The 115,343-nt window shown below is 35.2% G+C and carries 111 protein-coding genes, 6 tRNA genes, 1 other RNA gene and 18 pseudogenes (2 of these 136 cut by a window edge); 71 read left to right on the top strand and 65 right to left on the bottom strand.

The window, feature by feature from the left end:
* Window positions 1-38, bottom strand: the beginning of a protein-coding gene (locus AAGD74_RS06750; protein WP_010081926.1) for a helix-turn-helix domain-containing protein. It extends 259 nt beyond the left edge of the window; the window shows 38 of its 297 coding nt (coding positions 1-38); its start codon is at window positions 36-38; the stop codon falls past the left edge of the window.
* 436 nt (window positions 39-474) lie between these two features.
* Here AAGD74_RS06750 and purE point away from each other — a divergent pair, with 436 nt between their 5' ends.
* From purE to AAGD74_RS06730, 4 genes are all read left to right on the top strand, one after another.
* Window positions 475-966, top strand: a complete 492-nt coding sequence (purE, locus tag AAGD74_RS06745; protein WP_341810633.1) for a 5-(carboxyamino)imidazole ribonucleotide mutase — start codon at window positions 475-477, stop codon at window positions 964-966.
* Between the two features lie 7 nt (window positions 967-973).
* Window positions 974-2,791, top strand: coding sequence for a DNA mismatch repair endonuclease MutL (mutL, locus tag AAGD74_RS06740; RefSeq protein ID WP_341810632.1), 1,818 nt, complete (start codon window positions 974-976; stop codon window positions 2,789-2,791).
* A gap of 889 nt (window positions 2,792-3,680) precedes the next feature.
* Entirely contained in the window at window positions 3,681-6,326 is a 2,646-nt protein-coding gene (locus AAGD74_RS06735) for a 2-oxoglutarate dehydrogenase E1 component (RefSeq protein WP_338482587.1), read from the top strand.
* Between the two features lie 197 nt (window positions 6,327-6,523).
* Window positions 6,524-7,312, top strand: a complete 789-nt coding sequence (locus AAGD74_RS06730) for a hypothetical protein (protein ID WP_006279249.1) — start codon at window positions 6,524-6,526, stop codon at window positions 7,310-7,312.
* A gap of 130 nt (window positions 7,313-7,442) precedes the next feature.
* On the opposite strand, the gene AAGD74_RS06725 is transcribed toward AAGD74_RS06730, so the two are convergent.
* From AAGD74_RS06725 to AAGD74_RS06710, 4 genes and pseudogenes are all read right to left on the bottom strand, one after another.
* The gene (locus AAGD74_RS06725; protein WP_236514304.1) at window positions 7,443-7,988 is read right to left on the bottom strand and encodes a TIGR02217 family protein; all 546 of its coding nucleotides are present in this window, start codon (window positions 7,986-7,988) and stop codon (window positions 7,443-7,445) included.
* Window positions 7,985-8,817: pseudogene (locus AAGD74_RS06720) on the bottom strand (IS5 family transposase). The gene AAGD74_RS06725 and the pseudogene AAGD74_RS06720 overlap by 4 nt, the downstream one beginning before the upstream one ends.
* 27 nt (window positions 8,818-8,844) lie before the next feature.
* Window positions 8,845-10,272, bottom strand: coding sequence for a magnesium transporter MgtE N-terminal domain-containing protein (locus AAGD74_RS06715; protein ID WP_338482588.1), 1,428 nt, complete (start codon window positions 10,270-10,272; stop codon window positions 8,845-8,847).
* 213 nt (window positions 10,273-10,485) lie between these two features.
* Window positions 10,486-10,561, bottom strand: a tRNA-Ala gene (locus tag AAGD74_RS06710).
* 342 nt (window positions 10,562-10,903) lie between these two features.
* On the opposite strand from AAGD74_RS06710, the gene AAGD74_RS06705 reads away from it, so the two are divergent.
* Together AAGD74_RS06705 and nuoF are read left to right on the top strand one after the other, a co-directional pair.
* Window positions 10,904-10,976 (top strand) — tRNA-Lys (locus AAGD74_RS06705).
* A gap of 19 nt (window positions 10,977-10,995) precedes the next feature.
* Window positions 10,996-12,249 (top strand): NADH-quinone oxidoreductase subunit NuoF, encoded by a 1,254-nt coding sequence (gene nuoF / locus AAGD74_RS06700; protein ID WP_077188376.1) that lies wholly within the window; start codon window positions 10,996-10,998, stop codon window positions 12,247-12,249.
* A 28-nt stretch (window positions 12,250-12,277) separates the two neighbouring features.
* On the opposite strand, the gene infC is transcribed toward nuoF, so the two are convergent.
* The 4 genes from infC to nuoI form a co-directional block, all read right to left on the bottom strand.
* Window positions 12,278-12,796, bottom strand: a complete 519-nt coding sequence (gene infC / locus AAGD74_RS06695) for a translation initiation factor IF-3 (protein ID WP_006279610.1) — start codon at window positions 12,794-12,796, stop codon at window positions 12,278-12,280.
* Between the two features lie 12 nt (window positions 12,797-12,808).
* Complete coding sequence (thrS, locus tag AAGD74_RS06690; RefSeq protein WP_338482591.1) at window positions 12,809-14,710, bottom strand: threonine--tRNA ligase; 1,902 nt, start codon at window positions 14,708-14,710, stop codon at window positions 12,809-12,811.
* Window positions 14,703-14,990 carry a hypothetical protein gene (locus AAGD74_RS06685; protein WP_049973587.1) on the bottom strand — a complete coding sequence of 96 codons (288 nt, stop codon included), beginning with the start codon at window positions 14,988-14,990 and terminating at the stop codon, window positions 14,703-14,705. Before AAGD74_RS06685 ends, thrS begins: the two co-directional genes overlap by 8 nt.
* 115 nt (window positions 14,991-15,105) lie before the next feature.
* Window positions 15,106-15,588, bottom strand: a complete 483-nt coding sequence (gene nuoI, locus AAGD74_RS06680) for an NADH-quinone oxidoreductase subunit NuoI (protein ID WP_038199316.1) — start codon at window positions 15,586-15,588, stop codon at window positions 15,106-15,108.
* A 131-nt stretch (window positions 15,589-15,719) separates the two neighbouring features.
* On the opposite strand from nuoI, the gene mnmE reads away from it, so the two are divergent.
* The 3 genes from mnmE (at window position 15,720) to AAGD74_RS06665 (ending at window position 18,575) form a co-directional block, all read left to right on the top strand.
* Window positions 15,720-17,255: a tRNA uridine-5-carboxymethylaminomethyl(34) synthesis GTPase MnmE gene (mnmE, locus tag AAGD74_RS06675; protein WP_236514388.1), complete on the top strand. Its 1,536-nt coding sequence runs from the start codon at window positions 15,720-15,722 to the stop codon at window positions 17,253-17,255.
* 47 nt (window positions 17,256-17,302) lie between these two features.
* Window positions 17,303-17,390 (top strand) — tRNA-Ser (locus tag AAGD74_RS06670).
* Between the two features lie 168 nt (window positions 17,391-17,558).
* Entirely contained in the window at window positions 17,559-18,575 is a 1,017-nt protein-coding gene (locus AAGD74_RS06665) for an NAD(P)/FAD-dependent oxidoreductase (RefSeq protein WP_341810631.1), read from the top strand.
* Window positions 18,576-18,917: 342 nt separating this feature from the next.
* Here the strand turns inward: AAGD74_RS06665 and AAGD74_RS06660 are convergent.
* From AAGD74_RS06660 to AAGD74_RS06630, 7 genes and pseudogenes are all read right to left on the bottom strand, one after another.
* Window positions 18,918-19,750 (bottom strand): annotated as a pseudogene (locus AAGD74_RS06660) (IS5 family transposase).
* A gap of 111 nt (window positions 19,751-19,861) precedes the next feature.
* The gene (locus tag AAGD74_RS06655; RefSeq protein ID WP_341810630.1) at window positions 19,862-20,074 is read right to left on the bottom strand and encodes a hypothetical protein; all 213 of its coding nucleotides are present in this window, start codon (window positions 20,072-20,074) and stop codon (window positions 19,862-19,864) included.
* A gap of 162 nt (window positions 20,075-20,236) precedes the next feature.
* Window positions 20,237-20,458: a hypothetical protein gene (locus AAGD74_RS06650; RefSeq protein WP_022626388.1), complete on the bottom strand. Its 222-nt coding sequence runs from the start codon at window positions 20,456-20,458 to the stop codon at window positions 20,237-20,239.
* Window positions 20,459-20,483: 25 nt separating this feature from the next.
* Window positions 20,484-20,618: a hypothetical protein gene (locus AAGD74_RS06645; protein ID WP_255324781.1), complete on the bottom strand. Its 135-nt coding sequence runs from the start codon at window positions 20,616-20,618 to the stop codon at window positions 20,484-20,486.
* A 33-nt stretch (window positions 20,619-20,651) separates the two neighbouring features.
* The gene (locus AAGD74_RS06640) at window positions 20,652-20,855 is read right to left on the bottom strand and encodes an IS5 family transposase (protein ID WP_007549940.1); all 204 of its coding nucleotides are present in this window, start codon (window positions 20,853-20,855) and stop codon (window positions 20,652-20,654) included.
* Window positions 20,856-20,945: 90 nt separating this feature from the next.
* The gene (locus AAGD74_RS06635; RefSeq protein WP_077188380.1) at window positions 20,946-22,112 is read right to left on the bottom strand and encodes an aspartate kinase; all 1,167 of its coding nucleotides are present in this window, start codon (window positions 22,110-22,112) and stop codon (window positions 20,946-20,948) included.
* A 219-nt stretch (window positions 22,113-22,331) separates the two neighbouring features.
* Window positions 22,332-23,771 (bottom strand): hypothetical protein, encoded by a 1,440-nt coding sequence (locus AAGD74_RS06630; RefSeq protein WP_338976919.1) that lies wholly within the window; start codon window positions 23,769-23,771, stop codon window positions 22,332-22,334.
* A gap of 135 nt (window positions 23,772-23,906) precedes the next feature.
* On the opposite strand from AAGD74_RS06630, the gene AAGD74_RS06625 reads away from it, so the two are divergent.
* From AAGD74_RS06625 to AAGD74_RS06615, 3 genes are all read left to right on the top strand, one after another.
* A complete protein-coding gene (locus AAGD74_RS06625; protein WP_010082345.1) occupies window positions 23,907-25,181 on the top strand; it encodes an APC family permease in 1,275 nt (424 codons plus the stop codon).
* A gap of 276 nt (window positions 25,182-25,457) precedes the next feature.
* The gene (locus AAGD74_RS06620) at window positions 25,458-25,787 is read left to right on the top strand and encodes a transposase (RefSeq protein WP_007548762.1); all 330 of its coding nucleotides are present in this window, start codon (window positions 25,458-25,460) and stop codon (window positions 25,785-25,787) included.
* Complete coding sequence (locus AAGD74_RS06615) at window positions 25,771-26,406, top strand: transposase (protein ID WP_082246250.1); 636 nt, start codon at window positions 25,771-25,773, stop codon at window positions 26,404-26,406. The genes AAGD74_RS06620 and AAGD74_RS06615 overlap by 17 nt, the downstream gene beginning before the upstream one ends.
* Before the next feature lie 175 nt (window positions 26,407-26,581).
* Here the strand turns inward: AAGD74_RS06615 and AAGD74_RS06610 are convergent, their stop codons facing one another.
* A complete protein-coding gene (locus AAGD74_RS06610; protein ID WP_338482634.1) occupies window positions 26,582-27,034 on the bottom strand; it encodes a hypothetical protein in 453 nt (150 codons plus the stop codon).
* A 110-nt stretch (window positions 27,035-27,144) separates the two neighbouring features.
* On the opposite strand from AAGD74_RS06610, the gene AAGD74_RS06605 reads away from it, so the two are divergent.
* The 3 genes from AAGD74_RS06605 to AAGD74_RS06595 all read left to right on the top strand — a co-directional run bounded on the left by AAGD74_RS06605 (window position 27,145) and on the right by AAGD74_RS06595 (window position 30,234).
* Window positions 27,145-28,156, top strand: a protein-coding gene (locus AAGD74_RS06605; protein WP_265029767.1) for an IS630 family transposase whose coding sequence is annotated in 2 segments (ribosomal slippage) — window positions 27,145-27,606 and window positions 27,608-28,156 — 1,011 coding nt in all. Because the reading frame shifts where the segments join, the coding sequence is not laid out codon by codon here.
* A gap of 71 nt (window positions 28,157-28,227) precedes the next feature.
* Window positions 28,228-29,060, top strand: a protein-coding gene (locus AAGD74_RS06600) for an IS5-like element ISWpi1 family transposase (protein ID WP_341810605.1) whose coding sequence is annotated in 2 segments (ribosomal slippage) — window positions 28,228-28,597 and window positions 28,597-29,060 — 834 coding nt in all. Because the reading frame shifts where the segments join, the coding sequence is not laid out codon by codon here.
* 139 nt (window positions 29,061-29,199) lie between these two features.
* On the top strand, window positions 29,200-30,234 hold the full coding sequence (locus AAGD74_RS06595; RefSeq protein WP_012673309.1) for an aspartate-semialdehyde dehydrogenase: 1,035 nt from the start codon (window positions 29,200-29,202) through the stop codon (window positions 30,232-30,234).
* 452 nt (window positions 30,235-30,686) lie between these two features.
* Here AAGD74_RS06595 and AAGD74_RS06590 read toward each other — a convergent pair whose 3' ends face one another.
* Together AAGD74_RS06590 and AAGD74_RS06585 are read right to left on the bottom strand one after the other, a co-directional pair.
* Window positions 30,687-31,322: a transposase gene (locus AAGD74_RS06590; protein ID WP_082246250.1), complete on the bottom strand. Its 636-nt coding sequence runs from the start codon at window positions 31,320-31,322 to the stop codon at window positions 30,687-30,689.
* Window positions 31,306-31,635: a transposase gene (locus AAGD74_RS06585; protein ID WP_007548762.1), complete on the bottom strand. Its 330-nt coding sequence runs from the start codon at window positions 31,633-31,635 to the stop codon at window positions 31,306-31,308. Before AAGD74_RS06585 ends, AAGD74_RS06590 begins: the two co-directional genes overlap by 17 nt.
* 34 nt (window positions 31,636-31,669) lie before the next feature.
* On the opposite strand from AAGD74_RS06585, the gene AAGD74_RS06580 reads away from it, so the two are divergent.
* On the top strand, window positions 31,670-31,858 hold the full coding sequence (locus AAGD74_RS06580; RefSeq protein ID WP_338482635.1) for a hypothetical protein: 189 nt from the start codon (window positions 31,670-31,672) through the stop codon (window positions 31,856-31,858).
* A 278-nt stretch (window positions 31,859-32,136) separates the two neighbouring features.
* On the opposite strand, the gene AAGD74_RS06575 is transcribed toward AAGD74_RS06580, so the two are convergent.
* Window positions 32,137-32,637 (bottom strand): Smr/MutS family protein, encoded by a 501-nt coding sequence (locus AAGD74_RS06575; protein ID WP_236514444.1) that lies wholly within the window; start codon window positions 32,635-32,637, stop codon window positions 32,137-32,139.
* 92 nt (window positions 32,638-32,729) lie between these two features.
* Between AAGD74_RS06575 and rlmB the strand changes: the two genes are divergently transcribed.
* The 7 genes and pseudogenes from rlmB to AAGD74_RS06545 form a co-directional block, all read left to right on the top strand.
* Window positions 32,730-33,494 carry a 23S rRNA (guanosine(2251)-2'-O)-methyltransferase RlmB gene (gene rlmB / locus AAGD74_RS06570; protein ID WP_236514443.1) on the top strand — a complete coding sequence of 255 codons (765 nt, stop codon included), beginning with the start codon at window positions 32,730-32,732 and terminating at the stop codon, window positions 33,492-33,494.
* Window positions 33,495-33,573: 79 nt separating this feature from the next.
* Window positions 33,574-34,296 carry a Bax inhibitor-1/YccA family protein gene (locus AAGD74_RS06565; protein WP_341810778.1) on the top strand — a complete coding sequence of 241 codons (723 nt, stop codon included), beginning with the start codon at window positions 33,574-33,576 and terminating at the stop codon, window positions 34,294-34,296.
* Window positions 34,297-34,833: a cytochrome c oxidase assembly protein gene (locus tag AAGD74_RS06560; RefSeq protein WP_006279376.1), complete on the top strand. Its 537-nt coding sequence runs from the start codon at window positions 34,297-34,299 to the stop codon at window positions 34,831-34,833.
* 170 nt (window positions 34,834-35,003) lie between these two features.
* Entirely contained in the window at window positions 35,004-35,990 is a 987-nt protein-coding gene (locus AAGD74_RS06555; protein ID WP_236514441.1) for a quinone oxidoreductase family protein, read from the top strand.
* 495 nt (window positions 35,991-36,485) lie between these two features.
* Entirely contained in the window at window positions 36,486-37,256 is a 771-nt protein-coding gene (locus AAGD74_RS06550) for a transposase (protein WP_341810541.1), read from the top strand.
* Window positions 37,257-37,278: 22 nt separating this feature from the next.
* Window positions 37,279-37,455, top strand: a complete 177-nt coding sequence (locus AAGD74_RS07355; RefSeq protein WP_265041098.1) for a hypothetical protein — start codon at window positions 37,279-37,281, stop codon at window positions 37,453-37,455.
* 180 nt (window positions 37,456-37,635) lie between these two features.
* Window positions 37,636-38,616 (top strand): annotated as a pseudogene (locus tag AAGD74_RS06545) (IS4 family transposase); the annotation flags it as partial.
* Between the two features lie 208 nt (window positions 38,617-38,824).
* On the opposite strand, the gene AAGD74_RS06540 reads toward AAGD74_RS06545, so the two are convergent.
* Window positions 38,825-39,772 (bottom strand): IS110 family transposase, encoded by a 948-nt coding sequence (locus AAGD74_RS06540; protein WP_209472550.1) that lies wholly within the window; start codon window positions 39,770-39,772, stop codon window positions 38,825-38,827.
* Window positions 39,773-39,988: 216 nt separating this feature from the next.
* Here AAGD74_RS06540 and AAGD74_RS06535 point away from each other — a divergent pair.
* Window positions 39,989-40,396, top strand: a pseudogene (locus AAGD74_RS06535) (IS4 family transposase); the annotation flags it as partial.
* A gap of 72 nt (window positions 40,397-40,468) precedes the next feature.
* Window positions 40,469-41,291 (top strand): annotated as a pseudogene (locus tag AAGD74_RS06530) (IS5 family transposase).
* 13 nt (window positions 41,292-41,304) lie between these two features.
* On the opposite strand, the pseudogene AAGD74_RS06525 reads toward AAGD74_RS06530, so the two are convergent.
* Window positions 41,305-41,570 (bottom strand): annotated as a pseudogene (locus AAGD74_RS06525) (IS4 family transposase); the annotation flags it as partial.
* A gap of 321 nt (window positions 41,571-41,891) precedes the next feature.
* On the opposite strand from AAGD74_RS06525, the gene AAGD74_RS06520 reads away from it, so the two are divergent.
* From AAGD74_RS06520 to AAGD74_RS06510, 3 genes are all read left to right on the top strand, one after another.
* Window positions 41,892-42,107, top strand: coding sequence for a hypothetical protein (locus AAGD74_RS06520; protein WP_233641024.1), 216 nt, complete (start codon window positions 41,892-41,894; stop codon window positions 42,105-42,107).
* A 164-nt stretch (window positions 42,108-42,271) separates the two neighbouring features.
* Entirely contained in the window at window positions 42,272-42,574 is a 303-nt protein-coding gene (locus AAGD74_RS06515) for a hypothetical protein (protein WP_231115838.1), read from the top strand.
* Between the two features lie 107 nt (window positions 42,575-42,681).
* Window positions 42,682-44,208: an acyl-CoA carboxylase subunit beta gene (locus tag AAGD74_RS06510; RefSeq protein WP_077188322.1), complete on the top strand. Its 1,527-nt coding sequence runs from the start codon at window positions 42,682-42,684 to the stop codon at window positions 44,206-44,208.
* A gap of 53 nt (window positions 44,209-44,261) precedes the next feature.
* Here the strand turns inward: AAGD74_RS06510 and AAGD74_RS06505 are convergent.
* Window positions 44,262-44,334, bottom strand: a tRNA-Thr gene (locus tag AAGD74_RS06505).
* 247 nt (window positions 44,335-44,581) lie between these two features.
* On the opposite strand from AAGD74_RS06505, the gene mutM reads away from it, so the two are divergent.
* Window positions 44,582-45,397: a bifunctional DNA-formamidopyrimidine glycosylase/DNA-(apurinic or apyrimidinic site) lyase gene (gene mutM / locus AAGD74_RS06500; protein WP_010963068.1), complete on the top strand. Its 816-nt coding sequence runs from the start codon at window positions 44,582-44,584 to the stop codon at window positions 45,395-45,397.
* Between the two features lie 16 nt (window positions 45,398-45,413).
* Complete coding sequence (pdxH, locus tag AAGD74_RS06495) at window positions 45,414-46,007, top strand: pyridoxamine 5'-phosphate oxidase (RefSeq protein ID WP_022626142.1); 594 nt, start codon at window positions 45,414-45,416, stop codon at window positions 46,005-46,007.
* Window positions 46,008-46,010: 3 nt separating this feature from the next.
* Here pdxH and AAGD74_RS06490 read toward each other — a convergent pair.
* Window positions 46,011-46,087, bottom strand: a tRNA-Met gene (locus AAGD74_RS06490).
* Window positions 46,088-46,149: 62 nt separating this feature from the next.
* Here AAGD74_RS06490 and AAGD74_RS06485 point away from each other — a divergent pair.
* The 3 genes from AAGD74_RS06485 to AAGD74_RS06475 all read left to right on the top strand — a co-directional run bounded on the left by AAGD74_RS06485 (window position 46,150) and on the right by AAGD74_RS06475 (window position 51,021).
* Window positions 46,150-48,309, top strand: coding sequence for a ComEC/Rec2 family competence protein (locus AAGD74_RS06485; protein WP_236514433.1), 2,160 nt, complete (start codon window positions 46,150-46,152; stop codon window positions 48,307-48,309).
* 61 nt (window positions 48,310-48,370) lie between these two features.
* Complete coding sequence (locus AAGD74_RS06480; protein WP_077188323.1) at window positions 48,371-50,056, top strand: hypothetical protein; 1,686 nt, start codon at window positions 48,371-48,373, stop codon at window positions 50,054-50,056.
* A gap of 71 nt (window positions 50,057-50,127) precedes the next feature.
* Window positions 50,128-51,021: an RluA family pseudouridine synthase gene (locus AAGD74_RS06475; RefSeq protein WP_341810777.1), complete on the top strand. Its 894-nt coding sequence runs from the start codon at window positions 50,128-50,130 to the stop codon at window positions 51,019-51,021.
* 2 nt (window positions 51,022-51,023) lie between these two features.
* Here AAGD74_RS06475 and AAGD74_RS06470 read toward each other — a convergent pair.
* The 5 genes and pseudogenes from AAGD74_RS06470 to AAGD74_RS06450 all read right to left on the bottom strand — a co-directional run bounded on the left by AAGD74_RS06470 (window position 51,024) and on the right by AAGD74_RS06450 (window position 55,930).
* Window positions 51,024-51,856, bottom strand: a pseudogene (locus AAGD74_RS06470) (IS5 family transposase).
* Window positions 51,857-51,911: 55 nt separating this feature from the next.
* Window positions 51,912-52,118 (bottom strand): annotated as a pseudogene (locus tag AAGD74_RS07350) (transposase); the annotation flags it as partial.
* 386 nt (window positions 52,119-52,504) lie between these two features.
* The gene (locus tag AAGD74_RS06460) at window positions 52,505-53,437 is read right to left on the bottom strand and encodes a tyrosine recombinase XerC (RefSeq protein ID WP_006279615.1); all 933 of its coding nucleotides are present in this window, start codon (window positions 53,435-53,437) and stop codon (window positions 52,505-52,507) included.
* Window positions 53,438-53,439: 2 nt separating this feature from the next.
* Window positions 53,440-54,828 carry a dihydrolipoyl dehydrogenase gene (gene lpdA, locus AAGD74_RS06455; RefSeq protein WP_236514553.1) on the bottom strand — a complete coding sequence of 463 codons (1,389 nt, stop codon included), beginning with the start codon at window positions 54,826-54,828 and terminating at the stop codon, window positions 53,440-53,442.
* Complete coding sequence (locus AAGD74_RS06450; protein WP_341810629.1) at window positions 54,821-55,930, bottom strand: PQQ-binding-like beta-propeller repeat protein; 1,110 nt, start codon at window positions 55,928-55,930, stop codon at window positions 54,821-54,823. The genes lpdA and AAGD74_RS06450 overlap by 8 nt, the downstream gene beginning before the upstream one ends.
* A 359-nt stretch (window positions 55,931-56,289) precedes the next feature.
* Here AAGD74_RS06450 and AAGD74_RS06445 point away from each other — a divergent pair, with 359 nt between their 5' ends.
* The 3 genes from AAGD74_RS06445 to AAGD74_RS06435 are packed head-to-tail and all read left to right on the top strand — an operon-like array spanning window position 56,290 to window position 57,230.
* The gene (locus tag AAGD74_RS06445) at window positions 56,290-56,583 is read left to right on the top strand and encodes a transposase (protein ID WP_080717625.1); all 294 of its coding nucleotides are present in this window, start codon (window positions 56,290-56,292) and stop codon (window positions 56,581-56,583) included.
* A 37-nt stretch (window positions 56,584-56,620) separates the two neighbouring features.
* A complete protein-coding gene (locus tag AAGD74_RS06440) occupies window positions 56,621-57,004 on the top strand; it encodes a transposase (protein ID WP_341810628.1) in 384 nt (127 codons plus the stop codon).
* Window positions 56,979-57,230, top strand: a complete 252-nt coding sequence (locus AAGD74_RS06435) for a hypothetical protein (RefSeq protein WP_022626339.1) — start codon at window positions 56,979-56,981, stop codon at window positions 57,228-57,230. The genes AAGD74_RS06440 and AAGD74_RS06435 overlap by 26 nt, the downstream gene beginning before the upstream one ends.
* A 106-nt stretch (window positions 57,231-57,336) precedes the next feature.
* Here the strand turns inward: AAGD74_RS06435 and AAGD74_RS06430 are convergent.
* The 7 genes and pseudogenes from AAGD74_RS06430 to AAGD74_RS06395 form a co-directional block, all read right to left on the bottom strand.
* A tRNA-Ser gene (locus tag AAGD74_RS06430) sits at window positions 57,337-57,423 on the bottom strand.
* A gap of 31 nt (window positions 57,424-57,454) precedes the next feature.
* Window positions 57,455-58,261, bottom strand: a complete 807-nt coding sequence (locus tag AAGD74_RS06425) for a DUF2163 domain-containing protein (RefSeq protein ID WP_010962809.1) — start codon at window positions 58,259-58,261, stop codon at window positions 57,455-57,457.
* Window positions 58,262-58,371: 110 nt separating this feature from the next.
* Window positions 58,372-58,800, bottom strand: a pseudogene (locus tag AAGD74_RS06420) (transposase); the annotation flags it as partial.
* An 11-nt stretch (window positions 58,801-58,811) separates the two neighbouring features.
* A protein-coding gene (locus AAGD74_RS07345; RefSeq protein ID WP_410529903.1) for an IS5 family transposase occupies window positions 58,812-59,578 on the bottom strand; the annotation gives its coding sequence in 2 pieces (ribosomal slippage) (window positions 58,812-59,251 and window positions 59,251-59,578; 768 coding nt in all).
* A gap of 59 nt (window positions 59,579-59,637) precedes the next feature.
* Window positions 59,638-60,573 (bottom strand): annotated as a pseudogene (locus AAGD74_RS06405) (terminase); the annotation flags it as partial.
* 780 nt (window positions 60,574-61,353) lie between these two features.
* A complete protein-coding gene (locus AAGD74_RS06400) occupies window positions 61,354-62,928 on the bottom strand; it encodes a penicillin-binding transpeptidase domain-containing protein (protein WP_006280388.1) in 1,575 nt (524 codons plus the stop codon).
* Window positions 62,883-63,722, bottom strand: a complete 840-nt coding sequence (locus AAGD74_RS06395; RefSeq protein WP_010962787.1) for a polysaccharide deacetylase family protein — start codon at window positions 63,720-63,722, stop codon at window positions 62,883-62,885. The genes AAGD74_RS06400 and AAGD74_RS06395 overlap by 46 nt, the downstream gene beginning before the upstream one ends.
* Before the next feature lie 122 nt (window positions 63,723-63,844).
* On the opposite strand from AAGD74_RS06395, the gene AAGD74_RS06390 reads away from it, so the two are divergent.
* The 4 genes from AAGD74_RS06390 (at window position 63,845) to AAGD74_RS06375 (ending at window position 65,552) form a co-directional block, all read left to right on the top strand.
* Window positions 63,845-63,967, top strand: a complete 123-nt coding sequence (locus tag AAGD74_RS06390) for a hypothetical protein (protein ID WP_255317433.1) — start codon at window positions 63,845-63,847, stop codon at window positions 63,965-63,967.
* 83 nt (window positions 63,968-64,050) lie between these two features.
* Entirely contained in the window at window positions 64,051-64,710 is a 660-nt protein-coding gene (locus AAGD74_RS06385; protein WP_012673223.1) for a RadC family protein, read from the top strand.
* 103 nt (window positions 64,711-64,813) lie between these two features.
* Window positions 64,814-65,146 carry a helix-turn-helix domain-containing protein gene (locus tag AAGD74_RS06380; RefSeq protein ID WP_041582615.1) on the top strand — a complete coding sequence of 111 codons (333 nt, stop codon included), beginning with the start codon at window positions 64,814-64,816 and terminating at the stop codon, window positions 65,144-65,146.
* 34 nt (window positions 65,147-65,180) lie between these two features.
* The gene (locus AAGD74_RS06375) at window positions 65,181-65,552 is read left to right on the top strand and encodes a helix-turn-helix domain-containing protein (RefSeq protein WP_041582616.1); all 372 of its coding nucleotides are present in this window, start codon (window positions 65,181-65,183) and stop codon (window positions 65,550-65,552) included.
* A gap of 72 nt (window positions 65,553-65,624) precedes the next feature.
* Here AAGD74_RS06375 and AAGD74_RS06370 read toward each other — a convergent pair.
* A pseudogene (locus AAGD74_RS06370) lies at window positions 65,625-66,035 on the bottom strand (IS66 family transposase); the annotation flags it as partial.
* 60 nt (window positions 66,036-66,095) lie between these two features.
* On the opposite strand from AAGD74_RS06370, the gene AAGD74_RS06365 reads away from it, so the two are divergent.
* From AAGD74_RS06365 to tnpA (AAGD74_RS06355), 3 genes are all read left to right on the top strand, one after another.
* Window positions 66,096-66,928, top strand: a protein-coding gene (locus AAGD74_RS06365) for an IS5-like element ISWpi1 family transposase (protein WP_341810627.1) whose coding sequence is annotated in 2 segments (ribosomal slippage) — window positions 66,096-66,465 and window positions 66,465-66,928 — 834 coding nt in all. Because the reading frame shifts where the segments join, the coding sequence is not laid out codon by codon here.
* Between the two features lie 109 nt (window positions 66,929-67,037).
* Window positions 67,038-68,070 (top strand): IS630 family transposase gene (locus tag AAGD74_RS06360; RefSeq protein WP_341810626.1). Its coding sequence is split into 2 segments (ribosomal slippage): window positions 67,038-67,499 and window positions 67,501-68,070, totalling 1,032 coding nucleotides; the frame shifts between segments, so codons are not numbered across the junction.
* A gap of 53 nt (window positions 68,071-68,123) precedes the next feature.
* Entirely contained in the window at window positions 68,124-68,561 is a 438-nt protein-coding gene (gene tnpA, locus AAGD74_RS06355; RefSeq protein WP_265024376.1) for an IS200/IS605 family transposase, read from the top strand.
* A gap of 10 nt (window positions 68,562-68,571) precedes the next feature.
* Here tnpA (AAGD74_RS06355) and AAGD74_RS06350 read toward each other — a convergent pair whose 3' ends face one another.
* On the bottom strand, window positions 68,572-69,234 hold the full coding sequence (locus AAGD74_RS06350) for a hypothetical protein (protein ID WP_341810625.1): 663 nt from the start codon (window positions 69,232-69,234) through the stop codon (window positions 68,572-68,574).
* A gap of 198 nt (window positions 69,235-69,432) precedes the next feature.
* Between AAGD74_RS06350 and AAGD74_RS06345 the strand changes: the two genes are divergently transcribed.
* The 8 genes and pseudogenes from AAGD74_RS06345 to AAGD74_RS06315 form a co-directional block, all read left to right on the top strand.
* Complete coding sequence (locus AAGD74_RS06345; RefSeq protein ID WP_341810624.1) at window positions 69,433-70,356, top strand: hypothetical protein; 924 nt, start codon at window positions 69,433-69,435, stop codon at window positions 70,354-70,356.
* Window positions 70,357-70,407: 51 nt separating this feature from the next.
* A complete protein-coding gene (locus AAGD74_RS06340) occupies window positions 70,408-70,737 on the top strand; it encodes a helix-turn-helix domain-containing protein (protein ID WP_007549995.1) in 330 nt (109 codons plus the stop codon).
* A 22-nt stretch (window positions 70,738-70,759) separates the two neighbouring features.
* Window positions 70,760-71,134 carry a helix-turn-helix domain-containing protein gene (locus AAGD74_RS06335; protein WP_007549999.1) on the top strand — a complete coding sequence of 125 codons (375 nt, stop codon included), beginning with the start codon at window positions 70,760-70,762 and terminating at the stop codon, window positions 71,132-71,134.
* A 297-nt stretch (window positions 71,135-71,431) separates the two neighbouring features.
* Window positions 71,432-71,563, top strand: coding sequence for an ankyrin repeat domain-containing protein (locus tag AAGD74_RS06330; RefSeq protein ID WP_007551899.1), 132 nt, complete (start codon window positions 71,432-71,434; stop codon window positions 71,561-71,563).
* Between the two features lie 3 nt (window positions 71,564-71,566).
* A complete protein-coding gene (locus AAGD74_RS07340; protein WP_082246108.1) occupies window positions 71,567-71,794 on the top strand; it encodes an ankyrin repeat domain-containing protein in 228 nt (75 codons plus the stop codon).
* 83 nt (window positions 71,795-71,877) lie between these two features.
* Window positions 71,878-72,493: pseudogene (locus AAGD74_RS06325) on the top strand (IS3 family transposase); the annotation flags it as partial.
* An 85-nt stretch (window positions 72,494-72,578) separates the two neighbouring features.
* Window positions 72,579-73,016, top strand: coding sequence for an IS200/IS605 family transposase (tnpA, locus tag AAGD74_RS06320; protein WP_265024376.1), 438 nt, complete (start codon window positions 72,579-72,581; stop codon window positions 73,014-73,016).
* A gap of 66 nt (window positions 73,017-73,082) precedes the next feature.
* Window positions 73,083-73,577, top strand: a pseudogene (locus AAGD74_RS06315) (IS3-like element ISWpi17 family transposase); the annotation flags it as partial.
* Window positions 73,578-74,244: 667 nt separating this feature from the next.
* On the opposite strand, the gene AAGD74_RS06310 reads toward AAGD74_RS06315, so the two are convergent.
* The gene (locus tag AAGD74_RS06310; RefSeq protein ID WP_226079617.1) at window positions 74,245-76,335 is read right to left on the bottom strand and encodes a PD-(D/E)XK nuclease domain-containing protein; all 2,091 of its coding nucleotides are present in this window, start codon (window positions 76,333-76,335) and stop codon (window positions 74,245-74,247) included.
* An 8-nt stretch (window positions 76,336-76,343) separates the two neighbouring features.
* Window positions 76,344-77,816, bottom strand: a complete 1,473-nt coding sequence (locus AAGD74_RS06305; protein WP_338482447.1) for a hypothetical protein — start codon at window positions 77,814-77,816, stop codon at window positions 76,344-76,346.
* A 408-nt stretch (window positions 77,817-78,224) separates the two neighbouring features.
* Between AAGD74_RS06305 and AAGD74_RS06300 the strand changes: the two genes are divergently transcribed.
* The 3 genes from AAGD74_RS06300 to AAGD74_RS06290 all read left to right on the top strand — a co-directional run bounded on the left by AAGD74_RS06300 (window position 78,225) and on the right by AAGD74_RS06290 (window position 82,081).
* The gene (locus tag AAGD74_RS06300) at window positions 78,225-79,124 is read left to right on the top strand and encodes a DMT family transporter (protein ID WP_338482448.1); all 900 of its coding nucleotides are present in this window, start codon (window positions 78,225-78,227) and stop codon (window positions 79,122-79,124) included.
* A gap of 47 nt (window positions 79,125-79,171) precedes the next feature.
* Window positions 79,172-80,479 carry a UDP-glucose/GDP-mannose dehydrogenase family protein gene (locus tag AAGD74_RS06295; RefSeq protein WP_341810623.1) on the top strand — a complete coding sequence of 436 codons (1,308 nt, stop codon included), beginning with the start codon at window positions 79,172-79,174 and terminating at the stop codon, window positions 80,477-80,479.
* A 219-nt stretch (window positions 80,480-80,698) separates the two neighbouring features.
* A complete protein-coding gene (locus tag AAGD74_RS06290) occupies window positions 80,699-82,081 on the top strand; it encodes an IS66-like element ISWen3 family transposase (protein WP_341810549.1) in 1,383 nt (460 codons plus the stop codon).
* Here AAGD74_RS06290 and AAGD74_RS06285 read toward each other — a convergent pair.
* Complete coding sequence (locus AAGD74_RS06285) at window positions 82,068-83,081, bottom strand: MFS transporter (protein ID WP_341810776.1); 1,014 nt, start codon at window positions 83,079-83,081, stop codon at window positions 82,068-82,070. The genes AAGD74_RS06290 and AAGD74_RS06285 overlap by 14 nt on opposite strands.
* A 78-nt stretch (window positions 83,082-83,159) precedes the next feature.
* Between AAGD74_RS06285 and AAGD74_RS06280 the strand changes: the two genes are divergently transcribed.
* Entirely contained in the window at window positions 83,160-84,110 is a 951-nt protein-coding gene (locus AAGD74_RS06280) for an IS481 family transposase (protein ID WP_338482200.1), read from the top strand.
* Here AAGD74_RS06280 and AAGD74_RS06275 read toward each other — a convergent pair.
* Window positions 84,067-84,480, bottom strand: a complete 414-nt coding sequence (locus tag AAGD74_RS06275; RefSeq protein WP_341810622.1) for an ankyrin repeat domain-containing protein — start codon at window positions 84,478-84,480, stop codon at window positions 84,067-84,069. The two genes, AAGD74_RS06280 and AAGD74_RS06275, sit on opposite strands and share 44 nt — an antisense overlap.
* A 517-nt stretch (window positions 84,481-84,997) precedes the next feature.
* Between AAGD74_RS06275 and AAGD74_RS06270 the strand changes: the two genes are divergently transcribed.
* Window positions 84,998-85,150, top strand: a complete 153-nt coding sequence (locus AAGD74_RS06270; RefSeq protein ID WP_174516912.1) for a hypothetical protein — start codon at window positions 84,998-85,000, stop codon at window positions 85,148-85,150.
* A 201-nt stretch (window positions 85,151-85,351) separates the two neighbouring features.
* Here the strand turns inward: AAGD74_RS06270 and AAGD74_RS06265 are convergent, their stop codons facing one another.
* The gene (locus AAGD74_RS06265) at window positions 85,352-86,272 is read right to left on the bottom strand and encodes a patatin-like phospholipase family protein (protein ID WP_264378081.1); all 921 of its coding nucleotides are present in this window, start codon (window positions 86,270-86,272) and stop codon (window positions 85,352-85,354) included.
* Between the two features lie 4 nt (window positions 86,273-86,276).
* Window positions 86,277-86,495, bottom strand: coding sequence for a hypothetical protein (locus AAGD74_RS06260; protein ID WP_191110950.1), 219 nt, complete (start codon window positions 86,493-86,495; stop codon window positions 86,277-86,279).
* 148 nt (window positions 86,496-86,643) lie between these two features.
* Between AAGD74_RS06260 and AAGD74_RS06255 the strand changes: the two genes are divergently transcribed.
* Complete coding sequence (locus AAGD74_RS06255; protein ID WP_341810621.1) at window positions 86,644-87,066, top strand: ankyrin repeat domain-containing protein; 423 nt, start codon at window positions 86,644-86,646, stop codon at window positions 87,064-87,066.
* A 65-nt stretch (window positions 87,067-87,131) separates the two neighbouring features.
* Here AAGD74_RS06255 and AAGD74_RS06250 read toward each other — a convergent pair whose 3' ends face one another.
* Window positions 87,132-87,563: a hypothetical protein gene (locus tag AAGD74_RS06250; RefSeq protein ID WP_341810620.1), complete on the bottom strand. Its 432-nt coding sequence runs from the start codon at window positions 87,561-87,563 to the stop codon at window positions 87,132-87,134.
* Window positions 87,560-88,392 (bottom strand): annotated as a pseudogene (locus tag AAGD74_RS06245) (IS5 family transposase). The gene AAGD74_RS06250 and the pseudogene AAGD74_RS06245 overlap by 4 nt, the downstream one beginning before the upstream one ends.
* 99 nt (window positions 88,393-88,491) lie before the next feature.
* Between AAGD74_RS06245 and AAGD74_RS06240 the strand changes: the two are divergent.
* The 5 genes and pseudogenes from AAGD74_RS06240 to AAGD74_RS06220 form a co-directional block, all read left to right on the top strand.
* A pseudogene (locus tag AAGD74_RS06240) lies at window positions 88,492-88,611 on the top strand (ATP-binding protein); the annotation flags it as partial.
* Between the two features lie 15 nt (window positions 88,612-88,626).
* Window positions 88,627-89,004 carry a hypothetical protein gene (locus tag AAGD74_RS06235; RefSeq protein ID WP_341810619.1) on the top strand — a complete coding sequence of 126 codons (378 nt, stop codon included), beginning with the start codon at window positions 88,627-88,629 and terminating at the stop codon, window positions 89,002-89,004.
* 83 nt (window positions 89,005-89,087) lie between these two features.
* The gene (locus AAGD74_RS06230; RefSeq protein ID WP_338976778.1) at window positions 89,088-89,540 is read left to right on the top strand and encodes a hypothetical protein; all 453 of its coding nucleotides are present in this window, start codon (window positions 89,088-89,090) and stop codon (window positions 89,538-89,540) included.
* Window positions 89,541-89,785: 245 nt separating this feature from the next.
* The gene (gene ftsZ / locus AAGD74_RS06225; RefSeq protein WP_341810618.1) at window positions 89,786-90,982 is read left to right on the top strand and encodes a cell division protein FtsZ; all 1,197 of its coding nucleotides are present in this window, start codon (window positions 89,786-89,788) and stop codon (window positions 90,980-90,982) included.
* Window positions 90,982-91,380, top strand: coding sequence for an EVE domain-containing protein (locus AAGD74_RS06220; RefSeq protein ID WP_077188253.1), 399 nt, complete (start codon window positions 90,982-90,984; stop codon window positions 91,378-91,380). The genes ftsZ and AAGD74_RS06220 overlap by 1 nt, the downstream gene beginning before the upstream one ends.
* Before the next feature lie 33 nt (window positions 91,381-91,413).
* Here the strand turns inward: AAGD74_RS06220 and AAGD74_RS06215 are convergent, their stop codons facing one another.
* Complete coding sequence (locus AAGD74_RS06215) at window positions 91,414-91,740, bottom strand: hypothetical protein (protein ID WP_236514572.1); 327 nt, start codon at window positions 91,738-91,740, stop codon at window positions 91,414-91,416.
* 24 nt (window positions 91,741-91,764) lie between these two features.
* On the opposite strand from AAGD74_RS06215, the gene ybeY reads away from it, so the two are divergent.
* Both ybeY and AAGD74_RS06205 read left to right on the top strand, forming a co-directional pair.
* Entirely contained in the window at window positions 91,765-92,217 is a 453-nt protein-coding gene (gene ybeY, locus AAGD74_RS06210) for an rRNA maturation RNase YbeY (RefSeq protein ID WP_010082473.1), read from the top strand.
* An 86-nt stretch (window positions 92,218-92,303) separates the two neighbouring features.
* Window positions 92,304-93,092: a succinate dehydrogenase iron-sulfur subunit gene (locus AAGD74_RS06205; RefSeq protein ID WP_010082472.1), complete on the top strand. Its 789-nt coding sequence runs from the start codon at window positions 92,304-92,306 to the stop codon at window positions 93,090-93,092.
* Window positions 93,093-93,095: 3 nt separating this feature from the next.
* Here AAGD74_RS06205 and AAGD74_RS06200 read toward each other — a convergent pair whose 3' ends face one another.
* Genes AAGD74_RS06200 through AAGD74_RS06185 form a run of 4 tightly spaced genes read right to left on the bottom strand, consistent with a single transcriptional unit; the run spans window position 93,096 to window position 96,529 of the window.
* Window positions 93,096-94,232, bottom strand: coding sequence for a hypothetical protein (locus tag AAGD74_RS06200; RefSeq protein ID WP_236514561.1), 1,137 nt, complete (start codon window positions 94,230-94,232; stop codon window positions 93,096-93,098).
* Between the two features lie 42 nt (window positions 94,233-94,274).
* Complete coding sequence (locus AAGD74_RS06195) at window positions 94,275-95,054, bottom strand: GNAT family N-acetyltransferase (protein ID WP_338482484.1); 780 nt, start codon at window positions 95,052-95,054, stop codon at window positions 94,275-94,277.
* The gene (locus AAGD74_RS06190) at window positions 95,044-95,526 is read right to left on the bottom strand and encodes a phosphatidylglycerophosphatase A (protein WP_006279290.1); all 483 of its coding nucleotides are present in this window, start codon (window positions 95,524-95,526) and stop codon (window positions 95,044-95,046) included. The genes AAGD74_RS06195 and AAGD74_RS06190 overlap by 11 nt, the downstream gene beginning before the upstream one ends.
* A gap of 19 nt (window positions 95,527-95,545) precedes the next feature.
* Window positions 95,546-96,529 (bottom strand): NAD(P)H-dependent glycerol-3-phosphate dehydrogenase, encoded by a 984-nt coding sequence (locus AAGD74_RS06185; protein ID WP_006280098.1) that lies wholly within the window; start codon window positions 96,527-96,529, stop codon window positions 95,546-95,548.
* Window positions 96,530-96,854: 325 nt separating this feature from the next.
* Here AAGD74_RS06185 and AAGD74_RS06180 point away from each other — a divergent pair, with 325 nt between their 5' ends.
* Window positions 96,855-97,625, top strand: a complete 771-nt coding sequence (locus AAGD74_RS06180) for a response regulator transcription factor (RefSeq protein WP_006280099.1) — start codon at window positions 96,855-96,857, stop codon at window positions 97,623-97,625.
* 51 nt (window positions 97,626-97,676) lie between these two features.
* Here AAGD74_RS06180 and rnpB read toward each other — a convergent pair.
* The 8 genes and pseudogenes from rnpB to grxC all read right to left on the bottom strand — a co-directional run bounded on the left by rnpB (window position 97,677) and on the right by grxC (window position 104,803).
* Window positions 97,677-98,026: RNase P RNA component class A (gene rnpB / locus AAGD74_RS06175), an RNA gene on the bottom strand.
* Between the two features lie 157 nt (window positions 98,027-98,183).
* The gene (locus AAGD74_RS06170) at window positions 98,184-98,774 is read right to left on the bottom strand and encodes a hypothetical protein (RefSeq protein WP_231115819.1); all 591 of its coding nucleotides are present in this window, start codon (window positions 98,772-98,774) and stop codon (window positions 98,184-98,186) included.
* Window positions 98,775-98,997: 223 nt separating this feature from the next.
* Window positions 98,998-99,830 (bottom strand): annotated as a pseudogene (locus AAGD74_RS06165) (IS5 family transposase).
* 27 nt (window positions 99,831-99,857) lie between these two features.
* Window positions 99,858-101,009 (bottom strand): ankyrin repeat domain-containing protein, encoded by a 1,152-nt coding sequence (locus tag AAGD74_RS06160; protein ID WP_341810617.1) that lies wholly within the window; start codon window positions 101,007-101,009, stop codon window positions 99,858-99,860.
* An 85-nt stretch (window positions 101,010-101,094) separates the two neighbouring features.
* Window positions 101,095-102,033 (bottom strand): thioredoxin-disulfide reductase, encoded by a 939-nt coding sequence (gene trxB / locus AAGD74_RS06155; RefSeq protein WP_341810616.1) that lies wholly within the window; start codon window positions 102,031-102,033, stop codon window positions 101,095-101,097.
* The gene (locus AAGD74_RS06150) at window positions 102,020-102,619 is read right to left on the bottom strand and encodes a peroxiredoxin (protein ID WP_012673206.1); all 600 of its coding nucleotides are present in this window, start codon (window positions 102,617-102,619) and stop codon (window positions 102,020-102,022) included. The genes trxB and AAGD74_RS06150 overlap by 14 nt, the downstream gene beginning before the upstream one ends.
* An 857-nt stretch (window positions 102,620-103,476) precedes the next feature.
* Window positions 103,477-104,349 (bottom strand): hypothetical protein, encoded by an 873-nt coding sequence (locus tag AAGD74_RS06145; RefSeq protein WP_341810615.1) that lies wholly within the window; start codon window positions 104,347-104,349, stop codon window positions 103,477-103,479.
* Between the two features lie 115 nt (window positions 104,350-104,464).
* The gene (gene grxC, locus AAGD74_RS06140; RefSeq protein WP_007550037.1) at window positions 104,465-104,803 is read right to left on the bottom strand and encodes a glutaredoxin 3; all 339 of its coding nucleotides are present in this window, start codon (window positions 104,801-104,803) and stop codon (window positions 104,465-104,467) included.
* Window positions 104,804-104,871: 68 nt separating this feature from the next.
* Here grxC and ribF point away from each other — a divergent pair, with 68 nt between their 5' ends.
* The 4 genes from ribF to AAGD74_RS06120 are packed head-to-tail and all read left to right on the top strand — an operon-like array spanning window position 104,872 to window position 108,953.
* Window positions 104,872-105,804, top strand: a complete 933-nt coding sequence (gene ribF, locus AAGD74_RS06135; protein ID WP_010082493.1) for a riboflavin biosynthesis protein RibF — start codon at window positions 104,872-104,874, stop codon at window positions 105,802-105,804.
* Window positions 105,801-106,277, top strand: a complete 477-nt coding sequence (gene lspA / locus AAGD74_RS06130) for a signal peptidase II (protein ID WP_006279329.1) — start codon at window positions 105,801-105,803, stop codon at window positions 106,275-106,277. The genes ribF and lspA overlap by 4 nt, the downstream gene beginning before the upstream one ends.
* Window positions 106,278-106,306: 29 nt before the next feature.
* Entirely contained in the window at window positions 106,307-107,647 is a 1,341-nt protein-coding gene (locus AAGD74_RS06125; protein ID WP_338482523.1) for a pitrilysin family protein, read from the top strand.
* The gene (locus AAGD74_RS06120) at window positions 107,634-108,953 is read left to right on the top strand and encodes a pitrilysin family protein (protein WP_338482522.1); all 1,320 of its coding nucleotides are present in this window, start codon (window positions 107,634-107,636) and stop codon (window positions 108,951-108,953) included. Before AAGD74_RS06125 ends, AAGD74_RS06120 begins: the two co-directional genes overlap by 14 nt.
* Here the strand turns inward: AAGD74_RS06120 and purN are convergent.
* The 6 genes and pseudogenes from purN to AAGD74_RS06090 form a co-directional block, all read right to left on the bottom strand.
* A complete protein-coding gene (gene purN / locus AAGD74_RS06115; RefSeq protein ID WP_338976849.1) occupies window positions 108,947-109,513 on the bottom strand; it encodes a phosphoribosylglycinamide formyltransferase in 567 nt (188 codons plus the stop codon). The genes AAGD74_RS06120 and purN overlap by 7 nt on opposite strands.
* A 45-nt stretch (window positions 109,514-109,558) precedes the next feature.
* Window positions 109,559-110,570 (bottom strand): IS630 family transposase gene (locus tag AAGD74_RS06110; RefSeq protein WP_265029767.1). Its coding sequence is split into 2 segments (ribosomal slippage): window positions 109,559-110,107 and window positions 110,109-110,570, totalling 1,011 coding nucleotides; the frame shifts between segments, so codons are not numbered across the junction.
* 109 nt (window positions 110,571-110,679) lie between these two features.
* Window positions 110,680-111,512 (bottom strand): annotated as a pseudogene (locus AAGD74_RS06105) (IS5 family transposase).
* A gap of 55 nt (window positions 111,513-111,567) precedes the next feature.
* Window positions 111,568-111,774, bottom strand: a pseudogene (locus AAGD74_RS07335) (transposase); the annotation flags it as partial.
* Window positions 111,775-111,845: 71 nt separating this feature from the next.
* On the bottom strand, window positions 111,846-112,175 hold the full coding sequence (locus tag AAGD74_RS06095) for an EndoU domain-containing protein (RefSeq protein ID WP_338482660.1): 330 nt from the start codon (window positions 112,173-112,175) through the stop codon (window positions 111,846-111,848).
* A gap of 233 nt (window positions 112,176-112,408) precedes the next feature.
* A complete protein-coding gene (locus tag AAGD74_RS06090; RefSeq protein WP_077188326.1) occupies window positions 112,409-113,596 on the bottom strand; it encodes a phosphoglycerate kinase in 1,188 nt (395 codons plus the stop codon).
* An 837-nt stretch (window positions 113,597-114,433) separates the two neighbouring features.
* Here AAGD74_RS06090 and AAGD74_RS06085 point away from each other — a divergent pair.
* Together AAGD74_RS06085 and AAGD74_RS06080 are read left to right on the top strand one after the other, a co-directional pair.
* Window positions 114,434-114,955 (top strand): cytochrome b, encoded by a 522-nt coding sequence (locus tag AAGD74_RS06085; RefSeq protein WP_338976902.1) that lies wholly within the window; start codon window positions 114,434-114,436, stop codon window positions 114,953-114,955.
* A 5-nt stretch (window positions 114,956-114,960) separates the two neighbouring features.
* Window positions 114,961-115,343, top strand: the 5' portion of a protein-coding gene (locus AAGD74_RS06080; RefSeq protein WP_341810614.1) for a nitronate monooxygenase. The gene runs 646 nt beyond the window's last position; the window shows 383 of its 1,029 coding nt (coding positions 1-383); its start codon is at window positions 114,961-114,963; its stop codon lies beyond the right edge, outside the window.

The raw sequence follows: 115,343 nt of genomic DNA, 5'->3' as shown, positions 1-115,343 counted from the left end.
CCTGCACTGTCTAAGTTATTTAACGATATTATTTCCATAATTCTTACACTCACATATCAATTAACTTTATTAAATATTATAACATAATATTTAATATACCAAGATATTAATATCATGTAACTTGTCAATAATTATATGATATCAATATTTAAAACTTTAAGTTGATTATATATTAATATTTTTATCAAATTTCTAGTAATTTTAAATTACCATTTTACCATCAGTCTATCTGAAAAAACCATTTATAGAAAGAACAAGCTAAGATTACAAAGCTTGAAATACAAAAATAATTATTTTATAAATTTATCTTACATAAGAAGTTTATATCTCTATATCTTAATATAAATATTTATTTAAATTTTTAAAATTTCTATTTTAACGAGAATTCTATATATTACATTTATAGTATAATTTAAATATTTGTTGCTTTTTAGCTGGAACATTATTTAGTTAGTAAGTAAAATTGTGTTGAATATGACAAAAATAAAAAAAGATGTTGCTGTTATTATGGGAAGTGAGTCAGATTACACCACTATGGTCCATACTGTTGATATGTTAAAAGCATTAGAAGTTTCACATGATATATTCATAATATCTGCACATAGAACACCAGAAAGGCTCTTCAATTTTGCTAAATCTGCACAAGAAGAAGGTTTTAAGGTTATTATAGCTGGTGCAGGAGGTGCAGCTCATTTACCTGGTATGGTTGCGTCACTAACTTGTTTACCAGTTATCGGCATTCCTGTGCATAGTAAACAATTAAATGGGCTGGACAGTCTACTCTCTATAGTTCAAATGCCAAAGGGTGTTCCAGTTGCAACCATGTCTATAGGAGAAAATGGAGCATATAATGCTGCCATTACTGCCGTATCTATATTGTCAATTTCCAACAGTGAAATTGCAGGTAGGTTAAAAAAGTGGAGAGAGAAACAGACCAAAGAAGTAAAAGAAAAACCAGTTTCATAATAAATCTATGGCAATAATTCTTTTAGACACAAAAACCATAAACCGTATAGCAGCGGGGGAGGTGATAGAAAGGCCAGCAAGTGTAGTAAAGGAATTAGTGGAAAATGCAATAGATGCTGGAAGTTTAGAAATAGAGATCAAAATAGAAAGTGGTGGGCGTAACCTTATTATTGTGACAGATGATGGTAACGGAGTAGAAAAAAACGATTTAGAACTTGCGTTTATGCGCCATGCTACTTCAAAATTGAGCGACAATGAGTTGATAGAAATCAAGCATCTTGGCTTTAGAGGAGAAGCTCTGCCTTCAATAGCAGCAGTAAGTAGGATAAAATTATCGTCTAAGGCAAGAGAAGCAAATGAAGCATGGTCTATAAGTTATGAGGGTGGAGAGAAAATAGGGGAGCTGATTCCTTACTCTTTATCACAAGGGACACATATTGAAGTACGAGATTTATTTTTTGCCACTCCAAATAGACTAAAATTTCTAAAAACCGAAAGAGCAGAAACTCAAAGCATTGTTGATATTGTAAATAACCTAGCAATGATTAACTATCATATAGGGTTTACTCTCACTTCAGGTAATAAAAAGCTCTTAAAATACGCTAAGCAGACTTCGTTATTTCATAGATTGTGTGAAGTAGAAGAAGAATTTCAGGGCAGTTCTCTGGAGATTAATGAAGAAGAAGACGGCATTAAACTTACGGGACACATCTGTAAACCGACCGTCAATCGTGGTAAGTCAACTCAGATCTATACGTTTGTTAATGGAAGGCCAATCAAAGATAATCTACTTATTGGCGCAGTTAGGTATGCATATTATGATTTTATTCCAAGCGATAGGTATCCTTTCGCAGCGTTACATTTAGAGATACCTTATGATCAAGTAGATGTAAATGTGCATCCAAATAAGTCAGAAGTAAGGTTTCAGAATAAGAAGCTCATATATGAGATAGTGACAAGAGGATTAATTAAAGCATTGTCAAGAAGGATAGGCACCTTTCTAGCGCATGACCAGAAAATGGATTCAACATTGCCAGATCCTTTTGATAAACCTAATGTTCAAAATGAAAGAAGGCCAAGTCCTTTTGAAAATCAACTAATAAAAGAATTTGCTTCTCCAAATGAAAGAGTAAAAAGCTTATCAGAACAGTCAAAATCGTTTGATTATACCGGCATACAGAAATTACCATCACAAGCGGAGACTATGGTTCTAGAAAAAAAGGTGTTAGAGCAAGTTGATTTGATAGAGAGCCACCCGCTCGGGTTTGCACGCTGTCAGGTCTATAATACTTACATTATTGCCGAGGTAAGAGACAAATTGATTATAGTCGACCAGCATGCAGCCCACGAAAGGCTAGTATATGAATGCTTAAAACAAAAATCAAGTGTAAAAAGACAAAAACTACTTCTTCCTGAAACGGTTGAAATCAAAAATCAAGCCGGAATGGAGATGATTGAAGTTTATAAAGATAAGTTATTTGAAATGGGTTTTGATATTGAGATCAAATCAGAAAATAAAGTGATAGTAAAAGAAATCCCTGCAATTTTGGGAGCAATAGATGTGAAAGAGATGCTAATTAATATAGTCGATAGATTAACGGAAATAGAAGATACATTGCCAGTAGAAGATAAAGTGAACAAAATATTGGCCACTATCGCTTGTCATGGATCAATTAGAGCGGGTACAAAAATGAGGTTAGATGAAATGAATGAGCTGCTGAGACAAATGGAAAAAACCCCATATTCCGGGCAATGCAACCACGGAAGACCAACTTATATAGAAATGAAACTCAGTGATATTGAAAAACTTTTTGAGCGTAGGTAATGAGGTTGCCATAAATATGTAAGTGCTCCTTTCTCGTCATCCAAGTAGCTCATAGAAACGAAAAAACTTCCTTGACAAACTCCGTCAGCCCCCTTATCATGAAAGTGAAGCTATTTATTTATCTTCTCTGTACAGATTAAATGAGAAAAAAACTCACGAATCTGGCGTCTCATGTTTAATTTTTTGCACTATGTGCACCTTATGTCTTTATAAAATTCTAGGTTTTTACCTAATATAAGCTAAAATGCGCTTATAAAGCATTTAAAACATAAAAAAACGCCAACTTAAAAAATGGATAGTGAATAATTAGCTACCCTAGGGTTTCTTTTGTCTTTTTTTCTGTTTAGTAAATTTCTTAAACATTTATGACTAAAGGTTAGTTGCATTAAAAAGCAGCTAAATCGCGGTTATTAAGCGTTTAGAATAAAAAAACGCCATACTTGAAAGTATAATGTAAGTAATTAGCCAACCACGGGGCTTCTTTTGCCTTTTTTTTCGCTTAGTAAATTTCTTAATGTTTATAGCTAAACGACAACCGTCATCCCGCTACGTGTTAGCGGGATCTCTTGTTAGCGCCGCGGCGGTATGACGTCTCGCTTGCAACCTATAGCTTTGTCATTCCAGTGCTCCTTTTTTTGTCATCCCAGTGCCTTGACTATTTGGATCCAGAAAACTTAGCTTCGAGTCAAGTAGGCTGCAAATAAAAACTGGATTCCAGCGTCACGCGCTGGAATGACACCCTGACAATCGTCATCCCGCTACGTGTTAGCGGGATCTATGTTAAGAGATACCGCGAATGAATCGCAGTATGACGTATAGAAACTAAAAAAGTTCTTTTTTAAAAAACTTAAGTTATACTTATAAGTATTTGATACTTTTTATAGTGATTATGTCGAGTTTAAGCTGCCTTTATGGTGATAATGCAGAATTTGTGGAAGAAATGTATAGCCGTTATTTGCAGGGTGATAAATCAATCGGGGAGGATTGGTATAGAATTTTTTCAAGCAATTTAGAAGTTAATAAAGCGGAGACCTGCGGTGCACAGCGTGCAACTAAGGTGGATGATTCAGTTTCTAGTTTAGCAAATTTTTTCAGATCTTACGGTCATTTTTTTGCGGATCTTAATCCGTTATCACCCAATGTGAATAAGGAAGTAGATTATCAGAAATATTCGAATCTCTCTCCTATGGGTGACACTAGAATCTATAGAGATATTTACTGCAAGAACATCGGTTTTGAATTTATGCATATTTCCTCTTATGAGGAGAGAGTGTGGCTGCAGGAAAAGATCGAAAATCAAACCTATACGCTGAGTTCACAAGATAAAAAGGAAATACTGAGGCGCTTGATCGAATCTGAGATGTTCGAGCAATTTCTCCATATGAAATTTCCTGGATATAAACGTTTTTCTATCGAAGGTGGAGAATCAGCTATTGTTGCAATTGAAAAAATTATTAGTGATTCCGCTGGTTATGGTATTGAAGAAGTAGTTCTTGGTATGGCTCATCGCGGACGGCTCAATGTTCTAACCAAAGTTATGGGAAAAGAATATGCGGCAATGCTATCTGAATTTCAAGGCAATCTCGCACACCCAAGTGGTCTTGAGGTGTCCGGTGATGTTAAATATCACCTTGGTTATTCTTCTGATCGAGCACTTTCAGGTGGCAAAAAAATACATTTAAGTTTATGCCCTAATCCATCTCATCTTGAAGCGGTAAATCCGGTTTTGGCTGGAAGAATAAGAGCAAAACAGAATATAAGATCTGTGCTTGGCATATCAATTCATGGTGATGCGGCTTTCATCGGTCAAGGAGTGGTTGCTGAAACCTTGAGCCTAAGCAATATTGAAGGCTATAAGGTGGATGGCATTGTGCACGTTGTCATTAATAACCAAGTTGGTTTTACTGCTAATCCGTGTTGTGCGCGGTCCTCTTTTTATTGCACTGATGTAGCAAAATCAATAGAAGCTCCAGTGTTTCACGTTAATGGAGATAACCCTGAAGCTGTGAGTTTTGTTGCGAATTTGGCGATGGAATATAGGCAGAAATTTAAAAAGGACGTAGTGATTGACATAATATGTTACCGCAAATATGGCCATAATGAAGGTGATGAACCGAATTTCACTCAGCCACTCATGTATAAGGTGATATCAAAGCATAAAACTCCTGGAACATTGTATGAAGAAAAATTGACTGCAGAGAAAGTATTAAGTGGTGATGAAGTAAATAAATTACGCAGTGAATTCAGGGCAAAATTAGATAAAAGTCTTGCTGAATCAGTGACTTACACTCCAAAAAAAGCTGACTGGTTTTGTGGAGTATGGTCAAAATTAAGAAGGGCAAGGTTGAACGATTTGAGCGAATACTATACAGATTCTGGTGTTCCGCCAGATGAGTTGAAAAAATTAGGTGTGTATATAAATAGCAATATCCCAAGTAGCTTTAACATTAATAATAAGGTTAGAAAAATACTTGATGGCAGAATAGACAGTATAAATTCCGGCAGTAATATAGACTGGGCAACTGCCGAAAGTCTTGCATTTGCGTCACTGCTTACAGAAGGAATAGAAGTGCGTTTATCAGGCCAAGACTCTGGCCGTGGCACTTTTTCGCACCGTCATTCAAGGCTTGTTGATCAGGTAACAGAAGAAGCGTTTATTCCGCTAAACAATATAAATGAAAAGCAAGCTCACTTTGAGGTCATAGATAGCGCTTTATCAGAGTATGCTGTAATGGGCTTTGAATATGGCTATAGTCTTGATTCCCCGTATTCACTGGTGCTCTGGGAAGGACAATTTGGTGATTTTGCAAACGGTGCGCAAATTATGATCGACCAGTTTATCGCATCTGCAGAAACAAAGTGGTTGCGATCAAGCGGTCTAGTTTTATTGTTGCCCCACGGTTATGAAGGGCAAGGACCTGAACATAGTTCTGCTCGTATAGAGAGGTTTTTACAACTCTGTGCAGAAGATAATATGCAGATAGTTAATTGCTCCACTCCGGCAAATTACTTTCATGTTTTACGTCGGCAAATTCATCGAGACTTTCGTAAGCCTTTAGTAGTGTTTACACCTAAATCGCTATTGCGTCACAAAAGAGCAGTTTCTAACCTATCTGACTTTGAAGGAAAATTCCTCACGGTGATTCCAGAATATAGAACAGATTTAGTTTCGAATGATAAAATACGTAAAGTTGTAATATGCAGTGGTAAAGTTTATTACGACATATGTGAAGCACAAAAAATAAACGATATAGCAGTAATACGTTTGGAGCAATTCTATCCGTTTCCTGCCGATAAACTAAGTATTGAACTTGAAAAATACAAAAGCGCTGAAATTATATGGTGTCAAGAAGAACCAAAAAATATGGGAGGATGGTTTTTTGTCAACCCATTGATAGAAGAAGTGTTATCCAATCTCAATATTCAAGCAAAAAGACCTAAGTGCATTGCAAGACTTGCTGCTGCATCTCCTGCATGTGGTTATGCTAGTGTACATGCTCAGCAACAAGAGGAGATTTTAAGACAGATCGCTTAGTATTTACAGTTATTGAAGCAGAAGTGGTGCTATAAAAGTAGCTGACACTTGAATCCGGTTGCATCACGCGCTGCGGCCAGGCGCAATAGAAAACGCATTACACCAATAAAGCCCTTTTGGTACTCAAGCAAATATAAAAGATTTTTATTTAAAAAGTAAACATTATTAATATTTACTTTAACTAATATAGGATATATATGAATACAAAAATATTTGAGATGTTAATAAGGAGAACTGGTCTACGCAGAGATAGCAAAGCTGAGATCATACAGTTAAATAGAAATGAAAAAGCTTTCGTAGATGAGGATAAAGAATCTATCGAATTAGCTGAGGCCATTTTTGAAGAGAATAATATGTTTCATTTCCGCAAACCAGGTCCTGCTATGGATTACATTTTGCACAAATTAATAAATGATAGGAAGCTTTTCGAGGAAATGAAAGATAGAGGTACAAGTATAATACGTCTTTTTTCTTTGTTATCAATGTATCATGGTCGTCTCAATTGCTGTGTTATAAGAAAAGGAGGGTGTATTACTGAGTGTGGCATACTTGATTACGCTGGCACCTATCCAGAACTAGTGCCTTTAGAGGACTTTATACTTATTGAGCCTTCCTCGTACCTCGAGTACATTGTGTTTGACAATGAGAATATCAGAAATAGGTTAGCTGAAGACTTAACTGAAGATAAAACAAAATTAGATATCTTTTTGAATGGAATTTTAGCAACAAAGAATTCGGATTTAGTATTATCTTGTATTAACAAGATAGAGGTTCTTAATGAGGGAGATAGATATTTTGTTAATCTCTTACAGAAAAACGGCATGCTAGACTACATCTTAAACAAAGATGATACAACACTTGCAAAATCAACTCTAAAGGAGTTGTTGAAGCTTTCTATTTTGCAGGAAGAAAAAAGCACTGAGTTAGAATCTCCCCAAGCTTCAAGTGTAAATGTTAGCAAAGCTCAGCAACATTGTAGTATATAGCTGGTGATAAAGTTTAAAATAATTGCATATACTGAGGCTCATTTAGGTATAGAGCCTCAGTGGTGCTTAATTTTTCAATTTATGGTAGACTAGTAGCCCTACTATGATGTGGATCTATGCTCGCTTATAACTAAAATTTCACTTCCACCAAGGGGATATTATTCCAGCTATTGCTTCCATAGTCATCAATCGAAGCGTTTAAGTAATCTGTATCAAAGCGTACGGGCACATCAAATTCGAAGCTCGCAGTGATTATCGCATCTTTTACTGGTGGCTTCATAAATGTTATTTCTCCCGTTGAATAATTTACTGAATATTCACTCTCTTCTTTACCATTTAAATAAATCTTTACTGTCCCATGTACTGGCTTTTTGATCATACGTATATGCTTATCTTCCCCACTTACATAAGTTTTGATTAGCTGAAAAGTCGTTTTTTTGTTATCTCCTATACCAATCTCTTGATTAATGGCTATAAAATCCGACCAATCCTTAAAACGAAACCCTATTGCTTTACCTTTTCGTGCATGAAAAAATGTTATTAGTTCTAGTAGCTGCTCGTTTGATCTGACCCCGTAAGCTATGTTGTATCTAGTGCGTGCATGAGACCAATTGATGTTGCGCTGTTCACAACCATTGTGAGTTGTTAGAGGTTGTCCGGAAACAAGTAAATTCAAGCATATTCCCTCTTTAACATAACCCTACTCATAGCTAGGTATATGAAATTCTCAGTGGATGTTGTGAGTAAATCATACTCCTTCGATAGCCTTCTATTCCTATTAACCCAAGCAAAAGTCCTTTCTACAACCCATCTTCTTGGCTGTACTTTAAACCCTTGTTCTCTTGTTGGTAGTAGCTCAGGTGGCGTATCTTTGTGCACCCAAAATCTACATGGAGGCCTTGTAACAATTTCAATATCTATGTCATATTCTTCCTTTATGTGATTCTTTAAATTTCTTCCTTGGTATCCCATGTCAGCCCACATTTTTTTAACTTTAGTATATTTTGTTCTCATATTGTTTAATGCTATTTTAATACCATCTCTATCATTTTCGTTAGCAGCGCCTACGTAACAACCTAGTATAAAACCCTGAGTGTCTGTAATTATATGCCTTTTTCTACCCTTTACTTTTTTACTTCCATCATAGCCTTTGATCCCCCCTTTTCTGTAGTCTTTACAGATTGACTATCTACTATACAGGCACTCGGCTGCTCATTCCTTCCTATTTTTCTTCTACTATATTTTGTAATTTCATAATTCATTTTCTCAAAAATTCCCTGCTTCTTCCATTGCCTGAACTGCTCATACACAGTCTTCCATAGCGGAAAATCATTTGGTAAATACCGCCATTGACACCCTGTACGCAATACATAGAAAATTGCTTCTAATATTTCTCTTTTGCTATACTTTGGCGGCCTTCCTCCTTTCTTGTATGATACTCTGAAGTGTTTTTCTATTCTTGCCCATTCCCTTTCGCTTAGATCTGTTGGATACTTTTTTCTCATCTTTACCCCGTACTAAAATTTCAGATATTATAGCCTTTTACTTGTTTCCGGACAACCTCTAAGAATTAGGTCATGTGCAGAATATGGCATATCGTCCTTGATTTGCTTGAGCATCTCAATCATTTCCTTGTTCTGTTTACTCTGCTCGTCAAGTTTCCCTTTTAATGCATCAATAATAGCTTTAGACTGATCTTGATTGCCAAGATCACCAATCACAGCTGTTACTTTCTCATAAGGCAGTTTGTGAATGATGTCTTTAAGCTCTTCTGCACCTACGTTATCCAAAAGTTCTTTAAACTGCTCATTAGACATATTGCGAGCAAAAGCTTGAAGTTTTTCTGGGTTGTCAGCTAAAGACTTAATGATAATCTGAATCCTATTAGAATCAGTTAAATCCTGAGCAATTATGCCAAGTTTATCATGATCAAGCTTATTAACTAAGTCTTTCAGTTGGTCTTCTTGCAGACTATTTACTAAAGCTTTCAACTGATCACCTTCTAATTCTTTGGAGAGTATTGTCAAGTGGTGCTCAGCTAAGTCTTTTGCAAGCACTGTAAATTGCTCGTCATTTAAAGTTTTAATAAGTGCTTTGAACTGATCCACTTTTAAGTGAGGTAAAATTTCTTTTACTTGCTCTGAATTTAATTTTCTCACTAGAGCTTCAAGCTGAGTATCATTTAAAATAGGAACAATTATTTGTAACTTTTCTGGATTTAGTTCCTGAGCGAGGGTTTTTAGCTGGTGATTGGTTAGATGATCTACTAAAGCTTGCAACTGGTTTGAACTCAGTTCAGGAATGATTTTTTGCAGTTGCTCGTTACTAAAAGTATTGGTAAGAGTTTTTAGTTGGTCGTCTGTTAGGCCCTGAATAAAAACTTTGGTAAACGTGCTTGATAGCAACAGTAGCACATCTCTTATATGTCTCTCACCGTAGTATAACATAATGTCTTGTAATACCTCATTGTCAGGTGAATCGATTATATTTCCTGCTTCGTCTGAAAAATAATATTTATTGTTGCCAGTATCTGAATCTTCCCATGTTACATATTTGTATTCCAATTTTTTTGATTTAATAGAACTGCTACACATAGTTTTGAAAGGCTGCACAAGTTCTCTTGTATATGATAACTTAGCCAACTCATTACCGTAATATACAAATGTATGGTTACTTTTTACATAATCTAAGTTAGAATCACTTTTATAATCTTTGGCTACCAGATTTCCTTCATTTTCTTCCTCCAGACATATGTAACTGTCTAGGCAAGAACTGCCGCAAAGTTTTATAGGTAATAAGCCTAGTGCTACATCGTTTTTATCATCCAGCGATACAAGCTCAACTTTTTTAATAGACATTGTAGGATCATAACCTTCAGGCCACTTTATCAATTTAGTCGGGGTTTTTCTAAACACCTCTTTTCCAGGTACCATCTTAAAAACATGCTTTTTTCCACTCATAGGCGTTACCAATAAATTAATTGTTAGTATTCTAACATTTATTGATTAATTTATTGTTAAGTTGGTATATATTACAATTGTAATAACCAACATTACTTGTGTAGAGAAAAGTTACGAAAAGAAATAGGGATTTTCAGGGAAGTAGTATAAAATCCTCATAGATTAAAATAAGCTGCTTTGACAGGTTTTGTGGCGGCTAGAGCTAACATAGACTGGTGGAGGCAAGCGGGATCGAACCGCTGACCTTCTGCGTGCAAAACAGATGCTCTACCAGCTGAGCTATACCCCCAGGTAATTCTTGCTTAAAGCATAAATCACTCAGGCTGAAATGCAAGAAATATTTATCTATTAGGCTATTGCTAAATAGCGTACAAATTCTGCAGGGTGTACACACTTCTCTATTTTTTTGTCTCCTTAGCGTTATACGTCACATCATCCAAATAAATCTGTGAACTGAAAATTAACAAGAAGTTTTCCTTTGGAAATTTTTTTTAAATTATTCATAGATTTTTTAACTAAATTATCACTAACGCAGTATATTATATAATTTATTTAACCACACATGAAAATTTTAGTTTGATTAAAACGGATAAAAACTGTATTGATGTTTAGTATAGCTGAAAAATGAAATGATCCCGTAGCTCAGCCGGTAGAGCAACTGACTTTTAATCAGTGGGTCACGCGTTCGAATCGCGTCGGGATCACTCACAAATTTTGAAAAACATGCTAAAAGAACAAGACAAAATATTCACCAACCTAAATGGTAAGGGAACTCCACTACTTGAGGGTGCAAAAAAACGTGGTAGCTGGCAAAAAACAAAGGAATTACTGGATTTAGGATCAGAAAAGATCATTGATGAAGTAAAGAAATCTGGTTTGAGAGGTCGAGGGGGTGCAGGATTTTCCACCGGCCTTAAGTGGAGCTTTATGCCCAAGAATCTTCCAAAAGCATATTTAGTAGTCAATGCAGATGAGTCAGAACCTGGTACATGTAAAGATAGAGATATATTGCGATATGAGCCACATAAGTTACTTGAGGGAATTCTCCTAGCCGGCAAAGCGATCAGCGCATCAGTTGCGTATATTTACATCAGGGGTGAATTTTATAATGAATATTTAGTTCTGAAAAAAGCACTTGAGGAAGCCTATAAAGAAAACTTAATTGGAAAAAATGCCTGCAAATCAGGTTATGATCTTGATGTATTTATCCATAGGGGTGCAGGAGCTTACATATGTGGAGAAGAAACAGCTCAACTTGAATCAATTGAAGGAAAAAAGGGCTTTCCTCGCATGAAACCTCCATTTCCCGCAGGTGTTGGACTTTTTGGCTGTCCAACCACAATAAACAACGTTGAAACTATAGCCATGGTTCCAGATATTCTAAATCGCGGAGGAGAATGGTTTGCATCTCTTGGTAAACCAAATAATACTGGTACTAAGATTTTTTGTATTTCAGGACATGTAAACAACCCGTGTAATGTTGAAGAAGAGCTCGGAATTCCACTACGTGAATTGATTGAAAAATACGCAGGTGGAGTGCGAGGGGGTTGGGATAATTTACTTGCTGTAATACCTGGTGGGTCTTCAGTGCCATTAATTCCAAAATCTATATGCGATACTATTGAAATGGATTTTGATTCATTAAGAACTGCACAATCAGGGCTTGGTACTGCTGCTGTAATAGTGATGGATAAATCAACTGATATAATAGCTGCAATAGAGAGGTTATCACACTTTTATATGCATGAGTCCTGTGGACAATGCACACCATGCCGTGAAGGTACTGGATGGATGTGGAGGATTATGAAGAGGATGGTGGCAGGAGATATTAAGCCTGATGAAATAGATAAGCTGCTTGACCTTACAACTCAAATAGAAGGACATACAATTTGCGCGCTTGGCGATGCTGCAGCTTGGCCGATTCAAGGATTAATAAGACATTTTCGCCATGTTATCAAAGAGAGAGCGATAATTTAACTTTACTTATACTTCTTAAGCCGTTTTGCTACTTAGCAACCAGAGCTAAAAAATATTGATTCCCTTCTCTTTTAGGTGCCAATTCTACCTTTGCGATATCTTCAGTGTCTCGAATTAGCCGTTCTAATTTTTCCAGTCCAACTTCAGTGTTTATAAGCTCTCTCCCTCTAAATCTCATTGTGACTTTAATTTTATGTCCGTGGGCAAGTAAGTCTCTTGCTTGACGCAATTTTGTTCCGTAATCGTGATCACCAATATTGGGACCCAGTTTAATTTCTTTTATAGTTAATGTTTTTTGTTTCTTTTTTGCTTCACTTGCTTTCTTTTTTATATCATACTTTTGCTTGCTATAATCCAGAATTTTACATACTGGAGGGGTTGAATCAGGTGCAATTTCCACCAAGTCTAAACCAACACCCTGTGCAAATTCCAAAGCTCGTTCTATTGGCACGATTCCGACCATTTCACCACTATGATCAACTAAGCGTACCTCCTTAGCTGTGATAAATCCATTAATTCTGTTTTTATTGTTCTTTTTAACTTGCAAACTTTAACTCCCTTAATTCAAATTAATACTTTTTAACAGCGATTCATTAGCCTTTTTCAAAGAAAAAGACTCCTGTCTTTCCGATCCTAAATTTCTTACTGACACAGTTTTACTTGTAACTTCATTTTTGCCTACAATCCACAATATAGGAACCTTGTTTAGACTATGCAAACGTATCTTATAACTAATTTTTTCATTGGTCAAATCAGTCTTGACTCTCACACCTTGTTCTTTTAAAATATTGCTAATTTCTGTGGCGTAACCGTCAGCTTCATTTGTAATGGTCAGAATAGCAAGTTGCGTTGGAGCAAGCCAAACTGGAAATTTTCCTGCATAATTTTCTATCAAAATTCCAATAAAACGTTCAAAAGTTCCAAGAATTGCCCTATGTAACATGACAGGGTGATGCTTGTGTCCATCTGCCCCTATATAAAAAGCTCCCAGACGTTCTGGTAAAATGAAATCAACTTGTAATGTTCCACATTGCCAGCTTCTGCCTATTGCATCTTTTAAAACAAACTCTAGCTTTGGACCATAAAATGCACCTTCACCAGGGCTCAGTTCATAACTTAAGCCCGCTTCTTTAACGGCTTCAAGCAGCGCTTTTTCAGCTCTATCCCATACTTCATCATTACCTGCTCTAATATCTGGACGGTCTGAAAATTTCACAGAAATTTCATTAAATCCAAGCTCTGAATATACTTCTTTTAAAAGGTCACAAAACTTTATAGTCTCAGAATTCACTTGTTCTTCCATACAAAAAATGTGTGCATCGTCTTGCGTAAAACCACGCACTCGCATCAGTCCGTGCAATGAGCCTGAGCTTTCATTTCTATGGCATATGCCAAACTCTGCCATACGTATCGGTAAATCACGATAGCTTCTGGTGTGAGAATTAAAAATCTGCACATGACAAGGGCAATTCATAGGCTTTATTGCTAACTTTTTATTTTCAGACTCGTCAACAACGAACATATTTTCACGAAACTTATCCCAATGTCCAGATCTTTCCCACAGCTCTTTACTTACTAAAATAGGAGTTTTTACCTCAAAATAGCCATTATTTATTAGCTTCTTTCTGATGTAAGACTCAAGAACATTATATAGAATATATCCTTGTTCATGCCAAAAAACCTGCCCAACAGCTTCCTCTTGAATGTGAAATAAATCCATATCCTTAGCAATTTTGCGGTGATCACGTTTTTCTGCTTCTTTGAGGCACTCAAGGTAAGCGTTTAATTCATCCTTATTTCTCCATGCTGTACCATATATTCGCTGCAACATTGGGCCCTTTGCATCACCTCGCCAGTATGCACCCGCTACTTTCATAAGTTTAAACGCTTTAACTCTGCCGGTTGATGGTGAGTGCGGACCACGACATAGGTCAATAAAATCACCTTGCCTATAAACAGTTAGGTTTTCACCCTCTGGTATGGATGAGATAATATCAACCTTATATTTTTCGCCTATACCACTAAAGAAATCAATTGCCTGCTTGCGAGTCCAAACTTCTCGAACAAATCTGTGGTTACTTTTTACAATCTCTTTCATTTTCTTTTCTATTGCGGTAAGATCGTCCGTAGTGAAGGTACGACCTGTAGCAAAATCATAGTAAAAGCCGTCCTGAATTGTTGGGCCGATAGTAATCTGAGTATTAGGAAATAGCTCTTTCACTGCCTGTGCCATTATGTGAGCAGCATCATGCCTTATTATATCTAAACCCGCTTCGTCACTCAGTTGTATCACCTCTATCTCTGCATCAGCTTCAATTTCACGTGAGAGATCATGCAACTCACCATTTACCTTAAAGGCAATTGCTTCTTTCAAAGCATCTGGTTGTAATATATCAAAGCCAATGACTTTACCACTGTATTCTTTTACTTTTTGTTCGGTTGAAAAAGTAACCCTAACCATAAATAAACCTATACGGACATGTAGCTTGAAGGCGGTTTGCTTCTTCCAACGGTGTCATCCCAGTGTCACGCACATAGCCATACGAACATTCATTTTCGAAGGTAAATTGCACAGCAAATGGTGTCATTCCAGTGCTTGACACTGGAATCCAGCTTTTTTGTAATTTCATTGAAAATGTTGTATAGTGTGCTTGTTCACAATCAATTTTACTGGATCCCAGTGTCAAGCACTGGGATGACACCTTTGTGTTTGAGGCAAAACAGGCTATAACATTTAACATACTGCCCTCGCAAACAAATGTTCGTACAGTTGTGTATCAGCTACTGGGATGACACCACCCCTAGTGGGCACTGCCCCTAAATCATAATGGATAACAGGGTTATAAGCTCTGAACATTAATAATAAGGCCTATTCTTTTTTAACCTGAGTGCAATTGCGTCTTCCCAAACTTCACCATTACGCAATAACTTTTCTTTATTGTACATTAGCTCCTCTCTTGTTTCAGTAGCAAATTCAAAGTTAGGACCTTCAACAATTGCATCAACTGGACATGCCTCTTGGCAAAGTCCGCAGTATATGCATTTTGTCATATCAATATCATAGCGCGTGGTGCGGCGACTACCGTCTTCTCTTTCCTCTGCTTCAATAACTATTGCTTGAGCAGGGCAGATAACTTCACATAATTTACAAGCTATGCATCGTTCTTCACCGTTTGGATACCTACGCAACGCATGCTCACCACGAAACCTTGGACTTAAAGGGCCCTTCTCCATAGGATACCTCAAAGTAACCTTTGGCTTAAACATATATTTTAATGTAATAACAAACCCTTTAATTAACTCTACAAAAGACCAGTACCAAGCTAATTTCTTGAGCATAAAATATTTAAAACTTGTGTCAGTCATTATAAATCATATTATCAGTTTTCAAAATAAATATTTTCACCTGGGTGACTTTTTAGGTATTTTGGTTTCTTAAGTGTAATATTGCTAAGTAGTTTATATAAATAATGACAAACACAAATGAAACTATTTTCGCTTTATCGACCGTATTTGGTAAGTCAGGAGTTGCAGTAATCAGAATTTCAGGCAACTACGCGCTTAAAGCTTTAAATCATTTTCATATTAAGAAAGAAATTAAACCAAGATTTGCTACTTTAGTTGATCTATATGATGATTCCAGTCAATTGATAGATAATGGAATAATCATCTATTTCCCTGCTCCAAACAGTTTCACTGGCGAGGACGTTATAGAGTTACAAGTGCATGGAAGCAAGGCAGTTATAAAAATCATCTTGGAGGAATTATCAAAAGTTTTCGTTATGGCCAAGCCTGGAGAATTCTCACTTAGGGCTTTTCTAAATGGTAAATTTGACTTAACGCAAATAGAAGGGATTGCAGACTTAATTGATGCTGAGACGAAAATGCAAGCTAAACAAGCGATTAAGCAGATATCAGGAGAATTGGAGAGACTATACAGCAATTGGAGGCAAAGATTAATAACGATACAATCCAAAATCGAAGCATATATAGACTTTCCAGAGGACATTTGGGCAGAAAAAAGTGAATTGGAAAAAATTAATAATGAAGTGCAATCTCTCGTGCAGTTGATACAAGAGCATTTAAATGATAATAGACGGGGCGAAAGGTTGCGTGAGGGTTTACATATTGTAATAACTGGTGAACCAAATGTCGGTAAATCAACTCTGTTTAATTTCTTAGCCAAGCGTGATATTGCTATTGTTTCTGAATATGCAGGCACAACAAGAGATATACTTGAAGCTCATATTGACATTGGCGGATACCCAATCATTCTCTCTGATACTGCTGGAATTCGTGAAAGTTCAGATCCAATAGAATTAGAAGGTATAAGTCGAGCGAAAAAGAGGTCTTTTGAAGCTGATTTAAGAATAGAGCTATTTCCTTTTGAACAACGACACGATGTCAATTATCAAGCCACAGGCAATATACCATCTGTCGTTGACACACAACTATGCAAATATTGTAATCAACAAACGGTGTCATCCCAGTGCTTGACACTGGGATCCAGATATAAAAATACTTGCAAATTATGCAACAGACAATGGATTCTAGAAACATGTGCTGAAAACAATGTTCATGATGAGATAAGCTGGAAACCAGTGTCAGCTACTTGCATGACATCAGACCAAAATGACACCATTTATGTATTGAGCAAAGCTGACGATGTTATCAATAATCACAATATAAAAATTAATGGCATAGATCTTTTACCCATTTCTATTCTAAAGGAAATAGGTACAAACAAATTGATCTCTCTCATAAAAGAGAAGGCAGAGGAAAAATTTGGGCATGATAGAGACACTCCTGTAATCACTCGGCAAAGACATAGGAATCACATGAAGAAAGCACTGGAACATTTACAACGTTTTAATATCGATAATCCAATTGAGTTGATATCTGAAGATTTGAGGCTTGCTGCATTTGAACTTGGTGCAGTGATTGGGATTATTAATGTTGAGGAAATATTGAGTAGTGTGTTTAGCAACTTTTGCGTGGGCAAGTAAAGCTTTTATAGATTGCTTAAAATCAAATGTTGTGATAGAAAAGAAATGGACGGATGGCCGAGCGGTTTAAGGCACCAGTCTTGAAAACTGACGTACGTGATGAGCGTACCATGGGTTCGAATCCCATTCCGTCCGCACAGCATCTCGCTATGCTAGCTGATTTTTAGAGCTTATTTGGACTATGTGGTTCATAACGCTGGAAATCTTATCTAATCTAGCCACATCTTTTAAAAATACATCCCTTTGTAAATTGACCTTGTTAGCGAAGAAAGCTAATATCTATAAATAGATCACCATCTGAATATGGAACCCGATATAGTAATAATAGGTGCAGGACCTGTTGGAATATTCACTGCTTTTCAAGCGGGAATGCTTGATATGAAATGTCATATAATAGATGTTTTGGATCAAGCAGGAGGACAATGCACAGCTCTTTACCCAGAAAAGCCAATATACGATATACCTGGTTATCCTGTAATTACTGCCCAAAAATTAATTGAGCAGCTAATGGAGCAAGCTTCGCCATTTAAGCCTATTTACCATTTAAGTCAAAAAGTAGAAAAGATTTCAAATAACGAAGGTGAAAACTTTACTATCATAACGAGCATAGGTACAGAGGTAAAATGTAAGGCTGTTATTGTTGCTGCAGGTAATGGAATGTTTGAACCTAACCGTCCACCCTTAAGTGGTATATTAGAATATGAAAATAAATCTGTATTTTACAGTGTAAATAAAATTTCTGATTTTCAGGATAAAACTATAGTCATTGCAGGGGGGGGTGATTCTGCGGCTGATTGGACTGTAGAACTTTCTAAAGTTGCAAAGAAAATTTATGTGATACATAGGAGAAAGGAATTTCGCTGCACTCCTGAAACTAGAAATAAATTAGAATCACTTGAAATTGATGGAAAAATAGAACTGGTAGTGCCATATCAATTACACGAACTAGCAGGAAGTAATGGGCAGTTGAGCGCAGTGATAGTAAAAAACATTGCCTCTAAGGAAGAAAAAGAAATATCCGCTGATTTTTTGCTGCCATTTTTTGGACTGTCAATGAATCTTGGTCCAATAAACAATTGGGGTATACAGTTAGAACATGGCCGCATAACTGTCGACCCAGCTACACTTAAAACCAGTAGAGATAGGATGTATGCAATCGGAGATATAGCTATTTATTCAGGCAAACTAAAATTCATACTAAATGGTTTTGCTGAGAGCGCAATGGCTTGTCATAACATATACAAAGTAATCCACAATTCTCCAGTCAATTTTCAATATTCAACTTCAAAGGGAATTCACGGGAAAGAAAAACTTCCTTGACAAACCTCGCCAGCTCCCTTATCATGAAACTGAAGCTATTGTATTTGCTTTCGCCAATCTGCAGATTAAAAGGTAAGGATTACTTAATGTATCGGCGTCTTATGTTCAATTTTTTGCAGTATATAGATACTGTATGTCTTTACAAAACTTCATCTACATCTAGATCTTTATCTAAATAAGCTGAACGCGGTTACAAAGCGTTACAAGACATCAAAAAATGCCAATACTCGACAGAGATAGTAAAAGACTAGCTAACTCGGGGATTCTTTGTCTTTTTTTCTGCTTAGTAAATTTCTTAAACGTTTGCAGCGTAAGTTAGAGGTTGTCCGGAAACAAGTAAATTCAAGCATATTCCCTCTTTAACATAACCCTACTCATAGCTAGGTATATGAAATTCTCAGTGGATGTTGTGAGTAAATCATACTCCTTCGATAGCCTTCTATTCCTATTAACCCAAGCAAAAGTCCTTTCTACAACCCATCTTCTTGGCTGTACTTTAAACCCTTGTTCTCTTGTTGGTAGTAGCTCAGGTGGCGTATCTTTGTGCACCCAAAATCTACATGGAGGCCTTGTAACAATTTCAATATCTATGTCATATTCTTCCTTTATGTGATTCTTTAAATTTCTTCCTTGGTATCCCATGTCAGCCCACATTTTTTTAACTTTAGTATATTTTGTTCTCATATTGTTTAATGCTATTTTAATACCATCTCTATCATTTTCGTTAGCAGCGCCTACGTAACAACCTAGTATAAAACCCTGAGTGTCTGTAATTATATGCCTTTTTCTACCCTTTACTTTTTTACTTCCATCATAGCCTTTGATCCCCCCTTTTCTGTAGTCTTTACAGATTGACTATCTACTATACAGGCACTCGGCTGCTCATTCCTTCCTATTTTTCTTCTACTATATTTTGTAATTTCATAATTCATTTTCTCAAAAATTCCCTGCTTCTTCCATTGCCTGAACTGCTCATACACAGTCTTCCATAGCGGAAAATCATTTGGTAAATACCGCCATTGACACCCTGTACGCAATACATAGAAAATTGCTTCTAATATTTCTCTTTTGCTATACTTTGGCGGCCTTCCTCCTTTCTTGTATGATACTCTGAAGTGTTTTTCTATTCTTGCCCATTCCCTTTCGCTTAGATCTGTTGGATACTTTTTTCTCATCTTTACCCCGTACTAAAATTTCAGATATTATAGCCTTTTACTTGTTTCCGGACAACCTCTCATACCAATTTCTATTACATAACAAACAAATAGACAATAGAAGTGAGAAGGTTATACTAAGGCAGTATAATGATGGAGTTTTGGAATGGCATTGGTGTCAGGTTGCAATTTTAGCTTACATTGTGCCAATCTTTCTTCAATTGCTGCTCGCATAAATTCTGCCTGTCTTTTAGTTCTGCAGTGCACTATCGCATCATCCACATATCTTTCAAATGGTACTGTTGGGTGATTTTGTTTCATCCGTATATCAAATGCATGGTGCATAAATATGTTTGAAATGATTGGGCTTATTGAACCTCCTTGCGGAACTCCTTTTTTCCCTAACTACCTTACTGCCATCTGCTTGCTGAATAGGGGATTTCATCCACCTTTCAACATACAGTATGACCCATTTGCAGTCTGTGTGCTTCTTGATAGCCTGCAGTGCTAAATTGTGGTCCAGATTGTCGAAAAATCCTGTAACATCAACAGCTTTCTTGGTAATCGTATCCTGTCTCCAATAAACAGCGGTTTTGCTATGTATCCTTGATCAGCAAAAAACTTACGTAAAGTTGGAGCCTTGTATTTAGCTTGAGTGAAAAGATTTAGAGCACCATCACGATCTTGAACACTTGCACTATGAACATCAGCCGCAATAATTAAGCCCACTGTATCTATAACAATATGACGTTTTCTACCCTTTATTTTTTTTCAGCATCATATCCTCTGGATCCCCTTTTTGAGTGGTTTTTACTGATTGACTGTCAATTATTCCTACTGAAGGTGTTTCATTTTTACCAAACATTTTTCTTACCTCTTTTACTAGCATATTATGTATTTTTTCCAATTTGCCATTACTACGTCACCTGAGAAAATAGTCATACACCGTCTTCCATGGAGGAAAATCTTTCGGCAGCATTCTCCATTGACAACCACCTCTCATTATATACCTTATTGCATTAATAATTGTTCTGATATTGTGCTTTCTTGGCCTCCCTATCTTTCCTTGTGCAACATGTGGCTCCAAAATTTCCCATTCCTTATCACTTATATCACTTGGATACAATTTTCCCTCCTATTTTTTACTTACACTATCATATTTTTTCCTCATTCCTTTTCAAGACATACTCTTAGACAACTGGACGTCAAGCCTATCCTAGTGCTGCATATCAAGCTCATACTCAGTATGTAAATCTTTGACTAAAGCTACAGCGCATTCTTTTTGAACAATTATACTGATTTTGATTTCAGATGTTGTGATAGCAAGTATTTCTATCTTTTTTTCGCTTAAAACCTTGAGTGTGCGGTGCATCACTTCAGTGTTAGACATAACACCAATACCAATTATTGAAATTTTAGCTACATTATCGTTTATAGCATAATTTTCATTCTTATTCAGTAACTTTTCCATTAAATCAATATCAAATTTGGAGATAACAAAACTTGACCCATGTATCATATCAATTTTAACGTTTGCTCCTGCTATATCTCTTAAAGTACGCAAGTTATTTGCAAGGTTAGTGAAAGTTACAAGAGCTTCATTAGTGCTATAAGTTATTCCAGTCATTAAGTATCTCTCTAGTACATCCCTTTTGTGTAGCACTGTGGTGCCTTCTACTTCCTTAAAAGTGGATAGCACTTGCACTTTAATGTTATGTTTCATTGCAAGTTGTACTGAACGATTATGCAGTATTTTAGCACCAGATGACGACATTTCCAACATTTCATCGTAAGAGATAAATTTGAGCTTGCGTGCCTTTGGAACAATTCTCGGGTCTGCTGTATATATTCCATCAATATCAGTAAAAATTTCGCAAGTTCTAACACCAAAGGCTACCGCGAAGGCAACTGCTGATATATCAGAGCCTCCTCTTCCAAAAGTAGTGATTCTATCATCATTTATACCCTGAAAACCAGCAATGATCGCAGCAGTATAACCCTCAGCAAAAGATCTTTTCACACGTTCAATCTTTATTGTTTTTATTTTAGACTCAGAATAAAAATCATCAGTTACAATTGGTAACTGCCAGGCAAGCCACGATTTAGCATTAACTCCGATCGATTGGAGAGTGATAGCTAATAGACCGCAAGAGATTTGTTCTCCTGCTGAAAGCATAACGTCATACTCTGATAACTCTTGTCTATAACTTAAATTTGAGATTTGCCTAGCCTGAAAAACCATTTGGTCAGTAAATCCTGCAACAGCAGATACAACAACGATTACATTACAACCTTTCTCAATATCGTTTTTTATCAAATTTGCAACTCGGTTTAAATCAGTTAGCGAAGTCCCACCAAATTTTTTTATGATTATTTTGTCCATAGTTACAATATAACTCTCTTCTGAAGAAAAATATAGTTTTTGTAGAGATAGCAGCTTGCAAGCCATTCAGAAAAGGGAAGACAAAGCTATAGCTAACGCGTCATACCACGATTCATTCGCGGTATAGATTCCGCTAACTAGTAGCGGAATGACGAATTTGTTGTTTTAAAATTGTCAGTAAATCTAAGTTAGTTTAGCTATATAGCACGAACTAAACCACTAAGCAGCAGAAGACCTTGCATGACCTCCAAAAAATGCTTTTACTCTTTCAAGATAAGTAGGTGGTTCTGCAGGGATTTCTATTTCATCTATTTTAGAATATATTGCCGCGTCTACGACTTCATCCGTTATTAACTCCCTTAACCTTTGTTTTATCTGCCCTCTCTGAATATGCTCCCCATAGTCGTTATAAAACTTTACATATAATTCCTTAAACACGAATTCTTTTATAGCATCTCTTGTATAAGAAATGCCGTCCTTTACTTCATCACTCACGTTGCTCAAATCCACCCCAGAACTTGGTGAATACAAATTATCAAAATTTTCTTTCAAAACTTTTATTTTATGGTAGTGCTTATCCACATATTTCTCAAGAAATCTTTTAGTAGCATTACCAGCCAACTTCCCCATTAGCTGAGGCTCCAGTTGAGCTGCAAAGTTGTTTTCTGCTTCAAGGCCACTTAATGCATAAATAATACGGAGAAGCATTCCAGGACCACATTGGCGGTTACTTTCTTCAAAGCGAACCAGTAATATAGATTTCAATAGTTCTACGTCTGCATTTTGCTCTCTTGCCGCAATTAAAACTAAATTTATAGCCTGTGTCAATGTCAATCCGGTTTGTGAATCTACCCAATTTACCCACTCCCCAGTTTCATAACCATCCAATCTTAGATAAGGTTCTATCATTCGTTTTTGCTGACTTGTTAAACCGCTTATATAACTTTTAAACTCTTCATCCAACTCATTTAACGGCGTACCATGTTCTTCCTTTAATTTTTTGGCACATTCAATAACGCTTTGCTGAAAACTTCTAGTATGAACGCTCTGACTACTAGTACCCACATCACTTACATTAAACAAAAAGCTTAGCTGCTTTACATTCAAACCCAAAGGTGAAAAGAGTTTTACTGATGGATATTTTATTAACTCAAGAAGTGCTACTGGAATTAGCAGTGCATAATTTAACAATAATAAACCAAAATTAAATATAAGAAACCCACGTAGAGCTGATACCTTTGATGCAATATACAAAAATGGAAGCTGTAGGTAATATATCAAGTGTATACTGAAGAATAAGATTTTGTCCTTTAATTTTATTGTTGGATCTTTATAAACCTCAAACAACATGCTATTGCTATCAATATTGTTGTTTTTAAAGGAGGTATAGTTGTTTATGATCTTCTCTTGCAAGGGAAGAAGCATTTTATTCAGGCAAATAAACGCAGCAATAACAATAAAACCTGTAGCCAAAAATGCTAGTGCAGGGCTAGAAGTGCTTGTAGATAAATAGGCATAAAGACCATCAACAATTAAGTTTTTGTATAATCTTTCAAAGGGACGAACTAGAATCGGGTCAAGGATATAGTTAACAAGAAGATTTAAATAATACACGAGAAACAAAAGTGCAATCAAAAATGCTTTTAATCTCGGATTCATAACCCCCTCTTAATAATCTGTTAATATAATCTATTTTAGGAATAAATTGAAAAAAATGCAAGTTTTTATGTTAAAAGATCAATTGAAATTTCTGAGTTTAGGGTATATTGTTAATCTATTTAGATAAGAATTATTGTGTCAAATAAAATAGGTTTTTGGGCTATTTTTGCCTTAGTGATTAGCAGCCAAATTGGCTCTGGAATTTTTATGCTTCCAATTAGCCTTGCTCCATATGGCATGTATAGCCTTATAAGCTGGATAATATCAGGGCTTGGTGCTATATCTCTTGCTTTAGTTTTTGCCTCACTCTGCGCAAAATTTCCGGAAACGGGTGGCCCTCACGTCTATGTAAAGCATGCTTTTGGCCCTGCTGCAGCTTTTTTTGTTGGTTGGACGTATTGGGTGATCTCATGGGTTAGCACAACAGCCGTAATAGTTGTGGGTGTTGGTTATCTTACACCATTTTTCCATGAAGATATTCAAAACGTACATCTGTTTTTAGAGATGTTATTACTTACAATTATTACACTAATAAATTTTAGAGGAGTAGCTACTGCTGGACGTGTTGAGTTTTTATTGACGGTGATAAAAATTTCTGTATTGCTTGTAATACCTATAGCAGCATTGTTTTTTTTTGATAGAAATAACTTCATCATAAGTGAAGAAATATCAAATCTTACAACATCGCAGATTCTTGCCCGTTCTACACTTATTACTCTATGGGGTTTTATTGGAGTTGAATTGGCAACAGCACCTGCAGGGTCAGTTGATAATCCAGCTAGAACAATACCAAGAGCTGTGGTACTTGGAACAATCTCTGTTGCTGTTGTGTATTTTATCAACAATCTTGCAATTATGGGATTAATAAATGGCAATGATTTAGCAAGTTCAAGAGCACCATATGTTGACGCAATAAAAATTATGGCCTCTGGCAATTGGCACTTGATTATTTCTATAACCGCGTTCATTTTTTGTGTTGGTACTTTAAACGCTTGGGTACTAGCTAGTGGACAAGTGGCCCTTGGCCTTGCAAAAGATAAACTGATGCCACAGTTTTTTGCTCAAAGAAACAAGCACGGTTCTCCTTTCTGGGGCATAACAACTAGCTCAGTTGGAACTGCAACTTTACTAATCCTCACTTCAAGCAACAATTTTGCTAAGCAGATCACATCAATTATCGACTTTTCTGTAGTTTCATTTTTATTTGTTTACCTTGCATGCAGTCTTGCTTTTCTCAAAGTTATTGTGCAAGAAAAGAGTTGTTACAAATTTTTAATTGGCAGTATAGCAACAACCTTTTGCTGCTGGGTAATATTTGAAACTTCTGTGAATACCTTGCTGATCGCAAGCTTATTCACTGCAAGTGGCGTACCTCTTTATTTATTTTGGTATCGCAGAGTTTCTGTATAGCAAATGTTATGTATCTGTTCAGCAGAGTGGCAAAATAAGGTAGACGAGAAAAGACAACTATAGGAAGAAATGGGTGTCATGCCAGTGCGTGACACTGGCATCCAGTTCTTTCGCGCAGTTCCATCAAAAACGTTGTAAAGGATTAATCGCTTTCGTGTTTACCAACTTAGTGCCCAATCTGGATCCCAGTGGGCTTTGTTGCATAGCAACTGAAAAATCTGGTGGCTACTGACAAAATTCATTATAAAATAGCCATTTAACCTTGAAAGAAAAAATATGCCACAAAAAATGAGGGTCAGTAACCATAGCGAATATAACAAATTTCTAGAAAAAAGAGGAAATATTTTTCATTATATCAACGAAGCCATAGAAAAGTGGTACGAGAATGGTCCAAAAATACCAGGTGGCAACAATATTTATAGCGATAAAGTTGTAATTTTGGTGCACATAATAACTTGTTTATTTAGAATAGGCCTGAGGCAAACAGTTGGGTTTATAGCAGGATACCTTGAGCAAATTGGGAAAAATTTGCAAGTTATCAGCTATTCACAATCATCAAGAAGGTTTAAGAAACTCAATATTAAGATCAATGATTGCAGAAAATAATATGGAAGATATCGAAATTGCTATAGACAGTACAGGAATTAGTATATACAACAACACTCCTGGTCATAGCAAAGAAAATAGCGAAGATAGAAAGTATCGCAGCTATGAACAGACAAGAAAATTGCATGTAATGTTGAATACAAACAGCAAAAAAGCCATAGCTGTAAAATACAGTAACGGTGTCTACTCTGATCACTATGGAGCTTGTGATTTGCTAAAAGAAGTCGATTTTCAGTATGTCATAAAAGTACTATATGCAGATAGGGCATATGACAGAGAAAAGCTCTATAAGCTGTGTAATCAATATGGTATAAAAACGAAAATTCCTCCGAAAAACAACGCAGCAGAGCATCCAAAATTGGATTATATGCTTGATAGAAATGCCGCTATTCAGTTAATGAAATTACATGGTGAGAATGGTATAAAAAGATGGAAAGAAGAAGTAAATTACGGAAAAAGATCGTATATTGAAGGATTTTTCTCAAGGTTGAAGCGAATATTTGGGTTTAGTTTTAGGAGCAAATCTGAAATTAATCGTGAGAAGGAACTGCTACTCAAGTGTTATTTGCTTAACAAATTTACTGAAATAGGCATGGCTAAGTTTGAGATAGCTTCATGAATTTATTGTACGTTACCTACTATCCGAAGAGCGATGCAACAAAGCCATCCCAGTGTCACGCACTGGGATGACAAGAAAGGGAGCACTGGAATTTTTGTTTCAATATTTGTACATAAGCCATGCATCTGAACAGATACAATGTTATAACTAGAGATAATTTTTAAATGATTGATATTTATGAACTACGACTTTTCTTGTTGTCCACTTGTTCAACATTACCCTTCTCAAGTTTACTATCTACTTCTTTTGTGTGTTCATCATCTATACTAGTTTCATCTTTTATCTTACTAGGGTAATCTTCCTGCGATTTTTTATATGCTTCCATGTTGTCATATATAGGGTTACTGATGATTTCTATTTTTTCAGGTGTGAAAATCCTTGCTAAAAATCTCCTTATTATTGGTATTGACCTTAAGAGATCTCTTAGCTTTGAAGATTCTTGTCTTTTGTTTAGAGACTGTTGGTCTATTTTAGAGGTTTTTACACCATACTTTTTATCATCAAAATTTATTGTAGGCTTTCTTTTATTCGAAAGAACACTTTGGGCCTTTGATCCATTGGCTCCTTCAGGCCCTTGAGGTGTAGAAATTGCAGGTTTAACCTTAGTTTCATCGTATTCCTTACTCATCTTTCATTTCATTATGTAATATTACTAATACCAATTCCCATTACAGGGCAAACAGATGGACAATGATGGAAGAAAAGCCATACTGAAGTAAGTAAAATAGCGAGGTTTAAATGGCATTAAGATCAAAATTATTGGATGAAAAAGTAGTAGAATCAGCAAAAGAAATGCTGAAGAAAGTAAGGAATAATGCATATGTTTCAAAAAAACTAAATGCTGTAATTGCAGCAAAAAAGTACAGTATAACGGCTGTAGCAAAAATATATTGCATTTCAAGAAGCGCACTAACTTCGTGGGTAAAACTCTTGAAAATTGGCAGAGAAGAAAAACTGTTTGCTCCTTCACAACGTCGTAGAAAAACTAAATTAAATCAGGCTCAACTACAGCAAATTGAAGAGTGGATAGAAGAAAATCCTAATATCACCATTAAAGAAATGAGAATAAGAATCCAGGAAAAGTTCGGATTAAATATCAGCAAATCTACAGTACACCGCCATATGCAAAAGATGAAATTCTCATATATTACACCAAGACCAGTTCATAATGGACAAGATAAAAGCAAACAAGAGGAATTCAAAAAAAAATCTCAATGGAGCTATTAGCAAGTATCCAGAAAAAGAGCTATTTTTCTTTGATGAATCACGGTTTGGCACACATTCAAAAGTTGGACATGGGTGGTTTAAAAAGGGGATTAGAACACAGGTTAAAACAAAATTAGGTAGGCAAAATTTCTATCTCTATAGTGCAGTTAATCCTAGAAATGGAGAGAGTTCTAGCTTATTTGCACCAAATGTCAACACTGATTGCATGAACATATTTCTTGAGCAAATTTCGCAATATCTAGAAACACGAGAGGCTTTTCTCGTTATGGACTGTGCTAGTTGGCATAGGTCAAAAAATTTAAAGGTACCTAAAAATATCGACATTATATACCTACCTCCATACTCACCTGAGCTAAATCCTGTTGAGAGGCTTTGGTTATATATAAAACAGAACATTTTGCGCAATAAAATATACGATACAATTGCTCTACTTGAGGGTGCTTTGTGCAAATTTATTACTTCTCTTGCCAGCTCCACAATTAAACAACTCTGCAATGTTTCCTATTTGACTGGACAACAATGAGAATTGGTATAAGAGGTTGTCCGGAAACAAGTAAAAGGCTATAATATCTGAAATTTTAGTACGGGGTAAAGATGAGAAAAAAGTATCCAACAGATCTAAGCGAAAGGGAATGGGCAAGAATAGAAAAACACTTCAGAGTATCATACAAGAAAGGAGGAAGGCCGCCAAAGTATAGCAAAAGAGAAATATTAGAAGCAATTTTCTATGTATTGCGTACAGGGTGTCAATGGCGGTATTTACCAAATGATTTTCCGCTATGGAAGACTGTGTATGAGCAGTTCAGGCAATGGAAGAAGCAGGGAATTTTTGAGAAAATGAATTATGAAATTACAAAATATAGTAGAAGAAAAATAGGAAGGAATGAGCAGCCGAGTGCCTGTATAGTAGATAGTCAATCTGTAAAGACTACAGAAAAGGGGGGATCAAAGGCTATGATGGAAGTAAAAAAGTAAAGGGTAGAAAAAGGCATATAATTACAGACACTCAGGGTTTTATACTAGGTTGTTACGTAGGCGCTGCTAACGAAAATGATAGAGATGGTATTAAAATAGCATTAAACAATATGAGAACAAAATATACTAAAGTTAAAAAAATGTGGGCTGACATGGGATACCAAGGAAGAAATTTAAAGAATCACATAAAGGAAGAATATGACATAGATATTGAAATTGTTACAAGGCCTCCATGTAGATTTTGGGTGCACAAAGATACGCTACCTGAGCTACTACCAACAAGAGAACAAGGGTTTAAAGTACAGCCAAGAAGATGGGTTGTAGAAAGGACTTTTGCTTGGGTTAATAGGAATAGAAGGCTATCGAAGGAGTATGATTTACTCACAACATCCACTGAGAATTTCATATACCTAGCTATGAGTAGGGTTATGTTAAAGAGGGAATATGCTTGAATTTACTTGTTTCCGGACAACCTCTAATATTGCATAATAATAGCTAAATTACAATTAATTGCAAGGTAAAAATATTAAAACAATTGTAAATTTTGTCAGTAAAAATATAATAGAACTTTGAAATTAGAGGTTCATCTATATGGGATACAAAATTGCTGTTATTGGAGCAACCGGAAGAGTAGGGCGTGAGGTATTAAGCACGCTTGCTGAATTTCAAGATGAGGCGATAGATTGCGTTATTGCACTTGCATCGAAAAAATCAGAAGGGAAGAAGGTGAGCTTTGGTGACAAAGAGTTAACAGTTTTATGCCTTGAGGATTATGACTTCGTTGGAACTAATGTAGCCATTTTCTGTGCTGGATCTCATGTTTCTGAAGAGTATGTACCAATTGCAACACAGGCTGGATGCATCGTGATAGATAACAGTTCCCATTTTAGAATGAAAGAGGGTGTGCCACTCATTATTCCAGAGATTAATAAAGAAAAAATTATGGAATATAAAAACCACAACATAATATCCAATCCAAACTGTACTACAATACAGATGCTGCTAGTACTACATCTATTACACCAAAAAGCAAAAATAAAGAGAATCGTTGCTTCAACTTATCAATCAACTTCTGGTGCAGGCAAAGCAGCAATGGATGAGCTCTATGACCAGACAAAAAAAATCTTTATGAACGAAGCTAAAAAACCCAAGATATTCTCTAAGCAAATAGCATTCAATTGCATTCCCCATGTAGGAGAATTCATGGAAAATGGTTCTACAGAAGAGGAATGGAAAATGCAAGAGGAGACAAAAAAAATTTTAGAGGAAGATATAAAAGTTACTGCAACTTGTGTAAGGGTGCCCGTCTTTATCGGTCACGCTATGGCAGTAAATGTGGAATTTGATCAACATATCACTGAAGAACAAGCTCGTGAAGTGCTAAGTGAAGCCGAAGATAGTGGAGTTTTAGTGTACAACAGGCGTGAAGATAGTGAATACATAACTCAAATTGATGTTGTACAGGAGAATGCTGTATATGTATCGCGTATTAGAAGAGACAATACTGTTGAGCACGGATTAAATATGTGGATAGTGGCTGACAACCTGCGCAAAGGCGCAGCATTAAATATAGTGCAGATTCTTGAGATTTTGATAAGAGAGCATTTGTCAATCAAGTGCATATAGAGCGCACGTACGTTGTAATTCGAAGGAAATTTGTATACCACATGGCAGCGCGTGACGCTGGAATGGCTTTGTTGCATCGCTACTTATGAAAGGCTAACTATAATTAGGATTATAAGCAACTTATTGAAAATCTTGTTTTTTTTGCAATCAATCTGATCAAATTTAAGAATAGTAACTTGTTATTTATATTAATAAATTTAATTCTATTGAAAATAGCTAAAGCATTGAAATTCTTGAATTTTAGCCGGATTAGTGAGTGGTAGTGAAATTTCTTTTACTCAAATTTAGGTATTCACTGACCGTTCTTGTTATAAATACCAGAATAATAAGCTACTGATATTCTCCACCTTTTTTATCTTTAATCCATCATAGCTAGCGATGCAACAAAGCCGGCTGGATTCCAGTGGGCTTTGTTGCATCGCTCTTCGGATAGTAGGTAACGTACAATAAATTCATGAAGCTATCTCAAACTTAGCCATGCCTATTTCAGTAAATTTGTTAAGCAAATAACACTTGAGTAGCAGTTCCTTCTCACGATTAATTTCAGATTTGCTCCTAAAACTAAACCCAAATATTCGCTTCAACCTTGAGAAAAATCCTTCAATATACGATCTTTTTCCGTAATTTACTTCTTCTTTCCATCTTTTTATACCATTCTCACCATGTAATTTCATTAACTGAATAGCGGCATTTCTATCAAGCATATAATCCAATTTTGGATGCTCTGCTGCGTTGTTTTTCGGAGGAATTTTCGTTTTTATACCATATTGATTACACAGCTTATAGAGCTTTTCTCTGTCATATGCCCTATCTGCATATAGTACTTTTATGACATACTGAAAATCGACTTCTTTTAGCAAATCACAAGCTCCATAGTGATCAGAGTAGACACCGTTACTGTATTTTACAGCTATGGCTTTTTTGCTGTTTGTATTCAACATTACATGCAATTTTCTTGTCTGTTCATAGCTGCGATACTTTCTATCTTCGCTATTTTCTTTGCTATGACCAGGAGTGTTGTTGTATATACTAATTCCTGTACTGTCTATAGCAATTTCGATATCTTCCATATTATTTTCTGCAATCATTGATCTTAATATTGAGTTTCTTAAACCTTCTTGATGATTGTGAATAGCTGATAACTTGCAAATTTTTCCCAATTTGCTCAAGGTATCCTGCTATAAACCCAACTGTTTGCCTCAGGCCTATTCTAAATAAACAAGTTATTATGTGCACCAAAATTACAACTTTATCGCTATAAATATTGTTGCCACCTGGTATTTTTGGACCATTCTCGTACCACTTTTCTATGGCTTCGTTGATATAATGAAAAATATTTCCTCTTTTTTCTAGAAATTTGTTATATTCGCTATGGTTACTGACCCTCATTTTTTGTGGCATATTTTTTCTTTCAAGGTTAAATGGCTATTTTATAATGAATTTTGTCAGTAGCCACCAGATTTTTCAGTTGCTATGCAACAAAGCCATTCCGGTGTCAAGCACTGGAATGACACCATTTGCTGTGCAGTTTACCTTCAAAAATGAATGTTCGTACAGCTATGGAATAAATCGCGGTATGACGGTTCGCAGCGGTATAGTAACTCGTCACCCCGCTACTTGTTAGCGGCTGAGATACCGCGGCGGTATGACGTAGAAGCTATACTTTTATACTCACCAACTCAGTATCCAATCTGGATCCAAGTAGTCAAGCTATTCGGATGACACCCTCATAAAGTGAAATGAGATCCCGCTAACACGTAGCGGGATGACGGGAAAAGAGGTACTGGGAGACATCCTTCCTGGTAGACCCAAATCACAATGTTCGCACAGTTGTGCGTCACGCGCTGCCGAACACTGTATGGTTATACAAGAAAAATTAAGGCTTAAAAGGAATTTTAAGTATCAGGACTCAAGGTTTTTATTCCTTCTTAATAAAACATAAAAAGCCCCTTTACCACCATGTTTTTTCGTAGCTTGTTGGTAGTATAGAACCATATGCTGGATTTTAGTGTCATTTAACCATTTATTTAAGTTACTCTTTATAGTGTCTGTTTTATTTGTTGCACTGCCGTATCCCGTAATTACCAATAAACATCTATTTCCTGCTCGATAATTTTTGATAATAAAATCTATCAATTTACAGTAAGCATCCTCTATATTATAGCCGTGCAAATCGAGCTTATCGCTTATAAAATATTTACCCCTATCAATCTTTGATTTTGTGTTGTAGTCAAGACAAAATGATGAGTTACTATTATTGGTATTAAGAAAATTCCCTTGTAAGTCGGAGGTACCTTTATCAACCATAGACTTTATATTTACTTTATGATCAACTTTCAAAGTAACTTTTCCACATTCTATTGGCTTAACATTTTTTTGCCAATCCAACTCATCGTCCGACATAAACGCATTAATCGAATTGTATAATTTTACAACAATATCCAAACATAGTAAAATGTTGCTTATTCTATAAAAACCCGATTTTCAATAATACGATGAAATCGTCAAAAACTAATGAGAATTTTTGGCTGTATGGAAAGCACACCTGCATGTCAGCACTGAAGAATAAAAATAGGCGGTGTATAGAACTGTTAGCAACAGAAAATTTCTATAGAGAGCACAAAAAAGAAATTAGGCAATGTGTAGACAGTAAGGGCATTAAAGTTCGATTAGTAGAAAACAAAATACTTAATGACGTTTTACCCAAAGGTGCTAACCATCAGGGAATTGCTTTAAATGTTGCCCCTATTCTTTATAACTTAAGCATTGAAGAAATAGCTGAAAGCTCAAACGACAGCTCTACTATAGTCATTTTAGATCAAGTCACTGACACGCACAATATTGGGTCGATTTTAAGAACTTCAGCTTGTTTTAATGTCAACGCATTGGTTTTACCACATAACCATTCACCGAGTGAAAATGCATCTATTGCAAAAGCAGCAAGTGGGGCTTTAGATATTGTTCCGCTAATATACGTTACAAATATAGTAAAAACTATGCAGTATTTAAAAAAGGTCGGCTACTGGTGTTACGGGTTTGATTGCAATGCTAAAGAAAATATAGATGAAATAAAGAGTCTTGAGAAAAAAAGAGTAATTATTTTTGGTTCTGAAGAGAAAGGAATGCGGAGGTTAGTTAAAGAAAATTGTGATTATCTTTTAAAGATCCCAATATCAAACGTAATTGACAGCTTAAATGTTTCAAATGCAGCAGCAATAGGCCTATATTCTATTTATATTAAAACAAATGCCAGCGCATAGCTGTTTATAATAAAAACACTTGATAAAAATGTGGTTTTATATTATAATGTGTTAAATAATGGACAAAAGGAGTTATATTATGTCTTATATGAGAAATGAACAGGATATTCGCTCTCAAGGCGTTTACTATAGCGCTGGGCTTAGAAGTTACCTAACTAAAGTATACAATTACATGGCTTTAGCTTTGGGCGTCACAGGGCTTGTTGCATTTTTAACAGTATTTTCTGGTCTTTTTCAAGTAATTTATTCTAATCCCGTTCTATCGCTTGTGGTAATGTTATCTCCGGTTGCATTGGTGTTCTACATGTCTTATAGAATTCAACACCTAAGTGCTCAGTCTGCCGTTACTATATTTTTCTCGTTCTCAGTGTTAATGGGGCTTTCCTTATCTTATGTTTTTATAGTTTATACTGCAGAAAATGTAGCAAGGGCGTTTTTCATTACATCAATCATGTTTGGCTCTATGGCTTTATATGGCAATACTACAAAAAGAGATCTTACAAGTATGGGCTCTTTCTTGATTATGGGAGTTTGGGGGTTAATCATTGCGTCTATAGTAAATTTATTTCTTGGAAGTAGTCCTCTCCACTTTGCAATATCGTTCATATCAGTAATAGTCTTTACCTTAATGACTGCGTATGATGCTCAAAGAATCAAGGACGTTTATTATAAACATAATGACGGATCAGAAGTTGCTACTATTAAATTGGCAATACTCGGTGCAACTAATCTTTATTTTGACTTTATTAATATATTTCTCAATCTACTCAGGTTACTTAACTTGTTCAACAATAGGGATTAGATGTTTTCCTTTTTAAGGAAAGGCAGTAAGAATTCTATAGTTTTCTTTTTAGTATCTTTAGTTGTGTCGATGATATGTCTTGCATATGCATCGGTACCTCTATATAGCATTTTCTGTAAAGCTACTGGGTATGGTGGCACAATAAGAAAAGTAACTAACACAACAACAAATATAACTAACCAAAAGATCAGGGTCCATTTCAATGCTGATATAATGTCCGATCTACCTTGGGAGTTTAAATCAGAAACTAACTACGTTGACGTAAACATAGGAGAACAAAGTTTAGCGTTTTATTACGCAAAAAATCTATCTGATCAACCTTCATTTGGAATGGCGGTGTATAACGTTACGCCTTTCAAAGCAGGTAAGTATTTCAATAAAATTGCATGCTTTTGTTTTGAAGAACAAATGTTGCTACCAAAACAAAAAGCAGCTATGCCCGTATCTTTTTATATAGATCCTGAGATAATGCTTGATAACAATACAAAAGATTTGAGCGAAATAACACTGTCATACACGTTTTTTAAGCTTAAGTAACAGAATGTTTGCAAACCATGTCATTTCAGTAATCAATAGGGTGTCATCCAAGTAGCTGACACTGGAATGACAGGAGGTAACGCAAAAAGTCTATTGATTGTGAAAACAATAACTTTGCAAAATATTAATTGTTAGATAACATAATCAAAGTTTTTGTCTTAATATTCATCATGGTTAGAGCTATACAAATTAAAAAAACTGGGGGACCAGAAGTATTAGAATTTGTAGATAAGAGCATAGGTGAGCCAAAAGGCGAGGAAGTCTTAGTGCGTCACACAACTATCGGCTTAAATCGTTATGATTTAGAGCACAGAAAAGGTACACGCAAAATTAAAAATTTACCATCAGTGCTTGGAGTGGAAGCAGTTGGGGTTATTGAAAAACTTGGTAAAAAAATCAGTGATGGATTCAAAGTTGGAGACAGAGTTGGATATTGCACAGCTCCTCCAGGGGCATATTGTGAAAAGCGCATTATACACCAGAAATATCTGATAAAAATTCCAGATGACATATCTGATGAAGTTGCTGCTGCAGTGCTGTTTAAAGGTATGACAGCTCACTATTTAGTTAATCAATCTTATAAAATCAGGCCTGGTGCTTTCGTGCTAGTTCATGGAGCTAATGGTGGCTTAGGGCAAATAATATGTCAATGGGCAAAGGATAAAAAAGGTGTAGTGATAGGTTCTGTAAGCTCTGATGAAAAAATGAAGATAGCTTTACAAAGTGGCTGCACATACGCAATAAACTACAATGATAAAGACTTCGTTTCTAAAATTATGGAGATTACGCAAAACAGAGGAGTAGGTGCAGTGTATGACCCCATAGGTTACGCTACAAGTAAGCTCTCTTTTGAATCTTTAGGCAGGTTCGGCATATACGTTTCCTATGGGCAGATATCAGGTAACGCTCCTATTAGTTTTTCTTTACTTAGTTCACGTTCGTTATTTGCAACTGGAACCTCAATATACCATTATAAGCATGATAGATTCACATTAGTGCTTACCACAATGGAAATCTTCGAGATGATAAGAAAAAAACTTTTAACTGTACGGATCAATAAAAAATATAAATTTGATGAAATAATTCAAGCACATCACGATATGGAAAATAGAAAAACGAGTGGGTTAAATATTATTAAAATCTCTCAAATAAATTAATAGTTAAAATTAACCATTCATTAAATTATATCAACTAGAATTTCACATATTTAATTCTCCTTTTGGGGGAATTAAAAGCATATAGCTAAACTGACTTAGGCTTACCGACGATTTGAAAAACCATCATTTCGCTACTCGTTAGCGGAATCTATACCGCGAATAGACTTCTTGCATAACCCAAATTAAGTAGAAAGAGGTATCATCCGAGTAGCTGACACTGGTTCCTTTATGACGGTAGTAGCCCCCCTTCTCCTGTCATTCCAGTGCTCTCTTCTTGTCATCCCAGTGCCCAGACACTTGTATCTTTATGATGTGAGGCATTAGAGCTAAAATACCTCACAGGGAGGGTGAAGCTGATGCGACACTAATGCCATTAAGCCAGATTTTGCTTCCCTCCCATAGAGTTAAAGACTGAACAGTATCTTTTGGAATTATATCCCGTATTACAAGGTTAGTCTAAACTCTCAGTTTATTTATAGTCTTGGAGGCAATTTTATGCAAGTAAATGCTATTTTGGGTGTGGATATTTCAAAAAAGAAATTTGATGTTTGTTTGTTAGTGGACAGTAAAAAACGACACAAAGTCTTTCAAAATAATCAAGATGGTTTTGCAAAACTTGTAGTTTGGTGCAATGGCCATGGAGCAAATCTTACTCATTTATGTCTTGAAGCAACTAGTTGGTATGGAGAAGATTTGGCTACTTTTATGCACGATTTAGGACATAATGTCAGTATAGTAAACCCAGCCCAAATCAAAGCTTTTGGCAAAAGTGAGCTGCTCAGAAATAAGACAGATAAATCAGATGCAGCTATGATAGCTAGATTTTGTATCGCCAACAAACCTGCTCTTTGGAAGCCCATTGCACCTGAAATGAGGCATTTGAGGGAGCTTTACCGTTGCATGCAATCGCTAAAAGATGATAAGGTGCAACAGACAAATCGCTTGGAAAACAAAAATATGCATTCCAGTTGCAAAGAAGCTATATCTAAAGTAATTTTGGCAATAGAGGAGCAAATTATTGTTCTCGAAAAAGAAATTAATGAGCATATAAATAACTATCCACATCTAAAAAATATGGTGGAAAACCTTAAGACTATAAAAGGTATAGGATATCTTACTGCTGTTGCTGTTGTCGCAGAAATGCCATCAGTTGATAACTTTGACAATGCTAAACAATTTACAGCTTTTGCTGGTCTAAATCCAGGACATTATCAATCGGGATCGTCAGTAAGTAAGAGAAGTTGCAATATGCAAAATAGGATCTGAGCGTATTCGAAAAGCTCTTTATATGCCAGCTATAGTAGTCAAAAACCATAATAATCATTTTCAAAAGTTTTGTCAGCGTCTAGCAAGTAAAGGCAAATGTCCAAAAGTCATAGTTCTTGCGTTAATGCGAAAATTAATGCATGTCTTTTTTGGTATTCTTAAAAATAATCAACCATTTAATTGTAATTTTGTTGGATAATTTGTTTGACAGCAGAGACAGTATCTGGGATCCAGTTTCACCTTGTGATGGTGTCATGAAAGTAGCTGACACTGGTTTCCATCCAAGACGGTGTCATTCCTTACTATTACCCACAAATATAAATGTACTTATAAATAAAGTATTACAATATTAGAGTTTGCAAATATTGAGGGTATAAAAATGGCAAACGAGAGTAATGAATGGGCTAAAAATGAATTTGGAGATGCTGTACTTGGAGATAAAAGATTAACTGACCGATTAGTAAATATTGCTGACAGTTTGATAAGTTTACCTGAAAGCTCAATTAATGAGGCATGCGGAAGTTGGTCAGAAGCAAAAGCAGCATATCGTTTTTTTTAAATGAGAACGTAAAAGAAGTCGATATTCTAGCTTCACACATTGATAAAACAGTTGAGAGAACAAAAGCTCACAAGAGGGTTCTTGTCATTCAAGATACCAGTTACATTGTATATAATAACCATAAAAAACAAGCGGATTAGCAAATTTGTCCAGTTATGATACTGCAAAAGGTATTATAATGCATACAGATCTTGCCGTTAGTATAGAAGGTTTGGTACTAGGGATACTAGATCAAAAAGTTTATTCAAGACCTGAAGAAAATGAGAACCTTAAAAAAAAGAGCGATCGCATTGAAGATAAAGAAAGCGTAAAGTGGTTGGAAACTTTAAGAAAAACAAATAATATTATTGATCCAACTCAAACTGAGACTATAACTGTATGCGATAGAGAAGCAGATATATATGACTTTTTTGAGCTTGCACATAGTCTTAATTCGGCAGTGCTAGTTAGAGCATGCAGAGATAGAGCAGTAAATAGAAAATCTCGATATCCTGAAAAAGGTGAGCAGAAGTTATGGGCATTTATTAAATCCTCTCATTGTGCAGGTACGGTAGAAGTTGAAGTTCCTGTAAAAGATAATAAGCCAAAAAGAACAGCACGTTTGGAAGTTAGATTTGGAAAGTTTATGATGAATCCATCTAAGAATAATATTAGGCATAAGACGGAAGAACTACCTAAATTACCACTTTATGCAGTTTATGTTGTTGAGAAAACTCCCCTTCCCTTAAAAAAAAACCGCTAGAATGGATGCTATTAACGAATCTTTCAGTTAATACTTTCGATGAAGCTGTTGAAAAAATTAGTTGATATCAACTATGTTTTTTAAAAATTTTTTTATTTGTGTAATTTTGCAAATTATATGGGCAATAAAAACCCGTTTGTCATAGAAATAGAATTTTATATCAAACAGCTACCACAGCAATTTCTGCTTAAGCTAATGAATATGTGCTTTAAGTCTGTGTGGACGCACATATTCATTAGCCAATTTCAGTTACCGTTGTGAAGATTTTTAAGTATGCAAATTAATTGCTTCTTTAAGTCTTGTATTAGCAATTACTATAATTTTACGCATTAGGGCTGTTATAGCCACCATCTTCTTCTTACCACTTTCAACAAGCTTAGAATAAAAGGCGCCAAGTATAGATTTTGACCTTGTAGCAGCCATAGCGGCTGTAAACAGCTTTGAACGAACGTTACTTCTACCACCTGTAATCCTTCGGTAACCAACAGCTTTACCACTTTCTTTTGGATGCGGTGCAACTCCGGCAAGACTTGCTACTTCTTTTCTATTTAAGTAACCAAGCTCTGGCATTAAACACAAAAAATCTTGTGATAACTTTTTACCTATTCCAGGAACTGTTTTAAGAATTTTTTGGCGTTGTTGTAATTCGCGGCTTTCATCAATAATCTTTTGTATAGTATCATTGAGTTCGTTTATTTGACTATCGAAAAACTCAATGGTCTTTTGACAGCTTTCTTTTATATGATCATTTTCCGGTGCTTCAAGTCTGCATTTTTCTTGAGTTCTCATTTGCGTAATATCATCACGACGTTGACAAAGTGCAGCCAAAGTTGATTGTTCTGTAGAGGTAGGTACAAATAGAGAGATAGTTCTATGGCGTTCAAATCCATATTGAGCAAGAGCTCTTGCATCTGATCTATCAGACTTTGCTAAAGTTCCGTGAGATAAAATAAAGCTTTTTACTTTACGAGTATTAGCTCGATGCACGGCAATATTTTTGTCGGTAAGAAAATGTGATAAGCCAAGCTCATATTTCCCTGTATTTTCTAAAGTCACTAAAGCATTAGGTAGAATATCTGAAAACTCTTGAAATAATTGTTGCCAACCAGAAGCATTATTATCAAATTCGACAGCATTCTTCTGTTTGTGAATTGCAACGACATTTTTAAATTTTCCGATGTCAATGCCAATAAAATTTTGATAAGATGTAACCATAATAAACCTCGATAGTTTTAGTTAATTTAAGATTGTAAACGGGTGCATATATATGTCCCAAGCAACTATTCAAACGTATCGAGAGATAGGGCTAGCGTACCTTGATACCAACGGTTGTAATACCAATTTCCTTTCGGTCGCGCACGCCCGCTATTCCTAGTGAGCAGGGTTATCTTTCTCTCTTATCTCTTTTATATCACGTTTTTAACTTACAATTGCCTTAGATGGAAAATAGATATATTACATAAAATTTTAAATCCGGTCTCAAAGTTGAGGAATGTAGACTTGGAACAGCAGAAAGATTAATGAGGTATTTAACAGTCATGAGGATTATTGCTTGGAGAATTTTCTTTATTACATCAATTGCAAGAACTAACCCAACATTACCATGTACTGCCTTATTAGCTGAGGAAGAATGGAAAGTTTTATATGTTAAAATACACAGGAAACCATGTCCAAATATAGCCCCTACTATAAAAGAAGCCGTTTCGTGAACTTGGAGGTCATTTAGCAAGAAAAAGCGACCCAAAACCAGGACCAATTACTCTTTGGAAAGGATATAAACGTCTCTTTGATTTAGCAGAAGGATGGCGACTTGCTCACGAACCTCATATTTGTTGGTAATAGTAAGATTTGAGAGGTTGTCCACAAACCAAGGAATACGTAGTATATAAAGAAAGAATATTGAGGTAAGAGATGAGGAAAAAATATCCAACAGATTTAAGTAAAAGGGAATGGGCAAGAATAGAAAAACACTTCAGAGTATCGTACAAGAAAGGAGGAAGGCCACCAAAATACAGTAAGTGTGAGATAGTAAATGCAATTCTTTATATACTGCGCACAGGATGTCAATGGCGCTATTTACCACACGATTTTCCGCCGTGGAAGGCTGTGCATGAACAGTTTAGAAGATGGAAAAAGCAGGGAATTTTTGAGAAAATGAACTATGATATCACTAAATATAGTAGGTCAAAAATGGGAAGCCGAGCGCATGCATAGTGGACAGTCAATCGGTAAAAACCACGGAAAAAGGGGGGGCAAAGGTTATGATGGTGCGAAAAAGGTAAAGGGGAGAAAAAGACATATAATCACAGATACTCAAGGATTTGTGCTTGGTTGCTATGTAGGAGCTGCAAGCGAAAATGACAGAGATGGGGTGAAGATGGCATTGGACAATATGAAGGAAAAATACAGCAATATTAAGAAAATGTGGGCTGATATGGGATACCAAGGAAAAGATTTAAAGGATTACGTAAAGAGAGAATATGGGATAGATATTGAAATTGTCAAAAGGCCTCCATGTAGGTTTTGGGTGCATAAAGATACACCACTAGAACTATTGCCACAACGGGATCCTGGATTTTCAGTACAGCCGAGAAGGTGGGTGGTAGAGAGGACTTTTGCTTGGATCAATAGAAATAGAAGGCTATCAAAGGAGTACGATTTACTTACAACATCTACTGAAAGTTTCATATATCTGGCTATGAGTAAAGTTATGTTAAGTAGGGAATATGCTTGATTTACTGGTTTGTGGACAACCTCTTAAATTCTTGAAAGCCTGTATGGCAAATCTTATACCTTGCTTTAGAAAAAGCTTGCTTTGAGGGTACATGTCAATGGCTCCATAAGTTCACATTCTATTCCCAAACTTTTTTTAACTAACTTTAAAATCATAGAAAATACTGTCGAAAAAGGAAGTTTTCTTGTTCGTGTAAAACTCAACACAATGGATTTTCTGAAAAGTTTTCGAGTATATTATATTTTTAATTTGTAGAATAAGGTTTTTTCCTTTTTGCATATTTCACCTAAAAAGGACACATTTTAGACTTCTTTGTTGAAATAAAACAGAAACAAAAGTGCTGTCCCTTGCACTCTTTGGATAATTTAATGATAAAAAATTTGGAGAGAAATTTTATACACTGTCGCTGATATTTTTCCTTAAGTTGACGCCATTGCCTGAACACTTACCTAATGATGAAGCTATCGAAAACATAGCAAAGAGACTTCAAAAATCTATAGACGATGCAAAAAAGCACAAGGTCATGTTTAGTGTTGATGTATTCCAAGGAGAAAAAAGTCATCAATAATAGATTATTCGATACTGATCTTATACCACCTCATGGAGCAAGATAAAAATGTTACTGAGACTGGAAAAGAAAAACTACGGCCTCTTATGTTAGAAATGTTTAATCTAGTTTCAACAGGCACTGATGTGAGCCAAGAAGTTCGGAGATTATTGCCAGAAGATATACTGAAAGAACGCGGCGAATATTTGTCACGTCTAAAACAAATTGTAAGTGATAGTATTGAAAATGACAAAAAAAAGGAATTGTAGTAGAAAGAGATAATAAATTTTATTATGTACAGTGTCCAGAAAAAAGTGTGATCACTCCTGCAAAATTTATGAACTCCCCGGAATTTAAGGACTTAGAATATGGTGCATTGCGAATAGGAGAAGGAGATAATCTAATCTGAATAAAAAGCTGGCAATATCATGATATGCAAGGCAAAGTAAAAATGACCTTTAGGGTAGGCGATGAAAAGATCGAAATGATTTTATCTTCTGAAAAAGCTGAAAGTTTTGGTAAAATAATGGTACATATGGATGACAAAAGTTGTGAAATCTTCTCAAAGTACCTAAAAGAGCTAGAAAAAGAACCTCGTATAAGCAAGGTTGTTGAAGCTGCTAAAAGTTTTGCACAAACGAAAAGCAGTGCAGTTAGTCCACCTCTTTCTAATATGAAAAGTGTTGACACATCGCAACATTTTCAAAGTAGTGACCATGAATCACCAGAGCATTAACAATTATCATACATACATTGTTGCATATAGCAATAGTGTATGTGTATAGTTAGTAGGGTTCGTAAACTTAATAAAGTCTACAACTAATTTGAAAACTACTTTATTGTATGCAAGACTTTAAAATACTAGAAAATCTAAAAACCAAAGCACTAGAAGCTGAAAAAGGAGGCGGTTCTGACAGGATTACCAAACAACATGAAAAAGGGAAATTAACTGCTAGAGAAAGGCTCAGTATATTGCTCGATGAAAGTTCTTTTGCAGAATACGATAAATTCGTAAAACATCATGCAAATGATTTTGGCATGCAAAATGCTAATTTTTTAGGTGATGGGGTAGTGATTGGTCATGGTACTATTTATGGCAGAAAAGTTTTTGTTTATTCTCAGGATTTTACTGTCTTTGGTGGTTCACTTGGTGCGTCACATGCAAAAAAAATATGCAAAATTATGGATATGGCAATTAATGCCAGAGTTCCAATTATCGGACTAAATGATTCTGGTGGAGCCAGAATTCAGGAAGGAGTAAATTCTCTTGCTGGTTATGGAGAAATTTTTCAAAGAAACGTAAATGCATCGGGTGTTATACCACAAATTTCTTTAATTATGGGCCCATGTGCAGGAGGTGCAGTTTATTCCCCAGCATTAACTGACTTTACTTTCATGGTGAAAAACAGTTCATATATGTTTATAACCGGGCCAGATGTAGTAAAAAAGGTTACCTACGAAGATGTAAGTTTCGAAGACCTCGGTGGAGCAAAAATTCATACAAGCAAAACAGGAGTAGCGGATTTTGCATTCAATAATGATGTTGAAATGCTGCTAAAAATGCGTGAATTCTTTACTTTCTTACCAGCAAATAATCAAGAATCACCGAAACCTAAATCAACCTGTGATTCAGTTAATGATATTGATGAATCTTTAAATACTCTGATTCCTAGCAATCCTAATACTCCTTATGATATGTATGAACTCATTGAAAAAGTTTGTGATGAAAGGAATTTCTTTGAACTGAAACCTGATTTTGCTCGTAATATCATAACTGGTTTTGGTAGAATTGGAGGAAATACTGTCGGTATTGTTGCAAATCAACCTATGCACCTTGCAGGATGTTTGGATATTGATTCTTCAAGAAAAGCTGCGAGGTTTGTAAGGTTTTGTGACGCATTTAACATTCCGATCATCACACTTATTGATGTTCCAGGATTTTTGCCGGGTACAAATCAAGAATACAATAATATAATACAACACGGAGCGAAACTGCTTTACGCTTACGCTGAAGCGACCGTGCCGAAAATTAGCCTTATCACTAGAAAAGCGTATGGTGGTGCATACATTGTTATGAATTCGAAACATCTAAAAGGTGATATAAATTATGCCTGGCCAACTGCTGAAATAGCTGTGATGGGCCCTGAAAGTGCAGTTGAGATTATATTTCGACACGAAAAAGATCAGCAAACGTTAATTAAAGAATATAAAGAAAAATTTGCTAACCCATTTTTTGCTGCATCATATGGATACATTGATGACATTATAGTGCCAAGTAAAACAAGGTATCACTTTTGTAAAGCATTAGAGCTACTCAAAAACAAGAAGGTAGAAAGGATATGGAAAAAGCATGACAACTTACCTCTGTAACTTTCTTCTAAGCCTTGCTTACAAGTTATGCAATATTATAAGTATAATCAGTGTGCCGTTACCAAGACTCGAACTTGGGACCTCGTCATTACCAATGACGTACTCTACCACCTGAGCTACAACGGCAAGTTTATATATTATGATAATGAATAACACAAAAAAGAATAAGGAAAAAGAAGAGGAGAAAAAAAGATTAGCGAAAGCTTTAAAGCAAAATATTTTGAAAAGAAAAAAGCAGCAACAGAGTAGACAGAGAACCCTTTCAAAACTCGTTTGTGGTGAGGAATTTTTAGGAGAAAGCACCGCAGAATACTCGAATGTATTTGAGAACGACAAAATTACCATCAGAAACTTAAGTTTTGAAGGAGGTATCATGCCAGAACTACCGGAAGTGGAAGTAATCTCTAATTTTTTGCTTGATAAAATTAAAAACAAGCAAATCAGTAATGTTATAGTGAATAATTGGAATTTACGTGCCCCAATAACAAAAAATATTGATGATATGCTAAAGGGCAAAGTCATACGCAACATCAAGCGTAGAGGTAAGTATACCATCTGGAATACAGATGGTAGTGTGGCTGTAATCATACATCTTGGCATGAGCGGAAAGCTTATATATGCTGACCACGATCAAATGCGGAATAAGCATGATCACGTGGTATTTTTATTTTCTGACAATACTTCAATAATTTTTAATGACCCAAGAAGATTTGGATTAGTTATCGTTTTAAATAAAGAACAAGAAACGGATTTTTTTAGCGATTTTGGAATAGAGCCCCTCACGGATGAATTCAGTGGAGACTATTTACAGGAGTTGCTGAAAAACAAAAAAGTGAATATCAAATCAGCGTTAATGGACAATAAATCAATAGTTGGCGTAGGCAACATATATGCTTCTGAGAGCTTGTTTAGAGCCCGTATATCACCACTCAGGTCAGCAAAAAACTTGACCTATAGAGAGTGCGAAAAACTTGCTGCTGAAATAAAAAATACTCTGAGTGATGCAATTGCTGCAGGTGGTTCAACACTGAAAGATTATGCACAGCCATCTGGATCTGCTGGATACTTTCAAAACAACTTTTACGTATATGGTAAAGTTCAAAAACCTTGCAAGATTTGCAATAATATCATAACACTTATACGACAAAATGGCCGTAGCACTTATTTTTGCAACGCGTGCCAGAATTAAGATTTTATTTTTTGATATGATATTTTCACTTGAAAAAGATCCATTTGATTTGTTTTCAAAGTGGTACAAAGCAGTACTTAATTCTCCGTGTGAACAACCAACTGCAATGACGCTAGCAACTTGTAGCAAAGACTGTATTCCATCTGCAAGAGTGGTATTACTAAAGGAATATAGCAAAGAAGGTTTTGTGTTTTTCACTAACGTAAACAGTAAAAAAGGGAAAGAATTGACTGAGAACCCCAAAGCTGCGTTAGTGTTTCATTGGATAGAATTTGCTAGGCAAGTGCGAATTGAAGGAGAGGTTAAACTTCTAAACGATGAAAGAACTGACAAATACTTCTCTTCTCGAGCGCTGGGTAGTCAAATTAGCGCATGGTGCTCAAAACAATCGAGCATTCTGAAAGATTGGCAAGATTTTGAGCAAGCTATAAAATTGAAGGAAAAAGAATTTCACAATACACAAGTTTCTCGTCCTGATTTTTGGGTGGGATTTTGCGTAATCCCAAAAGTAATTGAATTTTGGCAAGAAGGTGAATATAGGAAGCATATTAGATTTAGATACACTCTTGTTGAGGGAAGCGATTGGAAAGTGGAACAACTATATCCTTAAAAATGGTTGCGGGAGTAGGATTTGAACCTACGACCTTCAGGTTATGAGCCTGACGAGCTACCGAGCTGCTCCATCCCGCGTCGTTGCTTATTTAGTTATTATATACACAAATAATGAAAAAAGAAAAATAAAATTTCACCACATGCAAATATCGACACACTTATTAACTTTTCTTGACATAATAGTTAGTTATATACGTAACAATCTGCGCAATGAACAATATAACTTGATACTGTGGTTTCCTGTTTTTCAGTGTGTAGGAATTCTAACCTATTTTTCCCTAAGTTTTGAACCAAGCTGCATATCTATTTTTCTTTTGCTTTTACCCACACTAATTTTGATTGCAATATTGTATAAAAGGTACGCGATATTGTGTATCGCTTTAATTGCAGTGCTCATAGGATTTACAGCTAGTAAATTAAGAACAGCTTTAGTTGATACTCAAATTCTTGATAAAGAGAGATATGTAAAAGATATCGTTGCCACAGTGAAGGATATTAACGACAGGGGCTCATATAAACAATTTCTGCTTTCTGTTGAAAAATCCCCTACTATCTCAAAATCCTCTCCTGTCATCCCAGCGCCCCCTTTTGTCATCCCAGTACTTGACCTTACCCAGAAAAAAAAGATATGGATTCCAGCGTCACGCGCTGGAATGACACCGGATAGAGCTCTAGATAACATCAGAATATCAGTTAGAACCAAAGTGGAAAAAGGCATTAAAATAGGCGATCAAGTAAAATTATCAGCAAAACTCTTCCCTCCAAAAATTGCGCCTTCGGAGTATGCATACGATTTTGCAAGAATAGCATATTACCAGAAAATAAGTGCAACAGGTTTTGCAACAAGCAAAATAACCCTGCACAAAAAGGCTGAAGCAAGGAAATTTCTAGAGTATATAGAATCTTTCCGTCAATACATTTATGAAAACCTGCAGCAAAATATCAAAAAACCACATGTAGACATAATTTCTGCATTACTGATCGGTAAAAAAGACGGCATAGATCAAAAAACTATGGACGCGATACGAGATTCAGGTATAGCACATTTGTTTGCCATATCTGGTTTGCATTTATCATTCGTTGCTGGTCTGTTTTTTGTAGTGTTTCGTAATTTATTCGCAATATCTGAAACTTTGACTCTTAAGTATAACACCAAGAAAATATCTGCATTTCTTACCATTTTGCCAACCACGTTTTATTTGTTGATTACCGGTATGCAAATTTCTGCTCAGCGTGCCTACATCATGGTGATTTTAGTACTCGTTGCAATAATGATAGAGAGAAAATATCGAGGGTTAATAGCAATTGCGTTTGCTGCTGCAGTGATACTTATCATAGAACCAGAAGTAATTTTAAAGCCTGGCTTTCAGATGTCATTTTCTGCTGTTTTGGCACTGGTTGCCAGTTATCAAATTAATGCTAATAAATTGTTCAAAATAAAAATAATGAAATATTTTGTGTCGATAATGATTAGCTCAGTAATAGCAAGTTTAGCAACTGTTCCGTACACGATATACAATTTTAATTATTTTTCAATTAGTGGCATTATCACAAATTTAGTTGCTATACCAATAGTTACATTAATTATTATTCCACTTGGAATAATCTATGTTTTGTTGATTCCTTTCGGTATTGAATGGATTATAGCGCCACTTATAGAACGCCCAATTGACAGCATTTTGTATATAACAAACGCTATCGCTAGTCTTCAGTATTTGGTTATTCCCATTCGCACTTTTCCTGCATCATCAATTATTATAATAACACTTGGTTTATTGTGGCTGTGCTTGTGGGAAAGAAATTGGCGTTTCTTCGGAATTTTCTTTATTGTGCTGGGTATTTGCTTTAGCACCGCATATAAAACCCCCGACATACTAATAAATGCTGATAATGTTGCTGTAAAAGAAAGTGATAACTTACTATATTCTCTCACCAGGAAAAATAGGAACTTTGTTGTCAAAACATGGGCGAAGCAAAATGGGCAGAACCAAATTTTGAATCATAAAAAATACAATAACTCAGATAAAAGGCTAAAGTGTAACGATTATGGCTGCATATATAATAAAGGAAATAATAAATCAGTGTTGCTAGCTTATAAGGAAGAAGATATTCTAGAAAATTGTGATAAAGTTGATTTAATAATTCAATTAAGTGAATTCGACTATTCAGTTTGTAATACTAAAACTATCAAATATGCCAATCTAAAAACATATGGCACACATTCAATTTGGTTAACAAATCGTTACATAAAGATTAATAAAGTGCGCTCTAATAGGCCTTGGCACATGTTGAAAAATTAAGAAACTTGATTTTAAGGTTTGGTTAATGTATACCTAAATAAGTTTAAACTAGAAAAATGTTATGGTTACAGACACTAAAGATCCTTTCAAAGACTATTTTGATTTTTTAGGATTTAGAAAACTTTCTGACCAGCCCAGTAGAATTTTGAGCTCTATAAGAAAGTATTCTGGTACTATATCGATAGCAAGTACCATTGCTACTCTTATAGCATTTACTACCTTTTCTATTCAGCCTGTTATAGTAAGTATTGCTGGATTTGCGTTCACGCCAGCACCTCTTGCCTTTATTCCTCTTGCAGTTTTCTTATTTACTGCTGTTATAAACTTTATAAATACACAAAAAATAAAAGAGAATGAGATAGATAAAAAAGTAGGAAACTATCAAGTTGATGAACAGTACAGCCAGATTGTTCAAGAAGCCGAAAAAATTGAAATTGTAACAAATTTAGATCGTAAGAGGAAAAAGCTTTCAATAGTTTTACCAATTTCTAAGACGCAGAGAAAAATACTAGAAGATATAGAAGCAGAAAATAGAAATAGGATTCTCTTGTTTACAGGATCATATGTATTTGGTGCTATTATAGTAGTTTCAGCAATATCACAATCCATTAATGCTCCAATAATATTAATAGCTTTATTAGTCGCTATTCTTTTATGCATCATATCAACACTTAGCAATCTAATAAGTAATAGCGTGGATCATGAAAATCATACTATTAGAAAACACAGTTCTTTAGGTCTTCTATTTCCATACTGGTCTGGAAAGGGCATGGTTGTATCAGTAGTAGAAAATAAGCTTGGTAAAAGGGAAAATGAACTAATATCTCTAATGAAAAAACTACTTAGTCCGCTTTGCAACTCATTTGACAGTAACCTTAAAAAAGCTTGCGATTTACTTGATAATAGTCTTTTAAAGCCTGCAAATATTAACATTAAAGAAACGCTTGATCACCTAAAAAAAATCAGAGAAGACATCAAAAAAGATTTAGATTGGCTACATGCAGAAATTTCAGAAGTTTTAAACAACACTAAAGAATTGACAAAAAAAGCACATTCACTAGATATTGAAGGTACTTTTTCTAGGTTAGAGAATGCTATTAAAATTGCTGAAGATAAGATTGAACGATTTGAACCAAGCCGCTTTGTAGGCTGGCTTCAATCAACTACGCAGTCTAATAATAACGAGTTCCTTAGCATGCTAAAAAAGTTAAAAGAGGATACAGAAAAGGAAAAAACGGAATTGAAGATGCAATTAAACGTAGTAAGGAATGAATTAGAAGAAATAAAAAAGAAGCAAGCTCAACCAAGTACGCCTGATTTAGAAGCTAACAATGGAAATAATACTAATAAATTATTAGTGTTAGAAAATAAAGTCAAAGAACTACGTGACACAGTTAGAAAGTTAGAGCTGGAAGCAGAACAAAATAAGCTGCAGCAAAAGAAGGAAAAGTTAGAGCAAAAAAAATCTGAACAAGAAAAAACAGATGAATGGAAAGAAAAAATCAATGGCAACCCAAGTGACTTTCTATATTATTTATTAGAATCTATTAAGCTGGAAGAAAAAGATAATAAAGAAAAAAAGGTTGAGGCAACATTACGGGATTTTGATAACAAAATAATAATTCACTGGAAAGATGGCTCTCAAACAATTTGCCATATTAAAAAACAAGGTGATCTTCCTAGTACAAAAGTTGATTTTGTAGATCAAAATATTCAAGCAGCATTTGCAGTAGCTCGCGCGGGGTAGTTGTTATAGACCACTTAGAAGTAACCTTAAGTGTTAATAATGACAAAGAGAAATTAAGGTTAGACACCTATATAGCTGAAAAATGCAACATATCACGCAGCAAAGCGCAAAGATTGATACAAAATGAGCAGGTGAAATTACTTGGCACACCGATAATTAATAATGACTACATAGTAAAACCAGATGAAGAGTATGTGGTGCATCTCGTTCAACCTGACATATCCACATCAATTGAGCCTAATTATGACATAAAACTTGATATCGTCTATGAAGATGAGGACATTATAGTTCTGAGTAAACAAAGTGGATTAACAGTGCACCCAGGTGCTGGGACAAACAATGATACGCTTTTGAACGCAGTTATCGCTCACCTTGATGTAAGACCAGGAATTGTTCATAGACTCGATAAAGATACTAGTGGGCTAATGGTAATTGCAAAAAATGAAGCAGCCCATAGTTTTTTGTCTGAATTGTTATCGAATCGCAAAATAAAGCGGGAATACTTAGCAGTAGTTTGGGGAATATTATCTTCCCAGCAGGGAACTATAGAAACTAACATTGCTCCAAAGCGTGGTAATAAAGAAATGATGTGTGTTACAAAAACAACGGGCAAATTAGCAATCACTCATTACTCAGTAGAGAAAGTTATAGGACAAGCAAGCCTCGTTAAATGCACTTTAGAAACAGGTAGAACGCACCAAATTCGAGTCCACATGAGCCACATAGGACATTCTATAGTTGGTGATCAAGTTTATGGGAAAAATAGTAGTAAAAGCACAAAATATGCTAAAAACTCTAGTTTTATTCGTAATTTCAACAGACAAGCACTACATGCTTATACACTGGGCTTATACCACCCAAAAAGTAAGGAATACATGGAATTTGTCTCTGATTTACCACAAGATATAAAAACTTTAATTGGTGAGTTTGAAAATATACCTAAGAGGTTGTCCGGAAACAAGTAAATTCAAGCATATTCCCTCTTTAACATAACCCTACTCATAGCTAGGTATATGAAATTCTCAGTGGATGTTGTGAGTAAATCATACTCCTTCGATAGCCTTCTATTCCTATTAACCCAAGCAAAAGTCCTTTCTACAACCCATCTTCTTGGCTGTACTTTAAACCCTTGTTCTCTTGTTGGTAGTAGCTCAGGTGGCGTATCTTTGTGCACCCAAAATCTACATGGAGGCCTTGTAACAATTTCAATATCTATGTCATATTCTTCCTTTATGTGATTCTTTAAATTTCTTCCTTGGTATCCCATGTCAGCCCACATTTTTTTAACTTTAGTATATTTTGTTCTCATATTGTTTAATGCTATTTTAATACCATCTCTATCATTTTCGTTAGCAGCGCCTACGTAACAACCTAGTATAAAACCCTGAGTGTCTGTAATTATATGCCTTTTTCTACCCTTTACTTTTTTACTTCCATCATAGCCTTTGATCCCCCCTTTTCTGTAGTCTTTACAGATTGACTATCTACTATACAGGCACTCGGCTGCTCATTCCTTCCTATTTTTCTTCTACTATATTTTGTAATTTCATAATTCATTTTCTCAAAAATTCCCTGCTTCTTCCATTGCCTGAACTGCTCATACACAGTCTTCCATAGCGGAAAATCATTTGGTAAATACCGCCATTGACACCCTGTACGCAATACATAGAAAATTGCTTCTAATATTTCTCTTTTGCTATACTTTGGCGGCCTTCCTCCTTTCTTGTATGATACTCTGAAGTGTTTTTCTATTCTTGCCCATTCCCTTTCGCTTAGATCTGTTGGATACTTTTTTCTCATCTTTACCCCGTACTAAAATTTCAGATATTATAGCCTTTTACTTGTTTCCGGACAACCTCTCATACACAGTCTTCCATAGCGGAAAATCATTTGGTAAATACCGCCATTGACACCCTGTACGCAATACATAGAAAATTGCTTCTAATATTTCTCTTTTGCTATACTTTGGCGGCCTTCCTCCTTTCTTGTATGATACTCTGAAGTGTTTTTCTATTCTTGCCCATTCCCTTTCGCTTAGATCTGTTGGATACTTTTTTCTCATCTTTACCCCGTACTAAAATTTCAGATATTATAGCCTTTTACTTGTTTCCGGACAACCTCTTACTAATCAAGTAGCTCGACTGACTGAAGAAAGAGATAGGCTTTCATCAGAAAATAGACGGCTCTGTACTGAAAGTCTGAGTAATAAAAACGAAAAACCCTCGCAAGCAATTTCTCCTGGTAAAAAACAAAGCAACTACGCTTCTGCTGCTTTTGTATTATCTGGAGCGTTTGCTGTTGGTGCATGTTTAGCAGTTTTATACGATTATCCAGTAATAGGTTCTTGTCTTACAGCAGTTGCACTGGTTCTTCTTTTAGTAGGATATTTTTTATACAAAGGAGATGAAAAAGACATAGGACCTGGTAGTGCCACAGATAATCCTCGAGTTACAAGGGTTTTGGCTTCTTCTCCAAACTTTGTTGGAAATTCTTATACATATTAAAAACATCTTGATAATTGAGGTGAGTGTAAACTTGAGTGGTCTCAAGACTCGAATGACCAAGCAGTTGTTGTATTGATCTTATGTCAATATCTTCCTGAAGCAAATGAGTAGCAAAACTATGACGAAATGCATGTGGAGATAAGATTTCTGGCAGATTTAATATTCTCCTTATTTTCTGCAAACGATTAGCCACATAAGTTCTTCCCAATTTTTTTCCTCTTACTCCTAAAAAAAGATATTGTGCTTCATCATTAATGCCAAGATAAGGACAGGTTTTTACATATTCCTGTATACATTTTTTTACTACCGGAAGAATGAATACCTGCCTTTGTTTATCTCCCTTACCTGTTACTATTAAACTTTCATTGTTAATATCACTAACCCTAAGGTTCAACGCTTCACTGATTCTTAAGCCTGTACTATATAGCAGGACGATAATCGCAATTTCTCTTTTTACCACCCAAGATTCGCCCAGATCGGATAGTTTCATTTCTTTCAATAAAGTTTTTATATTAGGTATTGATAATGCTTTGGGCAAAGTTCTTCTCTGAATTGGCCTTGATAAGGAAAATACAGCTTCATTGTCTATATTGTAGTTGTTTTTTATGTACTTGAAAAAATTTCTGATTACTGACAATGCACGAGCGTTAGATCTTGCATTCACACCTCTTGCGTAACGAGAGGTAAGCCAACTTCTTAACTCAGGTACGCTCAATTTTTCCAAAGTGCCGACATTTACTTCTCCACCAATGTGAGTATTTAGGAAACTTATAAGATCCTTCAAGTCCCTCATGTATGACTCTAAAGTGTTTGGTGAATAAGATCTGTTGCACCTCAGCCACTCATACCATTTTTCAATGATTGAACCGAGGTCCACAATTATTTTTTAAAGAAAGCATCGATGCACGCATCTCGAAAGGCTTCATTTATATCAGGATGAGAGTGACAAATTCTGTATATATCCTCTGCTGCTGCGCCATATGCCATTGCAACCGCTGCTTCGTTGATTAGCGTATCAGCGTATGCTCCTATGATATGCACACCTAGTATTGTATCTGCTCTGCTACAAGTCAGCACTTTCACGAATCCTTCAGCATCATCAGTGATTTTTGCTCTGCCATTTGCAGCAAATTGACACTTACCCACTTTGTATTCACGGCCAGCATTTTTGAGTTCCTCTTCGGTTTTACCAATCGAAGAAACCGCAGGGTGAGTGTAAATGACAGATGGTATGATTCCATAATCAACGTGAGGTACTTGCCCAGCGATTATCTCTGCAACTGCTACCCCTTCTTCCTCTGCTTTATGAGCAAGCATTGCTCCACCGATCACATCACCAATAGCAAATATTCCTTTCACATTAGTTTCATATCTGTTGTTAACTTGAACGAAACCGCGATTATCTTTTTCTATTTTTTCATCAATACCAAGATTCTCAGTGCATGGTTTGCGACCTACTGCAACCAGCACCTTATCTGCTTCTATAGTATTTGTTTGGTTATCTTGAGCAGAGCAAACTTTCACACTCAAAGAGTTACTACTTTGTTTTATCTCCTCAACTTTAGTGCTAAGTAAAAATTTTATTCCTTGTTTTTGTAGACTAGAAAATAGAGACTTACTTAATTCTCCATCCATTGCTGCAGCGATTCTGTCAAAAAATTCTACTACAGTGACTTCAGACCCTAGCCTCCTCCATACAGAAGACATTTCAAGCCCTATTGCCCCGGCTCCGATTACGACAAGTTTTTTTGGTACTTCAGTTAAAGATAGTGCACCGGTGGAAGAAATAATACTTTTCTCATCGATATTAATTCCTGGCAAAGAAATAACGTCAGAACCGGTTGCAATTACTATATTTTTTGTCTTCAGCACCTTACCTTCAACTGAAACTTCAAGATTACCTTGGTCAAAAGAAGTAATTTCCCCAAGCCCATTGACTTTAGTGATTTTGTGAAGGTTAAACAGATATTCTATACCTTTTCCAAGTTCCTGAACTCTGGCATCCTTATAGCCTAGCATTTCTTTTAAGTCGAAACTTGCGTCCTTAATTTTTATGCCAAACTTCGACAGATCATTTTTCGTGTGAGCATACTGATAGGAAGAATGGAGCAATGCTTTGGAGGGTATGCACCCAACCCGCAGGCACGTACCACCAAAAATGCTATTTTTATCTATGCAGGCAACTTTCAATCCAAGTTTTGCAGCAGCGATAGCACACTTATAACCACCTGGACCACCACCTATAACAATCAGGTCATAATCAATCATAAAGAACAAACCTATTTTCTAAAGAATAAACACCTTTTCCCTCAGTTGTTACATATATTTTATCGTGAGTAAAGACTGGAGTGTGAAACACATTGCCAGGTACTTTGACTACCTTTCCTGCATTTTCAGATCCCGGAAAAGCAAACATTGAACCTTTATTGCTTGTCACCCACAGTGTATGGGCATGCATAATTGGAGCAAACAATTGCGTATTTTCTATTAAATCAGATGCCCAGACTGTTTCTCCATTTTTTATATCCAGGCCAATTATTTTATCGTCTTTAGTAACTATAAAAATTCTTCCGCCTTCTTTTTGCTCCTTTGGAGGAATAAGAGGACTGTAATATGATTCAATGTCTGATACACTTTTTACTTGCAGTGACTTTGACCATAAAATATTCCCTGATTTTACGTCAATACCATAAATATAAGAATTGTTTGTAGCTATTAAAGTATCGCCAAGCACTCTCGGTGTAGTAGTTACATCTGTGAGCTGTGTATCCAAAAGGTTTGTAGCCAATTTTTGGCTCCACAATTTTTTACCGTCTTCATTAAAAGCTATTAACTCACCATTTGAAAATGGCGCTATTATTTTATCGTTAGAAATTGCTGGCGATATGGAATACAAACCTCGAACCTCATTGATACCGTTTTGATAAGCCCAAACGAAGCTGCCATCTTTTATATCAAACACGTACAGATAATTATCAATAGTCAATACTACCAATTTATTGTTTATTACTGCTGCTTTCTCTCTTACTGGAGCTCTCAATTCTTTTTCCCACTGAATCTTGCCGGTTTTTGCATCTATTATGTGTAGAACGTTATCCACTATAAAGAAAACGTTTCCTCTGTGACGCAATAGGCTCATGTTACTAATTTTTTTTCTGTGTGAGAGGTGTAATTTCCAATTCATAGCCTTTGAGTTATCAATATCAAAGGAATATAAAGCGCCGTGCTTGTCTGATAAAATAACGCTATTTTCTGTAAGCACTGGAGCTACATATCCTTGAGATAGTTTTTTATCCACTAGACTTATTCTCTCGCTTGCCATTGTGTAACTGCTACACAATAACATTATCATGACAATTATTACTTTCATTATTTATTGAAAACAAGATTCATTAATATACATCTTAAGAACCTTAATTACAACGGAAATGTTCTTGCTGCATGTTAAAAACGTTGATTTATGAACGAAATATTATATTATTATGTGAGATAATGTATACTCTTAGAGGTAGTACACCTCATCCACTATGCGGCAACGTGCATAGCTGTACGAACATTGAGATATAAAAGTAATTTATACCAAGAAGAAAGATGTCATCCAAATAGCCTCTTTTCCTGTCATCCCAGTGCTTGACACTGGGATGGCTCTGTTGCATCGCAACTGAAAAAATCTGGTGGCTACTGACAAAATTCATTATAAAATAGCCATTTAACCGCTTAAGGAAAAATATGCCACAAAAAATGAGAGTTAGTAACTGCCATGAATATAACAAATTTCTAGAAAAAAGAGGAAATATTTTTCGTTACATCGATAAAGCTATCGAAAATTGGTATGAAAATAGTCCAAAAATGCAGGGCGGCAACTATATTTATAGTGATAAAGTTGTGATTTTAGTGCATATAATCGTTAATCTTTTTAGAATTGGCTTAAGACAAACAGTCGGGTTTATAAAAGGATATTTGCAACAAATAGGAAGAGATTTGGCAGTTATCAGCTATTCGCAAGCTTCAAAAAAAACTTAATATTAAGATCAATGATTGCAGAATTGATAAAAATAATATGGAAGATATCGAAATTGCCATAGACAGTACAGGAATTAGTATATACAACAACACTCCTGGTCATAGCAAAGAAAATAGCGAAGATAGAAAGTATCGCAGCTATGAACAGACAAGAAAATTGCATGTAATGTTGAATACAAACAGCAAAAAAGCCATAGCTGTAAAATACAGTAACGGTGTCTACTCTGATCACTATGGAGCTTGTGATTTGCTAAAAGAAGTCGATTTTCAGTATGTCATAAAAGTACTATATGCAGATAGGGCATATGACAGAGAAAAGCTCTATAAGCTGTGTAATCAATATGGTATAAAAACGAAAATTCCTCCGAAAAACAACGCAGCAGAGCATCCAAAGTATGGCAGAGAGAAATGCTGCAATTAGACTAATAAAGTCATACAGCGAAGATGGAATGAAGAGGTGGAAAAGGCAAACAAACTACGGAAAAAGATCTTATGTAGAAAGTTTTTTCTCGCGACTGAAACAAACATTCGGGTTTAATTTTCGGAACAAATCTGAAATTAATCGTGGGAAGGAACTGCTACTCAAGTGTTATTTGCTTAATCAATTTACTGACATTGGTATGGCTAAATTTGAAATGGCTACATGAATTTATCGTAAATTACCACCGCATAGTTGTAACATTGTACCATATTACAATGTTCGTACAGTTGTGCGCGCGACCGGGGGTTTTATACTATTCTAGAAGCAACATACGGAAAAGGGGGGATTCGAACCCCCGACATATTTTCATATGTGCACGCTTTCCAAGCGTGTGCTTTAGACCACTCAGCCACCTTTCCATGCTTATTCATAATATTGAAAATTGTACTGCTAAACAATATAAAAACCTGGTATATAGGGTTCACCACGAAAATTCACAGTATTGTTAAACTTGCTTCTGCAAGTTGGAAATGTTTTATCGCAACCTGCGAGTATTGAATATTTATCTCCAGCAAAAATTTGGTATGGAGGCGAAGTAAACAACGTAACTACTTTATTTTTATATTCTTTTACTACACCTTCAAACGCTATTGAGCCAAAGAATTTTACTACTCCGTGCTTATAATATTCATCACTCTCAGTTAAATTCGTGTCTTCAAATCTTCTTTCGTCTATTACTTTAGTGATTGTACTTATTTTACTAAATTTTTTAGTATCGGCTTTACATTTATCATCGCAAAATTGTGCTCTGCATGCAGGAGAGTATAATTCTGCTATGCTTCTCTCAAGCTTTGCTGAAAGCCCTCTAATTTCAACAATAAATCTTCCACTACTTAATGTCACTTTACCAAAAATTCCTGAATGTAGATTCATTGTTCCCTGGGTCAAGTCTTTATAATTCACAAGAAATATTTCAATATTTGCAAAGTCGTACTTTCCTGATAAAACATCTTCTTCTTTAATATCAGCACTATTTAATATCCCTTCAATTTCTAGATTATCAGTTTTTAAATCGCTGTTTAATATTATACTACTGGCTGTAAATCCACTTGAAGATTTATAGAGTATATTATCAATATTTAAATCTTCATCATAGTCAGTGAATCCCATTACTTCTCCACCTGCGAGCTTTAATTTCCAGCACGTAGCGGTGGTAAGTAATTCTCCAGCTAAATGATTTTTTAGTGTGGTTTGCATAGGGGCCTCTTGCTTAATTGATTAAATTTGAAAGTAGCTATACGGCCAGTAGAATAAGGGCAGTGTGTTCTTTTCTCATCATCTCAGAGGTTGTCCGGAAACAAGTAAATTCAAGCATATTCCCTCTTTAACATAACCCTACTCATAGCTAGGTATATGAAATTCTCAGTGGATGTTGTGAGTAAATCATACTCCTTCGATAGCCTTCTATTCCTATTAACCCAAGCAAAAGTCCTTTCTACAACCCATCTTCTTGGCTGTACTTTAAACCCTTGTTCTCTTGTTGGTAGTAGCTCAGGTGGCGTATCTTTGTGCACCCAAAATCTACATGGAGGCCTTGTAACAATTTCAATATCTATGTCATATTCTTCCTTTATGTGATTCTTTAAATTTCTTCCTTGGTATCCCATGTCAGCCCACATTTTTTTAACTTTAGTATATTTTGTTCTCATATTGTTTAATGCTATTTTAATACCATCTCTATCATTTTCGTTAGCAGCGCCTACGTAACAACCTAGTATAAAACCCTGAGAGCCTGTCTTGAAAACATTTAAGTAGCTAATTTATTAAGCATAAGAGTAATCATATCAAAGAGAATATTAATCTTGGAGGTGAGAGGAGAGTGTTCATAATCCTTACTCATACGCCTAAAATTGGAGAGCCAAGCAAACGTCCGTTCAACAATCCATCGCTTAGGAATGACCTGAAACCCTACAGCATCACTAGCTTTTTTGGCAATTGTGAGTAGACATCCCGTTTTCAGAAAACAGTGATTTTGCAGAGCACCCGTATATCCTTGATCAGCAAAAAACTTCTGTAATGTTGGTATTTTCTTTTTCGCTTGAACAAAAAGACCCAAAGCTCCGTCACGATCTTGAACGCTTGCACTATGTACATCAGCGGTAATGATAAGACCCTGTGTATCTACAATAATATGACGTTTACGGCCTTTTATTTTCTTGCCAGCATCGTAACCTCTGGATCCCCTTTTTGAGTCGTTTTTACTGACTGACTGTCTATTATTCCAACCGATGGTGTATTATTTTTACCAACCATTTCTCTTACCTTTTTCACCAAAGTGTCATGTATTTCCTGCAATTTTCCGTTTTTACTCCACCTAAAATAATGATCATAAACTGTTTTCCACGGCGGAAAGTCTTTTGGCAGCATTCTCCATTGACAGCCACCTCTCATTATATACCTTATTGCATTAATAATTGCTCTGATGTTATGCTTCCTTGGCCTCCCTATTGCTCCTTGTGCAACATGTGGCTCCAAAATTTCCCATCCCTTATCACTTATATCGCTTGGATACAATTTTACCTCCTATTTTTTAACTTACCTTATCATACCCTTTTCTTTCTTTCAAGACAGCCTCTCAACCACTCTGGTTTAATTATACCACTTGAAAGCGGCAGAGGGTTTTGTTGATATTGAGCAGCAAAAGCGTAACTCCCAAGTTCAGCTTTTATTATCTCAACTTCTTCTTTTCCTCCATCGAGGGGATATAACAACTGACCTTCTTCTCTTGAATATAATATCCTTACAGGTGACGCTGGTTTATTATATAATCGCCTGGTCGCACAGTGCTGAGCTACTCGGATGATAGGAACGGGAGGTATTGGCTTTTTGATTGAATAAATAACCTGCTTATTTTCAGAAATCATTGGCAAACAAATATGATGCCATATGTTTTTTGGCTTGGAGAGAAGGTGTCCAGTTAAGTCCTCCTGGTGTAGCCTGTGCATTACAAGAACGATGACTCCTTTTTTTCTATCGTTCAGCCTGGTTACTAAAGTCTGATCAAACCAGTTTGTGGCACGCTTTCTAAGCGTTTCACTCAAAGCTTGAGCAGAACTGAGCGGATCGTCCACAATGATAAAATCACCACCTTCACCAGTTAGTGTTCCACCAACTGATGTTGCGATTCTGTATCCTCTCTGCACTGTTTGAAATTTATATTTGGTATTCTGGTCTTTGGATAGTTCTATCTCTGGAAATAGCGCTCTATACCAACTAGACTGCATCACGCACCTGGTGTCGAGCGAGTGCTTTTCGCTGAGCCGCTGAGAATAACTTGCAACTATTATTCTCGCAGTTGGTTGGTTTCCCAGTATCCATGCGGGCCACGCAACACTAGCGCACAGGGATTTCATTGAACGCGGAGGCATATTGAATATTATTCGTTTCACTTCACCAGCGCTCGCTGCTTCCAGCCTGTCTGCTATGACTTTTATATACTGATAATCGTTATACTCACACCCCGGCACTACCGTTTGAAAGCATAACTCAATGAATTTTAGAAAGTTCATGATATAATGTTGAAACCAACGCGTGACGCTGGGATGACAAAAAAAGGAGCACTGAAGGCTATAGGTGAGACGTCGCGGTATCTCTAGATCCCGCTAACAAGCAGCGGGATGACGAATTACTTAACCATCATCTACACCGTCATACCGCGATTCATTCGCGGTATCTCAGCCGCTAACAAGTAGCGGAATGACAACAATCCTACGTCATACCACCGCGGCGCTAACAAGAGATCCCGCTAACAAGCAGCGGGATACTTAGGGATGACGGTTGTTGTTTAGCTATAAATATTAAGAAATTTACTAAATGAAAAAAAAGGCAAAAGAAGCCCTGGGGTTATTATCCGCTTTAAAATATTGGCGTTTTTTATGTTTTAAACGCTTGACAAGCAAGATTAAGCTGCTTTTAATTGCAACTAACTTACGCTGCAAATGTTTAAGAAGTTTACTAAGCAGAAAAAAAGACAAAGAATCCCCGAGTTAGCTAGTCTTTTACTATCTCTGTCAAGTATTGGCATTTTTTGATGTCTTGTAACGCTTTATAAGCGCGTTCAGCTTATTTAGATAAAAATCTAGATGTAGATGAAGTTTTGTAAAGACATACAGTATCTATATACTGCAAAAAATTGAACATAAGACGCCGATACATTAAGTAATCCTTACCTTTTAATCTGCAGATTGGCGAAAGCAAATACAATAGCTTCACTATCATGATAAGGGCGCTGGCGAAGGGTGTCAAGTAAGTTTTTTCGTTTCTATTCCCAATAAAAGTTTGTTATATGGTTATGCAAGAAGTTTAATACTCATAGTTTCAAGCATATACTGAAATATTTCATTAGCTATAGCAACATCTTGGCGTGGGGCTTTGCCGTGTTCTATAAACACAGAGATTGCATAGCGCGGGTTATGGTAAGGGCCATAGGCGATAAATAACTTATGACTTTCGCCCTTAGAGTTTATCTCTGGTGTACCGGTTTTACCGGCAATTTGTATACCGCTTAGCCCTTTCTTATAGGTTCCAGTTTTAGAATTCACCACATCAAACATAGCTTTTCGAACTATGCTAAGATGCTCACAATCCACATCAATATCGGGAAAATCTTGTATCGTTTCATTCATCTTAATGCGGGGAATTACCTCTTTTCCTGTTGCAATCCTCGCTGCAAGAACTGCAAGCTGTAGTGGTGTTGTAAGCATATACCCTTGTCCTATAACTAAGTTGATAGTGTCACCTAAATACCACTGCGAATATAGCTTTCGTGTACGCCAATCTCTATCTGGCAACAACCCTGGAGCTTCTTCTTTAAACGTTCCAATCAGTGGCCCACTTCCAATACCAAATTTTCTGGCCATTTCTACTAGAGAGTCTACACTTATTTTTTTCCCTATATTATAAAAGTAAGTGTTGCATGATAATGCCATTGCCTCATTTAAAGATACATACCCATGGACTTTGCTTTTCAGACAACGAAATTTCCGCTCACCTATTTTCATATAGCCCTTGCACGAGAATTTCTCTTCTGGTGTTATTATCCCGTCTTTTAAACCCGCAAGCGCAACTATTACTTTAAATATTGAACCAGGTGGAATTTGATATGATAACGCACGATTCACGAGCGGCAATGAAGGAGCATTCAAGCTCTCCCAAGTCTCATTTGATAGCCTGCTAGCAAAAAGATTATTATCGTAAGAAGGTGAATTATATAATGCTAAAATTTCTCCATTATTTACATCAATTACCACTGCGGAGCCTTGGTGATCTTTAAATACCTCTGCGGTTTTCTCTTGCAGATTAATATCAATTGTCAGTTGTACATCTTGTCCGTCTTGTTGTGGTATGCTTGATAATTCTTTTATGACGCGTTTTTTAGAATTTATTTCCTGCTCAGATTTTCCTGACTTGCCTTTCAATATATGATCATATGTATATTCAATACCGCTGATTCCTACTTCGCTTATGCCTTGCTGTCTTTTTGTATATCCGATTACATGAGAACACATTGAACCAAACGGGTAATAACGTTTATAAAGAGCAGTTATTTTTTCTGACGATTTTGCTATTTTAGACTCGACTTCTGATAATGTCTGCAAATCAACTTCCTTACCAGAACCATCAAACAAAACAACATACGAAATTTTGTTTACCGCAAGTTCAATGCTATTCCTATCTAAAATTTTGCCCCGCTTAGGCATAATAGTAGCAACTCTTATTCTATTACTATTAGATAGTGCTTCGTACTTTTGTCTGTTTCGTATTTGTAAATTATATAACCTGCAACTAAAAACCGCAGAAATGGTAAGCTGAATACCACCTAATATGAATGCTCTGCGGTTAAAGACTTTGTTTTTTGTCCACATAACATTCCTTCAAAACACACTTTTTTCCCCTCTTTTATTGTTACACTTCTGGCTTTTACCGTATTACAAACCCTTTTTTCCCACTCACTTAAGGTCACAAACTTATAACCTGATTTTTTTAGTATTTTAATAATATGAGGTAAAGCTTCAATTGTGTTTGACCTGTTATTGTGATCATGAAACAGTATAACTGCTCCATTATGTACATTACTTAAAACTCTTTCAACTAAAGTTTCTGGCTTATCACCTTGCCAATCTAGCGAATCAACTGTCCATAATATTGAATACATATTTAATTGATCAGTATTTTCAATCAGATTATCGTCATAACATCCATATGGCGGACGAAACCATTTTACATCTTGTTTTATTGCATTTTTAATTGCTGTATTTGTCTTTTCCAATTCTTGCAATTGTTCCTCACTTGAAAGTGATGTCAACTTCCTATGCGACCAAGAGTGATTGCCTAACTCATGACCTGATTCATGAATTTTCTTTACTATTTCAGACGTTTTTTCATTTATACGTTCACCAAGCACAAAAAATGTTGCTTTTGCTTCATAGCTTTCCAGAACATTAATAATATCGTTTACTCTATTGTTAGACGGTCCATCATCAAACGTAAGCGCAACAAACTTATCGTCGTTATTCAATAATTTTTTTATATTACTTAAATTTCTATATGATAGATCTAGATTACAACTGAGCCCACAGTATGGTAAATTAAAATTACAATCACTACAAAAAGCCGTACTTGAATATAGTAAGAAAAAAGTGATTATCCTTATAAACATTTGTAATCAGCAAAGTGATAGAATACTACACTTTTTTGCTAAGTTAAGCCATCTTTAATTGCTGTAGCCTTTACTTCATCGCTTCTTTAATATATTGTATTAACAATTTTATATAATATATTATGATTGCAAATATAAATACCGTTGCGCTTCAGGGAATTAGCACAGTAAATGTCAATGCACAAATTCATATGGCAAATGGTATTCCAGCTTTTAAAGCAACAAGGACAACATTGCAAATTTAGAGTTCAAAGGGTTATTCCTCGAGAACTACTGCGTCAGAAAGCTGGCGTTGAATTTGTATATAATGTTGACCTTGGAGGTTTTTATGAATAATAGTGAGAGAAAAGAAAAATTGGAAACTCGCATTTTATCAAGTAGAGGCAGGTCTTTACTTGACCATGAGCTACTGGAACGTACTCTATCTGAATGTGAAGAAGGAAGAGAAGTGGCCAAAAAGCTAATAGAGCTCTTTAGTAGTTTAGGAAGGGTAATTAACGCTGACTTTCATGAGCTAAAAAATGTTACAGGAATGAATGATGGAGCAATAGCAAGTATCTTTTGTCTGAAGGAGATTTTCGATAGGATACTGAAAGGTAAGTTAAAAAAGCTGTCGATTCTTGATAACAGAGAAGAGCTACTAAAATACTTTAAAACAGCAATAGGGCAGTCACGAAAGGAAAGCTTGCGAGTAATATACTTAGATCGAAGTGGTCATTTGATATACGAGTATATTCAAGACTGTGGAACTATAGACAGAGTACCTCTATATGTGAGAGAAATAATCAAACAGGGATTACTGATCGATGCATCATCTATTGCAATTTCACATAATCATCCAAGTGGAGATACAGAACCATCAAAGGAGGATGAGGATAACACACTTACATTAGCTGCAACCTGCGAAAATGTAGGAATGAAATTAATAGATCACATAATCGTAACACAGAAGAGCCACTTTAGTTTTTATGATAGTGGTTTATTGTAATCTGTAGACCGGAAGGAAAGTTCTCCAACTTTCCTTCTTTTTTTCTACTTCATAAATTAAAAAATTCAATATAAGCTTGAGCAGCTAAAATTAGTAATGAAAGGTGGAATTAGGCAAAAAAATAAAAGAACTTAGATTATACTGTGGTTTAACACAAACTGAGTTGGGAAAGAAAATAGGCGTTTCGTATAGACAAATACAAAGGTACGAAAATAGTTCAAACCAAATTTTGGCCAGTAGGCTATACGACTTAGCAAAAGCACTATCGATTAATGTGGCTGATTTTTTTACTGATGTGCATGTCGACTCACATGAAACTTATGATGAAGAAATACTAAAATTAGTCAAAGGATATAATGAAATTAAAAGCAAAAGGTTACGTAGCGTAGTTTATATATTGGTAAAATCTTTTTCTCAAAGTTACAATGAGAGTTAGTATTGCTTCAATACCTCAGTTAATATATTAATAAATGATTGTACAAGATGAACAACATCCTATTGATAAACAAATAGGTGAAAGAATAAGGAAGAGAAGGTTAATATGCGGTTTTAGCCAAAGAGACTTAGGAAAAAAGCTCGGAATTTCATTTCAGCATATACAAGGATATGAAACTGGAGAGGTAAGGCTTGTAATTGATAGATTGTATAATTTGGCAGAAGCTTTGTCCGTTGATATGTCATATTTTTTTACCAAAGCTTCTGAAGACTTACACGATAAGGCCTTTTGTAGCGATGTGGGTAGTGAAGAAATATCAAGGCTAGTGAGGGAATACAGGAAAATTAAGGATGAAACGTTGCGTGATATTGTGCATTCAGTGATAAAAGCGCTTGCCAATAAATAATATTGCCTGAATATATCTTCAATCCACTTCTACAAGCAATGCTAGTTAAGGGTATCCGTTCAGGAGAGTGGTTTAAGAAACAATAGATAGGAGATTTTGGAAAGGATTGAGACCCCTTTGTTTCCAAGTTAAGTATAATGAAATTATCCGCTCAAGGAATGTATTTCCCCGCTTTGATTGTGTAAAATATGAGTTTTTGCGATAAACGACATAATGCCGAATTTGCCGTTCAGCGTGGTTATTTGTCAGCGGAATATTTTCTGGGTCATCTAAAAATTTCCACATCATTCTTTCAGATCTCAGAACATTTTTTGCAACTCGAGAGGCTCCAATTGCTTCAGGTAAACGAGATATCTCCTTCAAGTAATACTTTGTACGTTTTCTTAATTTTCTGGCACGTCTGACAAACCTCAAAACATCTATCTCACTTTTTAGTAAAGCTTTTTTTAGTGCAAATAATTCAGTGGCCACGTTTCTCAAGTAAGAGGTTGTCCGGAAACAAGTAAAAGGCTATAATATCTGAAATTTTAGTACGGGGTAAGGATGAGAAAAAAGTATCCAACAGATCTAAGCGAAAGGGAATGGGCAAGAATAGAAAAACACTTCAGAGTATCATACAAGAAAGGAGGAAGGCCGCCAAAGTATAGCAAAAGAGAAATATTAGAAGCAATTTTCTATGTATTGCGTACAGGGTGTCAATGGCGGTATTTACCAAATGATTTTCCGCTATGGAAGACTGTGTATGAGCAGTTCAGGCAATGGAAGAAGCAGGGAATTTTTGAGAAAATGAATTATGAAATTACAAAATATAGTAGAAGAAAAATAGGAAGGAATGAGCAGCCGAGTGCCTGTATAGTAGATAGTCAATCTGTAAAGACTACAGAAAAGGGGGGATCAAAGGCTATGATGGAAGTAAAAAAGTAAAGGGTAGAAAAAGGCATATAATTACAGACACTCAGGGTTTTATACTAGGTTGTTACGTAGGCGCTGCTAACGAAAATGATAGAGATGGTATTAAAATAGCATTAAACAATATGAGAACAAAATATACTAAAGTTAAAAAAATGTGGGCTGACATGGGATACCAAGGAAGAAATTTAAAGAATCACATAAAGGAAGAATATGACATAGATATTGAAATTGTTACAAGGCCTCCATGTAGATTTTGGGTGCACAAAGATACGCCACCTGAGCTACTACCAACAAGAGAACAAGGGTTTAAAGTACAGCCAAGAAGATGGGTTGTAGAAAGGACTTTTGCTTGGGTTAATAGGAATAGAAGGCTATCGAAGGAGTATGATTTACTCACAACATCCACTGATAATTTCATATACCTAGCTATGAGTAGGGTTATGTTAAAGAGGGAATATGCTTGAATTTACTAGTTTCCGGACAACCTCTTATACCAATTCCCATTACAGGGCAAACAGATGGACAATGATGGAAGAAAAGCCATACTGAAGTAAGTAAAATAGCGAGGTTTAAATGGCATTAAGATCAAAATTATTGGATGAAAAAGTAGTAGAATCAGCAAAAGAAATGCTGAAGAAAGTAAGGAATAATGCATATGTTTCAAAAAAACTAAATGCTGTAATTGCAGCAAAAAAGTACAGTATAACGGCTGTAGCAAAAATATATTGCATTTCAAGAAGCGCACTAACTTCGTGGGTAAAACTCTTGAAAATTGGCAGAGAAGAAAAACTGTTTGCTCCTTCACAACGTCGTAGAAAAACTAAATTAAATCAGGCTCAACTACAGCAAATTGAAGAGTGGATAGAAGAAAATCCTAATATCACCATTAAAGAAATGAGAATAAGAATCCAGGAAAAGTTCGGATTAAATATCAGCAAATCTACAGTACACCGCCATATGCAAAAGATGAAATTCTCATATATTACACCAAGACCAGTTCATAATGGACAAGATAAAAGCAAACAAGAGGAATTCAAAAAAAAATCTCAATGGAGCTATTAGCAAGTATCCAGAAAAAGAGCTATTTTTCTTTGATGAATCACGGTTTGGCACACATTCAAAAGTTGGACATGGGTGGTTTAAAAAGGGGATTAGAACACAGGTTAAAACAAAATTAGGTAGGCAAAATTTCTATCTCTATAGTGCAGTTAATCCTAGAAATGGAGAGAGTTCTAGCTTATTTGCACCAAATGTCAACACTGATTGCATGAACATATTTCTTGAGCAAATTTCGCAATATCTAGAAACACGAGAGGCTTTTCTCGTTATGGACTGTGCTAGTTGGCATAGGTCAAAAAATTTAAAGGTACCTAAAAATATCGACATTATATACCTACCTCCATACTCACCTGAGCTAAATCCTGTTGAGAGGCTTTGGTTATATATAAAACAGAACATTTTGCGCAATAAAATATACGATACAATTGCTCTACTTGAGGGTGCTTTGTGCAAATTTATTACTTCTCTTGCCAGCTCCACAATTAAACAACTCTGCAATGTTTCCTATTTGACTTTCCATAAGATGGTACAAGCCTCCACCTTCTAGGTGGAGAAACTTTAGTTTGTCAATGTCATAACTGTACTTTATAAAGTATAGTTATGACGGAATATGACAAAGGAAAACACACTGTATTTTATCATAGGTACCATATAGTCTGGATTACAAAATATCGGTACAGAGTATTAACTAAGGCTATGAAGGAGAGAATACGAACAATCATAGCAGAAGTATCTGAAGAAATGGGGATTAAGATAGAAAACGGAGTAATATCATCAGATCATTTACATTTATTCGTAGTAATACCTCCTCATATAGCTGTGAGTGATTTTGTTCAAAGAGCCAAAGGCAGGTCTTCACGCAAAATTCAACAAGAATTTCCAGAGCTAAATAAAATGTACTGGGGAAAGCGTTTTTGGGGAAGAGGATACTTTAGTGCTACCAGCGGACATATCACAGATGAAGTCATTAATGAGTACATCAATAAACATACAGATGCACATCAGCCTCATTCTATATCTAGTATAAGATTGGAGTAGCTTTAGCTTCTCACCGCGCTTCCAGCGCTATATCGAACCTTTCGGCTCTCAGCCGATAGTGGTTGAGTGGACAACAATGAGAATTGGTATTATTATCGATTTCTACATCTTCAACAGTTCCTTCTATAGTAGCGTCTTCTCCAACTTCCCTAAGTTTCTTGAGCCTACTATATATTTGTGGCTCAATTTCTTTTTGCACTTTTTGATACATTTCAGCTATTTTCTTATCAACTTGTACATTAAAATCTGCTCCATGTAAGGCTAACTTTCTGATTATATCTTCTTGTTTATTTTCTTTGAATTCATCACGATACATCTTAAACATTGTAACGTTAGTGAAGCTAAAGCCATCTTCGTTGCGAGCGTTTACTCTTATTCCTAAATCCAAAGCTTCATCGACGATTTTACTTAATTTGTCTAGATTTTCAGCTGCAATAGCTTTTTCCAAGAATTCATTTAATTTCACATTTTCATATTCACTTAGCCTTATCTTGCATAAAGCTGATCGAAATGGATTGAGCTCCTCAGGATATGTTAAGACAGGTAATTTACTAATCTTTTTATTTGCTGTTGGAGCAGCTTTTATAAAATTAGGTAATAACCCTTCTTTTGCTATTCGCTCTACCGCTTTTAACATTTTACTAGACAATTTTTTACCATTTATTTTTTTCATTGTAACCCTCACTTAATTTCATTACTATTCGATCATATCGTGATAAATATTATTTAATTGTTAATATTATACGACTTATTGATTTACTGTATATTATAATAACAAGTTTTGCGGGCATCTACACTAGAAAAACACATCCTATAAAAATTATTTCAGTTTCAACAAAAATGGGGTATCGTAATCGTAAAATTGAAAAAAATGGATATCCTATCTTACTCTACTGAAAAGCTGAAAAAGCATTGTCAGCTACTTGATGATGAAGAAAAAATAGTTCTATATGAGCAGCTGCTAGACAAGGCTAAAGATATACTTGAAAACTCAAGAGATGATATTGCAAAGTTGAAAGAGGTAAGCAAAGCAGTTGTAGCAATAGAGGAAACTACCGATAAGCAGTTACTAGAAAAGTTTAATGATGATCACCCGCTAAGAGAAGTGGACATTTTAATCTACTCTCCTCAAGGAAATACTGAATATCTATTCAGCATAGATAACTCATCAGAGCTTTATGATTTAAAAGAAGATAAAGAAAAAGCTCTTTATAATGCAGTAAAGTTAAATGATGTTGAGCTTGTAAAAAAGCTGCTAATGATCCTTTCACCTACAGAAGTAAGTAATTTTGACACGAAATACTTGGAAGAATTGAAAATATTGCTGTCAGGAATTCACAAAGAATTGCAATTATCACAAGATATGAAAAATTATCTTGAGAAGACGATAAAGTTCTATAGTTTTTTATGTAGTAATTTTAACTTACTAGTTACAAATCCTACTGACGTAAAAGCCATAATTGATCTATTTGCTGCTCAACCAAATATTGATTACCAAATAGATAAGCTTCTACTTTCTTTTATTGTAAGAGATGTTGAGGAAAGAAAGCTAAACTCTGAAATTAGTCATATGATAGAACTTCTTGAGCAACACGAAAGATTTGCTGAGCTCGAATACAAGGTTAGAAGATTAAGATCAGAGTTTGCAAGTGGCAAAAGCAGATACTCGGCTGAAGTAATACGAAATAGCATTGCAGAACGAGAAAAAGAGATGAGGGAAATTGAGAAAAAATACGTAAGGCCAAACGATTTAATTAGCGAGAGGCAGAAATTATTAAAGCAATTACTTTGCTAGCTTTTTTTCCACTTCATAAAATTTGTTGTAAATTTGAATAAGAGGTGAAAAGTGCAATTAGGTAAAAAAATAAAACAACTTAGGTTAGATCGTGCTTTGACACAGACCGAATTGGGAAAGAGAATAGGTGTTTCGTATAGACAGATACAAAAGTACGAAAATGGTTCAAATTGTGTTTTGGCCAGTAGATTATATGATTTAGCAAAAGCACTATCGATAGATGTTGCTAACTTTTTTACTGATATGCACACTGACTCACATGAAGCTTATGATGAAGAAATACTAAAGTTAGTCAAAGGATATAACGAAATTAAGAGCAAAAGGTTACGTAGTGCAGTTTATATATTGGTAAAATCTTTTTCTCAAAGTGATAATACATAGTTAATATTACCTGATACGTAAAATGACTATACAACATCCTATCGATAAACAAATAGGGGAAAGAATAAGGAAAAGAAGGCTAATGTGTGGTTTTAGTCAAAGAGACTTAGGAAAAAAGCTTGAAATTTCATTTCAGCATGTACAAGGATATGAAAGCGGAGAGATTAGGCTTGTAGTTGATAGGTTATATAAATTAGCAGAAGTACTATCGGTTGATATGTCGTATTTTTTTACCAAAGCCTCTGAAGACTTACATGATAAGGCCTTCCATAGCGATGTAGGCAGCGAAGAAATATCAAGGCTAGTGAGGGAATATAGAAAAATTGAGGATGAAACTCTGCGTGACATTGTTCATTTAGTGATTAAGGCTCTTGCTAATACAGGCTTTAAAGCATAAATTCTCTCCTTGAGTCGTTGAAGAAAACTTAAACTTTCATTTTCTTCATCATTTTGCTTTTCTTTCACTTTGATGCGTGTAGTTATACCCTACACAAAGTATAATGTTTTAAAAATAAAAACCTGCACCATAAAATATTGAGATTTAGAATATTAACTTATAAAGTCTTTTCGGCAGTTTTAGCGAGGGTTTATTAGCAAGGATGTTGGAGGTTAGCAATGACTATATCTGAAGGTGTAATACAGCGTATAAGGCATAATGATAAGAACGCGATAGGGGGATGATTTTTTGGTCAAGGTGGCTGTGCACCATCCAGCTAAGTTTGATAGCTTAGAAGTAACAAAATTTTTAGTAAATAATAAAGGTGTAAGTTTTAACGCTAAAACTAATGACGAAAACAAGCCTATTCATATTGCAGCTGATTTTTGAAATATCGATATTGTAAAATTTTCTCTTAATAAGGGAGTAGAAGTTGGTACAAAAGGTAAAAACAATTGGACTCCTTTGCATTATGCTACCAATAAAGGATATCTAGGAATTGTAAAGCTTCTAATAGAAAAGCAACAACAAGAATCATTTATTAATAATTCTAATATTAATAATTCTAAAACTACAGATCAGTCTACTATGCTGCCAAGGAAGGCCATTTACCATCTGTAGAATTTCTCATAGAATATAATGCACCCCATAAACTAGACCAAAAAAAATGGTTGATCCGAGTAGGAAAGTAAAGGGGTAAAAGTATGGCAACAAAAAAATATGAACCAGAGTTAAAAGCAAAGATAGCTTTGGAAGCAATAAAAAATCAAAGAAGCACAGCTGAGATATGTAGTGAATATAAAATACCATCAACAAATCTATATGATTGGCGTGATAGAGTATTGGCAAGGTTAAAAGACCTATTTGTTGAAGAAAGTGAAAGTGCGAGAAAACAAAGAATCTTAGCGCAAGAAATAGAAAGTTTACATAAAGTAATAGGAGAATTGACAGTGGAAAATAGTTATTTGAAAAAAAAATTACTGAAATAAGCAAAAAAGATAGAGTAAGATTTATAGAAAAAGATTCTGATCTGTCAATTAGGAAACAGGCTGATTTACTGGGGATTTGCAGATCTAGCCTATATTATAGGCCTATAATTAATAACGAAAGTGAAATTTGATTCAAGAAGTATATTTGGCTTCTGATTGCCGTTATGGATATCGTAAAATTACTGCTGAGATCATAGCGAGTGGAGTAGTAGTCAATCACAAAAAAATCTTAAGAATTATGAAAAAAATGAAGATTAGTGGGCTGTATTGTAGAAAAAGATGTAATACAAGTATTAAAGAAAAAAAGCATAAAATATATCCTTATTTACTTTCCATAAGATGGTACAAGCCTCCACCTTCTAGGTGGAGAAACTTTAGTTTGTCAATGTCATAACTGTACTTTACAAAGTATAGTTATGACGGAATATGACAAAGGAAAACACACTGTATTTTATCATAGGTACCATATAGTCTGGATTACAAAATATCGGTACAGAGTATTAACTAAGGCTATGAAGGAGAGAATACGAACAATCATAGCAGAAGTATCTGAAGAAATGGGGATTAAGATAGAAAACGGAGTAATATCATCAGATCATTTACATTTATTCGTAGTAATACCTCCTCATATAGCTGTGAGTGATTTTGTTCAAAGAGCCAAAGGCAGGTCTTCACGCAAAATTCAACAAGAATTTCCAGAGCTAAATAAAATGTACTGGGGAAAGCGTTTTTGGGGAAGAGGATACTTTAGTGCTACCAGCGGACATATCACAGATGAAGTCATTAATGAGTACATCAATAAACATACAGATGCACATCAGCCTCATTCTATATCTAGTATAAGATTGGAGTAGCTTTAGCTTCTCACCGCGCTTCCAGCGCTATATCGAACCTTTCGGCTCTCAGCCGATAGTGGTTGAGTCAAAGATTTGATTATTTGTAGAGTTAATCAGGTATGGGCTACTGATATAACATATATTATGGTAGAAGGTAAGTTTGTCTATTTTGTGGCAATAATGGACTTGTATAGTCGCTATATTATTGCTCATTCATTATCACCATATCTCGATGCTGGATTTTGCCTTTATACTCTCAAAGAAGCTCTAAAACAAGGTAAACCTGAGATTTTTAATAGTGATCAAGGGGTGCAGTTTACTAGCTACAACTTTATTATGGAATTAGAGCGTGCTAATATTAAAATCAGTATGGACCATAAAGGACGTTGCTTCGACAATATATTTGTTGAGCGCTTATGGAGAACTTTAAAGCAAGAAGCTATATATTATTATAGACCAAATAGTATCAGAGATTTGAATCTTATAATAAACGATTTTGTTGCTTGGTATAACTATAGAAGGCGACATCAGACTCTACATTATAAAGTTCCTGCTGATCTCTATTATCATAAACAGTAAATGAATATATTCATAAATACTTTAAATATGTGTCGACGTATTTATCAACATATTCATTTTAAAAATCGGATCACTTTGAAAAAAATGGTCTAGACAAATGGGTGCATTATAATGTATAACAATGTTACAAAAAATAATATCATAGAATTCAGTAGGATAATTCCTAGAAAACCCCTACATACTAAAAAAAGCAAAATGCTGTTAAAATGAGCTTAAGAATAAATAGCAAACATCTAACATAACAATTCTGTTTGTAAATCAGGTGAGGCTTATCCTATAGAAAGCTTTCGAACTACGCAAGCGTATCTTTTGCCTTTAGTATTTCTTTATTGTTTAAGATAACTGTCTGAGCTCCTCTGCCTTAGCATTATATCTCCACTTTCTGCAAGTTATTCCATTAAGTAGTAAAAATATTAGACTTGCCGCAAAACTAAGAAAAAAAGACCAAAGATAGAGCAGATTGAACTTACAGTAAAAATAGAACAAAAAAACTCCAACAATAAATTATACAAACTTCATCAGGTTAACTTTAACTTAAGAAAACATAAATCAAATTTTCTTGCTCAAAGACCTTGCTTTTTCTCCAACCTTACTCAAACGTACTCTAGCTTAATGCATAATTTTACCCATAAACAACCTTATCTTTGGTACTTTTATTAGTTACAAGTCATCTAGAAAACCCAGATGCTCTACGAAGCCCACCAATCAATATCAGATCCTGCTCTTGTCCTACAGCATTTAATATAGCGTATAACAAAACCATCGCATCTCCCCCAGTAATACGCTTGCATCCTCCACAAAATTCGTATTCACTTAACTGTCGATTTGCCTCCACCCTTTTTCGTTCAACTTGTTCTGCGGTGTTAGCATACTTCAACTCTATTCCAATTGGATGAGTATCATCATTTTCCGCAGATTTTGATAATACTAGGTCTATTTTCCTTCCTCTCTGTAGCTGGAACTCAATAATTACCTTGGCAGGATTATCGCAACTTTGAAATATCCCACGCAACAAAGCCTGAAATTTAGCTTCATTGTTCACGAGTAGACGGTTTCCATTTAATAACGGAGACAACAGACGAGAAATCTCATTAAATAAAACTTCATACCTAGCCCTGTACTCACCATTAACATTACCATCATTACCAAAATTAGGCTCAGCACTCATCAACTGATCTGCAAGTTGATGTAAATTCCTAACATTACCCATTTGTTCTGAAAACCTTCCCTCGAAATAACCTTCACTATGAGAACGTGAGTAAGCACGTAGTGATTCGAATTTCTTTGCAGAAGCCACTTCCAGATGACCCTGGACATCTACTTCACAAAGTACTTGACGCACCTTAGCATCATCTGTGGCTTGAGGCAGTAACGACAGGTTCAATGCTTTGTCTGGTAAAGTCTGCCACTTTAAACGACGAAAAATGTGAAGCACAACAAAACCAATATTTGATAAAAATAGAGCTAAAGTTAACGCATGGCTTACAATATCTGCTGCATCTCCCCTACCACCTGTACGTTTCATTTTCTCTCCCTGAGAGTGGTTAAATAGATACTTGGTAACCCTTACCTCCCGCCCATCATTTGTTTCTAAGTCCCTCCTTGTAGATAAAACATTTCCAAAAACAAACGATGACGTACAGGAAAAAGTGTTACAATGAGGCGATTGAGTGAACTCTGATGCTATGGGTTGTAAAAAACGTTTTACATTTCCCCTAACTCCATTTCCATGAGGATGTAGTAAACCCGGTATTAAGGAAAGACCACCTTCTGAAAAGGCCTGCACAGAAGTTCGGAGACCAGCACCTCCACGTAATTGAAAATTTAACGCTACACAAACAGCACTTGGTGATGAGGTATGAATAGGCAAAGACGAAACAGAACAACTTTTAGCATAATCTTTAGCTTGCTCTAATCCTTCCTCATCACCAACCTTCAACTCAATTATAATTGGAACCGAATCATTTGTCTGATCAACACCACGAACAAGCAAAACAACATCTGCATAACCTTTTCCTATAAGTAGCTCTGGGTAGAAATCAGCCACAGCTCGGTATCTAAAATTTACTAAAAACCCACACAGAAAACCGTGGTAATCAGACTCTGCACGAAACACTAAGCTATCTTCATGTTCATCATGGATATCAATAACATATTCCAAAATTCTTTTAACATTAGTACGCACTTCTCCTGTATCATCATTTGCCAACTCACTCATCAGGTCTAACAATTCACCTTGTTCTCTGATTGGGTTAATTTCATGAAAAATTGGAGCTCCAGGTTCATCACGTTGAGGAAATCTATCTATTTCATGAATAAACCTACATTCTTCTCCAAACCGAAATATTTTATACTCTTCCCAATCCAGATCCTTATCTTCCTGTAATTCTTGTGGAAGATTCTCTTCTACCTGCTGCTTCTCTTCTGCACTAAACCTTGACCCAGGGCTGTTCTCATTATCAGCAACAGTATAACACCTGACTATTCTTCTATTTTCTTTATTAGTGAGAACAGCAACTTTTAGATTTCCATAATTGTCAAAACGAAAATAGACTCTTTCATCTTCAACTAATATACCTGCATCATGTGCAGTAGAAAACATACCAAAAAAGAATGTAGGAAAAAAGCCAGGCTTATTAGCCGAATGCAAAAAAGATGGACAGTTGTTTAAAAAACCTACAAATTGTCTACTAAACTCATCACAACCTCCACTTAATAAAGCCCTAACTAATTCACGATCTTCATTATTACCATGCATAAATACTCCTATTTGTTAACAACTGCAGCAGGCGAAATACTAACATTAGTACCCACTAACGTAGATTGAGGACCTTCAGTGCTAGCAGAGAATAAATTCAAATTTCTCGCTGACTTACACAACTCTTCTATTAAATTGCAGGAGCTAGTTGCATCTATCATCTTAGAATTCCTTGTTTTATCTAAACTATTTGCTATCCTCTCTTTTAATGATTTAAAGCTTTTGTCTGAACAACAATCTTTAGCAAACTTTAAAATACTCAAGACCAAATCAACTTTTTCACCATCGCCAGCACTTTGAGTATCCTTGCTGTTCTCCTGATCTACAATCAAATTTGAAATTGCATTTTCCATTGCAACAAAAGCAATCCTATCTTTAAAAGGATCGACAACATTTATTTTATTTTGGTTAAATACACTAGATTCCCAAAGACTGCTAATAGCTGACCTTGCTTCATTCCTGTTATCCAAGTCATAATCTTTAGAAACTACAACAAATGAAAGCGATGAGAGAAGATGTGCATATCCTCTAGGTGAAAGCATTTTCTCTACTTCAGATCTTGAACATCCCTCGCTCAAGTACTGGATAACATACTTAGTTGTGCAAAGAAAACCGTGCTCTACTAAGTAACTAAGAGGACGATAGATCACACCCCTATCTTTCTTATTCGGTAGCCCAAGTAGTGACTTATGATCTACTTTTGCGCTTATGACTTTACCTAGAAGGGAACTTAAGGTAGAAGCAAGTTTATAGCTAGATTGCAATGGAGATAATTTTGCAATAGCAGAAACTAGCAATTTTTCTCTCTCTTCTTTCACTAATTTTTCTTCAGAACACAGACGATTATAGAAGTGTTCCACTCCCTTACTCCACTTGAAATCTACAGCCTTATTAAATCCATCTTCTGCTTCTATATTTTCTCTAAGGTTACCTGATTCTTGATCAATCCAGAAATTGAAAACAGGATCACGTCTTCCCATGGAACTTAACAATTCAACTCTTGCAAGCTTATCACTGCAAGCTAAATTCCTATCTTCCTCACATGCACCTTTATGAGATAAGTCAGATCTAAAAGACTCTAACGCCTTGTCAAATAATTGCTTAATTTCACTCTCTACACACTCAATACATGCTATTTTATATATAGCAAATGGATTCAACACACCTGATTTAGCTAATTCTCCTACCAATTTAGCAACATCTAGTGTCGCACCTGACCAACAAGATTCATCACGAAACGCATTACATAAGAGGTCCGATTGCTCAACGGTTAGACCCTCTACTGTTACAGGGTGAGCCTTGACCCATTCCTCAATAGCTGAAGTTCTATCACCTTTAACAACATCCTTCAGCTTACTTATTACTTTGCTAGGGATAATCTCTTTATTTTTTTTAGGATCAGAACTGAGACGAGATCTTTTGCTTGGGCCTGCATTACCCTTCAAATCTTCCGTTCCACGTTTAGTTTTACTTTTTGGCATCTAATTACCTCAAAATCAAATATTCAATGAAGGTATTATACAAGCATTAGAATAATATATAAATCGAAAAATTAGTGTGCACCTAAATTTAAGCAGTAATTATAGACCTGCTGCAAAAGAGGAGATATTAAAGAGAGATGTAGCAAGAGGGAATGAGCTTAAATTATCAAATTAACGTTATTCTACTTTACCTCACTAGCATTTTCCTTACCTTGAGCCTTACTATTACTCACAAATATAAACGTTCGTTACATAGCTCTTAATATGTCTAAAGAGACGAAATTTCCCGAATTATTTATAATGAACCCTTACGATCACATTCTGGGGACGTACATCAGAAAACTTTTATATTATTAGTTTTGTAGTAAAATTATATGAGTACATCGTATCTATTAAATCAGAAGCTTTATGGATTACAGATTGAGAGCTTATTTGTTTGGGGTTATCTGGTTTATACTTAGCTTACTTAGTAGTGTAGCTAATGATACTATATCAAAATATCTAAGTTTACATCTTCAGAGTTTTGAAATAATTTTTTTCCGCTTTCTGTTTACCACTATTACCCTTGTACCTTTTATGTTTTACTATGGAATAGAAACTTTTAAAACAAGTCAAATATCTACTCAAATAACCAGGGGTGGATTGTTGTTTTGTGGAATGACCTTATGGACTTACGGGTTGACTGTTTTCCCCATAGTAACTGCAACGATTATAAGTTTTTCTATACCATTATTTGTTATACTTCTTGCAATCCCTTTGCTAAACGAAAATATAATTTGGCAAAGATGGATAGTAACTGTTATTGGCTTTGTTGGTATTGCTATTACTACCAAAGCTCATAGTGAAGATTTTAATCCTAAAATTCTTATTTTTATTGTATCTGCATTGATCTTTGCTATATTAGATATACTTAATAAGAAACTTGTAATAAAAGAGTCAGTAATAAGTATGTTATTTTATTCAGCTCTAACGACAACTATTTTTTCTACTCCACCTTTGTTATTTTATTGGCATATGCCTTCCTTGTTGGAATTAGTATTACTGCTGATTTTGGGAATTAATTCAAATCTAATTTTGCTCTTTATGTTAAAAGCTTTTACTCTTACTGATGCTACTGCACTTGCACCTTATAGATACATAGAGCTAATAATTTCTGCAATAGTAACATACGTTATATTTAATGAATTACCTGATAAAAGTGCTTTATATGGTACTTTGATATTAATACCATCAACCTTATTTATAGCTTATTCGGAAGGTAAGGCAATTAAGAAAAATAATGTAACAACAAAAGTTTATAATTGTTAATGGTATTTATTTTAGATGCTAAGCTATATTTTTAAGGTGATAATAAAATGCACATAACTATTATAGGAGTAGGGTATGTAGGCTTAGTATCTGGTACAATGTTATCAGAACAGGGCCATAAAGTTGATTGCATTGACATAAATACTAAGAAAATTGAACTTTTGAAATCAGGGAAAATTCCCTTATATGAACCTGGATTAGCAGATTATTTAGAGAATAATATAAAGTCACAAAGGATAAGATTTTTCGATTCGTATTTTCAAATAAATCCCAATACAGAAGTAGTATTTATAACTGTAGATACTCCATCAGACTCCCTAGGAAATGCAAATTTAAAGAATGTATATAATGCAGTAAGTGAAGTTTCTGAGAGAGTTAATCAAGATTGCTTAATAGTGATAAAGTCAACTGTTCCTCCTGGTACTGCAGAAAATATATATAATTATTTATCTAATAAGGGCTATAACTTTGATTTGGGGGTTAATCCAGAGTTTCTCAAGCAAGACTCTGCAGTATCAGATTTTTTATACCCAGATAGGATAATAATAGGAGTAAAAACTAAGCTAGCTAGGGCAAAACTAGAAGTTATATATAAATCATTTATAGATAAGAATATTCCGTTAATAGTCACTGATACAGTTACTGCTGAAATGATTAAATATGCTTCTAATGCTTTTCTAGCAACAAAGGTTGCTTTTATCAATGAGATGGCAGGTTTATGTGAGCTATTAGGAGCAGACATTGGCCTTTTAGCTAACAGTATGGGAATGGACCATAGAATAGGTAAGGAATCTCTCAAAGCTGGTCCAGGATTTGGAGGATCATGTTTTCCTAAAGATTTGTCAGCTTTAATAAGGCTTGCTGAAGATCACAATGTCAAGCTACAAATTTTAAATTCAGTTAAGGAATCTAACTATAATCATATAACAAACATTGCTAAAAAGGTAGAATATGTATTAAATGGAGTCCAAAATAAAAAAATAGCAATATGGGGGCTAACTTTTAAGTCTGGTACTGATGATGTAAGAAATAGCCCAGCTATAGATATTGCACAATTGTTAGTGAATAACAAGGCTAAAATTACTGCATATGACCCAATGGGGATGGATAATGCTAGGCAAGTTCTAAAGGATATAGAATACGCGGACAATGCTATAGGGGCTGCAAGGGACGCGGAAGCCTTGTTATTGTTAACGGAGTGGAAAGAATTTAAAAATCAAGATTTTGCAAGTTTAAAGAGTATTATGGCTGCACCTAATGTTTTTGATTTCCGTAATTTATTAGATAGCGAGCTATTACTAAGATATGGTTACCATGTTTATTCCTTGGGTAAAAAATCTATCTACAAAGTTTAACTGTTGAGAAATTTTTTTTACACCGCTTTACTTAGTTTTTTTAGATCTTTGCTTGATAGTATGGAAAAGCAAACGAGTGCAACAACAGAGCAAATGGAAAAAAATGAAAACATAATACTGTTACCACAGTGCTTAACAAGTGTATCCGTTCAGCGGAGTGGCAGAATAAGGTAGACAAGGTGATCTAAAAAGATAATCATAGAGCAAAAGTGAAATAATATGGTAAACCTTTTAGAACTTTGCAAAAATTTACAGCAAAAAATAGAAAGGTTAGAAGCAAAAATAGAAAGATTGGAAAAAGAGAATGAAAGTTTAAAAGCAGAAAATAAGGCTTTAAAGATAGAAAATGCTGAGTTAAGAGAAAGACTCGGTTTAAGCTCAAAAAATTCATCAATACCAAGTTCCAAAGAGTTGTATAAAATAAAAAAGAATAAGCCGAAAAGCGAAAGGAATATTGGCGGTCAGGTTGGTCATAAAGGAAGTTTTCGCGCCAACATGGATGCAGATAAAGTAGTAAAGATAGAGTTGCCTAATACTTGCGAATGCGGAGGAGAAATTGCAATACGTGAAAAACCATATATTCATCAGAAAGTTGATCTTCCAGAAATCAAGCCTTATGTAGTGGAATATCAGTTAGAACATGGCCGTTGTCGGAGATGCGGAAAGAGAAGAAGTAGCAAGTTACCAGAAGGTGTTACGCCAGATACATTTGGTCCAAGGGTTAAGTCAATAATTGCAGCGTTCAGCGGATTCTACAAAAATTCAAAACGCGAAATAGCGAGTGTCGTAAATGATATCTTCAATTTGAACATAAGCGTCGGTAGCATATCAAATAGTGAACATAGAGTTGCTTCAAAATGCAAAAAAATGTATGAGCAGATCGAACAAGAGATAAGTAGGAGTAAAGTTCTACATATTGATGAAACGAGCCATTATAACAAAGGTAAACTCGCTTGGTGTTGGATGTTTGCAAGCAATACGGCAAGTTTTGTAAAATTTACAGAGTCAAGAGGAATGAAAGTTTTACAAAATAGTAAATTCTGCAATCGCAATAGCTTGGTAATAACTGACAGGTATGCAGCATACAATTATTTTGCCGATAAAAACAGGCAAATCTGTTGGGCACATTTATCAAGAGATTTTGAAAGATTAGCACATAGTTGGAATATTGAAGTTAAAGTTCTGGGTTGTTACTTGAGAAACGTGGCCACTGAATTATTTGCACTAAAAAAAGCTTTACTAAAAAGTGAGATAGATGTTTTGAGGTTTGTCAGACGTGCCAGAAAATTAAGAAAACGTACAAAGTATTACTTGAAGGAGATATCTCGTTTACCTGAAGCAATTGGAGCCTCTCGAGTTGCAAAAAATGTTCTGAGATCTGAAAGAATGATGTGGAAATTTTTAGATGACCCAGAAAATATTCCGCTGACAAATAACCACGCTGAACGGCAAATTCGGCATTATGTCGTTTATCGCAAAAACTCATATTTTACACAATCAAAGCGGGGAAATACATTCCTTGAGCGGATAATTTCATTATACTTAACTTGGAAACAAAGGGGTCTCAATCCTTTCCAAAATCTCCTATCTATTGTTTCTTAAACCACTCTCCTGAACGGATACTAACAAGTACTCCTAAGAGCACGCATGAAAATATTGAACTTGCAATATACCCAAATAATCCTGTTAAGCTTACAATTGCACATACATTATTTTGTGGAGCAATTTCTACAGCTATAACACCTGTCAGTACTTGCACTCCAAATATAAAGAATCCTGATAAGATTGCACCAAGGTTCATAAGAATTATGTTTTGACCAAAGTTCATTGCAATAAAAGTGAGTGCTATACCCAACATATAAAGTGATGCCAGCAAGCTTCTATTTTGAAAGAAGTACATATCACTAATTCTTCCTGTTATTAAAGTTCCAAGGATTCCACCTAAATCATATACGCCTGTTATTAGTGAGGATTGTACAAGAGAAATTTGTAATTTATTCTTTAAAATTATAGGAAACCAAAAGAAGATTCCCATTTTTATAATATAAGCACAAAAAGTAGCACAACATAGAAACCATATGGAACTTGTTACCTTGATACCTATTTGAGATTTCTGCACCTTATAATAGGTAGTAAAGTTGGCACTTTCTTTGTAATATGCCTTTAATATTATATAAATTCCAAAAAGTAAGCATAAGAAACCAGAGTACAAAAATGCACTTTTTGCATCATATATTTTAATTATACTTGGTAATACAATTAAAGTAATACAAGAACCAAGTTGCTGAGATGCGCTCATAACTCCCCATGATGATGCAATTGAAGAGATGCTAGAGTTTGTAACCATAAACTTGGTAATAGCTGGCCAACCTAACCCTTGTGTCCAAGCTAATAATATTAATGTTAACAGTAATAAAGTTAGATTATTATATGATAAAGTTATACCAATGGTTAATAATCCAGTTGCAATATTGCATAGCCCAAACATAAATAATGGATTATTTTTGGAGTCCATGATTATTCCATTAACAAATTTTGATACTCCATAAAAAAAAGAAAAGCAGGCAAAAAAATAGCTTAATTTTACATGGTCAGTATCTATTAACAGTGGTAGAGCAATTGGTATATGTATGGTCCCAGAGAGTGATGGTATACTATCATCATCATTTAAGGAGTCATTATGGGACAGATATTACATGGGTGCGCCAAAACAACACAGACGATTCGTAGAGCAATACAAAATAGAAAAGAGAGCATAGCAAAACTCTCCAAGCATTATAACCTTAATCCAAAAACTATTATTAAGTGGAGAAAACGTTCATTTACGAAAGATGCTGATATGGGTCCAAAGCATCCAAGATCAACTGTTTTAACGCTAGAAGAGGAAGCTATAATAGTTACATTTCGCAAGTATACACTACTGCCACTAGATGATTGCCTTTACGCTCTGCAGTCTACAATTCCGCATTTGACTCGCTCTAGCTTGCATCGTTGTTTACAAAGACACAACATTAGCAGATTACCAACTGTTGATGGAGAAGTTAAGTCAAAAAAGAAATTCAAACAATATCCTATCGGTTACTTTCATATTGATATTGCTGAAGTTAGAACTGAGGAGGGCAAATTACATTTGTTTGTTGCTATTGATAGGACATCCAAATTTACCTATGTTGAGTTGTGTAACAGTGCTACAAAACCCATAGCTGCTGAGTTCTTACGTAATTTGATTAGAATTTTACCGTATAAAATCCATACTATTTTGACAGATAACGGTATACAATTTACAAACCAGAAGCGTCATAAGTATGCTTTCCAACATATATTTGATAGAGTTTGCGAAGAGAATGTTATTGAACATCGTTTGACAAAAGTTAGCCATCCTTGGACGAATGGGCAAGTCGAGCGTATGAATAAAACTTTAAAGGATGCTACAGTTAAGAAGTATTACTATCAATCGCACCAGCAACTTAAAGAACACCTTTATAACTTTGTTATGGCTTATAATTATGCAAAGAGACTCAAAACTCTTAAGGGTCTTACTCCTTATGAATTTATATGTTATCAGTGGACACAGTCTCCAGAATTATTTATACTAAATCCACACCATCACACTCTGGGACCATACATCTAAGATCTGCTCCATTTGCAATCAAGGTGTTGACTATATCTAAATATCCTTGCTGGGATGCAAAACTTAAAGGTGTAAAGCCTAGAATGGTCTTATGGTTTACATCTGCTCCATGAGTAATAAGAAAGTTAACCATCTCTAAGCGATTTTTTGCAATTGAAAAATACAGTGGCGTAAAGGCATCGTACTTAATCTCTGAGTTAATATCTAAACCCTCTCCTAATAAAGTGTTGACTAAATCCAACTGACCATTTCCTGCTGCTAAATGTAGCGGCGTAAGACTAAGATGTTTCTGAGTTTCATAGTTTTCATTTAAAAACTCTACAAAAAATTGCAGCTGATCCAGATTATTAGATATTCTATTAGTAAACATAAAGGCCTCGCATGAAGAATTTATGTAAAATATAGTATCTACAAGTTTTTAAGCAAGATAAATCTTCTTCTTAAAAAAGATACTGTGATCCAATCTGTGTGCTTATAACTTTTTTATTTGATCATGAGTGATCAGATGTCTCAGCTGCAATAGAGACACCTGCCTTAAGTAGTTACATCAATTTTCTCTGTTTTTGCCCCTTTTTTTTCTGATGAAGATGTCTTCATTCTTCTCAGTAGCCAACATTCTTTTTAAAGTATAATCGTTACGTGCACCAAAGCATTAATAATTATACACAATTGTGAAGAAATATTCAATCTTTTTATTGTTTTGAATGTGTTGATGAAAAAAACGTCTGTCAGAGATCATCTGAGAATTGCATTTTAGGCTTTAGATGTAGAAGGGGTCTTATCGTCTTTTTATAAATACTCTAAAAATAGGCTTAAATCGCCAAGAGATGGATATCATGAATTTAGTAGCGTAAAAACATCAAAGATACCTCATATCATAAAGTTTAATGTCAACATTTGGTGCAACATTCCTGATTTACAAAGCAGAGTCAATAAAGGTTGCAAATAATCTACTTATGTTGGACGTTTCTGTTAATGCTATTTCTAAAATAACAGATTTATCTATTGAGGAACTTGAAAATCATGCTTCCAAAACTTAACCTGAATTAAAAGCAACATTAGTTTACTGATTTCTACACAATATATTAAAATACCAACAAAGGTGATTACATAATTAATTATCTGCATTACTGGATGAAATTCTTGTGCTTCTGTATTCAATATATAATATTAAAAAAATATTTTAGTAAATTTATTAAAGTAGATACTAGAAACTCGCTTATTTTGTTTTTCTAGCTCAGTTATAGTTTTCGATTTTGCTTGCAGAATTTGTCTATCACTTTCTGGTTATCCTCTATCATTTTACTTGCCTCTTGCTGAAGAAATTTGATATTTTTGAGTGTAATATTGTCCATCTCAGTCGATGCTACTTTCAATTGCGATTGTATTCTTATGTATTTATCATCTATTACTTGTTCTAGTTGATAATCAACGCAATCCAATCCAGAAGCGAACATCACATTCAGTAGTGGCTTGATCCACCCTATTTTGCCAAATTTCCTTGAGTTAGCATACTTTATACTTCTATCTGTTCCACCAGTGCCTATTGATAGCAGTATAATCTCATCATTTGGAAATAATCTCTTGCCACTTGCATATGCACAAGCTGCTGGATTATTAGCAAACACTCCGCCATCTATCAACACTCTCTCTGTTTGGCTAATTTTCAGACGTTTTGGTGTGAAGTACGTTGGAGCAGCTGTTGTAGCTCTGAGTGCATCTTTCAACTTAATGTTTTTTTCTTTCCAACTTTTGAAGAAAAATTCACAACTATTGTGAATGTCATAACTGGTGAGCAGTAGATTACTTGCAACATCGGCCATAGTACTTTCACCAAAGTATTTGTTGAGAATAAATTCCATATTTCTATACGAGTACTGAGAACCACTCAGCCAAGAAGCAATTGATTTTCTCCAAAATGATGATTGAAAGATATAAGCTCCATACTCTTGGTAAAGTCCAACTAAATCATTGGCAGAGTATTGAGGTTTATTGCTTTTACAAAGTCCAGCAACAATAATCCCACCGGTTGAGGTTCCTGCCATTAAGTCAAAAATCTGGGAAATTGGCTTTCTTGTTCTAGATTCAATTTCTGCTAGAATAATGGCAGGAATGATTCCTCTAATTCCACCTCCATCAACGGATAAAATATACTTTGCCACTTTTTTATTTGTGTTTCTGCTCAAGTTCATTAACTTCTTCAGCAAGATTTTTAACTCTTTCTTCAAGGCGATAGATGATTTCTGTAGTCCTTTGATTTTGCTCTATAAATTTATCATGCATATGCACTCTTAAGTCGAGCTTAGCTAGCCACCAGATCAATGCTATTGTTTGTATCACCATAGTAGCAATTACTGCCATAGGAATCTTTCCTGTGTTTGTCATCTTTTTTAAAGGAAAAGTTGTATATATACATATACAAGATTCATCAAAAATACGTCCAAAAAATCTTTTCTAAAATAAAGTTAATTAGTTGCACTAAACAAGCGATGTAAATAATATAATCAACATGAAATCTAGCCTTTTTTGGAAATTGTTAACAAGTTCAATAATACCGATGATATGCGTTATTGTTCTGTATCAGCACTTTAGTACAGACCAATTATCAAAAGATGTGCCAATAAAAAGTAAGGCAAGTGGCAATGATCTGGAAACATTATCTACTGCAGCTGAAAAATGTAATTTAGATACTGTAAGATCCTTAATAAAAAATGTAGTAGATATCAATGCTACTCATCATTTTGGTGCAACATCATTACACTATGCTACAAGCGGAGGCTGTTTGGAAGTTGTAAAATTTCTAATTGAAGAAGGCATTAATGTAAACACTACTGATGCTTTTGGCTGGACAGCTTTGCACTATGCTGCACAGGAAGGACGCTTGGAAATTGTTAAATTTCTACTGAAAAATGGAGCAAATCCTCTTGCTAAAAACAAAGATAAAAAACTCCTTTAGATCTTGCTGTAGAGGAATTAAACAATAATAAAGAAAAAAAAGATATTTATGAGGAAATTATCAATTTATTTTCCCATAACTGCTGTTAATATAGTACGATAGCCAAGGTTATCAATTACATGCTCAGCCCTATTTATTATCCATTTACCATAAACTCCTTTGCGAAATCCAGAAAGATTAATCTTTGCTTCAGCAAATAATTCAGGATTTCCTGGCATTGTGACATTGAGTGTTGCTGCATTACTCATCAGCTGATTCAACTTCGCAGATGCTGCACTTTGTGCCAAATCACTACTTGCATAAATATCTCGCAAAATATAGCTTGGTTCTTGATCACCTACTTTTTCCGTTATTGTCTCTGCTTTTTCATAATCATACCAGTAAGCAATAACCGAGCCATATTGATTACGCTCATTAAATTTTACTTTCCAATTTGTAATATCTCTAGGTGTTAAAGTAATAGTGCTTAGAGGTTGTCCGGAAACAAGTAAATTCAAGCATATTCCCTCTTTAACATAACCCTACTCATAGCTAGGTATATGAAATTCTCAGTGGATGTTGTGAGTAAATCATACTCCTTCGATAGCCTTCTATTCCTATTAACCCAAGCAAAAGTCCTTTCTACAACCCATCTTCTTGGCTGTACTTTAAACCCTTGTTCTCTTGTTGGTAGTAGCTCAGGTGGCGTATCTTTGTGCACCCAAAATCTACATGGAGGCCTTGTAACAATTTCAATATCTATGTCATATTCTTCCTTTATGTGATTCTTTAAATTTCTTCCTTGGTATCCCATGTCAGCCCACATTTTTTTAACTTTAGTATATTTTGTTCTCATATTGTTTAATGCTATTTTAATACCATCTCTATCATTTTCGTTAGCAGCGCCTACGTAACAACCTAGTATAAAACCCTGAGTGTCTGTAATTATATGCCTTTTTCTACCCTTTACTTTTTTACTTCCATCATAGCCTTTGATCCCCCCTTTTCTGTAGTCTTTACAGATTGACTATCTACTATACAGGCACTCGGCTGCTCATTCCTTCCTATTTTTCTTCTACTATATTTTGTAATTTCATAATTCATTTTCTCAAAAATTCCCTGCTTCTTCCATTGCCTGAACTGCTCATACACAGTCTTCCATAGCGGAAAATCATTTGGTAAATACCGCCATTGACACCCTGTACGCAATACATAGAAAATTGCTTCTAATATTTCTCTTTTGCTATACTTTGGCGGCCTTCCTCCTTTCTTGTATGATACTCTGAAGTGTTTTTCTATTCTTGCCCATTCCCTTTCGCTTAGATCTGTTGGATACTTTTTTCTCATCTTTACCCCGTACTAAAATTTCAGATATTATAGCCTTTTACTTGTTTCCGGACAACCTCTGAAGATAGAAAAGTTACCGTTGCAAGGGCAAATGCTCACATAACCTACCCTGCAAATTTTCAACTGATTGCTGCAATGAACCCTTGCAGGTGCGGTTATTTAGGTGATGCAAGCAGATCGTGCAACAAAGCTCCAAAGTGTGGCACAGATTACAAAAACAAAATATCAGGCCCATTGCTTGATAGAATAGACATATGCATTGAAATGCCAAACGTTAGCATACTCTCTCCTGAAATCTCTGTGGAGGGAGAAAGTACTAAAATCATAAGAGAAAGAGTGATAGCAGCAAGAAAAGTTCAAACTGAGCGCTATAGTGAATTAAATATTCGTTGCAATTCAGAAGTAAGCGGTGAAGCATTTAATAAATTTACTGAACCAGATCAGGCAGGGTTAGAATTGCTAAAATACGTACTGAAAGAAAATTACATTTCCAATCGAGGCTACACACGCGTATTAAAAGTTGCAAGAACTATTGCAGATCTTGCAAAAAGTGAAGAAGTAAAAAGAGCACACATTGCTGAAGCGCTCAATTACAGAATAAAGGTATATTAAAAAATTAGTTTACTTGACAGGCAATTTTTTTTACTATATGCTTCCTTAATGAAATTTTAACATTCTATTTAAGGAGTAGAGTTATGGCATTAACAAATTATAAGTATGGAAAAGGGGATGGCATTTTTCATGCTATTTCAGAAGGATATATACAAGCTGAAAAATACTGGGGAATTCCTGGTGCTGCTGGTGGAGCTGGTCAGTACGCTATGCATAATAAAGGGAGAACAGCATTATTTCCGCTTGCAGTTGCAAGTGTTGTCTTTACAGCGATGCATATGAAAGCAGGCTTTGTTAGTGCAGCAGAAGCTTCTGGGTTTCTTGCTAAGACTGCCAGTTACTTTGTTGGAACAAATCAAGCAATAGCTGCTTCATTACCTGGATTTATCGGAACAGGTGTTGCTGGTCAGATAGTTGCGGGTGCCATAATGGCAATTGCTGCAGTTGCTGCTGTTTGTGGAACATATCAAGTTGCCTCAAAATTAAAAGATGTTGCAGTTGAAGCATCGAAAGGGAAAAGTCCGGAAGTACAATAATCTTCAACAAAATAAAAAGGGATAGGTTTCTGTCCCTTTTTATAAACATTTTCTATTTTTTGCATCGGTTAAGTGATGTCATTTAAGAATCTAGTTATTATAATTAACGGCACTTATTAGTATAAATGTTAAGAATAAGTAAATCCCGTTTACTGTTTACGCCTATAGAAGTGAAAAGTATTTGCATATTATTAAAAAAGCGGTAACTTATTATCAAGTGAATTCGCTAAATTTGAGTAATTTAAATGTCTATTGATCTTAGTCTGCCGGAGTTGCCTATATTACACCCAAGGATTACCGTTGTGGGAGTGGGTGGTGCTGGTGGAAATGCTGTGAATAACATGATCCAATCTAATTTGCAAGGAGTGAATTTTGTTGTCGCAAATACCGATGCTCAAGCACTAGAAAAGTCGTTATGTGATAAAAAAATTCAGCTTGGCATTAATTTAACTAAGGGGCTTGGTGCTGGTGCTTTGCCTGATGTTGGCAAAGGTGCAGCAGAAGAGTCAATTGATGAGATTATGGAGCATATAAAAGATAGTCATATGCTTTTCATCACAGCAGGAATGGGCGGTGGTACTGGAACCGGTGCAGCACCGGTAATTGCAAAAGCAGCCAGAGAAGCAAGAGCCGCAGTTAAGGATAGAGCGCCAAAAGAAAAAAAGATATTGACTGTTGGAGTTGTAACTAAACCGTTCGGTTTTGAAGGTGTGCGCCGTATGCGCATTGCAGAGCTTGGACTTGAAGAACTGCAAAAATACGTGGATACACTTATTGTCATTCCAAATCAGAATTTATTTAGAATTGCAAATGAAAAAACTACATTTTCTGATGCATTTAAACTTGCTGATAATGTTCTGCACATTGGCATCAGAGGAGTAACTGACTTGATGGTCATGCCAGGGCTTATCAATCTTGACTTCGCTGATATAGAAACAGTAATGAGCGAGATGGGCAAAGCGATGATCGGCACCGGAGAGGCAGAAGGAGAAGATAGAGCAATTAGCGCTGCAGAGGCTGCAATATCTAATCCATTGCTTGATAATGTATCAATGAAAGGTGCGCAAGGAATATTAATTAACATTACTGGTGGCGGAGATATGACTCTGTTTGAAGTTGATGCTGCAGCCAATAGAGTGCGTGAAGAAGTAGATGAAAATGCAAATATAATATTTGGTGCTACTTTTGATCAAGCGATGGAGGGAAGAGTTAGAGTTTCTGTTCTTGCAACTGGCATTGATGGTCGCAATAATAAATCAGAAACTTCACCTATAAGTCAGAGCGAAGACTCAGAGAAAGAGAAATTTAAGTGGCCATATAGTCAAAGTGAAAGTACGCAAGACAAAACACTGGAAACAAAACCAGCTGAACAGGTAAGCCAAGGAGCTAAGTGGGGCAGCAATATCTATGATATACCAGCTTACTTAAGAAGAAAAAAATAATGCAATTTTGGCTACTCAAGTCAGAGCCAAGTGAATACTCATGGCAAAAAATGGAAAAGGATCAGGTGGTTGAGTGGGATGGTGTGCGCAATTATCAAGCTCAAAATTACATGAAAATTATGAAAGCAAGCGATCTTGCGTTTTTTTATCATACAGGTAAAGAGAAAGCAATACTTGGAATCGTTGAAGTATTTAAAGAGTATTATCATGTTAATGATCCCAAGTTCGGATTAGTGAATGTAAAGTTTTTGAAACCTTTAAATAACCAAGTAACGTTAAATAATATAAAACAAAACCCACTTTTGAAAAATATGACTATATTAAAACAACCACGTTTATCAATTGCCCCAGTTTCGGAAATTGAATGGAATGAAATAATAAGGATGAGTGATGTGTAATACCTGTCATTTCAGTTCCTAAATGATGTCATCTCAGCACACAACGCACAGCTGTATGAATATTTGTCTCGAAGGCAGTGCATTAAACGTTATAGCCGATTTTGCATCAAACACAAAGGTGTCATTCCAGTGCTTGACACTGGAATCCAGCCTTAATGCAACCACATTAAAGCCGTTGTGTTTTAATATAAGATTAGCTACTTTTATATTCACTAACTTGATGTCTAATCGAAATTCCTGGATCCCAGTGTCTAGACACTGGGATGACATCCTTCTAGTGTACAATATTCGTACAGTTGTGTACATGACACAAGGGTCTATAACTCTTCTTTTTTGGATTCCAGTGTCAGCTATTTGCATGACACCCTTACTGATGTGTCACTCATGTTAGAAGTAAATATTCTTGACAAGAAATGGTGCAGCATTATAGAAAATCCTAAAAATTTTGTATTAGGTGTCATCAATGCTTCTCTAAAAGAATTAAAAATAGACCACTATAAACCAAATATATCAATAGCTCTGGCTGATGATGACTTGCTACATCAACTTAATTTAAAATTTAGAGAAATGGATAAGCCAACTAACGTACTATCATTTCCGTATGAACAATTGTCTAATGAGTGCGATTTAGGAGACATAGCAATTTCAATAGACACAATAAAAAGAGAATCGCATGAGTATTATATACCCATTCTTGCTCACATTGCACACATGTTAGTGCATGGATTACTGCATTTACTTGGTTATGATCACCAAAAAAAAGATGAAGAAATTATAATGAAAAATCTAGAAAGAGAGATTTTAGCTTCGCTTGGCTACAATATGTGTGCGATTTAAAAGGAATTTAATAAAAATATAGTAGATGATAATAAAATATGTTATCTACAAAGGGTTTTAGCTATAAACAATAAAAGGTAAGTGATATGGTTCAGTTTTCTTTGCCAAAGAATTCTAAAATTAATCAAAAGGGCAAAATTTATCCTATTCCTGCTAGAGCAAAAAACATCAGAAGATTTCAAATTTACCGTTGGTCTGCTGATGACGAGAAAAACCCTAGAATAGACACATTTTTTATTGATATGGATAGTTGTGGCCCTATGGTACTTGATGCATTAATAAAAATAAAGGATGAAATAGATTCGACTTTAACTTTCAGACGTTCTTGTAGAGAAGGCATATGTGGATCTTGTGCCATGAATATTGACGGAACCAATACTCTTGCATGTACTAGATCTATACATGATATAAAAGGTGACGTAAAAATATATCCATTACCTCACATGTATGTAATAAAGGACCTAGTCTCGGATTTGAGCCAATTTTATGAGCAATACAAATCAATTAAACCTTGGTTACAAGCAGATAAGCCTGCCCTACCAAATAAAGAATACTCTCAATCTTCTGAAGATAGAAAAAAATTAGATGGCTTGTCCGACTGTATATTATGTGCTTGCTGTTCGACTGGTTGCCCAAGCTACTGGTGGAATAGTGATAAATTTTTAGGACCAGCAATACTATTACAAGCTTACAGATGGATTGCTGACAGCCGTGATAATAAGACAGGTGAAAGACTTGATGTTTTAAACGACCCATTCAAGTTGTATCGTTGCCATACAATAATGAATTGCACAAAAACTTGTCCTAAAGGACTTAATCCAGCAAGAGCAATAGCGAAAGTAAAACAGCTCATGGTAGAGAGAGAAGGAGTTTAAGTATTATCTTTTGCATTCTTCGTAAGAGAACAGCAAACCTTCCGAAGCGTAGGGTATTGTTAATACCCTGAACGCTTTTCCATTCGTGAAATGCATCGTATCATCATACGATTCAAATAATTTTTTGAACAACTCATGTCTTTGATTACTAATAGTTTGAAAATCCTCTTTTTCTAAAAGCTTTTTAGATTCGCAGAGGTAAAGCATAACTTCATGATAAGTTGGGTAAGATGCCAAAAATTTTGGGTCAAATTGAAAGGTTTTTATAAAAGCATTATTATAAAATTTTAGCTTTTGATTCTTACTATATATTACTATAGCAACCGGTAACCTCTCAAGCAAATTTTTCTGTGTAGCTAAATAACTGTTTAATTCAGTATATAATTTCTCTGCATCACTAACATCTTTCCCATACATTACTATGCTACCAGAACCTTGTATTGGAATTTTAACAAAATCGAAAACCTTAGGTTCGTTCTTATAAGTTATGACATGTCTTCCTGGTTTTGTGCTATGAGCGCTACCGGTAATAGCAAATTTCTTAGAACCATCTACATATTTATCATAAAACAAGTTATAAAACTCCACCTTTCTACTCTTGTTATATCTTAGTATTGGAAATGGTAAAGAGTTGAAAACGTTTTTATAGCTCTCCACTTCCTGTGTAAGCTTACTATTTTCTAACTCAAGTCCGTTAGCCTTTATCTTACAGTCTGAGACATTCCTTATCCATAACAGCACACCTATCACATTGTTAGAATCATCTATTATGCTTCTACCGTAACATATGCAATAAACCTCACTGTCTTTTGACTTTAAATCTAGAGTAAAAGATTTATTTATTTCCTTTGCCTCAACAAAATTTTTGATTAAGCTTTCTGATTGCTCAAAAAAATTCACAAACTCATTAAATGAGTAAAAAACAGTATTAAGCAAAATTAGTAAATTGGGAGAGAACTTTTCTATACGTTTTTTTGCATCCCAAATATAAAACCCATCATTCACAGTATCAATTAAATTATTTATGATAACATTTTGATGCTGTAAGTTCTTAATCTTATTACTAATTTTTAATTTAGAATAAGAGAGAAAGAATAATATTAGAATCAATATTAAAACCACTTCATACAAAAAAAACATAGCACTTTTAAAACAAATGTAAAAATTTGTAACCGCTCAGAATTATGCTGAAGAGGTATATAAGTAAAGATTGCCTAACATTTGAAAGCACAATCTCTTATAAAGGTTCACAGAAGATTTCATACAATGTGCTACTATATATTTGCATTCAAGCTGTTTAGCTATCTTTATTCTTTCTAAAACCATTTGGGTACCTATTCCACGATTCCTGTAAATTGGTAAAACTCCATCACTATAAAAACCAGCTACGCTATCTTGAACATAAAGACCGCATGTCCCAATAATTTCATTATTTAGTGTTACAAGAAAAAATCTTAATCTTGAGTTCTTATCATCATAATTTGATAATCCGCGAAAAAATGTGCTGACAATTCCAACGCCATGATAAAAAATTTTAGAAGTGTGTAGATCTAACTGTTCTAAGAGGTTGCTACCATTCACAGCATTTAACCTCAAGTTTGGAATAACATCAGCAGGTAAAAAGTAATTTTTCATATTAAGTAAAGCTTTTTTTGGTGTGCTAACGTGTTTTATTTCACACTTTTCTAAAATATCTCTTATTTTCATATGTGAATTTATTACCCATGTTGCTTCTATATCTCTTGTTCTGAGATAATCTAGAGTTTTTTGTATAGAAAGCTCGGTACATTGATCTCCACAGAACACAAAATTAAATAATGACTCCCTGGTACCATTTATTGTAAATATGATGTTATCAAATTCATCGTGTACTTCCCACTCAGATAAATTCGCTGTGTACAGTATATAATCCTTTAGATTTTGAACAATTAAGCTTGAATAATAAATTTTTTTATCCTGCATACACCAACAATAAACAATAAAAGGCTCCTATAAGAACACAGGCTAAAATTGCAGCTATAACGTCATCTAGCATAATACCTAAAGGACCTTTGGTATTTTTATCGATTAAATTTATAGGCCACGTTTTTATTATATCAAAAAACCTAAAAGAAAAAAAGCACAACAACAATGAAGAACAATTCATCTCTTGGCTTAACAATATCGAAACTAAAAGTATCGTCAGCAATTGACCAACCACTTCGTCAATTACTACCTCTTTTGGATCACATGAAGTCTTGTAATGTTTTATATAATTACCTGTAGACCATAATCCAATTAAGAATAAAAAAGAAATAATTGCTGCACCTAAAATTTTGTTGCTCAGGATTACAGGAACAAGCGGAAAAGAAGCCAAACTACCCACAGTACCTGGCATTTTTTTTACTGTTCCAGACAGCCACCACGTTGATATTAATTTATATAAAAATTTCACAATATATCCAAATACAAAATTAACTTATAAGAACAGAAATAGTATCCTCTATAGAGGCGCTTTCATACAATAATCTATAGACCGCTTCACATATAGGCATTTTTATCTTTAGCTTTCCTGCTAAATTAAATATGGACTCAGCAGTGCTAAAACCTTCAATCACTGACTTGCCTTCTGACAAAATCTGCTGAACATTAAAGCCATTGTCACTATTACCTATTTTAAACCCAAAAGATAAGTTTCTTGAATTCAAGGATGTGCATGTCATAATTAGGTCACCCAGACATGCTGGCCCAAGTAGTGTATTTATATCCACACTACCGTCACCAATTTTTGCTGAGTATAAAGCCTTAATTTCGCTCATACTTTTCGTAATCAATGCTGCATGAGCATTAAACCCAAGTTTACTACCTAGAACAATCCCACACGCTATAGCAAAAACGTTCTTTAACGCTGCACAAATCTGTACTCCTATAATGTCGTTACTAAACTCCAATTTAACATTTTCTTGTTGCAGCTCTGATACTAGCTTTGAACCTAATGTGTTATTTTGGCATGCAAGAACCATTGAATAGGGTAATTTTCTTGCAACTTCTACAGCAAAGCTAGGACCTGAAAAAATAGCAATAGGATTGTTAGGTAAAATTTCATTTACTATTTCACTAGGTAATTTTAATGTAGACTTTTCTATTCCCTTACAAGCTAAAATTATTGCTACATCTTTTTTCAGATTACAATTATGCAATTGCTGACATACCTTCCTCAGAGACTGAGTGGGAACAGCGAGGATTGTTACTGAAGCATTAATTGTGTCTTCAATAGCCAATTTTACTGACACATTATCAGAAATTCGACAACCGGGTAGCTTGTCACTTTCTCTTTTCCCGTTGATTGATTCAAATGTAGTTTCATTGCGAGTCCACAAAATCACATCTTTCTTACTACCTAATGAAATTGCGATTGCTGTACCCCATGCACCAGCACCTAAAATTGATATTGCCACACAATATTCCTGAAAATATTACTTATACTTTAAAATAGTAGGATAAGTAAATTAAAAATATAACACAGACATATAGAATAGTTAAATATTTATTAACCGAAGTATTCTTTTAATAATAGTAACTTTAATTCAATATTTACTAAAAATATTATTACTATCATGGTATGTCTATTATATTTTAGATCTATTTATATAACTTTGGAACAATATATTTACTATTAATTAATAAGTGTAATTTTGATCATTTGTTAATAAAAATTTGATTTATTACTTTCCTTAGTTATATATATTACTAAAATTATAAACTATTTATGGGGTGTAAAATATGCGTATATTATTAATTGAAGATGATCAAGTAAGTGCAAAGACTGTGGTTAACGCCTTAACTTCTGATGGACATTTCTGTGACGTTGTTACTTCTGCACAAGATTATAACAATAATATGGTTTCCTCAAACGGAGATTACTATGACCTAGTTATTTTAGATATACACTTGCCTGGTGATATTGACGGATATGATATATTGCTAAGACTAAGAAGTGCAAAAATCAAAGTTCCTGTCTTAATACTTTCATGTATATCCGCTGTCAATCACAAAGCTAAAGGACTCGGGTATGGTGCCGATGATTACTTAACCAAACCATTTCATAAAAGTGAGTTATTAGCTCGAATTAAGGCCATAGTGCGTCGTACTAAAGGCCATCCTGAATCGGTGATAAAGATTGGTAATATAAATATCAATTTTGATCACAGGATTGTTGAGGTGAAAGGTAAAACGGTTCACCTTACTAATAAAGAGTATTCTATGATAGAATTGCTAGCACTGCGTAAAGGAACAGTATTAACAAAAGAAATGTTCTTAAATCATCTTTACAATGGCTTAGATGAACCTTCAGATAACAAGATAGTTGATGTTTTTATGTGCAAATTACGTAAGAAACTTGAAAGTGCAAATGATGGAAAAAGCCACATAGAAACCGTTTGGGGCAGAGGGTATGTTCTGAAAGAGTATATTGATGATGATGAATATTCTAATGTTAATGTAGGCGAAAGTAGTGATGGCTATCAAGCAGAACAAGTGAAGGACAACGCATGAAATGCCTACACATTTAAATATAGCATGGCTTATATCGCACGTATCATGTGAACGCCTAGGTGAAATATAAGCCGAGTTCTGTTTATGTAGCTATTTATCTGGAGTAAATGTTACCATTTACCGCATGCGATTTACCCGAGTAGATATGAGGAAAACATAAAATCTACTTCTATTTAATCTTGCTCCTAGTGTTGGTTACTCGACTACCAATGTTGCCATTGCCATGGTGTGCTCTTACCACACCTTTTCACCCTTACCTAAAAATATTTTAGGCGGTAATTTTCTGTAGCCCTATAACTGGAGTTACCTCCGGCGGGCATTACCCGTCACTATTTTTCCTTGGAGCCCGGACTTTCCTCTGCTATGTTTATCACACAACAGCAGCTACTTATTTGACCTAGGAATTATACTTTAACATGAAAATCACAAAAGCAAAAGACAATTTCCTAACAGTCTACATATTAAAAACATTTAGACAAATAGCTAAAGGTGATATTCCGGCACATCATCACTATCCCAAGATAAGCTTTTTTCACTTTTAGACTCCGCTTCAGTTAGTCAAGAGCCTGGTCCACCGCTTGAAGACGATGAGCTACTTCTTGATCGACTACTACTTTCTACTGATATACTATTTAGCACTGTTTCAGATTGATATATAGTTCGCATTCTGTTACCAGTGGTAAAAATTTCTTCATCGCTACTTGAAGATGATCGCCTTCTATAACCCAAATCAGTTAGTTCTAATACAGGAGCAGCATTACGACCCTTAACATATCTATATGCTATGAATCCTATAATTCCAACAATACCTATTGCTCCAACCAAAGATCCCCCTATCATTCCTGCCTTATTAGACCCTATAGCAAGTTGAGTAGGTTGTGGTGAAGAAGTAGACTGAGGAAGTAAAGTCGTGGTGAATATAGGAGTTGTTGACTCTTTTGTTCTAGTACTTGGTATACTAAATACTGTTTGTGTAGTTTTCTCTGAGCTTGTTGTTGGCGCAGTTGGTTCCACTGTTACTGTGCTTGTTTGAGTCGTTGACTCTGTTGAAGGTTTATTCGTTGTAGAAGTAGGTGCAACGGCTTCTGTTGTTGGCTTCACTGTTACTGTACTTGTTTGAGTCGTTGACTCTGTTGAAGGTTTACTCATCGTAGAAGTCGACGCACCAGTCGCTGCTGTAGGTTTTACAGTACTTGTCTCAGTCCCTGAAGTTACTATCGGCACACTAGTTGACGTTGTAGCAACCGTGGTCGCTTGTGAAGTAGTAGTTGTTTTTGCTACTGTCGTTGACTCCGTTGAAGGTTTACTTATTGTAGAAGTAGGTGCAACGGCTTCCGTTGTAAATTTAGAGGTTGTCCGGAAACTAGTAAATTCAAGCATATTCCCTCTTTAACATAACCCTACTCATAGCTAGGTATATGAAATTCTCAGTGGATGTTGTGAGTAAATCATACTCCTTCGATAGCCTTCTATTCCTATTAACCCAAGCAAAAGTCCTTTCTACAACCCATCTTCTTGGCTGTACTTTAAACCCTTGTTCTCTTGTTGGTAGTAGCTCAGGTGGCGTATCTTTGTGCACCCAAAATCTACATGGAGGCCTTGTAACAATTTCAATATCTATGTCATATTCTTCCTTTATGTGATTCTTTAAATTTCTTCCTTGGTATCCCATGTCAGCCCACATTTTTTTAACTTTAGTATATTTTGTTCTCATATTGTTTAATGCTATTTTAATACCATCTCTATCATTTTCGTTAGCAGCGCCTACGTAACAACCTAGTATAAAACCCTGAGTGTCTGTAATTATATGCCTTTTTCTACCCTTTACTTTTTTACTTCCATCATAGCCTTTGATCCCCCCTTTTCTGTAGTCTTTACAGATTGACTATCTACTATACAGGCACTCGGCTGCTCATTCCTTCCTATTTTTCTTCTACTATATTTTGTAATTTCATAATTCATTTTCTCAAAAATTCCCTGCTTCTTCCATTGCCTGAACTGCTCATACACAGTCTTCCATAGCGGAAAATCATTTGGTAAATACCGCCATTGACACCCTGTACGCAATACATAGAAAATTGCTTCTAATATTTCTCTTTTGCTATACTTTGGCGGCCTTCCTCCTTTCTTGTATGATACTCTGAAGTGTTTTTCTATTCTTGCCCATTCCCTTTCGCTTAGATCTGTTGGATACTTTTTTCTCATCTTTACCCCGTACTAAAATTTCAGATATTATAGCCTTTTACTTGTTTCCGGACAACCTCTAAGAGCGCTAATCCTTGCTTGCTGACTTAATTTCTCTTGCTTTGCACTATCCAGCTCTTGCTCTGTTTCTGCAAGTTGAGCTTTTATTTTTTCAAGCTCAATTACAACTTCTTGAAAAGCCCGCTCAAAACCTGCTGGTATATTATTCGTATTTGCCACAGGTTGTTCCACACTTGCAGGAAATTTTTCATTTAGATAATTTTTAATGGACTCGATTGGATTATCAACATTTCTCAATGCAGCAGTAACAATTGCACGATTTATGAAGCAATTATCCTTTACCAATTCTTTGACATCATCTAGATCTTTTCTATTAATAGTACCGGTTAATCGCTCTTTAATGGCTTGTTCAATTATTTGCTTCACCCATGGATTTTTCTCTATATCTTGTATTGGCTTTATTTGACTAAAATCTAGGTCTTTATGTTTTAAAAGTTTAGTCAATACTTCTTCGTTATCTTGTGTTATTCCTCGTAAACACGATTCGATAATTAAGCTAAGCGGTGTTTCTATTTCTTCATTGTAGGTTCTTTTCCAGCAATTAGGGTTAAGCTCTTGATTTAATAGTCTTTTCGCTTGGTAAATATTTCCGCTAGAAAGAGCATCTAATAATTCTTTTCCTTTTCGTGCTTTTGTTATTTCCATTGTAAGATGCGAAAAATCTTTCCTCTGCTCTCTCCCAATTTGTTCAATATATTCTTTAGGAGTATAACTTCTGTGTGTCCCATAACGATCTCCATAAGAATTTTCAGTGCCTAGACCTAATTCAGGATGTCTAAGTAACATCTGTACAAAATTCCTATTTTCCATGCGAAAGGCTAGATGTAGAGCTGTATTGCGTTCTTTAGTTTCTTGAGCATTAATATTTAAACTTTGATGTTGTAAAAGCAACATCATCATTTTTAAGCATATAGGGCTGTCATCACCATTCATGATAATAGTCACTAGTGGTGTATATCCCTCATCAAACGCATTAACATCCGCATCTCCTTCCAAAGCTTGTCTAAAATCTTCTAGATTTTCATCATCAATAGCTTTAAATAACTTTTGTGTCGGTGCATCTAGAGTTCTCTGATATCTGTAACCATTAGTATTTGTCCTATTCTCTCCATAAAGCATATTAAACCCATCTAATAATTTACTAACATAATTATGTAAAAGAAAAGGAAAATTGCAAGCAATTTATCTAAAATCCTAGAATTAACTACGACTCCAAAAACTTTTCTGCATCAAGCGCAGCCATGCATCCTGTTCCTGCTGCAACTACTGCCTGACGATATACCTTATCTTGAACATCACCTGCAGCAAACACTCCTGCTTTACTAGTTAAAGTTGTTCCAGGTTTTGTAATTATGTAACCCCGTTCACCCATTTCAACAAAGCCTTTAAAAATACCCGTATTTGGTGCATGCCCAATTGCAATGAACACTCCATCGACTTTCAATTCTTGAGCTTCCGTTGATTTAACTATAATACCAGTAACTTTCTTCGGATTTTCTTCTCCAAGAATCTGCTCTACGGTATGGTTCCACATTACTTTTATTTTATCATTTTTAAAGAGTCTATCTTGCATTACTTTTTCCGCTCTTAATTTATCACGCCTGTGTATTAATATCACTTCTTTGGCAAATCGAGTTAAAAATATTGCTTCTTCAACAGCAGTATTTCCACCACCAATCACGGCTACAACTTTATTCCTAAAAAATGCACCATCACAAGTTGCACAAGCCGAAACTCCGTAACCTTGAAATTCCTTTTCACTCTTGAGACCAAGCCATTTTGCTTGCGCACCGGATGCAATTATAATTGCATCCGAGTAGTAGTCATTGATATTACCCGAAGATCTAAATCTATACTCATTAGAATCCTCAAGTTGTTCAACGCTTTTTATCTCATCATCTATTATTTTTGCTCCAACCTTTTCTGCATGCAACCTCATCTGCTCCATTAGTTCTGGACCCTGTATTGAAACAAAACCAGGATAATTTTCAACATCTGTAGTAATTGTAAGCTGACCACCAGGCTGCATTCCCGTTACTACAATTGGCTCTAAGTTTGCACGTGCTGCATATATAGCGGCAGCATAACCCGCTGCCCCAGATCCAATAATAAGAACTTTTGTACTAAATTTATAATTCTTCACTGTATGAGTTTAGATAATCAGCTACTCCTTCATCGCTTGCCTGCATTGCTGGCTTACCTTTTTTCCACCCTGCTGGACATACTTCACCATGCTCTTCATTATGTTTAATTGCATCAACGATTCTAACGAATTCATCGATATTACGCCCTAAAGGCAAATCATTTATCGATTGATGACGTACAATAAATTTATCATCAATAACGAAAGTTGCTCTCAGCGCAATTGAGTCATCATATAAGACCCCATAGTCTCTTGATATAGACTTTTTGATATCAGACACTAAAGTGTAGCTAATCTCTCCAATACCACCATCATTAACTGGAGTGTTTCGCCATTTATAATGTGAAAATTTTGAATCTACACTTATTCCTATCACTTCAACACCACGCTTTGCAAACTCATTTATTCTATTATTGAGCGATATCAATTCAGTTGGGCAAACAAAAGTAAAATCAAGTGGATAGAAAAAAAGGACAGCATACTTATTTTTTATGCGCTTACTCAGACAGAAATCATCAACAATTTCTCCGTCAGAGAGAACAGATGAAGCAGTAAAATCGATAGCAGATTTTGTTACAAGATTCATAATTAACCTATTCTTTTAAAATAACTTCAATTTTACATCTTGATAAACTTATATGCAAGTTTTCTTTGGTTTTAGTCCTATAAAAACTTCCTAAAATAGCTCTTCTTTTTTACCGATAAGATACAATCCAGGTTGGAATACTGAGTTGGTGAGTATAAAATTCTACGTCATGCCACCGCGAACCGTCATACCGCGATTCATTCGCGGTATCTCTAGATCCCGCTAACAAGTAGTGGGATGACGGTTGTCGTTTAGCTATAAATGTTAAAAAATTTACCAAACAAAAAAAAGGCAAAAGAAGCCCCGTGGTTGGCTAATTACTTACATTATACTTTCAAGTATGGCGTTTTTTTATTCTAAACGTTTAATAACCGCGATTCAGTTGCTTTTAAGCCGCAACTAATCTAAATTATAAACATTAAGAAATTTACTAAACAGAAAAAAAGGCAAAAGAAACCCTAGGGTAGCTAGTTATTCACTATCCATTTTTTAAGTTGGCGTTTTTTTATGTTTTAAATGCTTTATAAGCGCATTTTAGCTTATATTAGGTAAAAACCTAGAAGTTTTATAAAGACATAAGGTGCACATAGTGCAAAAAATTAAACATGAGACGCCAGATACGTGAGTTTTTTTGTCATTTAATCTGTACAGAGAAGATAAATAAATAGCTTCAGTTTCATGATAAGGGAGTTGGCGGAGTTTGTCAAGTAAGTTTTTCGCTTCTGCGGGCTACTTGAATAACGGCTACAATGTTCATACAGCTATGTACATAGCTGGAACCCAAAAAAAGAACCAAGTAGCCAAGGCTACTTGGATGACAAAAGGTAATACAAGAAATCTATTGGCTCTCGTATATCTTAGTGAAACTTAACAAGTTTATCTATAGTTTTAGTGATGATTCTTGGAGTATCCGGAGAAACTGCTGAGCTCAGCCTATTTAACCGCTCTATAGCGAACTCGCTATTCTCATTTGCTATGAAATCACATAAAATATTTTCTATATCCTTAGTAACACTTTCATGCTTTCTCAGAGGATGATTATGTGGATACCTACTGATGGTTTTGATACTGGAATACTCAACAAAAGCTTGATCCTTAAAAGCAAGTTGTCTCAATTTCTCTTTGAATTTTCCTTCTTCCTCTTTTGCTAAAAGGCAAGACTTTATCAGTGATTTTATAATCAAATTTATAGCTTGATGTATTTCAGAATGCACTATAACTTTAATGGTATTTTCTTCTACTATACAATCATAAATATTTTTTTCGCTCTGTAACGACTCTATTAATTTCTTGCTACTTTGTGAATTCAATTCCAAATTCTCCTCACTCATAGGAGTTATTATGAAGGTGTTCTTACTCACTCTGATGTTAAATTGTGGAGAGCCTTCAGAAAAGGAAAATGCTACATCCTTAAATTCAAGTGCATGATTGTATGCAGCAAAAAGGGTGTGTGCTATAACACTGCTGGGCACCTTCATTCCATGTTTACTCAGGTGGTTCAATACATTTTCAACCTCATGATATGTAAAGTCTGTATCTTTTAGCAATTCAACAACTTCTATGCCGTTGTGTTGTTTATACTCTATTCTCACTTCTTCTGTAAAAAGTGTTTTAGCTGCTATATGTTTATCAAGCACTGTGAAAATCTTGATGAAATTCTCTAAATCTTGTTTGTTAACTAATTCGATACTAATTAAGTTTCTGCTAATAATTGAAATATTTTTTGTCATTTTTTCCCACTAAAAAAACTCACTGAATGAATTGTATTTTTAATTCATTAAGAATTGTTTAAAGTGAGCATACTAGTTTTCATTTACGTATTACACGACAAAACAAGATAAAAAGTTACATAAAATCATCATGTGGTATAACACACTCTCCACATTCATCATTGCTGTTTGTGTAGGTTGTGACATCAGTGTGATTGTCATTATTATTTAGCATATCATCCAACTTTCCTTCTTTTTCAAGATCCATCAATTTGTCACACCCCCCAATGTGCTTATCGTTGATAAAAATCTGTGGAACTGTTCTAACGTTATACTTTGATTTTATGTCGTTAAATAGATCTGAGTTTTTGAGCACATCAATTTCTTCATACTTCACACCTTTTTTATCTAGTAAATCCTTTGCCCTTATGCAGTATGGACAGCCCTTCTTTACATATATCACAACATTTTTCACAATTTATCTCCGTAGCTTACTAAAATATAGTTATTATATATAAGAAACATGTAAAAATATCAAATTGTATGAAAATTATTTATAATTGTGAGCAAGGGATAGAAAATAATATAGCACTAACCTTCGGAAATTTCGATGGCATTCATTTAGGACACGAGTTTGCAATTTCTACTCTAAAGAAGGTAGCACAAGAAAGAGGATTACCCTCTGCAGTTTTAACTTTTGAGCCTCACCCATCAACTGTTTTATTTGGTAGAAACAATTTTAGGTTAATAGACCAAGAACAAAAAAAGGAACTAATCAGCAGCTATGGTATAGATTACTTATATATTATTAATTTTAATAGAGGTTTTTCTGAGGTTAGCTGCGATGACTTTATCAGTGAGATTTTAATAGATAAATATGGCGCTAAACACATAATTGTCGGAGAAAATTGCACTTTTGGTCATAAACGATTGGGTAATATATTAACTCTAGAGAAATATTCTGAAATATATGGATACTCTTTGACTAAATTAGAGCCATTAACAATTGACGGCAAAATTTGCTCTTCTTCTTCAATAAGGGAGTATGTACAAAGGGGCGAAATAGAAATTGCTAATAAATTGCTCGGCAGGCCTTATCAAGTTTCTGGTGTTGTGACAAAAGGTGCATGTAGAGGTAGAGAAATAGGATTTCCAACCATAAATATTCCTATAGAAGATTGCATGATAAAACCTAAGTTTGGCACATATTACGCTAGAGTGACTTTTCCTGATAGTAATCCAAATTGGTTATATGGAGTAGTCAATATTGGTATGAGACCTACTTTTAAGGATCTGAAAAAGCCTATAATAGAAATGCACATATTCGATTTTGATGAAGACGTATATAGTCATAAAGTCAATATACAACTTTTAAAATTCATAAGGTCAGAAAAAAAATTCCATAGTATTGAGGAGTTAACAAAACAGATAAATTATGATATACTTAAAGTTTATAGGTTAAAGGCAAATTTATGAAAAAGTTATGCTTAGTTGTTATATTAATTATAGTATTGATTGACCAAACGAGCAAATTGTACATAAACTCATTGATTGATGAAGGAGAATCAATTGAGATCGCTAGTTTTATAAAACTAGTTGAAGTTTGGAATTCAGGTATTAGTTTTGGAATGTGTAGCGCTTTACCACATGGCGGTTTCTTTTTTTCAGCATTTTCAATACTAATAATTGGTATACTTGCATATTTGATATACAAGTCTGACGATCAGTCAACTTACCTTGGTTTTTCTCTGATGATTGGTGGAGCAATCGGAAACGTAGTTGATAGGATCTATTGGGGAGCTGTATATGATTTCATATATTTTCATATTGATGATTGGTATTGGCCAGCCTTTAATTTAGCAGATTTATCTATAGTTTGTGGAATGTTTACATTGTTATATAAGTGGTATATATACGATATGCTTATTTCTAAACAAAATGAGGAATAAAATAATTGTTTTTATATTAGGTCGAAATAATGCTTCATAAGTTTTTTAGTTTTCTTATACTACCTGTACTTTTTTTTACTTACCCAATTTCTTCGAATGCTTTAAACATAGAGCACAACATAAAATATACTAAACTCAGTAACGGACTAGATGTTTATGTTGTTTCTAATCATCGGATTCCAGCCGTTTTACATGCAGTAATATACAAAGTTGGGGGAATGGATGATCCAATCGGCAAAGCAGGATTGGCTCACTACTTTGAACATTTAATGTTTGAAACTACAGGAAAGTTCACAGATATAGAAGCAACTATGAGTAGCATTGGGGCTCAATTTAACGCGTTTACCACTAAAGAGTATACTTGTTATTATGAGTTAGTCCCCAAAAAAGATTTACCACTGGCAATGGAAGTTGAAGCAGATAGAATGGGCAGCTTTAATGTTACTCAAGACAAAATAGATAGAGAAAAAAACATTGTACTGGAAGAAAGAAAAATGAGATTTGATAACCAACCTCATAACTTGTTGTGGGAAGAAATGGATAGTGCATTTTACCGTAATGGCTATGGTAGATCTGTTATTGGCTGGGAGAGCGATATCAAAACTTACAATCAGGATGACATAGTGAGGTTTCACGATAGTTATTATCACCCTGGTAATGCAATATTGCTGATTGTGGGTGATGTGGAACTTGATGAAGTAGTGAAATTAGCAGAAGAAAAATATGGCGAAATTAAAGCTAAGCCTGTAATGAGAAATTACCCAAATCAGGATCCAGTGCATAATGCAGGTCTATCGGTGACCTTAGAGAGCACTGAAGTAAAAGAACCAGTTTTATATTTTCGTTATCGTGTACCCTTATTTGAGCATATAAATGAAGCTTCCGCTGCTCATTTAGCGGTTGAAATTTTAGGTGGCGGCAAATCCAGCAAACTGTATAATGATCTGGTTTTAGATGAAGATGTGGCAGTATTAGTGTTTGCTTATTATAATAGCCTAGCTTTTAGTGATGGCTACATTGATATTCAGGTCATTCCAAAAAGCGGAGTTAATTTAGATATTGTTGAAAGAGAGTTAGATAATGCTATTAATAACTTCATGTCTAAAGGAATAACGGATGAGGAGTTGCAAAGCTCGAAATATAGATACAAAGCAGCACAGTTTGATAATCTATCTGACTTAACTCATATAGCGATGTTCTATGTGCCACACCTTGCACTTGGTATTCCACTTGATGAAATAGATATTTCATATAGCAAAATAGATGATGTTAATTTAGAGGATGTAAATAACAAAATTCGTACTATCTTTTCTTCCAATAAGTTAATTGGTCGTTTATTACCAAAAGGAGATAACAATGAGAATAAGTAAATTTGTACTTCTGTTTTTTTTCTGCCTAAGCTTTAATTTACAAGCAAGTGGTAGCTTAAATATAGAGGAGGTCACTACCCGTAAAGGATTTAAGTTTTTATTTGTCGAAAACTGTGCTTTACCAAAAGTTTCACTGAATATATCATTTAAAGATGCAGGTTATGTGTATGAGAGTGCAGAAAAACAGGGGCTTGCTTGGTTTACTTCTCTTGTAATCCAAGAAGGGGCAGGAGAAAATGACGCTAAGGATTTTGCAAAAAAACTGAAGATCAAAGGAATAAATTTACTTTTTTACCCCGATTTAGAAAGTTTCGGAGTGTCATTAGAAACTTTGTCTGAAAATTTAGAAGAAAGTATTTCACTACTTAGCGATGCTATAATACGTCCTAAAGTTGACCCTGAAGGGTTGAATAGAGTTTTCGAGAAAGCCAAAGTTGATTTTAATAATCTTGAAAAAAATCCTTATTTTGTTGCTGGAAAAGAATTAGATACGTTATTGTTTAAAAAACATCCTTACTCAAAAAGTGTGTACGGTACTCTTGATACTATAATGAGCATTACTAGAGACGATGTTTTAACATACATAAAGCGTAATTTTGCTAAAGATAACATAGTTATCAGTGTTGCTGGTTGTGCAAAAAAAGAAGAAATTATTACGCTATTAGATAAATATTTATCTAAATTGCCGTCAAAAAGATCAAAAGTGAGAAAAATACCTGTGAAAGATGATTTTGGTTCTGCAGAAAGTAAGAACATTTTTATGGATATACCACAAAGTGTGATACTTTTTGCTCAAAAAGGTATAGCTTATGAAGATCCAGACTACTATAATGCTCAAGTTTTGGTTAATGCGCTTGGTGGTATGGGGCTGAATTCAGTGCTGATGAAAGAGCTAAGGCAAAATCTTGGAATTACTTATGGTATTAGTGCCTCTATGGCTAGTTATACGCATGCAAATATTATAGCCGGAGGTTTAAGTACTGATAGCTCTACTGCCAGTCAATCCATATCTGCAATAAGAGATACATTGAGCAGGATAAAAAAGGAAGGAATTGATGAACAATTATTTAAAGATACAAAAATTAGTATGGTAAATAATTTTATCTTTTCCCTATCTAATAACGCAAACACAGCAGTGTTCTTGGCTAGTATGCAGGTACGTAATCGCGATATTAATCGTCTAAATAATTTTGTAAGTCTCATTAATGACGTAAAGCTAGAAAAAGTAAACGAGCTGGCAAGTTCTTTACTGGAACCCGAAAATTTATTTTTCGTTGAAGTTGGAAAAAACGCTCAGGGTCAATAATTAATACTTTCTGCTATTGATCTTACTGCTTTTACATAGCACTTATGCTCCTCAGCTAGAATGCGTTCTGAGAGGCTTTGAATATCATCAGCTAGTAACACTGGCACAGCAACTTGAGCAATTATGGCTCCAGCATCAACTTCAGGGGTGACATAATGTACAGTACAACCTGTAATTTTTACACCTGCTTTTAGAGCTTGCTCTTGAGCGTTTAGGCCTTTAAAAGACGGAAGTAAAGAGGGATGAATATTTATCACCTTGTTATGCCATTTACTCAGAAAATCAGCTTTGAGAATTCTCATAAACCCTGCAAGGCAAATTAAATCAACCTTATGTTGAACAAGTATTTCGTGAATTTTACCAGCATCAAGCGGTTTATCTTTAACAATAAACGCTGAGATTCCTGCTTGCTCTGCTATTTTCAGACCAGCAGCTTCGCTATTATTTGTGATAACACATGCAACTTCTGCGGAAAAATTCTGATCTTGACATGCTTCTATTAAGGCCTGCATATTCGACCCCCCACCTGAAATTAGTATTCCGAGTTTTATCTTTTTCATTATAGCACAGTTAGTTTAGAATTTAGTTAATACTAATACCAATTCTCATTGTTGTCCAGTCAAATAGGAAACATTGCAGAGTTGTTTAATTGTGGAGCTGGCAAGAGAAGTAATAAATTTGCACAAAGCACCCTCAAGTAGAGCAATTGTATCGTATATTTTATTGCGCAAAATGTTCTGTTTTATATATAACCAAAGCCTCTCAACAGGATTTAGCTCAGGTGAGTATGGAGGTAGGTATATAATGTCGATATTTTTAGGTACCTTTAAATTTTTTGACCTATGCCAACTAGCACAGTCCATAACGAGAAAAGCCTCTCGTGTTTCTAGATATTGCGAAATTTGCTCAAGAAATATGTTCATGCAATCAGTGTTGACATTTGGTGCAAATAAGCTAGAACTCTCTCCATTTCTAGGATTAACTGCACTATAGAGATAGAAATTTTGCCTACCTAATTTTGTTTTAACCTGTGTTCTAATCCCCTTTTTAAACCACCCATGTCCGACTTTTGAATGTGTGCCAAACCGTGATTCATCAAAGAAAAATAGCTCTTTTTCTGGATACTTGCTAATAGCTCCATTGAGATTTTTTTTTGAATTCCTCTTGTTTGCTTTTATCTTGTCCATTATGAACTGGTCTTGGTGTAATATATGAGAATTTCATCTTTTGCATATGGCGGTGTACTGTAGATTTGCTGATATTTAATCCGAACTTTTCCTGGATTCTTATTCTCATTTCTTTAATGGTGATATTAGGATTTTCTTCTATCCACTCTTCAATTTGCTGTAGTTGAGCCTGATTTAATTTAGTTTTTCTACGACGTTGTGAAGGAGCAAACAGTTTTTCTTCTCTGCCAATTTTCAAGAGTTTTACCCACGAAGTTAGTGCGCTTCTTGAAATGCAATATATTTTTGCTACAGCCGTTATACTGTACTTTTTTGCTGCAATTACAGCATTTAGTTTTTTTGAAACATATGCATTATTCCTTACTTTCTTCAGCATTTCTTTTGCTGATTCTACTACTTTTTCATCCAATAATTTTGATCTTAATGCCATTTAAACCTCGCTATTTTACTTACTTCAGTATGGCTTTTCTTCCATCATTGTCCATCTGTTTGCCCTGTAATGGGAATTGGTATAAGAGGTTGTCCGGAAACTAGTAAATTCAAGCATATTCCCTCTTTAACATAACCCTACTCATAGCTAGGTATATGAAATTCTCAGTGGATGTTGTGAGTAAATCATACTCCTTCGATAGCCTTCTATTCCTATTAACCCAAGCAAAAGTCCTTTCTACAACCCATCTTCTTGGCTGTACTTTAAACCCTTGTTCTCTTGTTGGTAGTAGCTCAGGTGGCGTATCTTTGTGCACCCAAAATCTACATGGAGGCCTTGTAACAATTTCAATATCTATGTCATATTCTTCCTTTATGTGATTCTTTAAATTTCTTCCTTGGTATCCCATGTCAGCCCACATTTTTTTAACTTTAGTATATTTTGTTCTCATATTGTTTAATGCTATTTTAATACCATCTCTATCATTTTCGTTAGCAGCGCCTACGTAACAACCTAGTATAAAACCCTGAGTGTCTGTAATTATATGCCTTTTTCTACCCTTTACTTTTTTACTTCCATCATAGCCTTTGATCCCCCCTTTTCTGTAGTCTTTACAGATTGACTATCTACTATACAGGCACTCGGCTGCTCATTCCTTCCTATTTTTCTTCTACTATATTTTGTAATTTCATAATTCATTTTCTCAAAAATTCCCTGCTTCTTCCATTGCCTGAACTGCTCATACACAGTCTTCCATAGCGGAAAATCATTTGGTAAATACCGCCATTGACACCCTGTACGCAATACATAGAAAATTGCTTCTAATATTTCTCTTTTGCTATACTTTGGCGGCCTTCCTCCTTTCTTGTATGATACTCTGAAGTGTTTTTCTATTCTTGCCCATTCCCTTTCGCTTAGATCTGTTGGATACTTTTTTCTCATCCTTACCCCGTACTAAAATTTCAGATATTATAGCCTTTTACTTGTTTCCGGACAACCTCTCATACACAGTCTTCCATAGCGGAAAATCATTTGGTAAATACCGCCATTGACACCCTGTACGCAATACATAGAAAATTGCTTCTAATATTTCTCTTTTGCTATACTTTGGCGGCCTTCCTCCTTTCTTGTATGATACTCTGAAGTGTTTTTCTATTCTTGCCCATTCCCTTTCGCTTAGATCTGTTGGATACTTTTTTCTCATCTTTACCCCGTACTAAAATTTCAGATATTATAGCCTTTTACTTGTTTCCGGACAACCTCTTAATATCTGATTTATTGCACAGGATTCCAAATCGCACCTGCCCATTTATCTTCTTGAGCTTCAACATATCTGCCTACAAAATGCATGCCACCTAATTTATCGTTTGGCTCACCACAAAAAATATGTCCAAACCCTATAGTTTCTTTTTCACTTCCACTATTTGTAAACCAAATGTTAGCCAGTTCATCTTTAAATAGCTCCAAATCCGCATCTGGTGTGACAATTTGATGATCAAGCTCATCATATATTTCTTTCACTACTTCTTGATGCTGCAGACAACTAAGTAAAATTTTGAAATCTTCTTTATCTGGATGCGCTCCCCAATCTCCACAAACTTTCAACACTCCTCTATCGAAGTCAGTTAATTCTGGAAATGGTGGCTGGTTGTGAACTGAAAAATGGTTCAAAATTATTTTCTTCTACATAGTCAGTGTGAAAATAATGATCCCTAATATAAAAAATAAATCCTATTATTGGTATTATTAAACACAAAATTAGTTTAACTGTCTTCGACATAATCACGTTCACAAAAAAGCTAGCCTATAAGAAATAATTTAAAAAAGTTTTAATCTAATCATTTTTGCAGAGCAGCAACTCCCGGCATTTCATCGCCACTTAACCAATCTAAAAATGCTCCTCCACCAGTGGAAGCATATGTAAAATCCTTATCGGTAAAGCCTGCAGCACTTATTGCAGATAGACTATCGCCTCCCCCTATTATGCTGGTTAACTTTCCTTTGTGCGTTAAGTCACTTACGATTTTCATTACCCCTATTGTACCACTTGCAAAAGCTGAATGTTCAAAAACACCAATAGGTCCATTCCACAGCAGAGTCTTACTGCTTGCTATTATACTGCTTATTGTACTCAAAGTTTGTGGTCCGATATCCAAAATTATATCACCGTCCAAAATGGACTCAGTTCTTCTTGAAATACTAGTGCTGTAATCAGAGTTTACTGCAACCAGAACGTCTTCTGGCACAACTATTTTGCAATTGTTTTTATTTGCTGTTTCAAGAATATTATGCAGAAGGTCGTCAACACCATTTTGAAAGAAAGATTTCCCTATATTTACTTTGCTAAATGACAAAAAATTATTAGCAATTGCACCTCCGAGAACTAGGTAATCAACCTTTTCTGTTAGCTTTATAAGCATTTTTATCTTAGTTGACATTTTGGCTCCCCCAACTATCGCAGTAATAGGTTTAGCTTTAAACGATACAGCTTTTTCAAGATACTTTAGCTCATCTTGCAAGCAAAATCCCGCGTAGGAAGGTAAAAACTCTGTAATGCGTGAAATAGAAGCGTGAGCTCTGTGAGAGCAAGAAAATGCATCATTGACATATGTATCCGCCAGAGATGCTAATTGTCTGGCAAAGTTTGCATCATTCTCCTTTTCACCTTCATAAAATCTTAGATTCTCTAGTAATATTATATCTCCTGCATCCATAGCACTCACTGCTTTTTGCACTTTTTCACCAACGCAATCATCAATGAATTTCACTTTTTTATTTAGTAACTGTGATAAAGTGTCAATTATATTTTTTAGCGACAGATTATTGTCTCTAGCCTTTGGGCGTCCAAAATGCGATATAATAATAATCTTTGCACTCGCATTCACTAAATACTGAATAGTAGGCAATGCTCTCAAAATACGAGTGACGTCACGAATTTCTCCATCTTTTATAGGAACATTGAAATCAACTCTGAGTAAGACGGTTTTATTGTGAAGATCACAATTTTCTATACTAGGTATATTCATTACAAAATTGAAGCTATAAAGTCACTATACAGCAGTTTGATCTAAAGTAAAGTTTTAAGCTTACGAACGTTTAAGGAAATTTGCATGCCAAACGCTTGACACTGGAACCTTATCGTCATGCCATCACGAACCGTCATACCGCCGGGTATCTCTTAGCCGCTAACACGTAGCGGGATACTTGACCTTTACAGGGATGACGATTGTCGTTTAGCCATAAATATTTAAGAAATTTACTAAACAGAAAAAAAGGCAAAAGAAGCCCCGTGGTTGGCTAATTACTTACATTATACTTTCAAGTATGGCGTTTTTTTATTCTAAACGCTTAATAACCGCGATTTAGCTGCTTTTTAATGCAACTAACCTTTAGTCATAAATGTTTAAGAAATTTACTAAACAGAAAAAAAGGCAAAAGAAACCCTAGGGTAGCTAATTATTCACTATCCATTTTTTAAGTTGGCGTTTTTTGATGTTTTAAATGCTTTATAAGCGTATTTCAGCTTGTATAGGTAAAAACCTAGAAATTTGATAAAGACATAGAGTGCACATAGTGCAAAAAATTAAACATGAGACGCCAGATACGTTGAGTTTTTTTGTCATTTAATCTGTACAGAGAAGATAAATAAATAGCTTCAGTTTCATGATAAGGGGGCTGGCGAAGGGTGTCAAGTAAGTTTTGCATTTGATCCGTTTCTATGACTTAGATGCCAGTGCCTGCTACTTGACTCTCGGCTGGGTCGAATTTGTATAGCTACATTGTCGGTAAATCTAAATTGCTTTAATAATTTTGATTGAAAAATAGTTTTTCTATTATATAAGTGCTACTTTAGGGTAATCAAAATGGAAGACGATAAATATAGCCTAGGTTTAAGAGTTATCCATTGGTTGATGGCTGTTTTTATTATCGGTATGCTTTGCTCTGGACTTTATATGAAAAGCTTACCACTTAGCAATGAAATTAAGTTCAACATATACGCTATTCATAAGGCTTGCGGTATCGCTATTCTTGGATTAATCATAGTACGCATATTTTTTCGCGTCTTTACTTATGTTCCACCACTTCCAGCAAATTTTTCTCGGTTTGTAATCAATACAAGTAAAGCAGTGCACTTTGGTTTATATTCTTTAATGGTGCTAATGCCACTATCTGGCTATGTCATGTCTTCTGCTTCTGGCAAACAGATCAAATATTTTTTCCATATCCCTTTGTTGATTAATCAAAACAAAGATCTAGCTAACACGGCTAACGAGCTACATTCGATGCTTGCATGTTTTATGGTACTCTTTATAATCTTACATATACTTGGCGCCTTAAAGCACACATTTATAGATAAGCAAAACATTTTTAAACGCATGATATAGGTTATATGTTAAGTAGCCTCTGGAAAAAAGGAACAGATTTTCTTGGCAGTGAGTTTGCGATAATGGGTGGTGCTATGAGCTGGGTTTCAGGGAGAAACTTGGTTTCAGCAATCTCAAACGCTGGTGGTTTTGGTGTGATTGCATGTGGTGCAATGTTCCCAGACTTACTGGAAAAAGAAATCATAGAGACACAAAAATTAACTAACAAGCCATTTGGTGTAAACCTAATTACTATGCACCCAAAGTTGAGTGAGTTGATAGATGTGTGTATTGAAACGAAAGTGAGCCATATAGTGCTTGCCGGTGGACTGCCAACAAAGCCTAATATAGAAAAAATCAAGGGTGCAGGCATTAAAGTTATGTGCTTTGCACCAGCATTAAGCCTTGC

Source organism: Wolbachia endosymbiont (group A) of Campoletis raptor, assembly GCF_964026755.1.
Lineage (GTDB): Bacteria > Pseudomonadota > Alphaproteobacteria > Rickettsiales > Anaplasmataceae > Wolbachia > Wolbachia pipientis.
This window is presented reverse-complemented; position numbering and strand designations above follow the sequence as displayed.

What these genes read in the sequence shown, in the direction of transcription:
- purE (WP_341810633.1), top strand. Translation starts at nt 475, where the DNA reads ATGACAAAAATAAAAAAAGATGTTGCTGTTATTATGGGAAGTGAGTCA.
- mutL (WP_341810632.1), top strand. Translation starts at nt 974, where the DNA reads ATGGCAATAATTCTTTTAGACACAAAAACCATAAACCGTATAGCAGCG.
- AAGD74_RS06735 (WP_338482587.1), top strand. Translation starts at nt 3,681, where the DNA reads ATGTCGAGTTTAAGCTGCCTTTATGGTGATAATGCAGAATTTGTGGAA.
- AAGD74_RS06730 (WP_006279249.1), top strand. Translation starts at nt 6,524, where the DNA reads ATGAATACAAAAATATTTGAGATGTTAATAAGGAGAACTGGTCTACGC.
- AAGD74_RS06715 (WP_338482588.1), bottom strand. Translation starts at nt 10,272, where the DNA reads ATGAGTGGAAAAAAGCATGTTTTTAAGATGGTACCTGGAAAAGAGGTG.
- nuoF (WP_077188376.1), top strand. Translation starts at nt 10,996, where the DNA reads ATGCTAAAAGAACAAGACAAAATATTCACCAACCTAAATGGTAAGGGA.
- thrS (WP_338482591.1), bottom strand. Translation starts at nt 14,710, where the DNA reads ATGGTTAGGGTTACTTTTTCAACCGAACAAAAAGTAAAAGAATACAGT.
- AAGD74_RS06685 (WP_049973587.1), bottom strand. Translation starts at nt 14,990, where the DNA reads ATGTTAAATGTTATAGCCTGTTTTGCCTCAAACACAAAGGTGTCATCC.
- nuoI (WP_038199316.1), bottom strand. Translation starts at nt 15,588, where the DNA reads ATGCTCAAGAAATTAGCTTGGTACTGGTCTTTTGTAGAGTTAATTAAA.
- mnmE (WP_236514388.1), top strand. Translation starts at nt 15,720, where the DNA reads ATGACAAACACAAATGAAACTATTTTCGCTTTATCGACCGTATTTGGT.
- AAGD74_RS06665 (WP_341810631.1), top strand. Translation starts at nt 17,559, where the DNA reads ATGGAACCCGATATAGTAATAATAGGTGCAGGACCTGTTGGAATATTC.
- AAGD74_RS06655 (WP_341810630.1), bottom strand. Translation starts at nt 20,074, where the DNA reads ATGCACCATGCATTTGATATACGGATGAAACAAAATCACCCAACAGTA.
- AAGD74_RS06645 (WP_255324781.1), bottom strand. Translation starts at nt 20,618, where the DNA reads ATGCTAGTAAAAGAGGTAAGAAAAATGTTTGGTAAAAATGAAACACCT.
- AAGD74_RS06635 (WP_077188380.1), bottom strand. Translation starts at nt 22,112, where the DNA reads ATGGACAAAATAATCATAAAAAAATTTGGTGGGACTTCGCTAACTGAT.
- AAGD74_RS06630 (WP_338976919.1), bottom strand. Translation starts at nt 23,771, where the DNA reads ATGAATCCGAGATTAAAAGCATTTTTGATTGCACTTTTGTTTCTCGTG.
- AAGD74_RS06620 (WP_007548762.1), top strand. Translation starts at nt 25,458, where the DNA reads ATGCCACAAAAAATGAGGGTCAGTAACCATAGCGAATATAACAAATTT.
- AAGD74_RS06615 (WP_082246250.1), top strand. Translation starts at nt 25,771, where the DNA reads ATGATTGCAGAAAATAATATGGAAGATATCGAAATTGCTATAGACAGT.
- AAGD74_RS06610 (WP_338482634.1), bottom strand. Translation starts at nt 27,034, where the DNA reads ATGAGTAAGGAATACGATGAAACTAAGGTTAAACCTGCAATTTCTACA.
- AAGD74_RS06595 (WP_012673309.1), top strand. Translation starts at nt 29,200, where the DNA reads ATGGGATACAAAATTGCTGTTATTGGAGCAACCGGAAGAGTAGGGCGT.
- AAGD74_RS06590 (WP_082246250.1), bottom strand. Translation starts at nt 31,322, where the DNA reads ATGATTGCAGAAAATAATATGGAAGATATCGAAATTGCTATAGACAGT.
- AAGD74_RS06585 (WP_007548762.1), bottom strand. Translation starts at nt 31,635, where the DNA reads ATGCCACAAAAAATGAGGGTCAGTAACCATAGCGAATATAACAAATTT.
- AAGD74_RS06580 (WP_338482635.1), top strand. Translation starts at nt 31,670, where the DNA reads ATGAATTTTGTCAGTAGCCACCAGATTTTTCAGTTGCTATGCAACAAA.
- AAGD74_RS06575 (WP_236514444.1), bottom strand. Translation starts at nt 32,637, where the DNA reads ATGTCGGACGATGAGTTGGATTGGCAAAAAAATGTTAAGCCAATAGAA.
- rlmB (WP_236514443.1), top strand. Translation starts at nt 32,730, where the DNA reads ATGAAATCGTCAAAAACTAATGAGAATTTTTGGCTGTATGGAAAGCAC.
- AAGD74_RS06565 (WP_341810778.1), top strand. Translation starts at nt 33,574, where the DNA reads ATGTCTTATATGAGAAATGAACAGGATATTCGCTCTCAAGGCGTTTAC.
- AAGD74_RS06560 (WP_006279376.1), top strand. Translation starts at nt 34,297, where the DNA reads ATGTTTTCCTTTTTAAGGAAAGGCAGTAAGAATTCTATAGTTTTCTTT.
- AAGD74_RS06555 (WP_236514441.1), top strand. Translation starts at nt 35,004, where the DNA reads ATGGTTAGAGCTATACAAATTAAAAAAACTGGGGGACCAGAAGTATTA.
- AAGD74_RS06550 (WP_341810541.1), top strand. Translation starts at nt 36,486, where the DNA reads ATGCAAGTAAATGCTATTTTGGGTGTGGATATTTCAAAAAAGAAATTT.
- AAGD74_RS07355 (WP_265041098.1), top strand. Translation starts at nt 37,279, where the DNA reads ATGCCAGCTATAGTAGTCAAAAACCATAATAATCATTTTCAAAAGTTT.
- AAGD74_RS06540 (WP_209472550.1), bottom strand. Translation starts at nt 39,772, where the DNA reads ATGGTTACATCTTATCAAAATTTTATTGGCATTGACATCGGAAAATTT.
- AAGD74_RS06520 (WP_233641024.1), top strand. Translation starts at nt 41,892, where the DNA reads ATGGAGCAAGATAAAAATGTTACTGAGACTGGAAAAGAAAAACTACGG.
- AAGD74_RS06515 (WP_231115838.1), top strand. Translation starts at nt 42,272, where the DNA reads ATGCAAGGCAAAGTAAAAATGACCTTTAGGGTAGGCGATGAAAAGATC.
- AAGD74_RS06510 (WP_077188322.1), top strand. Translation starts at nt 42,682, where the DNA reads ATGCAAGACTTTAAAATACTAGAAAATCTAAAAACCAAAGCACTAGAA.
- mutM (WP_010963068.1), top strand. Translation starts at nt 44,582, where the DNA reads ATGCCAGAACTACCGGAAGTGGAAGTAATCTCTAATTTTTTGCTTGAT.
- pdxH (WP_022626142.1), top strand. Translation starts at nt 45,414, where the DNA reads ATGATATTTTCACTTGAAAAAGATCCATTTGATTTGTTTTCAAAGTGG.
- AAGD74_RS06485 (WP_236514433.1), top strand. Translation starts at nt 46,150, where the DNA reads ATGCAAATATCGACACACTTATTAACTTTTCTTGACATAATAGTTAGT.
- AAGD74_RS06480 (WP_077188323.1), top strand. Translation starts at nt 48,371, where the DNA reads ATGGTTACAGACACTAAAGATCCTTTCAAAGACTATTTTGATTTTTTA.
- lpdA (WP_236514553.1), bottom strand. Translation starts at nt 54,828, where the DNA reads ATGATTGATTATGACCTGATTGTTATAGGTGGTGGTCCAGGTGGTTAT.
- AAGD74_RS06450 (WP_341810629.1), bottom strand. Translation starts at nt 55,930, where the DNA reads ATGAAAGTAATAATTGTCATGATAATGTTATTGTGTAGCAGTTACACA.
- AAGD74_RS06445 (WP_080717625.1), top strand. Translation starts at nt 56,290, where the DNA reads ATGCCACAAAAAATGAGAGTTAGTAACTGCCATGAATATAACAAATTT.
- AAGD74_RS06440 (WP_341810628.1), top strand. Translation starts at nt 56,621, where the DNA reads ATGGAAGATATCGAAATTGCCATAGACAGTACAGGAATTAGTATATAC.
- AAGD74_RS06435 (WP_022626339.1), top strand. Translation starts at nt 56,979, where the DNA reads ATGGCAGAGAGAAATGCTGCAATTAGACTAATAAAGTCATACAGCGAA.
- AAGD74_RS06425 (WP_010962809.1), bottom strand. Translation starts at nt 58,261, where the DNA reads ATGCAAACCACACTAAAAAATCATTTAGCTGGAGAATTACTTACCACC.
- AAGD74_RS06400 (WP_006280388.1), bottom strand. Translation starts at nt 62,928, where the DNA reads ATGTGGACAAAAAACAAAGTCTTTAACCGCAGAGCATTCATATTAGGT.
- AAGD74_RS06395 (WP_010962787.1), bottom strand. Translation starts at nt 63,722, where the DNA reads ATGTTTATAAGGATAATCACTTTTTTCTTACTATATTCAAGTACGGCT.
- AAGD74_RS06390 (WP_255317433.1), top strand. Translation starts at nt 63,845, where the DNA reads ATGATTGCAAATATAAATACCGTTGCGCTTCAGGGAATTAGCACAGTA.
- AAGD74_RS06385 (WP_012673223.1), top strand. Translation starts at nt 64,051, where the DNA reads ATGAATAATAGTGAGAGAAAAGAAAAATTGGAAACTCGCATTTTATCA.
- AAGD74_RS06375 (WP_041582616.1), top strand. Translation starts at nt 65,181, where the DNA reads ATGATTGTACAAGATGAACAACATCCTATTGATAAACAAATAGGTGAA.
- tnpA (WP_265024376.1), top strand. Translation starts at nt 68,124, where the DNA reads ATGACGGAATATGACAAAGGAAAACACACTGTATTTTATCATAGGTAC.
- AAGD74_RS06350 (WP_341810625.1), bottom strand. Translation starts at nt 69,234, where the DNA reads ATGAAAAAAATAAATGGTAAAAAATTGTCTAGTAAAATGTTAAAAGCG.
- AAGD74_RS06345 (WP_341810624.1), top strand. Translation starts at nt 69,433, where the DNA reads ATGGATATCCTATCTTACTCTACTGAAAAGCTGAAAAAGCATTGTCAG.
- AAGD74_RS06335 (WP_007549999.1), top strand. Translation starts at nt 70,760, where the DNA reads ATGACTATACAACATCCTATCGATAAACAAATAGGGGAAAGAATAAGG.
- tnpA (WP_265024376.1), top strand. Translation starts at nt 72,579, where the DNA reads ATGACGGAATATGACAAAGGAAAACACACTGTATTTTATCATAGGTAC.
- AAGD74_RS06310 (WP_226079617.1), bottom strand. Translation starts at nt 76,335, where the DNA reads ATGCATGGTAATAATGAAGATCGTGAATTAGTTAGGGCTTTATTAAGT.
- AAGD74_RS06305 (WP_338482447.1), bottom strand. Translation starts at nt 77,816, where the DNA reads ATGCCAAAAAGTAAAACTAAACGTGGAACGGAAGATTTGAAGGGTAAT.
- AAGD74_RS06300 (WP_338482448.1), top strand. Translation starts at nt 78,225, where the DNA reads ATGGATTACAGATTGAGAGCTTATTTGTTTGGGGTTATCTGGTTTATA.
- AAGD74_RS06295 (WP_341810623.1), top strand. Translation starts at nt 79,172, where the DNA reads ATGCACATAACTATTATAGGAGTAGGGTATGTAGGCTTAGTATCTGGT.
- AAGD74_RS06290 (WP_341810549.1), top strand. Translation starts at nt 80,699, where the DNA reads ATGGTAAACCTTTTAGAACTTTGCAAAAATTTACAGCAAAAAATAGAA.
- AAGD74_RS06280 (WP_338482200.1), top strand. Translation starts at nt 83,160, where the DNA reads ATGGGACAGATATTACATGGGTGCGCCAAAACAACACAGACGATTCGT.
- AAGD74_RS06275 (WP_341810622.1), bottom strand. Translation starts at nt 84,480, where the DNA reads ATGTTTACTAATAGAATATCTAATAATCTGGATCAGCTGCAATTTTTT.
- AAGD74_RS06270 (WP_174516912.1), top strand. Translation starts at nt 84,998, where the DNA reads ATGTCAACATTTGGTGCAACATTCCTGATTTACAAAGCAGAGTCAATA.
- AAGD74_RS06260 (WP_191110950.1), bottom strand. Translation starts at nt 86,495, where the DNA reads ATGACAAACACAGGAAAGATTCCTATGGCAGTAATTGCTACTATGGTG.
- AAGD74_RS06230 (WP_338976778.1), top strand. Translation starts at nt 89,088, where the DNA reads ATGGCATTAACAAATTATAAGTATGGAAAAGGGGATGGCATTTTTCAT.
- ftsZ (WP_341810618.1), top strand. Translation starts at nt 89,786, where the DNA reads ATGTCTATTGATCTTAGTCTGCCGGAGTTGCCTATATTACACCCAAGG.
- AAGD74_RS06220 (WP_077188253.1), top strand. Translation starts at nt 90,982, where the DNA reads ATGCAATTTTGGCTACTCAAGTCAGAGCCAAGTGAATACTCATGGCAA.
- AAGD74_RS06215 (WP_236514572.1), bottom strand. Translation starts at nt 91,740, where the DNA reads ATGCAAATAGCTGACACTGGAATCCAAAAAAGAAGAGTTATAGACCCT.
- ybeY (WP_010082473.1), top strand. Translation starts at nt 91,765, where the DNA reads ATGTTAGAAGTAAATATTCTTGACAAGAAATGGTGCAGCATTATAGAA.
- AAGD74_RS06205 (WP_010082472.1), top strand. Translation starts at nt 92,304, where the DNA reads ATGGTTCAGTTTTCTTTGCCAAAGAATTCTAAAATTAATCAAAAGGGC.
- AAGD74_RS06200 (WP_236514561.1), bottom strand. Translation starts at nt 94,232, where the DNA reads ATGTTTTTTTTGTATGAAGTGGTTTTAATATTGATTCTAATATTATTC.
- AAGD74_RS06195 (WP_338482484.1), bottom strand. Translation starts at nt 95,054, where the DNA reads ATGCAGGATAAAAAAATTTATTATTCAAGCTTAATTGTTCAAAATCTA.
- AAGD74_RS06180 (WP_006280099.1), top strand. Translation starts at nt 96,855, where the DNA reads ATGCGTATATTATTAATTGAAGATGATCAAGTAAGTGCAAAGACTGTG.
- AAGD74_RS06170 (WP_231115819.1), bottom strand. Translation starts at nt 98,774, where the DNA reads ATGAGTAAACCTTCAACAGAGTCAACGACTCAAACAAGTACAGTAACA.
- AAGD74_RS06160 (WP_341810617.1), bottom strand. Translation starts at nt 101,009, where the DNA reads ATGCTTTATGGAGAGAATAGGACAAATACTAATGGTTACAGATATCAG.
- AAGD74_RS06150 (WP_012673206.1), bottom strand. Translation starts at nt 102,619, where the DNA reads ATGAATCTTGTAACAAAATCTGCTATCGATTTTACTGCTTCATCTGTT.
- AAGD74_RS06145 (WP_341810615.1), bottom strand. Translation starts at nt 104,349, where the DNA reads ATGACAAAAAATATTTCAATTATTAGCAGAAACTTAATTAGTATCGAA.
- ribF (WP_010082493.1), top strand. Translation starts at nt 104,872, where the DNA reads ATGAAAATTATTTATAATTGTGAGCAAGGGATAGAAAATAATATAGCA.
- lspA (WP_006279329.1), top strand. Translation starts at nt 105,801, where the DNA reads ATGAAAAAGTTATGCTTAGTTGTTATATTAATTATAGTATTGATTGAC.
- AAGD74_RS06125 (WP_338482523.1), top strand. Translation starts at nt 106,307, where the DNA reads ATGCTTCATAAGTTTTTTAGTTTTCTTATACTACCTGTACTTTTTTTT.
- AAGD74_RS06120 (WP_338482522.1), top strand. Translation starts at nt 107,634, where the DNA reads ATGAGAATAAGTAAATTTGTACTTCTGTTTTTTTTCTGCCTAAGCTTT.
- purN (WP_338976849.1), bottom strand. Translation starts at nt 109,513, where the DNA reads ATGAAAAAGATAAAACTCGGAATACTAATTTCAGGTGGGGGGTCGAAT.
- AAGD74_RS06090 (WP_077188326.1), bottom strand. Translation starts at nt 113,596, where the DNA reads ATGAATATACCTAGTATAGAAAATTGTGATCTTCACAATAAAACCGTC.
- AAGD74_RS06085 (WP_338976902.1), top strand. Translation starts at nt 114,434, where the DNA reads ATGGAAGACGATAAATATAGCCTAGGTTTAAGAGTTATCCATTGGTTG.